Annotated in this window: 116 protein-coding genes (2 of these 116 cut by a window edge); 55 read left to right on the top strand and 61 right to left on the bottom strand. The window is 73.4% G+C overall.

The window, feature by feature from the left end:
• Nucleotides 1-335 carry the 3' portion of a flavodoxin family protein gene (locus tag IO30_RS0105645; protein WP_031139882.1) on the top strand. It extends 283 nt beyond the left edge of the window, so 335 of the gene's 618 nt are visible here — the last part of the coding sequence; the start codon falls outside the window, past its left edge; its stop codon occupies nt 333-335.
• 92 nt (nt 336-427) lie between these two features.
• Nucleotides 428-949: a hypothetical protein gene (locus tag IO30_RS45235; RefSeq protein ID WP_031139881.1), complete on the top strand. Its 522-nt coding sequence runs from the start codon at nt 428-430 to the stop codon at nt 947-949.
• A gap of 87 nt (nt 950-1036) precedes the next feature.
• Here the strand turns inward: IO30_RS45235 and IO30_RS0105635 are convergent, their stop codons facing one another.
• From IO30_RS0105635 to IO30_RS0105625, 3 genes are all read right to left on the bottom strand, one after another.
• Nucleotides 1037-2071, bottom strand: coding sequence for a helix-turn-helix domain-containing protein (locus IO30_RS0105635; protein ID WP_031139880.1), 1035 nt, complete (start codon nt 2069-2071; stop codon nt 1037-1039).
• 109 nt (nt 2072-2180) lie between these two features.
• Nucleotides 2181-2537, bottom strand: coding sequence for a hypothetical protein (locus tag IO30_RS0105630; protein WP_031139879.1), 357 nt, complete (start codon nt 2535-2537; stop codon nt 2181-2183).
• Nucleotides 2538-2693: 156 nt separating this feature from the next.
• Entirely contained in the window at nt 2694-3086 is a 393-nt protein-coding gene (locus tag IO30_RS0105625) for a nuclear transport factor 2 family protein (RefSeq protein WP_031139878.1), read from the bottom strand.
• A 105-nt stretch (nt 3087-3191) separates the two neighbouring features.
• On the opposite strand from IO30_RS0105625, the gene IO30_RS0105620 reads away from it, so the two are divergent.
• A complete protein-coding gene (locus IO30_RS0105620; RefSeq protein ID WP_031139877.1) occupies nt 3192-3635 on the top strand; it encodes a MarR family winged helix-turn-helix transcriptional regulator in 444 nt (147 codons plus the stop codon).
• Between the two features lie 32 nt (nt 3636-3667).
• Here IO30_RS0105620 and IO30_RS0105615 read toward each other — a convergent pair whose 3' ends face one another.
• Nucleotides 3668-5443, bottom strand: coding sequence for an oleate hydratase (locus IO30_RS0105615; protein ID WP_031139876.1), 1776 nt, complete (start codon nt 5441-5443; stop codon nt 3668-3670).
• Between the two features lie 315 nt (nt 5444-5758).
• Between IO30_RS0105615 and IO30_RS40105 the strand changes: the two genes are divergently transcribed.
• Complete coding sequence (locus tag IO30_RS40105; protein WP_237403348.1) at nt 5759-6400, top strand: dioxygenase family protein; 642 nt, start codon at nt 5759-5761, stop codon at nt 6398-6400.
• A gap of 77 nt (nt 6401-6477) precedes the next feature.
• Here the strand turns inward: IO30_RS40105 and IO30_RS0105605 are convergent, their stop codons facing one another.
• The 4 genes from IO30_RS0105605 to IO30_RS0105590 all read right to left on the bottom strand — a co-directional run bounded on the left by IO30_RS0105605 (nt 6478) and on the right by IO30_RS0105590 (nt 14939).
• Nucleotides 6478-9906 carry a molybdopterin-dependent oxidoreductase gene (locus IO30_RS0105605; protein WP_031139873.1) on the bottom strand — a complete coding sequence of 1143 codons (3429 nt, stop codon included), beginning with the start codon at nt 9904-9906 and terminating at the stop codon, nt 6478-6480.
• Between the two features lie 111 nt (nt 9907-10017).
• Nucleotides 10018-11349, bottom strand: coding sequence for a serine hydrolase domain-containing protein (locus IO30_RS0105600; protein ID WP_078903766.1), 1332 nt, complete (start codon nt 11347-11349; stop codon nt 10018-10020).
• Nucleotides 11350-11499: 150 nt separating this feature from the next.
• Complete coding sequence (locus tag IO30_RS0105595) at nt 11500-13893, bottom strand: excinuclease ABC subunit UvrA (protein WP_031139869.1); 2394 nt, start codon at nt 13891-13893, stop codon at nt 11500-11502.
• 287 nt (nt 13894-14180) lie between these two features.
• Nucleotides 14181-14939, bottom strand: coding sequence for an SDR family NAD(P)-dependent oxidoreductase (locus tag IO30_RS0105590; RefSeq protein WP_031139867.1), 759 nt, complete (start codon nt 14937-14939; stop codon nt 14181-14183).
• A gap of 178 nt (nt 14940-15117) precedes the next feature.
• Here IO30_RS0105590 and IO30_RS0105585 point away from each other — a divergent pair, with 178 nt between their 5' ends.
• Nucleotides 15118-16029 carry an AraC family transcriptional regulator gene (locus IO30_RS0105585; protein WP_031139865.1) on the top strand — a complete coding sequence of 304 codons (912 nt, stop codon included), beginning with the start codon at nt 15118-15120 and terminating at the stop codon, nt 16027-16029.
• A gap of 24 nt (nt 16030-16053) precedes the next feature.
• Here the strand turns inward: IO30_RS0105585 and thpR are convergent, their stop codons facing one another.
• Complete coding sequence (gene thpR / locus IO30_RS0105580; protein ID WP_051858966.1) at nt 16054-16638, bottom strand: RNA 2',3'-cyclic phosphodiesterase; 585 nt, start codon at nt 16636-16638, stop codon at nt 16054-16056.
• A gap of 171 nt (nt 16639-16809) precedes the next feature.
• Here thpR and IO30_RS0105575 point away from each other — a divergent pair, with 171 nt between their 5' ends.
• A complete protein-coding gene (locus tag IO30_RS0105575; protein ID WP_157853111.1) occupies nt 16810-17862 on the top strand; it encodes a serine hydrolase domain-containing protein in 1053 nt (350 codons plus the stop codon).
• A 10-nt stretch (nt 17863-17872) separates the two neighbouring features.
• Here the strand turns inward: IO30_RS0105575 and IO30_RS0105570 are convergent, their stop codons facing one another.
• A complete protein-coding gene (locus IO30_RS0105570) occupies nt 17873-19144 on the bottom strand; it encodes an MFS transporter (protein WP_237403346.1) in 1272 nt (423 codons plus the stop codon).
• 180 nt (nt 19145-19324) lie between these two features.
• Complete coding sequence (locus IO30_RS0105565; protein WP_037893031.1) at nt 19325-20089, bottom strand: MerR family transcriptional regulator; 765 nt, start codon at nt 20087-20089, stop codon at nt 19325-19327.
• 77 nt (nt 20090-20166) lie between these two features.
• Here IO30_RS0105565 and IO30_RS0105560 point away from each other — a divergent pair, with 77 nt between their 5' ends.
• Nucleotides 20167-21351 carry an erythromycin esterase family protein gene (locus IO30_RS0105560; protein ID WP_031139855.1) on the top strand — a complete coding sequence of 395 codons (1185 nt, stop codon included), beginning with the start codon at nt 20167-20169 and terminating at the stop codon, nt 21349-21351.
• 25 nt (nt 21352-21376) lie between these two features.
• On the opposite strand, the gene IO30_RS0105555 is transcribed toward IO30_RS0105560, so the two are convergent.
• A complete protein-coding gene (locus tag IO30_RS0105555) occupies nt 21377-22318 on the bottom strand; it encodes a helix-turn-helix domain-containing protein (RefSeq protein ID WP_031139853.1) in 942 nt (313 codons plus the stop codon).
• Between the two features lie 102 nt (nt 22319-22420).
• Between IO30_RS0105555 and IO30_RS0105550 the strand changes: the two genes are divergently transcribed.
• The 5 genes from IO30_RS0105550 (at nt 22421) to IO30_RS0105530 (ending at nt 28520) form a co-directional block, all read left to right on the top strand.
• Complete coding sequence (locus tag IO30_RS0105550; protein WP_031139851.1) at nt 22421-23458, top strand: saccharopine dehydrogenase NADP-binding domain-containing protein; 1038 nt, start codon at nt 22421-22423, stop codon at nt 23456-23458.
• A gap of 188 nt (nt 23459-23646) precedes the next feature.
• Nucleotides 23647-25098 carry a serine/threonine-protein kinase gene (locus IO30_RS0105545; RefSeq protein ID WP_031139849.1) on the top strand — a complete coding sequence of 484 codons (1452 nt, stop codon included), beginning with the start codon at nt 23647-23649 and terminating at the stop codon, nt 25096-25098.
• The gene (locus IO30_RS0105540; protein WP_157853109.1) at nt 25091-25645 is read left to right on the top strand and encodes a hypothetical protein; all 555 of its coding nucleotides are present in this window, start codon (nt 25091-25093) and stop codon (nt 25643-25645) included. Before IO30_RS0105545 ends, IO30_RS0105540 begins: the two co-directional genes overlap by 8 nt.
• 63 nt (nt 25646-25708) lie before the next feature.
• Nucleotides 25709-27739, top strand: a complete 2031-nt coding sequence (locus tag IO30_RS47555; RefSeq protein WP_037893029.1) for a ThiF family adenylyltransferase — start codon at nt 25709-25711, stop codon at nt 27737-27739.
• Between the two features lie 112 nt (nt 27740-27851).
• Entirely contained in the window at nt 27852-28520 is a 669-nt protein-coding gene (locus IO30_RS0105530; RefSeq protein WP_031139843.1) for a hypothetical protein, read from the top strand.
• A gap of 18 nt (nt 28521-28538) precedes the next feature.
• Here the strand turns inward: IO30_RS0105530 and IO30_RS0105525 are convergent, their stop codons facing one another.
• The 5 genes from IO30_RS0105525 to IO30_RS0105505 all read right to left on the bottom strand — a co-directional run bounded on the left by IO30_RS0105525 (nt 28539) and on the right by IO30_RS0105505 (nt 32031).
• Entirely contained in the window at nt 28539-29042 is a 504-nt protein-coding gene (locus IO30_RS0105525) for a DinB family protein (RefSeq protein ID WP_031139841.1), read from the bottom strand.
• Nucleotides 29043-29128: 86 nt separating this feature from the next.
• Nucleotides 29129-29539 carry a hypothetical protein gene (locus IO30_RS0105520; RefSeq protein WP_051901915.1) on the bottom strand — a complete coding sequence of 137 codons (411 nt, stop codon included), beginning with the start codon at nt 29537-29539 and terminating at the stop codon, nt 29129-29131.
• A 96-nt stretch (nt 29540-29635) separates the two neighbouring features.
• Nucleotides 29636-30304, bottom strand: coding sequence for a hypothetical protein (locus IO30_RS0105515; RefSeq protein WP_031139838.1), 669 nt, complete (start codon nt 30302-30304; stop codon nt 29636-29638).
• A gap of 58 nt (nt 30305-30362) precedes the next feature.
• Nucleotides 30363-31442 (bottom strand): DNA polymerase III subunit beta family protein, encoded by a 1080-nt coding sequence (locus IO30_RS0105510; RefSeq protein WP_031139836.1) that lies wholly within the window; start codon nt 31440-31442, stop codon nt 30363-30365.
• 34 nt (nt 31443-31476) lie between these two features.
• Complete coding sequence (locus IO30_RS0105505; protein WP_031139834.1) at nt 31477-32031, bottom strand: hypothetical protein; 555 nt, start codon at nt 32029-32031, stop codon at nt 31477-31479.
• Nucleotides 32032-32183: 152 nt separating this feature from the next.
• On the opposite strand from IO30_RS0105505, the gene IO30_RS0105500 reads away from it, so the two are divergent.
• From IO30_RS0105500 to IO30_RS0105485, 4 genes are all read left to right on the top strand, one after another.
• Nucleotides 32184-32537, top strand: coding sequence for a hypothetical protein (locus IO30_RS0105500; RefSeq protein WP_031139833.1), 354 nt, complete (start codon nt 32184-32186; stop codon nt 32535-32537).
• 170 nt (nt 32538-32707) lie between these two features.
• Nucleotides 32708-33928 (top strand): DUF418 domain-containing protein, encoded by a 1221-nt coding sequence (locus IO30_RS0105495; protein ID WP_031139831.1) that lies wholly within the window; start codon nt 32708-32710, stop codon nt 33926-33928.
• Between the two features lie 73 nt (nt 33929-34001).
• A complete protein-coding gene (locus tag IO30_RS0105490) occupies nt 34002-34526 on the top strand; it encodes a cupin domain-containing protein (protein ID WP_031139829.1) in 525 nt (174 codons plus the stop codon).
• Nucleotides 34523-34921, top strand: coding sequence for a VOC family protein (locus IO30_RS0105485; protein ID WP_031139827.1), 399 nt, complete (start codon nt 34523-34525; stop codon nt 34919-34921). Before IO30_RS0105490 ends, IO30_RS0105485 begins: the two co-directional genes overlap by 4 nt.
• A 73-nt stretch (nt 34922-34994) precedes the next feature.
• On the opposite strand, the gene IO30_RS0105480 is transcribed toward IO30_RS0105485, so the two are convergent.
• A complete protein-coding gene (locus tag IO30_RS0105480) occupies nt 34995-35534 on the bottom strand; it encodes an EF-hand domain-containing protein (RefSeq protein ID WP_031139825.1) in 540 nt (179 codons plus the stop codon).
• A gap of 270 nt (nt 35535-35804) precedes the next feature.
• Here IO30_RS0105480 and IO30_RS45230 point away from each other — a divergent pair, with 270 nt between their 5' ends.
• Both IO30_RS45230 and IO30_RS0105470 read left to right on the top strand, forming a co-directional pair.
• Nucleotides 35805-36287, top strand: coding sequence for a hypothetical protein (locus IO30_RS45230; RefSeq protein WP_031139823.1), 483 nt, complete (start codon nt 35805-35807; stop codon nt 36285-36287).
• A gap of 241 nt (nt 36288-36528) precedes the next feature.
• A complete protein-coding gene (locus IO30_RS0105470; RefSeq protein ID WP_031139821.1) occupies nt 36529-36981 on the top strand; it encodes a DUF7144 family membrane protein in 453 nt (150 codons plus the stop codon).
• Between the two features lie 59 nt (nt 36982-37040).
• On the opposite strand, the gene IO30_RS0105465 is transcribed toward IO30_RS0105470, so the two are convergent.
• Nucleotides 37041-37706, bottom strand: coding sequence for a maleylpyruvate isomerase N-terminal domain-containing protein (locus IO30_RS0105465; RefSeq protein ID WP_031139819.1), 666 nt, complete (start codon nt 37704-37706; stop codon nt 37041-37043).
• A 100-nt stretch (nt 37707-37806) separates the two neighbouring features.
• On the opposite strand from IO30_RS0105465, the gene IO30_RS0105460 reads away from it, so the two are divergent.
• Together IO30_RS0105460 and IO30_RS0105455 are read left to right on the top strand one after the other, a co-directional pair.
• Complete coding sequence (locus IO30_RS0105460; protein ID WP_157853107.1) at nt 37807-38340, top strand: hypothetical protein; 534 nt, start codon at nt 37807-37809, stop codon at nt 38338-38340.
• A 93-nt stretch (nt 38341-38433) separates the two neighbouring features.
• The gene (locus tag IO30_RS0105455; RefSeq protein ID WP_031139815.1) at nt 38434-38931 is read left to right on the top strand and encodes a GNAT family N-acetyltransferase; all 498 of its coding nucleotides are present in this window, start codon (nt 38434-38436) and stop codon (nt 38929-38931) included.
• Between the two features lie 37 nt (nt 38932-38968).
• Here IO30_RS0105455 and IO30_RS0105450 read toward each other — a convergent pair whose 3' ends face one another.
• Nucleotides 38969-39562, bottom strand: a complete 594-nt coding sequence (locus IO30_RS0105450) for a DinB family protein (protein ID WP_031139813.1) — start codon at nt 39560-39562, stop codon at nt 38969-38971.
• A 286-nt stretch (nt 39563-39848) separates the two neighbouring features.
• On the opposite strand from IO30_RS0105450, the gene IO30_RS0105440 reads away from it, so the two are divergent.
• The 3 genes from IO30_RS0105440 (at nt 39849) to IO30_RS0105430 (ending at nt 41295) form a co-directional block, all read left to right on the top strand.
• A complete protein-coding gene (locus IO30_RS0105440; protein WP_031139811.1) occupies nt 39849-40376 on the top strand; it encodes a tetratricopeptide repeat protein in 528 nt (175 codons plus the stop codon).
• Nucleotides 40377-40426: 50 nt separating this feature from the next.
• Entirely contained in the window at nt 40427-40744 is a 318-nt protein-coding gene (locus tag IO30_RS0105435; RefSeq protein WP_031139810.1) for a hypothetical protein, read from the top strand.
• 101 nt (nt 40745-40845) lie between these two features.
• Nucleotides 40846-41295, top strand: coding sequence for a hypothetical protein (locus IO30_RS0105430; protein ID WP_051858961.1), 450 nt, complete (start codon nt 40846-40848; stop codon nt 41293-41295).
• A gap of 37 nt (nt 41296-41332) precedes the next feature.
• Here IO30_RS0105430 and IO30_RS0105425 read toward each other — a convergent pair whose 3' ends face one another.
• The 6 genes from IO30_RS0105425 to IO30_RS0105400 all read right to left on the bottom strand — a co-directional run bounded on the left by IO30_RS0105425 (nt 41333) and on the right by IO30_RS0105400 (nt 45758).
• On the bottom strand, nt 41333-42262 hold the full coding sequence (locus IO30_RS0105425; RefSeq protein WP_031139806.1) for a 2-dehydropantoate 2-reductase: 930 nt from the start codon (nt 42260-42262) through the stop codon (nt 41333-41335).
• 55 nt (nt 42263-42317) lie between these two features.
• Nucleotides 42318-43259, bottom strand: coding sequence for a DMT family transporter (locus tag IO30_RS0105420; RefSeq protein WP_037893026.1), 942 nt, complete (start codon nt 43257-43259; stop codon nt 42318-42320).
• A gap of 128 nt (nt 43260-43387) precedes the next feature.
• A complete protein-coding gene (locus IO30_RS0105415) occupies nt 43388-44122 on the bottom strand; it encodes an ArsR/SmtB family transcription factor (protein WP_234321551.1) in 735 nt (244 codons plus the stop codon).
• An 83-nt stretch (nt 44123-44205) separates the two neighbouring features.
• Complete coding sequence (locus IO30_RS0105410) at nt 44206-44772, bottom strand: hypothetical protein (protein ID WP_237403345.1); 567 nt, start codon at nt 44770-44772, stop codon at nt 44206-44208.
• Between the two features lie 89 nt (nt 44773-44861).
• On the bottom strand, nt 44862-45116 hold the full coding sequence (locus IO30_RS0105405) for a DUF4404 family protein (protein ID WP_031139799.1): 255 nt from the start codon (nt 45114-45116) through the stop codon (nt 44862-44864).
• Between the two features lie 138 nt (nt 45117-45254).
• A complete protein-coding gene (locus IO30_RS0105400; protein WP_031139797.1) occupies nt 45255-45758 on the bottom strand; it encodes a metallophosphoesterase family protein in 504 nt (167 codons plus the stop codon).
• 184 nt (nt 45759-45942) lie between these two features.
• On the opposite strand from IO30_RS0105400, the gene IO30_RS0105395 reads away from it, so the two are divergent.
• Both IO30_RS0105395 and IO30_RS0105390 read left to right on the top strand, forming a co-directional pair.
• On the top strand, nt 45943-46779 hold the full coding sequence (locus IO30_RS0105395; protein ID WP_031139795.1) for a class I SAM-dependent methyltransferase: 837 nt from the start codon (nt 45943-45945) through the stop codon (nt 46777-46779).
• Nucleotides 46780-46883: 104 nt separating this feature from the next.
• Complete coding sequence (locus tag IO30_RS0105390; RefSeq protein WP_031139793.1) at nt 46884-47855, top strand: zinc-binding dehydrogenase; 972 nt, start codon at nt 46884-46886, stop codon at nt 47853-47855.
• Nucleotides 47856-47868: 13 nt separating this feature from the next.
• On the opposite strand, the gene dacB is transcribed toward IO30_RS0105390, so the two are convergent.
• Together dacB and IO30_RS0105380 are read right to left on the bottom strand one after the other, a co-directional pair.
• A complete protein-coding gene (dacB, locus tag IO30_RS0105385) occupies nt 47869-49539 on the bottom strand; it encodes a D-alanyl-D-alanine carboxypeptidase/D-alanyl-D-alanine endopeptidase (RefSeq protein ID WP_237403344.1) in 1671 nt (556 codons plus the stop codon).
• A 150-nt stretch (nt 49540-49689) separates the two neighbouring features.
• Nucleotides 49690-50121, bottom strand: a complete 432-nt coding sequence (locus IO30_RS0105380) for a pyridoxamine 5'-phosphate oxidase family protein (RefSeq protein ID WP_031139789.1) — start codon at nt 50119-50121, stop codon at nt 49690-49692.
• 157 nt (nt 50122-50278) lie between these two features.
• Here IO30_RS0105380 and IO30_RS0105375 point away from each other — a divergent pair, with 157 nt between their 5' ends.
• The 4 genes from IO30_RS0105375 (at nt 50279) to IO30_RS0105360 (ending at nt 52271) form a co-directional block, all read left to right on the top strand.
• Nucleotides 50279-50752: a carboxymuconolactone decarboxylase family protein gene (locus IO30_RS0105375; RefSeq protein WP_031139787.1), complete on the top strand. Its 474-nt coding sequence runs from the start codon at nt 50279-50281 to the stop codon at nt 50750-50752.
• A gap of 155 nt (nt 50753-50907) precedes the next feature.
• Nucleotides 50908-51489, top strand: a complete 582-nt coding sequence (locus IO30_RS0105370) for a response regulator transcription factor (RefSeq protein ID WP_051901913.1) — start codon at nt 50908-50910, stop codon at nt 51487-51489.
• 157 nt (nt 51490-51646) lie between these two features.
• A complete protein-coding gene (locus IO30_RS0105365; protein WP_031139784.1) occupies nt 51647-51922 on the top strand; it encodes a hypothetical protein in 276 nt (91 codons plus the stop codon).
• 73 nt (nt 51923-51995) lie between these two features.
• Nucleotides 51996-52271, top strand: coding sequence for a hypothetical protein (locus IO30_RS0105360; protein ID WP_031139782.1), 276 nt, complete (start codon nt 51996-51998; stop codon nt 52269-52271).
• On the opposite strand, the gene IO30_RS0105355 is transcribed toward IO30_RS0105360, so the two are convergent.
• From IO30_RS0105355 to IO30_RS0105340, 4 genes are all read right to left on the bottom strand, one after another.
• Nucleotides 52268-53371, bottom strand: coding sequence for a substrate-binding domain-containing protein (locus tag IO30_RS0105355; protein WP_031139780.1), 1104 nt, complete (start codon nt 53369-53371; stop codon nt 52268-52270). The genes IO30_RS0105360 and IO30_RS0105355 overlap by 4 nt on opposite strands.
• A gap of 106 nt (nt 53372-53477) precedes the next feature.
• The gene (locus IO30_RS0105350) at nt 53478-54140 is read right to left on the bottom strand and encodes a methionine ABC transporter permease (protein WP_031139778.1); all 663 of its coding nucleotides are present in this window, start codon (nt 54138-54140) and stop codon (nt 53478-53480) included.
• A complete protein-coding gene (locus IO30_RS0105345; RefSeq protein WP_037893022.1) occupies nt 54137-55153 on the bottom strand; it encodes a methionine ABC transporter ATP-binding protein in 1017 nt (338 codons plus the stop codon). Before IO30_RS0105345 ends, IO30_RS0105350 begins: the two co-directional genes overlap by 4 nt.
• Nucleotides 55150-56037, bottom strand: a complete 888-nt coding sequence (locus IO30_RS0105340) for a MetQ/NlpA family ABC transporter substrate-binding protein (RefSeq protein WP_031139775.1) — start codon at nt 56035-56037, stop codon at nt 55150-55152. Before IO30_RS0105340 ends, IO30_RS0105345 begins: the two co-directional genes overlap by 4 nt.
• A gap of 274 nt (nt 56038-56311) precedes the next feature.
• Between IO30_RS0105340 and IO30_RS0105335 the strand changes: the two genes are divergently transcribed.
• Complete coding sequence (locus tag IO30_RS0105335) at nt 56312-57508, top strand: serine hydrolase domain-containing protein (RefSeq protein WP_031139773.1); 1197 nt, start codon at nt 56312-56314, stop codon at nt 57506-57508.
• Nucleotides 57509-57538: 30 nt separating this feature from the next.
• On the opposite strand, the gene IO30_RS0105330 is transcribed toward IO30_RS0105335, so the two are convergent.
• Nucleotides 57539-58072, bottom strand: a complete 534-nt coding sequence (locus tag IO30_RS0105330; protein ID WP_031139771.1) for an AAA family ATPase — start codon at nt 58070-58072, stop codon at nt 57539-57541.
• A gap of 196 nt (nt 58073-58268) precedes the next feature.
• On the opposite strand from IO30_RS0105330, the gene IO30_RS0105325 reads away from it, so the two are divergent.
• Together IO30_RS0105325 and IO30_RS0105320 are read left to right on the top strand one after the other, a co-directional pair.
• The gene (locus tag IO30_RS0105325) at nt 58269-59783 is read left to right on the top strand and encodes a glutamate synthase subunit beta (protein WP_031139769.1); all 1515 of its coding nucleotides are present in this window, start codon (nt 58269-58271) and stop codon (nt 59781-59783) included.
• A gap of 43 nt (nt 59784-59826) precedes the next feature.
• Nucleotides 59827-60264 carry a hypothetical protein gene (locus IO30_RS0105320; protein ID WP_031139767.1) on the top strand — a complete coding sequence of 146 codons (438 nt, stop codon included), beginning with the start codon at nt 59827-59829 and terminating at the stop codon, nt 60262-60264.
• 141 nt (nt 60265-60405) lie between these two features.
• Here IO30_RS0105320 and metX read toward each other — a convergent pair whose 3' ends face one another.
• The 3 genes from metX to IO30_RS0105305 all read right to left on the bottom strand — a co-directional run bounded on the left by metX (nt 60406) and on the right by IO30_RS0105305 (nt 65040).
• Nucleotides 60406-61593, bottom strand: coding sequence for a homoserine O-acetyltransferase MetX (gene metX / locus IO30_RS0105315; RefSeq protein WP_078904569.1), 1188 nt, complete (start codon nt 61591-61593; stop codon nt 60406-60408).
• Nucleotides 61590-62951 (bottom strand): bifunctional o-acetylhomoserine/o-acetylserine sulfhydrylase, encoded by a 1362-nt coding sequence (locus IO30_RS0105310; RefSeq protein ID WP_078904549.1) that lies wholly within the window; start codon nt 62949-62951, stop codon nt 61590-61592. Before IO30_RS0105310 ends, metX begins: the two co-directional genes overlap by 4 nt.
• A 487-nt stretch (nt 62952-63438) precedes the next feature.
• Nucleotides 63439-65040, bottom strand: coding sequence for an FAD-binding oxidoreductase (locus IO30_RS0105305; RefSeq protein WP_031139761.1), 1602 nt, complete (start codon nt 65038-65040; stop codon nt 63439-63441).
• Nucleotides 65041-65104: 64 nt separating this feature from the next.
• Between IO30_RS0105305 and IO30_RS0105300 the strand changes: the two genes are divergently transcribed.
• Nucleotides 65105-65734 carry a TetR/AcrR family transcriptional regulator gene (locus IO30_RS0105300; protein ID WP_031139759.1) on the top strand — a complete coding sequence of 210 codons (630 nt, stop codon included), beginning with the start codon at nt 65105-65107 and terminating at the stop codon, nt 65732-65734.
• 16 nt (nt 65735-65750) lie between these two features.
• On the opposite strand, the gene IO30_RS0105295 is transcribed toward IO30_RS0105300, so the two are convergent.
• From IO30_RS0105295 to IO30_RS0105275, 5 genes are all read right to left on the bottom strand, one after another.
• Nucleotides 65751-66143, bottom strand: a complete 393-nt coding sequence (locus IO30_RS0105295) for a hypothetical protein (RefSeq protein WP_107066846.1) — start codon at nt 66141-66143, stop codon at nt 65751-65753.
• A gap of 109 nt (nt 66144-66252) precedes the next feature.
• Entirely contained in the window at nt 66253-66582 is a 330-nt protein-coding gene (locus tag IO30_RS0105290) for a hypothetical protein (protein WP_031139756.1), read from the bottom strand.
• Between the two features lie 112 nt (nt 66583-66694).
• Entirely contained in the window at nt 66695-67264 is a 570-nt protein-coding gene (locus tag IO30_RS46730) for an FAD-dependent monooxygenase (protein WP_051901911.1), read from the bottom strand.
• The gene (locus IO30_RS46295) at nt 67168-67950 is read right to left on the bottom strand and encodes an FAD-dependent oxidoreductase (protein WP_051901909.1); all 783 of its coding nucleotides are present in this window, start codon (nt 67948-67950) and stop codon (nt 67168-67170) included. Before IO30_RS46295 ends, IO30_RS46730 begins: the two co-directional genes overlap by 97 nt.
• A gap of 44 nt (nt 67951-67994) precedes the next feature.
• Entirely contained in the window at nt 67995-69059 is a 1065-nt protein-coding gene (locus tag IO30_RS0105275; protein ID WP_078904548.1) for a zinc-binding dehydrogenase, read from the bottom strand.
• A gap of 69 nt (nt 69060-69128) precedes the next feature.
• On the opposite strand from IO30_RS0105275, the gene IO30_RS0105270 reads away from it, so the two are divergent.
• Nucleotides 69129-69860, top strand: a complete 732-nt coding sequence (locus IO30_RS0105270; protein ID WP_031139748.1) for a TetR/AcrR family transcriptional regulator — start codon at nt 69129-69131, stop codon at nt 69858-69860.
• Here IO30_RS0105270 and IO30_RS0105265 read toward each other — a convergent pair.
• Entirely contained in the window at nt 69857-70474 is a 618-nt protein-coding gene (locus IO30_RS0105265) for a GNAT family N-acetyltransferase (protein WP_037893019.1), read from the bottom strand. The two genes, IO30_RS0105270 and IO30_RS0105265, sit on opposite strands and share 4 nt — an antisense overlap.
• A 208-nt stretch (nt 70475-70682) precedes the next feature.
• Here IO30_RS0105265 and IO30_RS0105260 point away from each other — a divergent pair, with 208 nt between their 5' ends.
• Nucleotides 70683-71909: a hypothetical protein gene (locus tag IO30_RS0105260; RefSeq protein WP_157853105.1), complete on the top strand. Its 1227-nt coding sequence runs from the start codon at nt 70683-70685 to the stop codon at nt 71907-71909.
• 141 nt (nt 71910-72050) lie between these two features.
• Entirely contained in the window at nt 72051-73076 is a 1026-nt protein-coding gene (locus IO30_RS0105255; protein ID WP_031139742.1) for a questin oxidase family protein, read from the top strand.
• An 83-nt stretch (nt 73077-73159) separates the two neighbouring features.
• Here the strand turns inward: IO30_RS0105255 and IO30_RS0105250 are convergent, their stop codons facing one another.
• Both IO30_RS0105250 and IO30_RS0105245 read right to left on the bottom strand, forming a co-directional pair.
• Nucleotides 73160-74011, bottom strand: coding sequence for an ABC transporter permease (locus IO30_RS0105250; protein ID WP_031139740.1), 852 nt, complete (start codon nt 74009-74011; stop codon nt 73160-73162).
• Nucleotides 74008-74916: an ABC transporter ATP-binding protein gene (locus tag IO30_RS0105245; protein ID WP_031139738.1), complete on the bottom strand. Its 909-nt coding sequence runs from the start codon at nt 74914-74916 to the stop codon at nt 74008-74010. The genes IO30_RS0105250 and IO30_RS0105245 overlap by 4 nt, the downstream gene beginning before the upstream one ends.
• A 133-nt stretch (nt 74917-75049) precedes the next feature.
• Here IO30_RS0105245 and IO30_RS0105240 point away from each other — a divergent pair, with 133 nt between their 5' ends.
• From IO30_RS0105240 to IO30_RS0105230, 3 genes are all read left to right on the top strand, one after another.
• Nucleotides 75050-76336: a sensor histidine kinase gene (locus IO30_RS0105240; protein WP_031139736.1), complete on the top strand. Its 1287-nt coding sequence runs from the start codon at nt 75050-75052 to the stop codon at nt 76334-76336.
• Nucleotides 76333-76995 (top strand): response regulator transcription factor, encoded by a 663-nt coding sequence (locus IO30_RS0105235; RefSeq protein WP_031139734.1) that lies wholly within the window; start codon nt 76333-76335, stop codon nt 76993-76995. Before IO30_RS0105240 ends, IO30_RS0105235 begins: the two co-directional genes overlap by 4 nt.
• Before the next feature lie 121 nt (nt 76996-77116).
• Nucleotides 77117-77680 (top strand): hypothetical protein, encoded by a 564-nt coding sequence (locus tag IO30_RS0105230; RefSeq protein WP_157853103.1) that lies wholly within the window; start codon nt 77117-77119, stop codon nt 77678-77680.
• Nucleotides 77681-77765: 85 nt separating this feature from the next.
• On the opposite strand, the gene IO30_RS0105220 is transcribed toward IO30_RS0105230, so the two are convergent.
• Complete coding sequence (locus tag IO30_RS0105220; protein WP_031139731.1) at nt 77766-78200, bottom strand: hypothetical protein; 435 nt, start codon at nt 78198-78200, stop codon at nt 77766-77768.
• 589 nt (nt 78201-78789) lie between these two features.
• Nucleotides 78790-79299: a 2'-5' RNA ligase family protein gene (locus IO30_RS0105210; RefSeq protein ID WP_031139729.1), complete on the bottom strand. Its 510-nt coding sequence runs from the start codon at nt 79297-79299 to the stop codon at nt 78790-78792.
• Between the two features lie 214 nt (nt 79300-79513).
• Between IO30_RS0105210 and argG the strand changes: the two genes are divergently transcribed.
• A complete protein-coding gene (gene argG / locus IO30_RS0105205; protein WP_031139727.1) occupies nt 79514-80959 on the top strand; it encodes an argininosuccinate synthase in 1446 nt (481 codons plus the stop codon).
• 110 nt (nt 80960-81069) lie between these two features.
• Here argG and IO30_RS0105200 read toward each other — a convergent pair whose 3' ends face one another.
• The gene (locus IO30_RS0105200) at nt 81070-82002 is read right to left on the bottom strand and encodes a serine hydrolase domain-containing protein (protein WP_051901904.1); all 933 of its coding nucleotides are present in this window, start codon (nt 82000-82002) and stop codon (nt 81070-81072) included.
• Nucleotides 82003-82249: 247 nt separating this feature from the next.
• On the opposite strand from IO30_RS0105200, the gene IO30_RS0105195 reads away from it, so the two are divergent.
• The 4 genes from IO30_RS0105195 to IO30_RS40095 all read left to right on the top strand — a co-directional run bounded on the left by IO30_RS0105195 (nt 82250) and on the right by IO30_RS40095 (nt 85599).
• A complete protein-coding gene (locus tag IO30_RS0105195) occupies nt 82250-82777 on the top strand; it encodes a DoxX family protein (RefSeq protein ID WP_031139723.1) in 528 nt (175 codons plus the stop codon).
• 124 nt (nt 82778-82901) lie between these two features.
• The gene (locus IO30_RS0105190; protein ID WP_031139722.1) at nt 82902-84269 is read left to right on the top strand and encodes a pyridoxal phosphate-dependent decarboxylase family protein; all 1368 of its coding nucleotides are present in this window, start codon (nt 82902-82904) and stop codon (nt 84267-84269) included.
• A 216-nt stretch (nt 84270-84485) separates the two neighbouring features.
• Nucleotides 84486-84995 (top strand): CAP domain-containing protein, encoded by a 510-nt coding sequence (locus IO30_RS0105185; protein WP_157853101.1) that lies wholly within the window; start codon nt 84486-84488, stop codon nt 84993-84995.
• 46 nt (nt 84996-85041) lie between these two features.
• The gene (locus tag IO30_RS40095) at nt 85042-85599 is read left to right on the top strand and encodes a DUF4232 domain-containing protein (RefSeq protein WP_037893016.1); all 558 of its coding nucleotides are present in this window, start codon (nt 85042-85044) and stop codon (nt 85597-85599) included.
• A gap of 92 nt (nt 85600-85691) precedes the next feature.
• Here the strand turns inward: IO30_RS40095 and IO30_RS0105175 are convergent, their stop codons facing one another.
• On the bottom strand, nt 85692-86534 hold the full coding sequence (locus tag IO30_RS0105175; RefSeq protein WP_031139716.1) for a class I SAM-dependent methyltransferase: 843 nt from the start codon (nt 86532-86534) through the stop codon (nt 85692-85694).
• Between the two features lie 286 nt (nt 86535-86820).
• Here IO30_RS0105175 and IO30_RS0105170 point away from each other — a divergent pair, with 286 nt between their 5' ends.
• The gene (locus tag IO30_RS0105170) at nt 86821-87273 is read left to right on the top strand and encodes an iron chaperone (protein ID WP_031139714.1); all 453 of its coding nucleotides are present in this window, start codon (nt 86821-86823) and stop codon (nt 87271-87273) included.
• Nucleotides 87274-87355: 82 nt separating this feature from the next.
• Here the strand turns inward: IO30_RS0105170 and IO30_RS0105165 are convergent, their stop codons facing one another.
• The 3 genes from IO30_RS0105165 to IO30_RS0105155 all read right to left on the bottom strand — a co-directional run bounded on the left by IO30_RS0105165 (nt 87356) and on the right by IO30_RS0105155 (nt 89538).
• Entirely contained in the window at nt 87356-88735 is a 1380-nt protein-coding gene (locus IO30_RS0105165; protein WP_051901901.1) for a cytochrome P450, read from the bottom strand.
• 83 nt (nt 88736-88818) lie between these two features.
• Nucleotides 88819-89181, bottom strand: coding sequence for a hypothetical protein (locus IO30_RS0105160; RefSeq protein WP_031139709.1), 363 nt, complete (start codon nt 89179-89181; stop codon nt 88819-88821).
• Nucleotides 89182-89538 (bottom strand): MFS transporter, encoded by a 357-nt coding sequence (locus IO30_RS0105155; RefSeq protein ID WP_031139707.1) that lies wholly within the window; start codon nt 89536-89538, stop codon nt 89182-89184.
• A 138-nt stretch (nt 89539-89676) separates the two neighbouring features.
• Here IO30_RS0105155 and IO30_RS0105150 point away from each other — a divergent pair, with 138 nt between their 5' ends.
• A complete protein-coding gene (locus IO30_RS0105150) occupies nt 89677-91449 on the top strand; it encodes a chloride channel protein (protein WP_051901898.1) in 1773 nt (590 codons plus the stop codon).
• A 44-nt stretch (nt 91450-91493) separates the two neighbouring features.
• Here the strand turns inward: IO30_RS0105150 and IO30_RS0105145 are convergent, their stop codons facing one another.
• From IO30_RS0105145 to IO30_RS0105130, 4 genes are all read right to left on the bottom strand, one after another.
• Nucleotides 91494-91982: a universal stress protein gene (locus IO30_RS0105145; protein ID WP_031139702.1), complete on the bottom strand. Its 489-nt coding sequence runs from the start codon at nt 91980-91982 to the stop codon at nt 91494-91496.
• 4 nt (nt 91983-91986) lie between these two features.
• The gene (locus IO30_RS0105140; RefSeq protein ID WP_031139701.1) at nt 91987-93246 is read right to left on the bottom strand and encodes an SLC13 family permease; all 1260 of its coding nucleotides are present in this window, start codon (nt 93244-93246) and stop codon (nt 91987-91989) included.
• 77 nt (nt 93247-93323) lie between these two features.
• Nucleotides 93324-95477: a SpoIIE family protein phosphatase gene (locus IO30_RS0105135; RefSeq protein ID WP_031139699.1), complete on the bottom strand. Its 2154-nt coding sequence runs from the start codon at nt 95475-95477 to the stop codon at nt 93324-93326.
• 67 nt (nt 95478-95544) lie between these two features.
• Nucleotides 95545-96069 carry a hypothetical protein gene (locus tag IO30_RS0105130; RefSeq protein ID WP_031139697.1) on the bottom strand — a complete coding sequence of 175 codons (525 nt, stop codon included), beginning with the start codon at nt 96067-96069 and terminating at the stop codon, nt 95545-95547.
• 218 nt (nt 96070-96287) lie between these two features.
• Here IO30_RS0105130 and IO30_RS0105125 point away from each other — a divergent pair, with 218 nt between their 5' ends.
• Both IO30_RS0105125 and IO30_RS0105120 read left to right on the top strand, forming a co-directional pair.
• A complete protein-coding gene (locus tag IO30_RS0105125) occupies nt 96288-97712 on the top strand; it encodes a lamin tail domain-containing protein (RefSeq protein ID WP_031139695.1) in 1425 nt (474 codons plus the stop codon).
• A 114-nt stretch (nt 97713-97826) separates the two neighbouring features.
• Nucleotides 97827-98438 (top strand): dihydrofolate reductase family protein, encoded by a 612-nt coding sequence (locus IO30_RS0105120; protein ID WP_031139693.1) that lies wholly within the window; start codon nt 97827-97829, stop codon nt 98436-98438.
• Between the two features lie 21 nt (nt 98439-98459).
• Here the strand turns inward: IO30_RS0105120 and IO30_RS0105115 are convergent, their stop codons facing one another.
• On the bottom strand, nt 98460-98873 hold the full coding sequence (locus IO30_RS0105115; protein WP_031139691.1) for a carboxymuconolactone decarboxylase family protein: 414 nt from the start codon (nt 98871-98873) through the stop codon (nt 98460-98462).
• A gap of 52 nt (nt 98874-98925) precedes the next feature.
• On the opposite strand from IO30_RS0105115, the gene IO30_RS0105110 reads away from it, so the two are divergent.
• From IO30_RS0105110 to IO30_RS0105100, 3 genes are read left to right on the top strand one after another with little or no spacing between them, the layout of a single operon-like run.
• Nucleotides 98926-99450 carry a MarR family winged helix-turn-helix transcriptional regulator gene (locus tag IO30_RS0105110; RefSeq protein ID WP_031139689.1) on the top strand — a complete coding sequence of 175 codons (525 nt, stop codon included), beginning with the start codon at nt 98926-98928 and terminating at the stop codon, nt 99448-99450.
• Nucleotides 99451-99495: 45 nt separating this feature from the next.
• Nucleotides 99496-100617 carry a saccharopine dehydrogenase family protein gene (locus IO30_RS0105105; protein WP_031139688.1) on the top strand — a complete coding sequence of 374 codons (1122 nt, stop codon included), beginning with the start codon at nt 99496-99498 and terminating at the stop codon, nt 100615-100617.
• Entirely contained in the window at nt 100614-101225 is a 612-nt protein-coding gene (locus tag IO30_RS0105100) for a TetR/AcrR family transcriptional regulator (protein ID WP_031139686.1), read from the top strand. The genes IO30_RS0105105 and IO30_RS0105100 overlap by 4 nt, the downstream gene beginning before the upstream one ends.
• Before the next feature lie 113 nt (nt 101226-101338).
• Here the strand turns inward: IO30_RS0105100 and IO30_RS0105095 are convergent, their stop codons facing one another.
• Complete coding sequence (locus IO30_RS0105095) at nt 101339-101752, bottom strand: SgcJ/EcaC family oxidoreductase (protein WP_199920980.1); 414 nt, start codon at nt 101750-101752, stop codon at nt 101339-101341.
• Nucleotides 101753-102275: 523 nt separating this feature from the next.
• On the opposite strand from IO30_RS0105095, the gene IO30_RS0105090 reads away from it, so the two are divergent.
• On the top strand, nt 102276-102782 hold the full coding sequence (locus tag IO30_RS0105090) for a C40 family peptidase (protein WP_078904545.1): 507 nt from the start codon (nt 102276-102278) through the stop codon (nt 102780-102782).
• A 297-nt stretch (nt 102783-103079) separates the two neighbouring features.
• Here the strand turns inward: IO30_RS0105090 and IO30_RS0105085 are convergent, their stop codons facing one another.
• The 4 genes from IO30_RS0105085 to cseB all read right to left on the bottom strand — a co-directional run bounded on the left by IO30_RS0105085 (nt 103080) and on the right by cseB (nt 108653).
• Complete coding sequence (locus tag IO30_RS0105085; RefSeq protein WP_031139680.1) at nt 103080-105617, bottom strand: ABC transporter permease; 2538 nt, start codon at nt 105615-105617, stop codon at nt 103080-103082.
• Between the two features lie 107 nt (nt 105618-105724).
• Nucleotides 105725-106438: an ABC transporter ATP-binding protein gene (locus IO30_RS0105080; RefSeq protein WP_037893155.1), complete on the bottom strand. Its 714-nt coding sequence runs from the start codon at nt 106436-106438 to the stop codon at nt 105725-105727.
• 235 nt (nt 106439-106673) lie between these two features.
• A complete protein-coding gene (locus tag IO30_RS0105075) occupies nt 106674-107969 on the bottom strand; it encodes a sensor histidine kinase (protein WP_202205063.1) in 1296 nt (431 codons plus the stop codon).
• A gap of 3 nt (nt 107970-107972) precedes the next feature.
• Nucleotides 107973-108653, bottom strand: a complete 681-nt coding sequence (gene cseB / locus IO30_RS0105070; RefSeq protein ID WP_234321607.1) for a two-component system response regulator CseB — start codon at nt 108651-108653, stop codon at nt 107973-107975.
• Between the two features lie 461 nt (nt 108654-109114).
• Here cseB and IO30_RS0105065 point away from each other — a divergent pair, with 461 nt between their 5' ends.
• From IO30_RS0105065 to IO30_RS0105060, 3 genes are all read left to right on the top strand, one after another.
• A complete protein-coding gene (locus IO30_RS0105065) occupies nt 109115-109612 on the top strand; it encodes a SigE family RNA polymerase sigma factor (RefSeq protein ID WP_031139672.1) in 498 nt (165 codons plus the stop codon).
• Nucleotides 109605-110021, top strand: coding sequence for a hypothetical protein (locus IO30_RS43025; protein WP_078903752.1), 417 nt, complete (start codon nt 109605-109607; stop codon nt 110019-110021). Before IO30_RS0105065 ends, IO30_RS43025 begins: the two co-directional genes overlap by 8 nt.
• Before the next feature lie 179 nt (nt 110022-110200).
• Nucleotides 110201-110351, top strand: partial view of a mannosyltransferase family protein gene (locus IO30_RS0105060; protein ID WP_037893151.1) — the start only. Its footprint extends 1106 nt past the window's final position; 151 of the gene's 1257 nt are visible here — the first part of the coding sequence; it begins with the start codon at nt 110201-110203; its stop codon lies off the right edge, out of view.

The following is a 110351-nucleotide window of genomic DNA, read 5'->3' as shown; positions in this document are numbered from 1 at the left end:
CCCTCTCCGCGCACACCAAGCGCTACCTCGACTACTGGTCGGGCTGGCTCGCGGTGCCCGGGCTGGACTTCAAGCGGCGGATGGCGGGCCGGACCCTGTGGGGCGTCACCGTCATGTCGGACCACGACGAGGTGGTCGCCGACGGTCTGGCGACCAGCCTCAACCACTCGGCGGCGTACCTGCGGATGCACTTCGGCGGGGTCCTGTTCGGCAACGGCTCACGGCCGGGGCAGGTGAAGGCCGACGAGCGTGCCATGGTCCGCGCCAAGACCTTCTTCGACGGCGAGGCCCCGCTCGCCCGGTTCCCGTACGAGGCCGGGCCCGCCGCCCGGTAGACGTGCGCGGAGCACCGTCGGACCGCTGTTAGGGTGACGTGTGCCCGTCAAGGCGGGCTGTCTCGCTCACTGATATTTCAACGGGGTTGAACGTGAAGTTTCGTCATGTCCGTGCGGTTGCCGTCTTCGGGATCGCAGTCGTCGCACTCACCGGAGCCCGCGGTTCCCACGGCGGCAGCTGCGACAGCAGTAGCTCCGGTTCGGGCTCCAGCTCCAGCTCCAGCGGCGGCAGCACCGGTGGCAACCACGACAGCGACAGCAGCTCCAGCAGCACCTCGGGCGGAGCTTCCGTGCCCGGTGGCTCCAGCAGCAGCAACAAGGCCGAGCGCGACATCAAGATCGATGCCTGCAAGCTCGACGACGCGGGCAAGAACCTCGTGGCCAAGCTCACCGTCACCAACAGCGGTTCGGTGGACTACACCTACGGCATCACGATGAAGTTCCGCGGGGACGCCGCCTCGACGGCGAGCCCCGCCCAGGCCAAGGTGACCGGACTCAAGGTCAAGGCGGGAGCCTCCCAGCAGACCGAGGCCACGACCCCGTACACCGGCAAGGGCGACGGCAGCGAGTACAAGGAATGCGTCGTCGTCAGCGCATCGAAGAACGTCCTCTGACGCCCCCCGCGTCGACTGACGCGTGAACGCGGCCCCGTCGGTGTCACACCGGCGGGGCCGCGCTCGTACGAGGTATCCGGCCCGCCGTCAGCTGTCGAGCAGCCGCCACGCGCCGAGGGCGATCCTGGCCCGGGTCGGTCCGGTGGGTCCGGTGAGCTCGATGTCCAGGCTCCTGCCGAGCTGTTCGATGCGGCGGGCGACGCTGCTGTGGTGCAGGTGGAGGAGGTCGGCGGCGCGGCGCAGGGAACCGGTGACGCAGTAGGCCTCCAGGGTTTCGAGGTCCTCCCGGTCACCGGCCAGACGGGCGATCGCGGCGACGTCCGCGTTCTCGCGCACGGCGCCCTGCGGGATCTCGGCAAGGAGCGCCAGTGCGCCCAAGTCCGCGTAACGGACCACGGGTTCGCGCGGGCCGGTGAACCGCAGCGCGGTACGGGCCTGTTGCCAGGACCGGCCCGGGCTGTCGGCGGCGCCGATGCCCGCGCGGACCCCCTGCGGGAACCGCGCCGGGTCCACGCCGGCGGCCAGGATGACGCCGACGTCGCCCAGTTGGGCCGCCTTGACCGGGCGGGCCGGGCAGACCAGGCTGCCGAGCCGGTCGAGCGGGAGCCGGGAGCGTACGGCGAGGACACGGACGGGCAGTCCGGCGGCGAAACCCAGCAGCCGCAGGGCCCTGGCCCTGGCCGCCTCGTCGTCCTCGGAGCTGATCGCCAGCTCGACGAGGGCGGGGTCGGCCATGGTGGTGCGGGCCGGGCCGTACCGTTCGACGGCAGCCGCGGCAGCGAGCGCGAGCCGTTCCAGCAGCACCTCGTCGAGCGGGTTCGGCGCTCCGGCGCGCTCCAGCCACACCGTGCCGATCTCTTCGTCGTCGAGGGTGACCGGCGCCGTGGCGGAGACGGTCACCGGCGGGCCCGACACCTCCGTGCCCTCGGGGCCGACGCGTATCGACCGCCCTGCACCGGCCAGTTGGATCCCGGCCACGCACTCGGCCGGGCCCGCCGAGGACCGGGCGAGCGCCGGGAGGTCCACCCGGCGGCGCATCAACGTGTCGTAGAACGCGACGACGCGGATCGCGCCTTCGGCGTACGGATCGAGCCCCGACAGTCGTACGGCAAGTGCCTCCATGGCACGAGGACAGGTGCGCCGACGGCCGGGCGGCCGGGACGGGTCGGGCGGGCCCCGCCGAACCGGCAGGGCCCACACTGCACGGGGATGCGGTTCCCCGCAGGCTCCGCTACGCGTTCGGGTCGTCGAAGCGGATGGAGCGGACCTCCAGCCGGTCGCTGGCCCGGTTGCCGTTCGCCCGCAGCCGCCACTCGTCGCCCGTGCAGCTCGCGCCGAGGTAGAGGGTGACGGCGGTGTCGGTCCGGTTGTGCGGGCCGTAGCCCGGCGGGATCAGGTCGTTGCCGACGGCGTACAGGTTGATGCACTTGCCGCTGTGCGGGTCGTGCAGGGTGATGTGCTGCTCCTGGCCGTGGTCGTCGACGTACTTGTAGAGGAAGTCGCCCTGGGCCGCCAGGGCCGATCCGGGCAGCGTCAGGACCAGGGCGAAGGCGCCCAGTGCGGCGGCGACGGTGTTGCGGAGCTTCATGACGGGATGGGTCCCTTCCGAAGATGATCAAGGTGGACTGGTGCCCCACCCTAGGAAGGCCGGCGGAGGCGAATCGATCCGCCGTGATCGCGCGGTACGGCGCGTCCGCGCGCCTGCACCCGTTCGGACCCATGCCGTCGCCCGGCAGCTCCTGCGTCAGCGGGCGCTGCCCAGATCCCGGTCCGCGTCGACGCCCTCGAGCATGAGGGTGACCTCCTCGATGCGGCGGAAGCGGCCGTCGGGGGCGAGCTCGCCGAAGAGGTACACCTCGGTCCGGACGGTGGACCCGTCCTTCTTCGTGACGCGGACCGTGTGCCGGTCGGCGTAGCGCAGGCCGTCGTACAGCTCGTCGTGGACCTCGACGGAGCCCTCCGCCACGACCGTGCGCAGGTGGGTTATGTGCTTCAGGAACTCGTCCCGGTCGTCCCAGTTCCCGTTCGTGCGCTGGCGGTAGTCGGGAGCGAAGTGGCGGTCGGCGGCCTCGTGGAGGTCGAGCCCGGGGGTGAAGAGCAGGTCGGTGAGCGCGGCGGCGAGGCCGGTGCGGTGCATGGCGGGGTCCCTTCGGGTGTCACGCCCGGAGAATATGCGTGCGGAGCGCACGCTTCGCGCTCAGCCTAACGCACATGCGTGCGCCTCGCACGCTATTCTGGGTGGGTGGAGAGTGACGTGGGACGCGAGATCGCGGACGCCCTGGGCGTCCTGCTGAGGCGCAGCACCCGGGTGGAACTGCACCGGACGCTGACCGCCGGCATGGGGGAGGCGGTGGACGAACTGACCTACCCGGTCCTCAGTGGCCTGGCCAGGACCGGACCGTGCAGCGCCGCCGACCTCGCCCCCGACGTCGGACTCGACCGTTCCGGCGTCACCCGCCGCGCCTCCCGGCTGGAGGCGGCCGGACTCGTACGGCGGGCTCCCGATCCCGCGGACCGGAGGGCGACCCTGCTCGCCCTCACGGACGAGGGCGAGCGCACGGTGGAGGTGCTGCGACGGCGGCTGTCCGACCGGATCTCGGACGGCCTCGCCTCGTGGCCGGCCGAGGAGGCCGAGGCCTTCGCCGTCCACCTCCGCCGCTTCGTCGCCGAGGGCCCGTTCACCTGAGGGCCGGAGCGCCGGCGCGTGGGTGGGGTCGGCTACGGGGTCTCGGGCAGGAGCCCGGCCTCCGTCAGGAGCTGGCCGATCTCCGTCGAGTCCAGCCGGTGCAGGAGGTGCTTGCGCAGGGCTTCCGGTCCCGGCAGCCCCAGCGGCTTGCCGTCCCGGAGCCGGGAGGCGGCGTCGAGCAGCGTGCGGATGTCGTAGGTGGAGTCGAACACCTCCGGTACGCCGCGTTCGATGCCGAGCAGCTGGTAGGCGGCCTCCATGCCCGTGCGTACGGAGTACTCGGTGGTGAAGATCGTGTCCCGGGTCGTCTCGGCGAACTGGCCGATGAACGCGAAGTTCACGGCCCCCTCGGGTACCACGGCCGGACGGTCACCCGCCCTGCGCGGCAGGAAGAACGAGGTGACGTACGGCATCATCACGGGCACGCACAGGGCGCCGGTCGCGGCCAGTTCGGCGATCTCCTCCACCGGGGCGCCGAGGTGGTAGAGCCACTCCTGGGTGATCTCCTCGCCGGTGCAGTCCTGCATCGGCTTGCGCACGTAGTCACCCGGGCGTTCGGTGAACAGGCCGTACAGCCACACGACGATCTGGTCCGCGGGCTGCTGCTTGAAGTGCGGCTGCCGGTTGACCGTCCAGCTCAGCAGCCAGCTGGAGTCCCGCACCGTGACGATGCCGCCGGTGACGACCTTCCCGCTGAAGGGGTCGCGCCGGGCGATCTTCTCGATCAGCCGGGGGATGCGGGGGTCGAGCGTGGTGACGGTGGCCGACTCCCACTTGCTCTCCGGGATGTTGCCGCAGAACACCTCGGGGCGGCCGAAGGAGGGATCGCGGCGAGCGATCTTCCGCCAGAGGTCCCAGGCCGGGGCGGGGCCCTCGTCCAGCCGGGCCGGGGTGTGGTGGTCGCCGTTGTCCGAGTTCTCGGTGAGGGACCCGATCGTGGTGAGGACGAGGTCGTCCTCACCCAGGTCGGTGCCGCCCGCCTCGCCCGCGGAGGTCCAGTGGATGCGGGTCGCCTGCTTGCGGCCGCTGGTGGCGTCGATGTCGAAGTCGATGTCGGTGACCTCGGTGTCGAAGCGGAAGGTCACGCCCTGCTCCAGCAGCCACCTGGTCAGCGGGAGCACGAGCGACTCGTACTGGTTGTACTTGGTGAACTTCAGGGCCGACAGATCGGGGAGCCCGCCCACGTGGTGCACGAAGCGGTGCAGGTAGAGCTTCATCTCCAGCGCGCTGTGCCACTCCTCGAAGGCGAACATCGTGCGCCAGTACAGCCAGAAGTTGCTGTCGAGGAACTCCCGGCCGAAGACCTCGTTGATGCGCTTGCCCTCCATCTCCTCACGGGAGGCGAGGAAGGACTTCAGGATGTCCCTCTGGGCGCGGTCGCTCAGCGCGAACAGGCCGTCGGTGTGCGCGTCCTGTCCCTGCCGCTCGGTCACGCGCTGGAGGGAGACGTTGGGGTCGTCCTTGTTGAGCCAGTAGAACTCGTCGAGCACCGAGGCGCCTTCGACCTCGATCGAGGGAACCGACCGGAAGAGGTCCCACAGGCATTCCATGTGGTTCTCGAGCTCGCGGCCGCCACGGATGACGAAGCCCTTCTTCGGTTCCTTGATGCCGTCCAGGGCGCCTCCGGGGAGCTTCAGCCGCTCCAGGACGGTGATCCGGTCGCCGCGCATCTGTCCGTCGCGGACGAGGAAGGCCGCGCCCGCGAGCGAGGCGAGTCCCGAGCCGATGAACCAGGCCGTCTTCCCCTCGATGCCCTCGGGCTTGCGCGGCCGGGCGAACGCCTCGTAGTTCCCGCTGCTGTAGTACACGGTGACCTCTTCCTCGCGGATGTCACGGACCCCAGAACCTCAAGGCCCGACCAATCAAGGGAAGGTATCGCGGCAAACGGGATGTAATGGGCATATACGCGAGGTCGCGCCCCGGCGCGGGCACCAGTCCCTGCACCCGTTCCTGCACCCGTTCCTGCACCCGGCCCTGCATCGGCCCGGCGGGGCGATCTTGTCTGCTGACCGGGGGCCGGGGAGCGTGTCGGCCTCCGTCCGCCTCCCCGCCGTCCGGCACGGTGGTCGCGGGCGTCCGCCGCAGGCGGCTCGAGGACCGACGTACGCGTGAGGGGCATGCGCATGGCCGAGAACCCGACCACCCCCACCAGCCGCCGCGCGGTGCTGCTGGCCGCCGGTTCCGCCGCGGTCGCCGCGCTGGCCACCGCCTGCGGTACGGACTCCACCGCGCTCCGCACCACCCGCCAGGAGGCACCGGAGCGGGCGGCCCCGCACCCCGCCACGGCCACCCCGGGCTGCGTGCTCACCACGGAGTGGGGCGCCGGACCCAACTACCTGGACCTCGATCGGGTCCGCTCGGACATCACCGGCGGCCGCGAGGGAGTGCCGTTCCGCCTGGAGCTGACCGTCGTCCGGGCCTCCGAGGGATGCCGGCCGGTGCGGGGCGCCGCCGTGGACCTGTGGCAGGCCGACGCCCAGGGCGCCTACTCGAACGCCCGGGACGGGTACCTGCGCGGCACCCAGCTCACCGACGCCGCGGGCCGGGCCGTGTTCCGCACGATCGTGCCGGGCTGGTACGCGCACCTCGCCCCGCACATCCACTTCAAGGTGCGCCCCGACGCCCGTACGCAGACCTCCTCGCACTTCTTCTTCCCCGAGGACCTCCTCCAGCAGCTGTACGCGCGCCAGCCGTACGCCCGCCGCACCGCCCGAAGCACCCCAACGGCCGGGACGGCCGCTACCGGGAGTCCGGGGCCGCCCTGACCCTGGCCCCCGTGGCCGACGGCGCCGGCTACCGGGCCGCGTACACCGTCGGGATCGCCTGACACCCCGCCGCTGCCTCAGGCGTCGAGGACCAGGTCCGTGACGGGGACGGACCGGCAGGTCAGGACCTGGCTCTCGGGCAGGTCGTCCGAGGGGGTGACCAGATGTGCGGCGGCCCCCTCCAGGACGGTGCAGGCACAGCTCTCGCACTGGCCCACGCGGCAGCCCGACGGCATGCTCACCCCGGCCCGCTCGCCGAGGCCGAGCAGGGGACCGTCGCCCTTGCGCCAGCGGGCCGTGCGGCCGCTGCGGGCGAAGGTGACGGTGAACGCGGCCCCGTCGGGCACGGCCACCTCGCGCCGCTCGGGACGGAACGTCTCGCTGAAGACCTCGAACCCGGGCACGCCCCGACCGCGCAGCCCCCGCGTCAGCGAGGCCAGCATCGGAGCCGGCCCGCACAGGTAGAACCGGGCACGGCGGGCGAGGAGCCCCGGTGCCACGTCATCGGCGGTGACGAAACCGGCCCGGTCGTAGTCGGTGCCCGCCGCGTCGCCGGGCAGGGGCTGCGCGTAGTGGTCGACCACCGTCAGCTGCGGGATCCGGGCTTCGAGCGCGCGGATCCGGTCGCGGAAGGGATGATCCGCCGAGTGGCGGTTGCCGTGGTGCAGGACCACCTCGGGCACCGTGCCCCCGGTGGCGGCGAGGGTCTCCAGGTAGCTGAGGAACGGGGTCACGCCGATCCCGCCCGCGAGGAGCACCACCGGGTGCCCGGTGTCGGTGGGGACCGCGAACACGCCGCCGGGGCTGGTCAGGTACAGCCGGTCGCCGGGCCCGAGCCGCTCGTGCACGAGGGTGGAGAAGGCGCCGCCCGGCACGTGCCGTACGGCGAGCCCGTAGGTGCGGCGGCCGGGTTCGGCGGCGGGACCGGTGAGTGAATAGCTGCGGGCGAGGGCCGCGTCGCCCGCGTGCACCGTCAGGTGCTGGCCCGGCCGGTGGTCGGGCAGCGGACCGCCGTCGACGGGCTCAAGCCGCAGGCTCCGCACGCCCGCGCCCGGCCCCGCTGCGGCGTCGTCGACGGCGGTGACGGTGAACGGCCGGAAGCCGGTCCAGGCCCCGTCGTCGGCAGCGGGGCGGATCTCGCAGACCCCGGAACGCAGCGGGACCGAACCGCTGAGCGGGTCGCTGACGGCGTGGTCCACGAGCCGGTTGAAATTGTGTCCCCCGGCATCCGTCGGATCGGCGCCCGGCAGGGCCAGGTCCGTGGCCCCCTGCCACCAGCCGTACTCGCCGACCACGACGGCGGGGTGCAGCGACTCGTCGAAGCGCGCCCGCAGGCGGATGGAGCCGAGCCGGGTGGACAGCTCCACCCACTGGCCCTCGCGGATCCCGCGCGCGGCCGCCGTGCTCGGATGGAGGTCCACCGCGGGGTCGGTGGCGCGACGGCGCAGCGAGTTGAGGGAGCGCTGCTGGCTGTGCACGAAGTAGCCGTGCTTCGCGCAGGTCAGCACCAGGGGGAAGGCGGCGTCCGGCGCCGCGGGGTCCCGGTGCTCGGGCACGGGCGGGTAGCCGTGCTCCAGCAGCCGCTCCGAGTAGAACTCGACCCGCCGGGTCGGCGTCCGGAAACCCGCCACCGTGTCGCTGTCGCCCCCGTCGCCGCTCCCGCTCGGGGCCGCGTACTTGCGGTACGTCCGCTCCCGCGGCACGCGTACGCCGCCGGGCCGTTCCCGCAGCCGGGCGACCGTCAGCCCGAGCGGTTCCAGCTGCCAGTCCCAGGCGGCCTCGACGTCCCCGCCGAAGAACTGCCCGCCCATGCCGAGCCGGACCGCCAGGTCGAAGACGACCTCGGTGTCGGAACGGGACTCCCCCTGCGGTTCGACGACGCGCGGCCGGAGCTGGACCTGCTCCTGGGCCCGGTGGCCGGTCTCGAAGCCGAAGCGCAGCGCCTCGTGCTCGTACGCGCTGCTGACGGGCAGGACGAGGTCGGCGCTCGCGGAGGTGGGGTTGTGGAACAGGTCGAGGTGCACCTGGAAGTCCAGCGCGCGCAGCGCGGCGGCCGTGCGGTCGGAACCGGGCTGCGAGACCACCAGGTTGGAGCCGAAGCCGATCAGGGCGCGCACCGGGTACGGACGGCCCGTCTCGATCGCCGTGCACAGGTCGCCCGCGTTGACGTACCCGGAGGCGGGCGGCCCCAGCGGGTGCTCGTCCAGCCCGAGCGCCTTCGCGCGCTGCGCCGGATCGAACTGAGCGAGGGACGTCGCCGGGCGGTACGGGGGCGGGGGAGCGACGTGGTTGCCGCCCCGCGTGTCGTAGGAACCGGTCAGCGCGTAGAGGGTGGCCAGCGCGCGTTCGGTCTGGGACGCGTTCGCGCTCTGCCCGACGCCCGTCCAGGCGTAGTACGCCACCGACCGCGCGGCGGCGATCCGTTCGGCCAGTGCGCGGATCTCCCGCTCCGGTATCCAGGTGACGGCCGCCACCCGCCCAGGGGTCCACGGCGCGCACGCCCGTGCGTAGTGCTCGAAGGCCGGCTCGCAGCGGACCGTGCCGGTGCGCGTGCGCACCTGACGGGCGCCGCGCAGGGCGAACCGCTCCGGCCGGACCGCGGCCCGGGTGGTGTCGTACGGCCGTGCGCTGCGGGTCTCCTCGTCCCAGACGGCGAACGCGTCGCCTTCGCCGGCCGTGCCCCCGGCGCCGTCCGGGAGTTCGGTGGCGCGCAGGAAGCGGCCCGTGTCGCAGCGGACCAGGAGCGGGGCGTCGGTCCAGGAACGGACGAACTCCTCGTCGTAGCCGCCGGTTTCGATCAGGAGGTGCGCGAGGCCCAGGGCGAGGGCGGCGTCGGTGCCGGGGCGGACGCGAAGCCAGTGGTCGGCGCCGAGGGCGCTGGTGGAGCGGCGCGGGTCGACGACGGCCAGCTCCATGCCGCGGGCGTGCGCGGCGGAGAGCGCCACGGACTGCGCCAGCCAGGTCTTGGCCGGGTTGAACCCCCACAGCAGGGCGAGGTCGGCGTGCGCGTAGTCGGGAGCCGGGAGCGGGGAGCCGAAGGTGAAGGCGTGCGCGAAGTCCTTGTGCCAGTTGCAGATCTCGGCGCTGTAGACGGTGTTCGGGCTGCCCAGGAGGCGGACGAACCGCTCGATCCACTCGGTGGCGTCCGAGACCGCGGTGCCGGACGGCGTCGCGACGCCGAAGGCGACGGCCTCGGGCCCGTCCTCGGCCACGATCGCACCGATCCTGGCCGCGATCTCGTCGAGGGCCTCGTCCCAGGAGATCGCCTCCCAGCCCGGATCCGGGTCCGACTTCGGCCGCGTACGGCGCAGGGGAGTGGTGAGCCGGCCCGTGCTGTGGGCGATCTCGGGGGCCGCGCGGCCCTTGGGGCACAGGGCGGCCCCGTTGGGGTGTTCCGGATCCGGCCTGACCCCGGTCAGCCTGCCGTCCGACACGGTGAAGACGGCCCCGCACCGCGACTTGCACAGCGTGCAGAACCCGCGCTTCTCCTCGACCCGGACGACCACGATCGGGCACCTCCTCTGGAAGGGACGGCGGACGTGCCGTCCCTTCCAGGGGACACCCGGTACCCCCGGCCCCTCCAGCGGCCGAAGACCCCGAGTGCAGGGCCCTACGGCCTATTCGGTGCCGGTGGGGAGGTCGAGTCCGGCGTAGATCTGGTTGAGGACGGTGGGCAGCAGGGCCTGGGCGGTGGTTCGGCCGCCGGGCGACAGGGTCAGGTTCGTCCAGATCACGAGGGTGACGTCGTTGTCCGGGTCGTGGCCGATGAAGGAGTTGAAGCCGGGGAGTTCGCCGCCGTGGTAGTACAGCGAGGCATCCGGGGTGAGGCGCTGGTAGGCGATCCCGTAACCGTACTTCTGCCCGTCGGGAGCTTTGGGGTTCTCGGCCTGCGGGCTGGCGAGCCACTGCCGCTGGAACGCGGGGTCCAGGACCTTGCCCGTCACCAGGGACCGGATCCAGGTGGCGAGGTCGTCGGCGGTGGAGACGGCGGCTCCGGCGGCGTAGGCGTAGGAAGGGTTCTGGTGGGTGTAGTCCAGGGGCTTGAGCTGCCCGGAGCGGGCCGCGGCCTGCAGGTCGGCGGGGTAGGGCTGGTCGATCAGGGCGTAGGCCGTCCCGCCGTACATGTAGCCGTGTGCGTAGGGGGTGGGGAGGGCGGTGTCGTCGGCCGCGGGCAGGAGGGTCCCCTCCAGCCCGAGCGGGGCGTACAGCCGGTCCCGGAGCTGCTCGGCCAGGGGGCGGCCGCCCGCCTTCTCGGCGACCAGGCCGAGCAGGACGTAGTTGGTGTTGCTGTACTCGTACGCGGTGTCCGGTGCGAAGTTCGGCGGGCGCCGGAAGGCGATGTCCAGCATCTCCTGCGGGGTCCGGGCCCTGGCCGGTTCGGCGTCCAGGCTCGCCGAGAGTTCGGGGGCGTCGGTGTAGTTGTAGAGCCCGCTGCGCATCTTCAGCAGCTGGCCGACGGTGATGCGGTCGCCGTTCGGCACCCCGGCCACGTAGGCGGAGACGGGGTCGTCGAAGCGGAGTCTGCCGTCCTGGGCGAGGCGGACGATCAGCGCCGCGGTCATCGTCTTGGTGTTGGAGGCGATCCGGAAGCGGTCGGCCGTGGTGGGCGCCTTGGTGGTGCCCAGCTCGGTCGTGCCGACGAGCGCCCGGAAGGTGCCCTGCGGGGTGCGCAGCAGGACCACCGCGCCGGGCACCATGAGCTCCTTCGCGGCCCGTTCCACGGTGGACCGGAAGGCGGCGGGATCGATGGGCTTCAGCGCCGACGGCGTGGGGGAGACCCCGGCGGTGGGCGAGGGGGTGTCCGGCCCTTCGTGGAGCGCCGCGGCGCTCGCCCCGGGCGGCAGGGCGCAGCCCACGATCAGCAGGGCCGCACAGGAGGCCAGGACGGCTGTGCGGCGACGGGCGGCGGGGGGCGCCCCGCGACGGGCGGCACTCCGGGGATTCCTCATGCCGGCATCACAGCCCTCGTGGTCAGGCGGCCGGAAAACAGAACAATCCGTAGCATTTTACCATTTTGGTACGTCTGTACGGGGGCGGGCGGCGGTGCCCCGGAACCGGCCGCCCCGCACTGCTGTACCCGCGCCCGCGCCCGCGTCCCGTCAGGCGCCGGTGTAGGCCGCGAGGTGTTCGCCGGTGAGGGTCGAACGGTCGGCCACCAGGTCGGCGGGCGTCCCCTCGAATACGATCAGGCCGCCGTCGTGGCCGGCTCCGGGACCGAGGTCGATGATCCAGTCGGCGTGCGCCATGACCGCCTGGTGGTGCTCGACGACGATGACCGACTTGCCGGAGTCCACGAGCCGGTCCAGCAGGCCCAGCAACTGCTCCACGTCGGCGAGGTGGAGCCCGGTGGTCGGCTCGTCGAGCACGTAGATGCCGCCCTTGTCGCCCATGTGGGTGGCCAGCTTGAGCCGCTGCCGCTCGCCGCCGGACAGGGTCGTGAGCGGCTGCCCGAGGCTGAGGTAGCCGAGCCCGACGTCGGCGAGCCGGACGAGGATCTTGTGGGCGGCCGGGATGTGCGCCTCCCCGGCGCCGAAGAACTCCTCCGCCTCGGTCACCGGCATCGCGAGCACCTCGCTGATGTCCCGGCCGCCGAGGTGGTACTCCAGCACCGAGGCCTGGTACCGCTTCCCCTCGCACTCCTCACAGGTGGTCGCGACCCCGGCCATGATCGCCAGGTCGGTGTAGATGACGCCCGCGCCGTTGCAGTGGGGGCACGCACCCTCGGAGTTGGCGCTGAACAGCGCCGGCTTCACGTCGTTGGCCTTCGCGAACGCCTTGCGGATCGGCTCGAGGAGCCCGGTGTACGTGGCCGGGTTGCTCCGCCGCGAGCCGCGGATCGCCCCCTGGTCGACCGACACCACGTCCGCGTCCGCGGGGATCGACCCGTGGACGAGCGAGCTCTTGCCGGAGCCCGCCACCCCGGTGACGACCGCGAGCACCCCGAGCGGGATGTCGACGTCGACGTCGCGCAGGTTGTGCGCCGACGCGCCGCGGATCTCCAGCGTGCCCGTGGGCTTGCGCACCGACTCCTTGAGGGCGACCCGGTCACCGAGGTGGCGCCCGGTGACGGTGCCGCCGGCCCGCAGCCCCTCGACAGTGCCCTCGAAGCAGACGGTGCCCCCGTCCGCGCCGGCGCCGGGGCCGAGGTCGACGACGTGGTCGGCGATCGCGATCGTCTCCGGCTTGTGCTCCACGACGAGCACCGTGTTGCCCTTGTCCCGCAGCCGCAGCAACAGGTCGTTCATCCGCTGGATGTCATGGGGGTGCAGACCGATCGTCGGCTCGTCGAAGACGTAGGTGACGTCGGTGAGCGCGGAACCGAGGTGGCGGATCATCTTCACGCGCTGGGCCTCGCCGCCCGACAGCGTGCCCGACGGCCGGTCCAGCGAGAGGTAGCCGAGACCGATCTCCACGAACGAGTCCAGGGTCTGGCGCAAGGTGGTGAGCAGCGGCGCCACCGAGGGGTCGTCGAGGCCGCGGACCCACTCGGCGAGGTCGCTGATCTGCATCGCGCAGGCCTCGGCGATGTTGGTCCCGTCGATCAGGGAGGACCGCGCCACCTCGCTCAGCCGGGAGCCGTCGCACTCGGGACAGGTGGTGAAGGTGACCGCCCGGTCCACGAACGCCCGGATGTGCGGCTGCATCGCCTCCCGGTCCTTGGACAGGAACGACTTCTGGATCTTCGGGATCAGGCCCTCGTAGGTGAGGTTGACGCCCTCGACCTTCACCTTGGTCGGCTCCCGGTAGAGGAAGTCCTGCATCTCCTTCTTGGTGAACTTGCGGATCGGCTTCTCCGGGTCGAGGAACCCCGACTCGGCGTACGTCCGCACGGTCCACCAGCTGTCCGACTTCCAGCCGGGGATGGTGAAGGCACCCTCGGCGATCGACTTGGTGTCGTCGTAGAGCTGGGTGAGGTCGATGTCGGAGACGCTCCCGCGGCCCTCGCAGCGCGTGCACATCCCGCCGGTGCGGCTGAAGGTCTGCTTGACGGTCCTGGTGGCCGCGCCGCGTTCCACGGTGACCGCGCCGCTGGCCCGGACCGAGGCGACGTTGAAGGAGAAGGCCATCGGCGAGCCGATGTGCGGCTGCCCGAGGCGGCTGAAGAGGATGCGCAGCATGGCGTTGGCGTCCGTGGCGGTGCCGACCGTGGAGCGGGGGTCGGCGCCGATGCGCTGCTGGTCGACGATGATCGCGGTCGTCAGCCCTTCGAGGACGTCGACCTCGGGCCGCGCCTGCGTCGGCATGAAGCCCTGGACGAAAGTGCTGTAGGTCTCGTTGATCAGCCGCTGCGACTCCGCGGCGATCGTGTCGAACACCAGGGAGCTCTTGCCCGAGCCGGAGACACCCGTGAACACCGTGAGCCGGTGCTTGGGGATCTCGATGCTGACGTCCTTGAGGTTGTTCTCACGTGCACCGTGCACGCGGATCAGGCCGTGGCTGCCGGTGGCGTCCAGCGCAGGCGGCTGCGTGTCCGTCTTCTTGGCCTTGCTCATCGTGTCTCCAACTCTCTGGCGGGGGCCGTCTCCGCGCGGGCCGGGGCGCAAGGGCCAAGGTACCCATGCTCGCGTGCAGGGTGAGGTCCATGGCTCTCACGCTAGGCGGGCCCCGCGGGCCGCCGCTTCTCGAAACCTGACCGATCGGCCTCCGTCACGGTCCGGACCCCCGCCCCCACGCCCTGACCGGCCCGGAGCCCGCAGCGGCCTGGGCCGTCTCTTTCGGATCTTGCCGGGCACGGCACCGGACCACGCGGACCTGACCGGCAAGATCCAAAAGAGACGACCTAGAGGCCGTAGCCTCCCGACACCTCGATGTTCTGTCCGGTGATCCAGCGCGACTCCTCGGAGAGCAGCGAGGCGATGACCATGCCGATGTCCTCGGGCTCGCCCACCCGGCCCAGCGCGGTCTTCGCCGCGAGCGCCGGGATCACCTCGGGGAACCGCTCGAAGGCGTTGTCGGCCAGCCGGGTACGGGTGGAGCCGGGGGCGACGCCGTTCACCCGGATCCCGCGCCCGCTGAACTCCTTGGCCATGTAGACGGTCAGGACGTCCAGGCCGCCCTTCATCGTCGCGTAGGCCGAATAGCCCGCCTCCATGCCGGAGGCCCGCGCGGAATTGCTGCTGGTGTTGACGATCGCCCCGCCGTCCGCCAGCAGCGGGAGCAGCGTCTGCGTCAGGAAGTACGGTCCTTTCAGGAGGACCCGCGAGAGCGCGTCGAAGAGCTCCTCGGTCGTGTCCTCGAACATCGACATCTGCGCGAAGCCGGCGTTGTTGACGAGGTGGTCGAAGGTGTCCCGCTGCCAGGTGTCGCGCAGCGCCCGCGCCACGGCGGTGCGGAACGCCGGGAAGCTGTCGCTGCGGCCGACGTCCAGGGACAGCGCGACGGCCGTGCCGCCCTCCTCCTCGATCGCCGCGACCGTGTCCAGGGCGCCCTGCCGGTTGCTGCTGTAGGTGAGGAGCACGCCCACACCGCGCTTCGCGAGCTGGATCGCCGTGCCCTGTCCGATGCCGGAGCTACCACCCGTGACGATGGCGACCTTCATGATGTGCCTCCTGCATGTAAGTGGTGCGGACATCTCCCGCACCGGGAATCCGACCTCTTCATGGAAGCACTCTGACTTGCGCAGAAAGAAGAACGATCCTCTCGCGCTCTTGCACGATGCTCTCTTCCCAGGGATCTGCTGGTGGACCCGTCCGCCGTCCCGGTGGTTCCATCGGGGCATGTCCATGGATGAGCTCCGCACCCTGCTGGCCCGGCACGCCCGGCCGGACACGGCCACCGCCGTCGAGGACGTACTGATCTCGCGGGTCGAGGAGCCGCCCCCGCCGTCGGCCTCGACGACGGGAACGGTCATGGCGCTCATCGCCCAGGGCACCAAACGTCTCGCCCTGGGCGAGCGCGTCCACGAGTACCGGGCCGGCCAGTACCTCGTCGCCTCGGTCGACCTGCCCGTGACCGGACACTTCACCGAGGCGAGCCGGAGCCGGCCCGCGCTGGGCTTCGGCCTGACCCTGCGCTCGTCCGCCGTCGCCGAGCTGCTCCTGCAGGCCCCTCCCGGGGCCGTACCGAGGAGCGGTGGCGGGGCAGGAACCCCGCTCGGGCTGGAGGTGAGCGAGGCGCCACCGGAGCTGCTCGACGCGGTGGTGCGCCTGCTCCGCCTGCTCGACCACCCCCGCGACGCCCCGGTGCTCGCACCGCTCGTCAAACGGGAGATCCTGTGGCGGCTGATCACCGGCGAACAGGGCGCCGCAGTGCGCCAGTTCGGACTCGCCGACAGCAACCTCTCGCACATCGCCCGCGCGGTGCGGTGGATCCGGGACCACCACGCGACGGCCTTCCGGGTGGAGGACCTGGCGCAGCTGATCGGGATGAGCCCCTCGGCCTTCTACCGGAACTTCCAGGCCGTCACGGCGATGAGCCCGATCCAGTTCCAGAAGCAGATCCGCCTGCAGGAGGCCCGGCTGCTGCTGGCCGCACATCCCAAGGACGTCGCCTACGTCGGCCACAGCGTGGGCTACGACAGCCCGTCGCAGTTCAGCCGCGAATACCGCCGCCTCTTCGGAGCCCCTCCGGGCCAGGACGCAGCCCGCTTGCACGGCGCGGCGGACAGCGGGGCGGCCTCCCTGCCGTGACCTCCGCTCCCGGCTGGGCCTGCGTCAGCCCGTACCGGCGAACTTCCAGGCCTCGATGTCGCGGTAGTGGATCGGGCCCGGTCCGCGGCCGAAGTTGCTGCCGACCAGGTGGAGACGGTCGGTCTGCCACGGGCGGCCGGTGAACGCGGCGAGGCCGGCGGCGGCCTCCACCGCGCTGGTGGGATCGTTGCGGCGGGAGCGGGCGAGCGTGAGATGGGGGCGCAGCGGCCGGTCCTCGAAGGCGATGCCGCACTCCTTGACCACGGTGCGCACGTCCGCCGCCAGCCGGTGCAGGCCTTCGAGGTCCCCCTCGATCCCGCTCCACAGCACGCGCTCGCCGAAGTGGCTACCGCCGCCCAGCGCCAGCTCCAGGGGCCTGCGGGCCGCTGCGAGTTCCGCCAGCGGCGGCCGGAGCAGCGGAACGGTCGCGACGGGGAGTTCGCCGAGGAACGCCAGGGTGATGTGCCAGTCCTCGATGCGGTTCCACCGCATGCCGGGGTACGCCTCGTAGGCGGGCCGCAGCTCCCGGGCCAGCTCCTCCTTCGCCTCGTCGGGCGGCGCGAGGGCGATGAACACCCGAACGGTGGAGGTCTGAATGTGTACGTTCACAGAAGACTTCGTACAGGGTCCGGGCCGGTCCAGTCATATCCGGCCGCCTTCGGCCGTCCCCGCCCCCCTCCACGGCGTACCGTCGCTCCTGCTCAGGTCGCAGTTCCGCCCGCCGGAAATCATCATCAGGGCGCACTCGGCAACCGTCCGGCGAGCGCCATGCTTTCGGACATGGTTCAAGAACTCGCTCCCCTCGTCCAGCAGACCGCAGACCGACTGGCGGAGCGTCAGGTGGGTGTGGTGGTGGCCGCCGTCTCGGGGGACTCCGTGGAGATCAGGGGCGCCGGCAGCACCGGCGGTGACCAGGGCGCCGTACCCGGCGCCGACACCCTGTTCGAGATCGGTTCGGTGACCAAGACGTTCACGGCGCTGGCCCTGGCGCGCCTGGCCGTGTCCGGCACGGTGGACCTGGACGAGCCGCTCGGCGCACTGCTGCCGCAGGGGACGGTCGTACCCACCCGGGGGGACAGCCGGATCACCCTGCGGCACCTCGCCACCCACACCTCCGGCCTGCCGCGGCTGCCCAAGGGCATGCTGCTGCGCGCCTGGCTCCGCCCTTCCACCCCGGACCCGTACGCCGGCTGCACCGCCGAGGTGCTCCTGGACGGGCTGGCCAGGACCCGTCTGGGCGCCGCCCCCGGGCAGCGCTTCCGCTACTCCAACCTCGGCGCCGGACTCCTGGGCCTGGCCCTCGCCCGCCGGGCCGGAACGGACTACGAAACCCTCGTCACCCGTGAGGTCTGCGCCCCCTTGGGCATGGACGACACCGGTGTGACGCCGGACCGGCCCCGCTCGGGCGACAGCGCCCAGGGCCATGTCAGCCGCGGGCGCCCCGCCCAGCCGTGGCACCTCGCGGACCTGGCCGGAGCGGGCGGCCTGCGCTCGACCGCGACGGATCTGGTGGCCTTCGTGCGTGCCCAGTTGGACGGCGGTCCGCCGGAGCTCGCCGAGGCGATCCGGCTGACCCGCACGGTCGAGCACCCCACCAGTGGCTTCGCCTGGGTGCACCTTGGCTGGATGGGCCACCGGTTGCACCCCCGGCAGGGCGCCCATCTGCAGATATGGCACAACGGGGGAACCGGGGGCTTCTCCTCCTTCGTGGGCTTCGACCCGGAGAAGCGGCTCGCCGTCATCGCCCTCGGCAACACCCGGCACGCGGTGGACGGGCCCGCCTTCGACCTGTTGCGCACGCTCCAGACGGAGTCCGCGGCAGCAGCGGGCTGACCCTTCGGCGTCAGGGCGTCAGGGCGTCAGGGCGTCCGGGCCGGGCCGGGCCGGCGCCCGCCGGGTCGGCCCCGGCCGGTGCGGCGGGTCCGGCCGGAGCGGTCATCGCGTCCCATCTCTCCAGGCTGCCGCGCCGTTGTGTCATCGACAGCCCGGCGATCGCCGCCCCGAGGACGATCCAGCCCGCGGGCCCGGCCGTCATCACCGCACCCGTCAGCAGCAGGGGCCCCGCGGCCTTCTGCACGGACGAGGAGATGCCCGCCACTCCCAGGTACGCAGCCCTCGACCCCGGCGGCGCGAGCGAGACCGCCAGCTCCCAGGAGCTCACCGAACGCAGCAGTTCCGCCCCGGTGACCAGGACCGACGCGGCGAGCAGGGCGATGGACGCGGTCCAGGCCCCGGCGCCCGTGCTCGCGGCCAGGACCGTGCAGCACACGAGCATGGTCAGCCCGTACAGGCCGACGGCCCGGGCCGCCTGCCGCGGCTCCTCCACCTTCGCCGACACGCGGAGCTGGAGTGCGACGACGAGCACGGTGTTGGTCACGAGGAAGGCCGGGATGAGGGCATGGGGTGCGTCGGTGTGTTCCACCAGCCACAGCGGCAGGCCGACATTGAGGATCGTGTCGTCGAGGTTCATCGCGATGTCCAGCGCCACGAACCGCAGGTACCCGCGGTCGCGCCACGGGCTCGGTGCGCCGCCCTTGCCCACCGGCGCGGCGTCACCGGAGCGCATCGCCACACGTCCGAAGCCGCTCGGCTCGCGCGTGCGCCGGACCAGCGCAGCGGCCACCAGGAAGGACACCGCGTTGGCCAGGATCAGGGCGCGGTAGGCGCCGTCCGTGCCCAGTGCGAGACCGGCTGCGGCGATGCCCGCGCCGAGGGCGTAACCGGCGTTCGCGGTACTGCGGGAGAGAGCCTGGTAGGTGGCGCGCCGGTCGCCCGCCGCACGGGTGGCGAAGAGCATCTCCAGCGTCTTGGCCGCCCGGTCGCCCAGGTACGTGAGCGCGACCACGGGCAGCAGTACGCCGAAGTCGGTGACCACGAGCAGGGCGCACAGCGCGCCGAGCCGCAGCAGGTGACAGCCGATCAGCAGGGTGCGTACGGGAAACCGCGAGGCCAGGTGGCCCGCCAGCGGGGAGCCGACGATGCCGGCCGCGGCCGCCGCGCCCAGCAGGAGGCCCAGTTGCCGGGCGTCCAGCCGGATCACGAAGGTGAAGAACAGGACCGAGGAGGCGGCCCACACTCCCGTACCGGTCCGGTCCAGGAACTGGGCGAGCAGCATGATCCGTGCGTCGCGGCCTCCGGGCGGGCGCCGCAGTTGTGCCACCAGACCGGGTCGGGCCCGCCCGTCTTCCGCCCCGGTCCCCGTACCGCGCCGCCCCATCCCAGGCCTCCGCATCCCCCGTGAAGGTATCTCGATGTCGAGATACCTGCGGTAGCTTGCCCGAGGTTAATCTTGACGTCAAGATACTTTGACGGCGTCGGCCCGTACCCCGCCCCACCGTGTGCGCAGGTAGGAGTCGAGCGCGGCCGCGCCCGCCAGCATCGCCAGGCCCTGCGCCGTCAGCCGCTCGCGCCACTCCCGCAGCGTCGCCTGCAGCGGTTCCGGGCCGCCCGCCACCCGGACGCGCTCCAGCACCCGCGCGATCTGCTCCAGCCCGTGCCCGCCGCGCCGCAGTTGGTGGGCCAGCAGTACGTCGCGCACATCGGCGGAGGTGTAGACGCGGTAGCCGGTGCGCCGATCGCGCCGTGGCACGATCAGCCCGGCTCGCTCCCAGGTGCGCAGCGTCGCGGGCCGGATGCCGATCCTGTGCGCCAGCGGCCCGATGAACGTCACCCCCGCCTCGGCGTCATGCCCGGGCCCGTGCTCGCGCTCCGGCCCGGGCTCCGCCGGCGGCTCCGGTGCCAGGTCGCGCAGCGCCGCCTCCACGTCCTGCAGCGTGCGCCGGTCGACGGCCAGCTGCGCGTGGCTCCCGTCGATCAGTTGCAGGGCCTCCTCGGACGCCCCGCCGTTCACGGCCCGCATGATCGCCCCCGCCGTCGCGTGGCCGTGGGCGGGGACCAGTGCGAGGAACGTCCGCAACGCCGCCGCATGGCGCGGAGCGTAGACGCGGTAGCCGCTCGGTGAGCGCTCGGCCGGTGGCAGGATCCCCGCCTCTTCGTAGTTGCGCACCGCCTGCGTGGACAGGCCGTGCTCGCGCGCCAGGTCGATGGGCCGCAACCGCATTTTGAAGCTTTTCCCCTCTGTAGCCCCAAAAAGCGGGCCGAACCTTACACCGGACCTTCAACGATACGGTGGAAGCCATGACGGCAACGATCCGGGACGCCGCCCGTCCCTTCACCGGCAGCGCCCTCACCGCGCTCCTGTCTCCCGCCACCCGCCTGCTCGGCCTCGGCGAGCCGACCCACGGGGTCGAAGCCTTCACCGAACTGCGCAACGAGCTCTTCCGCCACCTCGTCGCCCACGAGGGCTACCGCTCGATCGCCATCGAGAGCGACTGCCTGGCGGCCCTGACCGCCGACGCGTACGTGGCCGGCGGCACCGGGACCCTCGACGACGCGATGGACCACGGCTTCAGCCACGGCTTCGAGGCCTCGGCCGCCAACCGCGAACTGCTGCGCTGGATGCGTGCCCACAACGAACAGCACCCCCCGCACGAGCGGCTCCGCTTCTACGGCTGCGACGGCCCCCTGGAGATCACCGGCCCCGCCGCCCCGCGCCCGGCCCTGACCGCCCTGCACGACTACCTCGCCGGCCACGTCGACCTGACGTGGAGACGGGAGGACCTCGACGAGCTGCTCGGCCCCGACGAGCGCTGGACGGACCCGGCCGTCCTCATGGATCCCACCGCATCCGTCGGCCGCACCCCCGAGGCCGGGCAACTGCGCCTGATCGCCGACGACCTGGGCGTGCTGCTCGCCGCGCACGCCCCCGACCTGACGGCCGTGACCTCACCCGACGCGTTCTGGCGCGCCGAGCTGTACGCCCGCACCGCCACCGGACTGCTGCGCTACCACGCGGGCACGGCCGATGACGGGCCCCACCGCGTCAACGCGCTCATGTCGCTGCGCGACGCGATGATGGCCGACAACCTCGATGCCGTCGTGCGCCGCGAGGCCCGCCGCGGCCCCACCCTCGCCTTCGCCCACAACCGTCACCTGCAACGCGACAAGAGCCGCATGCAGTTCGCCGACCTGCCGCTGCAGTGGTGGAGCGCGGGGGCCCTCATCGGCAGCCGCCTGGGCGACGCCTACGCCTTCGCCGCGACCACCTTCGGCACCCGAGGCCCCGACGTGCCCCACCCCGACACCCTGGAAGGCCTCCTTTCGGAGCTTCCGCACGCCCGCGCCGTCGTCGACCCCGGCCGCCTCGCCGCGGCCCTCGACCGCAAGCCGGACCCCCGGGTCCCGGCCGACCACACCTACTTCGCCCTCGACCCGGAGACCACCGACCAGGCCGACGCCCTCGTCTTCGTCAAGGCCATCTGAGCCACCGCGGGGACGGGCCGGGCCGCTACCTGGTGCTGCGGAAGGTGCGGCGGTAGGTGTCCGGGGGTACGCCCACCGTCCGGTTGAAGTGCCGGCGCAGCGACGTGGCCGTGCCCATCCCCGTGGCCTGCGCGATGGCGTCCACGCTGTCGCCCGTGGTCTCCAGCAGTTCCTGGGCGCGCCGGATGCGCTGGGTCAGCAGCCACTGCAGCGGGGTGGTGCCGGTCGTCGACCTGAAGTGGCGGCCCAGGTTGCGGGAGCTCATGTTCGCCCGGCGGGCCAGGTCCTCCACGGTCAGCGGCCGGTCCAGCCGTTCGACCGCCCAGGGGAGCAGTTCGGCGAGCGGATGGTCGTCCTGTGCGGGCACCGGCGCGGTCACGAACTGCGCCTGGCCGCCCGCCCGGTGCGGCGGCACCACCAGGCGGCGCGCCAGGGTGTTGGCGACCGCCGAGCCGTGGTCGAGGCGCACCAGGTGCAGGCACAGGTCCATCGCGGCCGCCTTGCCCGCGGAGGTGAGCACGCTGCCGTTGTCCACGTAGAGCACGTCGGGATCGACCTCCACCCGCGGATGGCGTTCGGCCAGGGCCCGGGTGTGCGCCCAGTGCGTGGTCGCGCGCCGGCCGTCCAGCAGACCGGCGGCGGCCAGGACGAACGCGCCCGTGCACAGGGAAGCCACCCGGGCACCCGCCTCGTGGGCCGCCCGCACCGCGTCGACCAGATCCGTCGGCGGGTCGACGTCCACATCGGCCCACCCGGGGACGATCACGGTGTCCGCGTACGGGAGCCGGTCGAGCCCGCTGTCGGGCTCCAGCCGGAACCGGCCGACCTGCACGGCACCCGGCGCGCAGACGGTGAGCTCGTACCAGGGACCGGCCACGCCGGACAGGTCGGCGCCGAAGACCTCGTAGGCCAAGGACAGTTCGAAGTGCAGCATGCCGTCGGTGACGGCCAGCGCGACGGTTGCCATGTCCGAAATTGTACGCACCCTGTCGTTCCGGACACTGATGCGGGGCGCCCGCCGCTGCCAGGATGGCCGCAGATGATCGTTCGAGGGCGACGGGGAGAAGTCATGGGTGCGGGTCAGTCGGTTGTGGTGTTCGGTGCCTACGGACACACGGGGCGGTTCGTGGTGGCGGAGCTGGCGGACCGGGGCTTCGTCCCGCTGCTGTCCGGGCGCGACGCGGGCAAGCTGGCGGCGTTCGCGCAGTCCCGTCCGGGGCTGGAGGCCCGGACCGCCTCGGCCGACGACCCGGCCTCGCTCGACCGCGCACTGGCCGGAGCGGCCGCCGTGATCAACTGCGCCGGACCCTTCGCCGCCACCGCCGCCCCGGTGATCGAGGCGGCCCTGCGCGCGGGGATCCCGTACGTGGACGTGGCGGCCGAGATCGAGGCCAACCTCGACACGTTCGCGCACTTCGCGGACCGGGCCCGCGCCGCCGGCACCGCGGTGATCCCCGCCATGGCCTTCTACGGCGGCCTCGGCGACCTCCTGGTCACCGCGGCGATGGGCGACTGGACCACCGCCGACGAGGCGCACATCGCCTACGGGCTGAACAGCTGGCACCCCACGCCCGGCACCCGCACCGCGGGCACGGTCTCCCGGGAACGCAGGGGCGGCCGGCGCATCCGCTACACCGGCGGCCGGCTGGAGTACCGGGACGACGCCCCGCCCACCACCGACTGGTCCTTCCCCGAACCCCTGGGGTCCCGGGCGGTGATCGGGGACTTCACCATGGCCGACGTGGTCACCGTCCCCAGCCACCTGGCCATCCCCGAGGTACGCACCTACATGACCGTCGAGGCCGCCCGTGACCTGGCGTCGGCGGACACACCGGCCCCCACCGCGGTCGACGCGCGCGGACGCTCCGGCCAGACGTTCCTCGTCGACGTCGTCGTCCGCTCCGGCGACACGCAGCGGCGTGCCGTCGCCCGCGGCCAGGACATCTACGCCGTCAGCGCGCCGCTCGCGGTGGAGGCGGTCCACCAGATCCTCACCGGACGGACCGGGGCGGTGGGCGTGGCCTCGGCCGGAGCGGCCTTCGACGCCCCCGCCTTCCTCCGAGCCCTCTCCGCCCACCTGACCCTCGAACTGCCCCACGGGGCCTGAGTCCACACCGGCCGGAGGCCGCTCGGCCGTCCCCACATCACCACCCGAGGAATTTCACCAATGTGGTCGATCAGTGAACGGTCAAGTGCCACTCTTGAGCCATGGCGGCGATGCGGGGGTCGAACCCTGCGCCCAAGGGGCGCCTTGTACTTGACCGGTACGAGCTGATCGAGCATTTCCCGGGAGGCATGGCTGAAGTCTGGAAGGCCAAAGACCTGCGACTGAACCGTCCGGTCGTGGCCAAGTTCCTTCAGGTCCCCGGCCGCGGCAGCCATCCGGCCCGCCGGTTCCTGCGCGAGGCCAAGATCCTGGCCGGAATCGACGACCCGCGCATCGTCCGCATCCACGACGTGGACGAGGCCCGCATAGACGGGCTCTGGCACCTCTACCTGATCACCCAGTTCATCGACGGCCGCACCCTGCGCGCCGCAGTCCCCAAGGGGCACCGGTTACCCGTGGCACACGCCCTGCACTGGGCGGCCGAACTGTGCGACGCACTGGTCCCCGTACACGCCCAGCACCTCGTCCACCGGGACGTGAAACCCGGCAACGTCATGGTCAGCGGCGTACCCGGCGACGGACGGCTGATCCTGCTGGACTTCGGGATCGCCCGTTCCTACACCGCGGTCGGCGAGCTCGGCCACGCGGCCGGCGTCACCGGATACGGCCAACTCCTCGGCACACCCGAGTACATGGCGCCCGAGCGCTTCCTCCTGAAGCCCGTCACCCCGGCCACAGACCTCTACTCCGTCGGCTGCGTCCTCTTCGAGATGCTCACCGGCCGCCAGCCCTACACCGCCACCGGCGACTACGGCGACCTGGCCAGGGACCACTGCTACGCCCCGGTCCCCTCCGTCCGCGCGCTGCGCCCGGAAGTGCAGCCCTCGGTGGACGTCCTGCTCGCCCAGCTCCTCGCCAAGGACCCCGGCAGGCGGCCGGCCGACGCCCGGGAGATGGCCGCGCTGCTCCGCGCGCTCGGCGCGGCGGCCACCCCGGCGCCCACCGTGGTCGTCGGCGCGGGCCCCCCGCCCCCCGGACCGCCGCCGGGGCCCCCGGCCGACCCGGCCGCGGAGGTGGAGGCCTTGTGCAACGCCGCCCTCGAAGGGACGGCGGAACCCGCCGAGCGGGTCCGGCGGCTCGCCGAGGTGCTCGACCACGCCTCCCGGGTCCTGCCCGCCGACCACCGCGGGGGCTGGCTCGTCGTCCTGCACCTGGCGCAGGCCCTCGCCCGGGCCGACCAGCCCGCGGCGGCCGCCGCGCTGCTCGCTCCCATGGCCGCCCGGGCCCGTCAGGTGCTCGGCGCCGACGACGAGCTGGCCCGGCTGGCCGCCCTCAACCTCGCCCGCTACCTCGGCGAGGACGGGCACCCGGCGCCGGCCGCGCAGCACCTGCTGGAACTGCGTACCGCCGTCTCCGGAGTCCTGGCCGCCACCGACCCGCGGATGTCGGAGATCCGCTACGACATGGCCCACTGGCTGGCCGCCGCAGGGGAGGAGCAGCTCGCGGCCGCCGAGTTCGAAGCCCTGTACGCCGACCACCGGACGGCGTACGGAGCCGATCATCCGGAGACCGTCCGGCTGGGCGAACTGATCCACCAGCACCGCCACCATCCACAGGGGAGGGATGAAGACCATGGCTGACATGTACGACCTCAACGCGATCCGGGACAGCTTCTTCGCCAGCCAGTCGAAGAAGACCGCAGGTCAGCAGGAGGTGTACGTAGACCGGGAGGGCAAGGTCCGCCTCGGCACCGGCGGGGAGGAGGACGCCCCCCTGTCGAGAGTCCCGCAGAGCACCTTCGCCGCCCAGAGCACGGCGGCCCGCCTCGCCCGCGAACACGAGATCGCGCGGACGAAGCTGCCCGCCAACACGTACTACGAGGACGCGCCCGGCGCCGAAGGCTGGGTGTACGAGATCACCACCATGTTCGAGAACACCTACGTGATGTGCGCCCACTTCAACGGCACCGAGTACCAGGTGCGGCTCATCGAGCCCGAGCTGGAGTCCCTCCCCAGCCACGACGAGCACGGGGTCCACCTCTACACCAGCGGGCTCATCTGCCTGTCCGAGCGCTCCGGTTCGGGCCAGCCCACCCTCCAGGACGCCTACGCCCGCTCGGCCGCCTGGGCCCTGGGCGTGGACTTCGTACGGATGGGCCGGCCCTTCCCGTTCAACAGCCAGCAGTAGAAGCCGCCCGCCGCCCGTCACAAGCCACAAGCCGGAAGACCGAACCCGGAAGGGACCGATGCCGTGCTGCCCGTCCATGTCTTCGACTACGTGATCGAGCAGGTGGGGAAGGACATCGGGCGGACCGTGCCCGAGCAGGGCGGCGCCCTGCTCGGGCTGCGCGGCCGGGACGTCGTGACCGCGTTCGTGCACGACGCCCGCGCCCGCGTCACACGGGTGGAGTACAGCAACACCTCGTGGCTGCTCGACGAGATCGGCCGGCTGGAGGCCGCCGGCGCGGTCCGCTTCAAGGGCATCGTCCACTCGCACCCCATGGACATGCCGCACCCGTCCCGGCAGGACCACCACGAGTACGGCCGCACCCTGGAGTCCGTCCCGGACCTCGGGCGCTACATCGCACCGATCGTCACGCACGACGTCACCACGCCGCGCGAACGGCACGAGCTCTTCACCGAGACCGCCCGGGTGTCGTTCTTCGGCGCCATGTGGACGGCCCGCGGGGTGCAGCTGCAGCAGATGCGCCCGGTCGTCGTCCCGCTCGCCGCGGCCGTGCGGCAGGCCGGCGTCTCCTGGTCCCACGACCAGCCCCTGACCTGCGTGATCGCCGGGGTGGCCGGGGTACGGGTCCCCCTGCCGCGGGGCCGGTCCGGCGCCCGGCGGTACCTCTTCGCCACCCCCGACTTCCCCGTGACGGCGCCCCTGCTGCTGGAGGAGGCCGGAGCGGACGGACCCCATCCGGAGCTGCTCATCAGCGAGTTGCCCTGGGACCACCGGGTGCCCGAGGGGGACCGGCTCCGGGAGGCGCTGCACGGGACGCTACGGGGCTCCGGCCCGGCCATGGGCCAGGCGCCCGGCCCGGTCGGCGGCCCGGGCCCGGGCCCGGTCGCGGGCACGGCCCACCTGCCCGGCTCGCGCACGGCCCCGCCCACCCCCGTACCGGCAGCCCCGGCGCCCTCGCCCGAACCCACCGCCGTTCCGCCCCGCGGCCCGGGCCCGGGACCCGCCACCGGACCGGACGCGGTCTCCTCCGCTGCGCAGGCCCGCCCCGCCGACAAGCCACCGGGACGGCTCCGGCGGATCACCATGCGGACCGGCATCGGCCGGAGCAGGGCGGTGCGCGCCGGGCTGTTCGCCCGCACCGCGGGGCTGCTGTCGCCCGCGCTCGCGGACAGCCACGTCCTCGTCGTGGGCGTCGGCTCGGTCGGCAGCTACCTCGCCGAGGTCCTCGTACGCTCCGGCGTCGGACGGATCACCCTCGTCGACCCGGACCGCGTCGAACCCGCCAACCTGGGCCGCTCGATGTTCGACGCCCGGGACATCGGCCGCAACAAGGCCAAGGCCACCGCCCGCCGCCTGCGCAGGATCAACCGGCGGCTGAAGGTCACCGTCCTGAAGGTCGACGTCGCCGCCCTGGACAACCACACCTGGCAGCAGCGGATCGCCGACTCCCAGCTGGTCATCGCGGCGACCGACGACAACCACGCCCAGCAGCGCTTCAACCACCTCGCGTACTTCGTCGGCCGGCCCGCCGTCTTCGTCGGACTCTACGAGGGCGCGGCCGGCGGCGAAGTGGTCTTCAGTACCCCCGGGTCCCCTTGCTGGTCCTGCGCCACGGGCGGGGTGCGCGAATCCCTCGGCGAGCTGGGACACCAGCCGCGCACGGACTACGGCACGGGCCGGATGTATGCCGTGCCGGGCCTGCTCACGGACATCCACCACCTCACCGCCGCCGCGGCCAAGATCGCACTGGCCCTGCTGCACCCGACGGGAGGCCCGGAACGGATCGGCGGATTCCTGACCACCCCCCTGCGCAAGGACCTCTCGCTGGCGCTGTTCGCGATGGAGCCCGATCACTGGTTCTTCCCCAGGATCCTCGGAGAGGTACCGGGGCAGCACGCCTTCCAGAGCATCTGGCTCCGCACGGGGAGGCGCCCCGACTGCCCCGTCTGCGGGGACCCCTCGCTGCGCAGCGACCCGCGGGAGTTCCAGGCCCAGGGCGGCGACGCGGAGCTCACGCAACGTCAGAAGAAGGCCTACGCGGAACGCCAGCGGGAACGCCACGGGAGCGCGGGCGGCGGCGGCCGGCACCGCTGAACCGGCACCGCCGAACCCCGGCGGGCCAGGGCACCCGGGGCAAGGCGGGGCAAGGCGGGGCAGGGCGGGCACCGGGACGGACAGGACAGGAAAGGACGGGGCGCAGGACACCATGGCCGACGACACCACCGAGGCGATGCGCCGGGCCCGTGAGGCCCGGCTCAGGGACGGCCGGACCGGGACCGCTGCGCAGGGTGCCGGGCCCGTGCCTCCCCAGCAGAAACGGCCGCCCTCCCCTCCTCCTGCCGCCTCCCCGCCGCCCCCGGCACGCCCGACGGTCCCCGCCCGCCCGGCGGCCGCTTCCACGCCCGCCAGGCAGCCCCTCGCCCCCCGCTCCCGGGCGGGCCTGGGCCCCTGGGCGGGGGTCGGGCAGGCCGGCGCCCTGGTCCTCGTCCTGTGGCAGGTCCTCGTCCTCACCGGCTGGCAGCTGCCGTTCCGCAAGTCCGCGGAACTGGCCGTCAACTGGCGCTACCCCCGCGAACTGGCCGTACGGCAGGCGGGCGTGGAGAACTTCTACGAGATCCGGGACTTCGTCCTGTTCCAGGGCCCCGGCCGGGACCACCCGTGGCTGTTCCCGGCCTGCGCCGTCCTGCTGCTGCTCCTCGTCCGCGCGACCAGGCCCCCGGAGGGGCTCCAGAGCCTGCTGGGCCGGACCGTCAGCCTCTACGGCCTCGCCGCGGCCTTCGCCAGCGGCCCCGTACTGCTCCGCGAATGGCCCCTGACCGCCCTGTTGCTGCTGCTCAGCGGCTCGTTCCTGTACTGGATCAGAGTGCGCGAATAGGCCGTCCGCCCTCGCCGGCTACTCGCCCACGGAGCCGTCGACGGCCTCGCGCAGGAAGTCGGCATGGCCGTTGTGCCGCGCGTACTCCTCGATCATGTGCGTCAGGACGTAGCGCAGCGAGATGCTCTCGCCCCGGAACTCCACTGCCTCGTCCAGGGACGCGTAGGAGTTGGTGACGGCGCGGGAGCTCTCGCAGGCCTCGTGCCACAGCCGGAACGCCTCGTCCACGTCGGCGCCGTCCACGTGGAACGCGCCGTCGACGCCGTCGGCCGCAGGCCAGAGCGGCGTGACCGGCTCGCGGCCCAGCACCAGCAGGAACCAGCTGCGCTCGACCTCGGCGGCGTGGCGCACGAGACCGAGGAGGGACAGGCCCGAGGTCGGGACCGCCCTCCGCTTCAGCTGTTCGGCGGTCAGGTCCCGGCACTTCACGGCCAGGGTGGCCCGCTGGTAGTCGAGGAACGTGGTGAGCGACGCACGGTCGCCGGCCACCTTCGAGGGATGGGTGCGCAGGTCATCGGACATCGGACGATGATCGCAAGCGCGTGCGCCGGAGGACCACCCGGGTCCGCGGGGCGGACGGCACCGGATGCCGGCACGGGGTCGGCAGGTCAGCACCTGCGGTGCCACCACGCCAGCCCCGGATCGGCCGTGGGCTCGTGGTGGGTCCGCCGGAGCAGCACCGCGTCCAGGAGCTCGGTCCGCGCCCGGAGTTGGGCGGCGGCTGTCGAAGGCAGCAGGGTGAGGGCCTCCTGCAGGGTGTCCCTGGCCCAGCCCTCACCGCAGCAGGGACAGCTGAACTCGGCCTCCCAGGGCCGCCACCGGCGCCGGGTGCCGTGAACGCGGACGGACCACACGCTCAGCGCCACCGCGACGATCCCCGGGGCCAGCCGCTCCCGTTCGAGCGCGCGGACGGCCGCGTTCGCCGCCCCTGACAGACCCGGGACGTCCCGGTACCGGATCCAGGGGCTTCCCCGGCCGCGTCCCCGGGGGCGGAGCGAGGCCGGTCTCCTACGCGGCACGGGCCCTTCGGAGGTACGACATGGACGGCATCCTGCCACAGCCCGTAACCGGCCGGGCGGGACGTCCTGCCCGTGGTCCGGGAGCCGTTCCCCTGGTCAGGCGGCCGCGACGGTCCCCGCGCCGTTCAGCGCGGAGATCACCTCACCGAGGACCTGCTGCTCGTCCTGCGGCAGCCCGCGGGCGGCGTGGAGCATGTGCAGGGCCGTGGCGAGCCGCACCCGGTCGTCCTCCGTGCCGAGGTCCGTCAGGTAGGCGGGCAGGACCAGGCCCAGGGCCTTGAGGTCGCCGCGTGCGCAGAACCGGCCGAGCAGCGAGGTCAGCAGCGCGTCGGCGGGCCGCTGCCGCGTCTGCCCGCCGGAGCGCAGCCCCTCGGCGACGGCCGTCCGCAGCCAGTCCGCGTACGGGCCCGGCGGCACCCCGCCGACGTGGGCGGCCGCGAGGACGAAGTGCTCGCGCGCCCGGTCCGGGTCGTCCAGGTCCCCGTACGCCTTGGCGGTGTTGAGGTGCAAGGACGCGTAGAAGCCGGTGACCCGGTCGTCCCCGACCAGGTCCGCACGGTCCAGGCACACGCGGTTCCAGTGCAGGGTCTGCTCGGGCGTCGGCTGGTGCCGCGCGAGGTAGTGGGCGGCGACGCACGCCTCGTAGTCGTCGGAGGCGGCCTCCCACGCCCGTGCGAACAGGTCGCGGGCATCGGCGGCCCGGTCTTCGGCCTCGGCCTGCATGCCCTGGGAACACAGCCTGACGACGGGGTTGTCGGGATCCATCGGTCTCCCTCTCGATACGGTCGGTACGGGTGGTACGGGTGGTGCGGGACGGGGAAGGTCACGCGTCGGCGGCCGGGGCCTCCTGGACCGGCATGACCAAGGTGGTGAAACTGCCCTGGTCCGCGGAGCGGACGACCACCGGCTGGGCCGGCGACGAGATGTCCAGCAGCACGTCGGGGCCCACCCCCGCGTCGAGCGCCGCGAGGAGCACCGCCGGGTCGAAGGCGATGCGTACGGGCCCGCCCGTGCACACGGCGGCCAGCCGGGCCGTGGCCCGTCCGCGGGAGGTGACGCCGAGGTGGTGCTCCTCGCTGTGCAGCACGAGCGGCCCGTCGTGGTCCGGGTCCGCGGCGGCTGCGCGCAGCGCGGCGCGGTCCGTGAGGACCCGGTGCAGGGCGGCCGACGGGCTGTCCAGGACGGCCCGGTAGTCGGGGAACGTCCCGTCGACGGAGGGGAGTTCGCGCTCCGAGCCCTCGCCGAGCAGGCGTACGCCGCGCCCGTCCACCTCGATGGAGAGGTCCGGCTGCCGCACGGCCCAGGACACCGCCTCCTTCAGCTCCGCGGCCTCGACCAGGACGTGACAGGGGTGGCCCTCGAAGGAAGCGGGACGCAGCGCGCGCACCGCGAGGCGGTAGCGGTCCGTGGCCACCAACCGCACTTCCTGGCAGTCGAGTTCGATCAGCACGCAGCCGAGTACGGGGTACTCGCCCCGCGCGGGGCCCCCGGCCGCGGCCGGGGCGACCTGCCGTACGGCACTGGCCAGCTCCGGGCCCCCGAGCCGCACCGCCGTCCGGCGGGCCCCCGCGAGGCCGCGGAGGACGTCCTCGACGGCCGACTGGGCCGACGCGGCCGTCTCACGGGCCCTGCGGGCATGGCCCTCCAGCAGCGCACGGGCTTCCTCGGCGGTGCCGTCGAGAACCACCGAGGCCTCGGTGAGCGGCATCCCCGCCTCGCGGAGCCGCCGGACCAGGACGGCACGGGCCTCCTGGCCGGGGGAGTAGTAGCGGTACCCGGTCCCTTCGTCCACGTGCGCCGGGCGCAGTACGTCGCAGTCGTCGTAGAACCGCAGTGCGCTCGGCGCCAGGCCCACCCGGCGGGCGAAGGCGCCGATGCTCATCAGCGCGTCGGTGTCGTCCATGCCTGCGATTGTCGGCTTTCAAGCAGCTGGAAGGTCAACGCCCGGCTCCGGCCCCTCCCGGGCGCGTCCCGTCGACGTTCCATTCGCGCGGCAGCGCCCCGTCGCAGAACACGCAGAAGAAGTGCTGCTCCCGGACGATGTTCACCTGGCCGCAGCCGGGACAGCGGCGGAACACCACCTCGTGCGTGAATCCGCCGGGGTGCCCGATCCCGGCCGAGTCGAGCGCATCCGCGACGGCCGGCCACGAGGCGACGTCCGGGCAGTAGCCGGTCGACTGGTTGCTCACCTCGTCGACCACCCACCGCCCGGCCTCCCTGCGCAAGCCCATCTCCCCGGCAGCCAACACGGGTTCACCGCCGGCGCACACCACGTGCTCGCTCCGGCGCGGCGCGAGCCGCAGCACCCCGGCGAGGTCGACGACGAAGGTGAAGGGTTCGGCCGGCTCCGCGGCCCCCGTCGCCGAGGCCACGTCGTCGAGGTCCGCCGCCGAGCGGACGCTCCGTCCCTCGGCCCCCGGCCCGACGAGCGCCAGCAGTGCGGACGGCCCCACGTACCGATGGCCCCACCTCGCCCCGTTCACGCCGACCACCCTAGACGTGCCGCCCAGCCGCTGGTCACGGGGAGGGAAGGCCGGACGGGTACGGAAAATCGCGTGGCCGACGGGTGGGCGGTGCCGGTAAGTTCCGGTCGCGTACCAGCCTTAGCGGCGGCTCCCGCCGCGTTCAGAAGAGAGTGCCCCCCATGACCAGCCGGCGAGCGACGACGACCCTGTGGCGCCCCACCGGACCCGAGGAGCTGGCCCTCGTCCGCGCGGCGGACTGGCGCGCATGGCCGCCCCGGCTCCCCGAGCAGCCGATCTTCTACCCGGTCCTCAACGAGGACTACGCGATCAGGATCGCGAGGGACTGGAACGTGAAGCACAGCGGGGTCGGCTTCGTCACCCGGTTCGAGGTCGAGACGGACTTCCTGAGCCGGTACCCCGTCCAGCAGGCCGGAGGACGGACGATCCTCGAGCTGTGGGTTCCGGCGGAGGAGCTGGACGAGTTCAATGCCCACATCGTCGGCGAGATCCAGGTGGTGCACGAGTTCCGCTGAGGTGCCCGCCGCGGGGTGACTCCGGGCGTGCGGACCGGCGACCGCGCCAACACCTGGCCACCGGTCCGCACACCCCGTTCGACTAGGCTGGCCGCCGCGTGCCCGCCAGGGCCTTCGGCCGTATGACCAGCGGCGGAAGCACCGAACGCCCACGACCGCTTGGGGGAGCAGTGTCCGTAACGGCTGCGCACACACGACAGGAACGGCCGACACGGATACCGGAGCTCGACGCGCTGCGCGGCTTCGCGCTCGCGGGCATCCTGCTGGTCAACGCGCTGATGATGGCCGGACCTCACGCACTCGGCGTCGTCGACGACCTCACCGCCTCCGTCTCCGACCGGATCGTCGAGGGCCTCGTCCAGACCTTCGCCGTCGGCAAGTTCTACCTGCTGTTCTCGTTCCTCTTCGGCTACAGCTTCACCCTCCAGCTGACCTCGGCCGCGAGCGACGGAGCCCGCGCCGTGCCCCGGCACCTGCGCCGCACGCTCGGCCTGCTCGTGCTCGGGATCCTGCACGCCGTCCTGCTGTACGTCGGGGACATCCTCGTGACGTACGCCCTGTTCGGCCTGGTACTGATCGCCGCGCGCAACTGCTCGCCCGGCGCCGCACTGCGCGCCGCCCGGATCGTGTACGGCTGCGCGGCCGTACCGCTGCTGCTCCTGGGGACGTTCTCCCTGCTGATGCCGGACGCCGAGACCGCCGCGGCCGACGCCGAGCTCGCGGCCTCCTTCCCCGCCCTGATCGCCGGATACCGGGGCGACGCCGCGTCCGTGGTGGCGGCCAACATCGGCCAGCTGCCCGATGCGCTGCTGTCCGCACTGGTGATGGGCGGCTTCGTCCTGCCGGCCTTCCTGGTGGGGCTCCACTGCGGCAAGCTGCGCCTCCTCGCCGACACGGGACGCCACCGCGCACGCATGCGCCGCATCTGCCTCCTCGGCACCGCCACGGGTCTGCCCGGCAGTGTGTTCATGGCGCTGGCCGTCAGCGGTCCGCTCGGGCCGCGGTGGGCACTGTTCGGGCAGCTGGTGGGGATGGTCACCGCACCGGCCCTCACCGCCGCGTACGTCTGCGGGATGCTCCTCTTCCTGGACACCGCCCGCGGCGCACGGGTGACGGCACTCCTGGCCCCCGCCGGCCGGATGGCCCTGACGAACTACCTCAGCCAGTCCCTGGTCATGGCCCTCGTCTTCACCGCGTACGGATTCGCCCTCTACGACCGCCTCGGGCCGGGCGACGTCGTACTGGGCGCCCTCGTGCTGTACGCCGTCCAGCTCGCCGTCAGCGCACGGCTGATGGCCCGCCACCGGTACGGGCCGGTGGAGTGGTTCCTGCGGGCCGTGACCCTGGCCGGGCTCCCGCGCGGCGGGGACCGCCGGGACGCCGCGGTGTGACCTCTCGCACCGGCCCCGGCGAGCCCCGGAAAAGGGATGGTCGGGACGGCATTCAAGATCATAATCTGGAGCCATGCCCCAGGAAGAGAACCCCGCAGCGCTCCCGTCCGCCCCGCCGTTCAAGCCGGTGCTGACCCGGCACGCCGAAGCCGAGACCTGCGCCGACCCCAGCAGCGTGATGACGCTGCTCACCGACTCGGACAGCACGGCCGACGGCATCACCAGCTACCGGTCCACCTTCGCGAAGGGGGCCGTCGGCGCACCCGCGCACTTCCACACCAAGGCGACGGAGCTGTTCTTCGTGATCAGCGGTTCCCTCCAGGTGCTGGTGGACGAGGAGGTCACCGTCCTGGAGGCGGGAGACTTCCTGGCGGTGCCGCCCCACACCCCGCACGCGTTCGCCGCGGCACCCGGCTGCGAGGCGGACGTCCTGTTCGTGTTCACGCCGGGCATGGGCCGCTTCGACTACCTGCGTCTGCTCGGCCGCGTGATGCGCGGAGAAGCCGACCCGAAGGAGATCGCCGAGTCGGCGGAGCGCTTCGACAACCACTACGTGGACAGCCCCGTCTGGCGTGCCGCCCTGGCGGCGAACGCGTGATCGACTCCACCGTCCACGTCCGGGTGGCCCGGCCCTCCCGGGACCTCGCCGCCGCCGAACGCTTCTATGTGGAAGGCCTCGGCCTGACCGTGGTGTGGCGTTCGGCCGAGCGCGTCCGCGGCAAGCACGACCTGCTGATGGTCGGCCCCGCCGACGGTGCCTGGCACTTCGAATTGACGCGCGACCCGGAACGACCGGTGGAGCCGGTACCGACGGCGGACGACCTGTTCGTCCTCTACCTCGGCAAGCCGCCGGAGGAGTCCCTGATCGACCGTCTGGTGGCGGCGGGCGGTACCCGTGTGCCGTCGCACAACCCCTACTGGGACGAGTGGGGCGTGACGATCACCGACCCGGACGGCTACCGCCTGGTGCTCTGCTCCCGCACCTGGGCCTGAGCAGCGGCTCGGCGGCGTCGTCCCGATGCCGCCGAGCACAGCCACGAGCCGCCCCGTCCGCGGCAGGGGCGACCTAGTCCGGGATGCGTCCGCAGACGAGGTTGCCGGGCTCCGCGGGGTCGTCGCTGAGCCAGAACTGGGACCACAGCGTGGCGAATTCGGGCCGGCTGAGGTGGCCGTCCCCGTCGAGGTCGAGGAGTTCGAAGACCTCGTCGGTGTCGATGCTCCGGCCGTGCCAGGTCTCGATGAGGCGGCGGTGCTCGGTGCGCGAGATCCGGCCGTCACCGTTCTCGTCGACGGCGTCGAAGAGGGTGTCGGCGGTGGCGGTCACGGCCTCGCGCATGGCGGGCAGCCGGTCCACGACGGCGAACAGTTCGTCGATGTCGACCTTGCCGTTGTTGTCGGCATCGGCCGCCGCCAGGAGCTCTTCCCACCAGCCCATGACGACTGCCTCCACCCGGGCGCGCAGTTCCGTCTCCGGTTCCACTCCCGGCAGTCGGCCCCAGCGGACGGCCAGGGCCTCGAAGTCGTCCCGTTGCAGGTACCCGTCGCCGTTCACGTCGAACGCGGCGAACATTCCCCGGATCTTGCGCTGCTTGAACAAGCTGGCCATGGTTGGCCCTCTCTCGCGTCGTACCGTCGACCACACACAACTACCTCTGGCGATCAGGTGATTACCATAGGTGATGGACGGATCCCGTCGGATCGGAATCGGCCGAGAGCCATGAAGAGGCCGACGGCGGTCGCGCCCTCCTGCGGGCGGCGCCGCCCGGACCGTTCCGAACCCGTCACCCGGATGCCGTGCCCGGTGATACCGGCAAGCGGGAAGTGAGTGATTTGACTTGTGCGGACGCAATGGTCGGGACGAAGACGTGGAGGCGTGATGACGAACGGGCGGATGCGAAGCCTGGCCGGTGTGGCCCTGGTGGCGGGGCTGACGTTCGGCGCGACGGGGTGCTCGGGGGACGGGGAACCGGGCGCGGCGGTGTCGAAGGCGGCGTCCGCTGTGTCCTCCGCGGCGGCCGAGGCGCCGAAGGCCCTGGAATCGGCCGCGGCGGCCGCGAAGAGCGAGCTCGGCGCGGTCAAGGACGGTGTGAACGCGAAGGACGAGGTCACGCTGGGTGCTCCCGCCACGGACGGGGACGGGTACGCGACCGTCCCGGTCACCGTGCGGAACACGGACGGGGCGCAGAAGTCCTTCGCGGTGCAGGTCAACATGAAGGACGCGGGCGGCAACCTGCTCGACGTGGTGGTGGTGACGATCGCGGACGTACCCGGGAACGGCACCGGTCAGGGGACCGCGCGCAGCACCCACAAGCTGTCCGGCACGGTCACCGCGGAGACCGGTACGGCGCTCCGCTACTGAGCGCGGCCCGGCCCCCGCACCGCGTCACGGGCTGCGGCTGGGGTGCGGGGGCCGGGTGCAAGGGGTGACGGCGGGGAAGGGCGCGCAGGTGGGGAAGAAGGCCGGGTCGTCGGCCGCCACCCCGAGCGGGCCGCCACGGGGGAATTCACCCGAACGGCCCCCGTCCGGTTTCCCTTGCCCGGTCCCGCACCGACGCTGGGCTTGCGCCTGAACCGGCGTTCCCTCAGGCCAAGGAGCCACCGTGACCCAGCAGACGACGCCCCAACCTCCCAATCCGGCCCGCGGCCGGTCCTACGACAGCGGCGAGAACCCCTGGGCGGCCGGCGGAACGCTGTTCGCCGCCGTCCTCCTGCTCGTCGACGGCGTCCTCAACGTGATCAAGGGGATCGTCGGCATCGCCGAGGACGACGTCTACGCCCGTCAGGGCGCCTACGTGTTCAAGTTCGACGTGACGGCCTGGGGCTGGATTCTCCTCGTCCTCGGCATCGTCCTGATCATCGTCGGTGCCGGGCTCCTCAAGGGCGCCCTGTGGGCCCGCGCGATGGGCGTGGCGCTGGCGGCCATCAGCGTCATCCTGAACTTCATGTGGCTGCCCTACACGCCGTTCTGGGCCATCATCTCGATCGCCGTCGGCCTGTTCGTCATCTGGGCCCTGTGCACCGACGGCTCCCGGTCCGGGACCCGTACCGCCTGACGCGACGCAACGGAGCCGCCCCGTGCCAGGGGCGGCTCCGTTGCGTTCGCCGCGGCCGGTCAGCCGAGGACGAGCGGGAGCCGCGCGGCCAGTGTGCCCCGCGCGTCCAGGGAGGCCGTCTCAGCCGCGGTCGGAGCGCGCCGTCCGGTGCCGACCAGCAGGGCGTCCTCGTCGGTGAACGCTGCGGGGAACGCGGCCCCGGCGATCCGTTCCAGCATCTCCCGCGACCGGGCGAGCCCTTGCGCGGGCGGCCCTGCCGCGTGCGGGAGGTGCATGACCAGGTCGAGATGGTGCAGGGTCCACTCCAGGACGTAGGCGGACAGGTAGTCCGCTGCGGTGAGTACCTCGTCGCGGGTACCGACGCGCAGGCCCGGATCGGCGAGTGCGGCGGCCCGCCCGGCGGCGGAGCCGACGTCGTCGAGGTGGAACTTCAGCAGCCACGGCTCCTGGTACGCGGCGGCCAGCCGGACGGTCAGCGCGTCGAGGGGGTCGTCACCGGCCGGTGCGGTCCCGGTGACGTTCCAGTAGGTCATCGCATCGCGGGTGGGTTCGCCGTCGGCGGGGGTGGCCAGGGTGATCAGGACGTCCTGCGCGTCGATGACCAGGTGGCACACCAGGTCCCGTACGAGCCAGCCGGTGCATCCCGACGGCCGTGCGAAGTCCTCGTCCGGGAGCTCGGCGACCGCCGCGAGCAGGGCTGTCCATGCGCGTGAGAAGAGGTCCACACCGGCACGTTAGTCCGGGGCCCGAGCGCCGGCCAGCACACGGAACGGGTTGCGCGCAGCATCGGTTCCCGGCGCTCGGCCCGGAGGTCATAATTCCGCCATGAACATGATTGGATTGCGGCTGCTGCTCGCGACCGTGCTCGTCGGGTCCGCACTGAGCGGATGCGCCTTCCTCTCCCCGTTCACCTCCTGCAAGGGCACCGGGCCAGCGGTGGCGGAGCTCGATGAGCTGCCGGCGCTGGAACTGCACCCACCGGGGGCCACGCCCGTCGACGGCGGCGCGGCAGACGGAGCCACCTGCACCGACGACAGCGGGGACGCCTGGCTGACCGCGGACCGGCTCTACGTGTACGACGGGAGCGAGGTGGAGGTGGTGGCGTACTACGTACGGGAGATGGCGGCGGCGGGCTGGCACCCGGGGCCGAGGGTGGGGCCGGCGCCGCAGGGCCGGATCCCGGCCCCCTGCTTCGAATCCCCGGACCGGCCGAGCGTCAGGGTCATCTTCGAGTCACCCGCGGAGCTCCGCGAGTTCTACCAGGTGGACCCGGGCCCCGAGCCGACCGGCTCCGCCCCCCGCACCTGGTTCGTGCTCTCCGCCGAGGCCTCGCCCGACGGGTCGCGCATGGACTGCTGAGGGCTCGGAGCGCACCGGACGGCCGTCGGCGCCGAGGGCGTGCGTCCCGCCGAACTCCCCGCGCCGTGACGGGCATCCAGGTAGGTTGGCGGGATGATCGAGGTTCGACGCGCCGCCCCGTCCGACGGGGACGCACTCGGGGAGATCCACGCCGCAGCCTGGGAAGCGGTCTACGCACCCTTCTTCGCACCGGGGTTCGCCGGGCCCGCCGTACGGAGCAGACGGACCCGCTGGCACGCGCGGCTCGTGGAAGGGGAGGGGACGATCCTGCTCGCCGAACGCGACGGCAGACCCCTGGCCATGTCCTGGTCCCTCCCCTCGGCGACCCGCCCCGGCCTCGCCGAGATCTGCAGCTTCTTCGGCCATCCCGACGGGTGGGGGAGCGGCATCGCGGCCGCGCTCATGGCGCGGACGCTGACCGGACTGCGCGACGAAGGCTTCTCCCGCGTCCACCTCTGGACCTTGCGCGACACTCCCCAGTCCCGGCGCTTCTACGACAAGTCGGGGTTCACGGAGGCCGGCGCCACGCGTCCCCACGACTTCGGCGACGGGAACCCCCTCACCCAGGTCGAGTACGAACGCCCCCTCTGAAGCCGCCCCCGCTGCCCCCGGCGGTGTCAGCGGTGGGTCAGCCCTGCTGGGCTGCCCGCGCCACGCGCTCCAGTCGGCCCCGGTACTCCTCCCACCAGGCCTGATCCTCCGGCGGGATGCTGGAGTTGTCCTTCCGCATCCCCACGGCGCCGTCCACGAGCTCCCGTATGAGGTCGGCGTGACCGGCGTGCCGGTGGGTGTCGGCGATCACCCGGACCAGCACGTGGTGCAGCGTCACCTCCCGCTGTCCTTCCGGCCACCACGGGACATGGCCGGTCGCGCCGAGCGGGAGCGCGGCGACGGCGTCGTCCGTGTGGAGCCACGCCTGGCGGTACAGCCCGACTATCTGCTCCCGCGACTCGTCCGCCGTGGCCCACATGTCCGCGTTCGGTTCGGCGTCAGGTGCGAACCAGGACGGCGGCTCGTCGAAGAACGGCCGTCCGAAGGTGCTGCCGAAGTACCCCAGCTCCACACCGGCGACGTGTTTGACGAGCCCCAGCAGGTTCGTGCCCGTGGGCGTGTGGGGACGGCGGACGTCGTACTCCGAGAGCCCGTCCAGCTTCCACAACAAGGCGTCGCGCGCGTCCTGCAAATAGCGCAGCAGATCCGCCTTCTGTTCCGATTCGATCATGCCGGCCAGTCTGCCACCGGGCACGGACAGCCGCCGTCCCCGCGCAAGGCCGCCGGCCCCGGTGCGTGTCGTGGCCCCGATTCGGGGCAGGCGCGCCGTGAGGCCGCGGACGAGCCGCAGGCCCGGTCCCCGAGAACGGAGGGCTCCATCGTGAACTGGTCGGACGGAGCGGGCGTGCTGGCGGCCCCGGCATGGTTCCACCTGGTGGTGATGGGAGCGGCGCTCCTCGTCCTGATCCTCGACCTGGCCAAGGACTGAAACGCCCGAGGTCTGGGATCATGGACCCATGAGCGGACCCGTACGAGAACCCCGAGAGGCCGCGGACGATTCCCGGGACGCGCGCCTGGCCGAAGCCGTCCGCCTGCGCGAGCAAGGACACCACGAGCAGGCCCGGCACCGACTGCTCGCCCTCGCGGCCGACCGGCCCGAGGACGCAGAGGTGGCCTACCAGACCGCGTGGGTCCACGACGTGCTCGGCCTGGAAGCCGAGGCCGTCCCCTTCTACGAGTCCAGCCTCCGCGGCGGCCTGTCACCGCAGGACCGCCGCGACGCGTTGCTCGGCCTCGGAAGCACCTACCGCGTGCTCGGGCAGTACGAGAAGGCGGTCAGCACCCTGCGGCTCGGCCTCGGCGAGTTCCCCGGGGACGGAGCCCTGCAGACCTTCCTCTCGATGGCCCTGTTCAACACCGGCCACCACCACGAATCCATGGAGCTCCTGCTGAAGCTCCTCGCCGCCACCAGCGGGGACCCGGGCATCGGCCGGTACCGCCGGGCGATCGAGCACTACGCCGGGGACCTGGACGAAACGGTCTGACACGTGCGCGCGCGGCCTTCCGCGCGCGCGATCCGAAGGAGGAACCACCTGTGACCGCCTACGTCATCACCGTACCCGGCACCTTCGTCCACGAGGTCCCGGCCGCCACCCGCGCCGAGTTGGCGCGCAGGCTGCGCCCCCAGGACCCCGCACGCTCGGACCTGGGCGAGGTGGAGGAACTGGACCTGCTCTCCGTCAACGAGGACGGCACGTTCTGCCTCCGCCTGGAGGTGGAGGCCGCGGATCGCGCGGGAGCGCAGGACGCGGCTCTGGGCCTCGTGGCCACGGCCCTGAAGGAATCGGGCCTCTCGGAGCAGGACGCGCCGCTGGGACCGGCGATCGTCACCGGGATCGACAGCACCGGCTGACACCGCTCCCCGGCACGGCCGACCGGGGCGCCCCCTTTTCGGGCGGCGGAGCGTGGGTAGCCGGGCCGGGACGGCGAAGACACCGAGAGCGAGGAGCCGCAGTGATCACTCAGGAGCAGTTGTCGGAACTGGCCGGGTTCGGGGCCTCCACGGAACGCGGCCTGCACATCGGGGCCGTGGAGTACGTACTGGTGGACGACACCACCGGAAGGCCCGAATGGGTCCGCATCGTCGACCGCGCCTCCGGCCTGGGCGGGGTCTTCATCCCCCTGCGCCACGCGGAACTGATCGGCGAACGCCTGGTGGTGCCCTACCCCGTGGCGCTGATCGAGGAGGCCCCCTGCGCCGCGGTGGAGTGCGGGAGCGTGCTCTCCGTGGCGCAGGAGGCCCAGCTGTTCCGGCACTACGGCCTCCGGGACCCCCGCGACGAGGTCAATGCGGAGAACGGCGCGGGCTGGGCCCCGATGGACCGGGCCGAGGCCATCCGGGAAGGCACGGAAGGCCGGGAGGACGAGGTCACGCGCCTGAGGCGGGTACCGTCCGGCGCGTAGGCGGCCCGCGGCCACGGACCGCCTGCGCGCGGCAGGCCTACGGGCGTCCCGCGGCCAGCCGGTGCTCGTGGACGCGCAGGTGGAGGGCGGCGAGGTCCAGCAGCGGAGTGGCCACGCCCAGCGCGCGGGCGCGGAGGGTGAGGTCGGTCAGGACGTGGTCGGCCTCCGTGGGCGCTCCGGCGGCGAGGTCGCGGTAGAGGGACGGCGTGAGCGGGGAGCCGGAGGCCGTGACGGTCGCCGTGGTGAAGGCCAGGTCGGCCTCGGGCACCGGGTGACCGGCGGCCGCAGCCACCGCGGCGGCCTCGGCGAGCAGGGACGGCCCGAGGGCCGCCCCGCCCGGGACGGCGTTGACCTCACCCACGGTGCCGCGCATCAGGCAGGTCAGGGCGACCAGGGTGGAGATGAACACCCACTTGTGCCACATGGCCGCCACGATGTCCTCGGTCGCCGGTGAGTCGATGCCCGCGCCGGCCAGGGCCGTACGGATCGCTTCCACGCGGGCCGAAGGACGCCCGTCGGTCTCACCGGTCAGGATGACCGCGGGCGGGGCCATGCGCAGGACGTCACCCTCCTCGTTCAGGGTGGTGACCACCTTCGCGACCCCGCCGAGGACCGCCCCCGCCCCGAACCGGCCGACGAGCACGTCGAGATGGGCGATCCCGTTGAGCAGGGGCACGACGGCGGTGTCCGGGCCGACGGCGGCCTCGACGTCGGCCACCGCCGCGTGCAGGGCGGTCGCCTTGACCGACAGCAGGACCAGGTCGTACGGCCCGTCCGGGGCGTCGGACGTGACCAGGTCCGGCGTGATGTGCAGGCTCTCGCCCTGACCCTCCACGCGCAGGCCCCGGGCGGCCAGGGCCTTGGCGCGGGCCGGCCGGACCAGGAAGGAGACGTCATGGCCCGCCTGCGCGAGACGGGCGCCGAAGAAGCCGCCGACGGCGCCGGCGCCGACCGTGAGGATCCTCATGAGGGGTTGCCTTTCGTGGGAGGGGGCGTGTTCCGCGGACGGCAGGACGTCCGGATCATGTCCGGCCCGCGGGCGACGGGGTGTCGTCGGCCGGAGTGCGGGCGGAGCGCGGGCGGTACCGGGACACGGCCACTCCGGCCAGGCAGAGCACGCCGCCGAGCAGCGTCAGCCAGGCGGGCACCTCGCCCAGGAAGGCCCAGCTCATCAGGACGACGATGGCGGGGACGGCATAGGTCGTCGCGCCCAGCCGGCCGACGGGCATCCGGGCCAGGGCGTAGGTCCAGGTGGTGAAGGCGAGGGCGGTCGGCACCACGCCCAGGTAGACCATGTTCAGCGTCGCGGACAGGGGCGCCTTCGGAAGTTCGGAGGCCAGCTGTCCCGCGAAGGGGAGGCACACCACGGCTCCGGTCAGGCAGCTGTAGGCGGTGATCTGCAGCGGGTTGCCGAAGGAGAGCGCGGGCTTCTGAGCGATGACCCCGGTCGCGTAGGCCACCGCCGCGAGCAGGCAGAGCGCGACCCCCAGCAGAGAGGTGCTGCCGCCGTCACCCGAGGACATGGACAGGCCCACGACCACGGCTCCGACGAAGGAGACGCCCATCCCCGCCAGCAGCCGCGGCGGCAGGGCCTCGCCGAGCAGCCGGGCCGCGAGGAGCGCCATGAGGATCGGGCCGGTGTTCACGAGCAGGGAGGCCGTGCCCGCGTCGACGAGACGTTCGCCCCAGTTCAGGGCGACGGTGTAGCCGCCGAACCAGACCACGCCGGAGATCAGGATCCCGCGCCAGGCCGCACGGGGCGGCAGCCCCTGGCGCCGGACCAGGAGCAGGACGGCGAGCACCACCGAGGCGGCCAGCAACCGGCCGAGGGCCAGGGCCCCGGGTGAATAGGCGGCTCCCGCGCTGCGGATGGAGACGAAGGCGGACGCCCAGGCGAACACCGTGAAGGAGACGGCGCCGACGGTGAGGACGCCGGGCGGGAGGAGACTCGAGCGGAACGTCATGGGGTCACCCTACGGCAGAACACTTCGGCAGTCACCGAAGTATTTTTCGCGGGGGCCGGTACGGATGGCGGCCTCCGTCCGGCCGCGGCCCGGCCTCCGCCCTGCCCCCACGTCTCCTCAGAGACGCCCTAACGCCACGCATCCGCGGTGATCCCCAGCAACTCCCCGAAGGCCCGTTCGCCGGCCGGCGTGACCTCCAGTGCCCGCCCGCCCCCGGCAGGCCGTACCACCCACTCCTCGTCCAGCGCCCGCGCGCACAGCCGGGCCCCGGAGACGCCTCCCAGATGGCGCCGCCGCTCCGTCCAGTCCAGGCAGGAACTCGCCAGCGGCCTGCGTCCCTCCTGGACGAGGCTGATGCCGGCCTCGGCACACCAGGCCCGGCCGGCCTCCGTCAGGTCGAACACGTCCTCGGTGCGCAGCAGTCCGCGCCGCTCCATCGCATCGGTCACCGCCATGCCCAGCCGCCCCGCGAAGTGGTCGTAGCAGGTGCGGGCGCGCACCAGCGGGTCCGGCGCGGCGACCACGGGCACCGCGTGCGCGGCGTCCCGGTCCGGGATCGCGTACGAGGCCAGTTCGTCGACGAGCCGCGCCGTCGCGGCGTCGGCGATCCGTACGTAACTGTGGCGGCCTTGCCGCTCGGTCACGCACAGCCCCGCCTCGATCAGCCGGGACAGGTGCCCGCTGACGGTGGACGGTGCGACCGCGGTGATCCGGGCCAGCTCGCCCGCGGTCCAGGCGCGCCCCTCCAGCAGCGTCATGCAGATGGCGGCCCGCGTCTCGTCGGCCAGGGCCGAGGCGAAGGCGGCGAGGCGCGCGGCAGGGGCGAGTCCGTCCGCAGGCATACCGGAATGCAACTCGTTCATGCCTCCAGAATGCCTCATGACTTCGGCGAGCGGCGAATGGTTGCGGGGCCCCCGCCCAGCTGTCTCCGGCGCCGACGGGCCGTTCAGTGCCCTGCGGCCGCCTTGACCACGGCGACGGCCAGGCCGATCGCGGCGTCGAGGAGGCCGGCCAGCACGGCGACGGCCCAGCCGCTGCCCATGCGGACTCCGCCGTACCAGCCCCAGCCGAACAGGCTGGTGACGCTCACCCCGGCCGCCGCGTACAGGGCGGTCGTCAGCTCCATCACGCCCAGGGCGGCCGAGCCGATCAGGACCAGCGGGCCCACGGCGGACAGCAGCAGCGGGCTGCTGACCCACAGCATGCGGCGCAGCACGCGGCCGGAAGCGACCCGGCCGTGGACCACGCGGTGGGCCTGCTGGTCCGCGACGAGCGTCGCCAGCCACAGACCGACGGCGGCGGTCACCACCGTCGCAGCGGCCCCGGGGGCGTCGGCGTGCTCCGAGACGGCCAGGCCGATCACCACGGAGATCATGGTGATGGTTGCGTACAGCCGTTCCTTCAGCCGGTCGGTGGCGGCCTGCACGTCCTGGCCGGGCGCGGCGGCCGTGGCATCGCCCCGCTCGGGCCCGGACGCGGCCGGTCCGGTGTCCGCGGTGTCCTCGTGGCCCATGGCGTCACCCTAGTGAGGCGGGCCCGGGAATCGGCGGCAGCGGGCGGCGGCGTCGCGGGTGATCCCGCCGCCCTTCACCCCGCGGGGGCTCAGATGCCGATGTTGGCCAGGCTGACGGCGATGTTGCGCAGGGCCGCGGACAGGGCGGGGTGGTGCACCTCGAACCGTTCGGCGGCGTGGTTCAGCGACTCCGCCGCACCGGGGTCGGGCGCGGCGCGGTCCGCCTCCAGCCGGTCCAGCAGGGACCCCAGGTGTTCGCGTTCCTGCGGGGAGAGGCCCGGCCCGGTCGTCCGCAGCTGTGCGCGCAGGGCTTCCAGTTGCTCGTCCGTCGTGTGGTCCGACACCGCATCTCCTCGGTAGCTCGCCGCCGGTACCCCAGGGCCGGTCCCTCGTGGCGGATACGGGCCACCTGCCCCGTTCCCAGGTCCGTACGCGCGGTCCGTACGCGTGCCTCGTACGCACGGCGGTGCGGAGCCGTCGCCTCAGGGCCTCGGCGGCAGCCGGTGCAGGGTGGTCCGCAGCAGCACGCCGTCCTCGACGGTCAGCGTCAGGAAGGTGTGGTGGGGCTGGCGCCGCCGGTCGGTCGGCGACCCGGGATTGAGCAGGCGCAGCCCGCCCGGAGCCGTGGAGTCCCACGGGATGTGACTGTGGCCGAACACCAGCACGTCCACCTCGGGAAACCGCGTGGCGCAGCGCCGTTCCCGCCCGGCGGCCGGGCCGGTCTCGTGGACGACCGCGAAGCGCAGGCCGCCGAGTTCGGCGCGGGCCACCTCGGGCAGCCTGCGGCGCAGGGCGGGCCCGTCGTTGTTGCCGTACACGCCGATCAGGCGGCGCGACCTCGACTCCAGCAGGTCGAGGGTGGCTTCGTCGGTCCAGTCCCCGGCGTGGATCACCGCGTCGGCCTCGTCGACGGCCGCCAGCAGGGCTTCCGGCAGGCGCGCGGCGCGGGCGGGCACGTGCGTGTCGGAGGTCAGCAGCAGCCGCATGCGTCTCACCGTAGGCGCCGCGCACCGGTTCCGCGCCGTCCCACCCCGTGTCGCACCGGTGGGACGCGGACCCGTACCCGATGCGGGGCCGCTGGGCGGGCCATCTGTCGTGACGGGCCCGCGCAGGCCACACTGGTGACGTCGGGTCAGCATGCTTCCTGGTGCAAGCGGAGGTGGTGGGGCGTTGTCTGACGAGCCTGCAGAGCAGTCCGTTCCGGTCGTACGGCCCGAGGTGTGGGAGACGTACGGACCAGCCGATCTCAGCGCGGTGCCGGTGTTCGCCGGAGGGTTCATCAACTTCGGCTACTGGCAGTCCGTCGACCTCGAACGGCCGCTGTCGCAGGGCGACCGGGTCCGCAGCGAGCAGGACCTGTACCGGCACGTCCTCGACGCGGCCGGGCCGGGGGGCGGCCGCGCCGTGGAGATCGGCTGCGGTCTCGGTCTCGGGTGCGCCCTCGCACTGGAGGAGTACGGGCCGACGGTGATCACCGGGGTGGACATCCATCCCCAGCAGCTCCAGCGGGCCCGGGTGGCGAACGCCGGGCTCCTCGGCGCGCAGCCGGACCGGCTGCGCTTCGTCCTGGGAGCCGCGGAGAGCCTGCCGTTCGGCGACGGGGAGTTCGACTGCCTGTACAGCGTCGAGGCCGCCCAGCACTTCCCGGACCTGTCGGCGTTCGCCCGGGAGACGGCGCGCGTCCTGCGGCCCGGCGGGCGGGTGGCGGTCGCGAGCTTCTTCACGGCCGACGGCTCCGCCGCGCACGCCGAGCGGCTCGCGGGACTGCTGGACTCGTTCGCGAGCGGCCTGGACATCGCCCGGCCCGTGTCCCGGCTCGCCGACGCCTTCGCCGAGGCCGGTCTCGTGGACGTCAGGACCAGCTCGATCGGCCCGCAGGTGTGGCCCGGCTGGGACCGCTGGCTCGCCCGCCTCTGGGAACCGGGCACCTGGCCCCGCAACTTCCTGGCCGCCTGGGAACAGCAGATCCTGGACTACTACCTGATCACCGCCACCCGTTCCTCATAGTGTGGCCGGCCGCTCAAGATCGCTTGACCTCGACCGCACTTGACGTCCGAGACTCTCCACATGGGCGCCGGAGAGTCCGGGTGCCCGGTGGAGGGGTGAGTGCCATGCGTGCAACACAGGCGATCGGGTTCGGCGGTCCGGACGTACTTGTTCCGGCGGAGCTGCCCGACCCGGTGGCGGGTCCGGGGCAGGTGCTCGTCTCCGTCGCCGCCGTCGACACGATCTTCGTGGACACCCAGGTGCGCAGAGGCTGGGGCCGTGAATTCTTCCCGGTGGCCCCGCCCTACGTACCGGGCGGCGGCATAGCGGGAACCGTCCGCGCGACCGGCGAGGGCGTGGACCCGGCGTGGACCGGCCGCCGCGTCGTCGCGTCCGTCGGCATCAGCGGCGGCTACGCGGAGCTGGCCCTGGCCCCTGCCGAGGCCCTCGCCGCAGTCCCGGACGAGGTCTCCTTCACCGACGCGGCGGCCCTCGTGCACGACGGGGTGACCTCCGCCAGGCTGCTGGAGACCACGGGCCTGGGGCCCGGTGAGCAGGTGCTGATCCTCGGCGCCTCGGGCGGGATGGGCACCGTACTGGTGCAACTGGCGAAGGCGGCGGGCGCACGGGTCGTCGGCGTGGCACGCGGCGAACGCAAGACGGCCCTGGTACGGGAGCTGGGCGCCGACGCCGTCGTCGACGCGGCCCGCCCCGACTGGGTGGAGCAGGCCCGCGGGGCGCTCGGAGCCGCGGGCGCGGACGTGGTGCTGGACGGGGTGGGCGGCGAGGTCGGCCTGGCCGCCTTCCCCCTGGTCGCGACGGGCGGCCGGTTCTCGGCCCACGGCGCCCCGACGGGCGGCTTCGCCGCCGTGGACCCGCAGGACGCGCAGGCCCGCGGCATCCGCCTGCTCGGCATCGCGGACGTCCAGCTGACCGACACGGAGCACGCCGGACTCGCCACGCGCGCCCTGCGGGCGGCGGCCGAGGGCCTCCTGCGCCCGGTGATCGGGGCCACCTTCCCCCTGGAGCGCGCGGCAGAGGCGCACGGGGCGATCGAGTCCCGGGAGCTGCTGGGCAAGACGGTGATCACGGTCTGAGCCGCACCGCGCCTCACGGTGAGGACGAGGCCGGGGACGACTCCTGGAGGTAGGCGGCGATCATGGCGAGGTCGTTGGCGATCGCCAGCACCTCGGTGGGGTCGGCGGTCGGGGTGGAAGCGCCGTTGACGCCCGCGTAGAAGGTGTCGAACCGGCCGCCGCCCTTGTCCAGGTACCCGGCGATCGTGATGGCCCCGACGGCCAGCCGGTCGTTCAGGGCGTCCCCGCCGACGGCCGCGCCGGTCTTGGCGAAGACCTTCCCGCGCGCCGGGCAGCTGCGGCAGTTCTCGGCGAGCAGACCGTCGACGCCGAGGATGGGCAGTGCCTCCCGGAACAGGCGTGCGTCGGGCGTGCGCTGCCAGTACGCCAGCATCTGCACCAGCGCCCGGGGCGTGACCCGGTCGGCGGGGTTGCCGCCCCGGCCGTCCATGAGCTGCGCCTGCTCGCGGTCGACGCCCGCCCGGTCGAGGAAGTCCGCGAGCACCGGGAAGCCTTCCTCGCACTGGTTGCTCCGGGCCGTGACGGCCATCAGGCAGATGCCGAGGTTGGCGCCCAGGTTGTGGCTGACCTTGAGGATCAGCTTGGCGTACTGGGCGTACGGCGGGGAGGTGTACGCGGCCACCCGCTCCCGGCCCTCGTAGTCCTGCGGCAGCCGTCCGACCGGGTTGGGGCCCGCCGGATCGGCGGCAACCTGCACCCCGGCCCGTTCCAGCGCCTCGATCAGCGCGGCGCGGCCGAACGCGGCCGGATCGGCGATGGGGGAGGTGCGCAGCAGCGGCTCGGCGTCCGCCGCGATCGTCCCCGACAGGCGGATGCGCGTGCCGCCTTCGGTGGCCGTCACCGTCACCGCGGTCGGCTTCCCGGCCGCCACGGTCTTCACCGCGGAAGTGACCTCGTACGGGGCGACCTTCGGCCGCCAGTCCAGCCGCGCGTCCTTGCCGGGGCCGTCCCCGGGGCTGGTCTTCAGGTCGATCAGGTTGTCGTTGATGATCAGGGGCGTCGGGGTGGGCACGAGGACCGGGTCGGGAAGGAAGAGCCGGCTGTCGACGATCACGTCGCCGTCGAGGCGGGTGATGCCGGAGTCGCGCACCTGCCGGGCGAGCTGGTCGATCCCGGCGAGGGGGTTCTCGGGGGTGAGGGTCGCGCCGGGGAAGTCGTTGGCGTAGGTGTGGTCGAGATCGGTGTACGCGACCGTGCCGTCGGGACGCGTCCGGCCGCCCATGGTGAGGTCGCCCTGGGCGACGAGGTCGAGGTCGCCGGTCAGCGTGGCGCCGTCGCGCTCGCCGACCGCGTAGAGCGGGGTGACGAAGCGGTGGTCCGAGCCGAGGGTCTGCCACGGACCCGAGACGCTGAGCAGTTTGGCGGTGGAGCCGGGGATGAAGAACTGCCCGGGGAACAGGCCGTGCACCACGCGCCCGTCCTCCGGCTCGGTCTGCAGCAGGCCCCACTGGGCATGGGCGTAGTCCGGCTTCCGCATGATCTCCGCGATGCGCGGGTCGAGCCGGCCCAGCTCCTCGGCTCCGGCCACGGTCCCGTCCCCGGATGCCGGGGGAAGGGGAGAGGGCGACGGGGAGGGTGTATCAGCACCCGCCGCCGTACCGGAGGCCAGCGTCACGAACAGCAGCGCGGCGCAGGCGGCGGCCGCAGTGCGCCGTAGCGATGTGGCATGGATCGGACTGCTCACAGCGCGCTCCGTTCCTCGCGGCTGTCTCCTCCCGAGGCCTGGGAACAGCGTGGCACGCCCGGATCGGGCCTGCACGTCCCGCGCCGGACCCGGCTTCAGGGCAGGTGCCCCGCGATCTCGGACGGGCCCGGCCCGGGAGCACCCCGGCTGTCAGACCTGGCCGAGGTCCGAGCTCAGCCAGTGCTCGGGACGCATGTGGATCACGACCTGCTCGCCGTGGTCCTTCCAGGCGAAGTCGACGTACCCCGCCACCTTGTCGGCGGGGAGGTAGCGCGCCGCGAGCTCGGTGAGCAGTTCCCGGGTGGCCGGTACGGTCGAGAGGACCGAGCCCTCCACCGAGACGTACCGGATCGTGGGCTCCACCCGGTCCACCAGGAGGCTGAAGCGGCCCGCGGCCGCGATCAGCGCGGCCTTGCGCGAAGCGCGGCCCGTCATGATCCATACGTCGCCGCCGGGCGCGTACTGGTACCAGATCGGCACCGTCAGCGGTGCACGGGCGCCCTCCGCATCGGCGCTCACCGCCAGTGCGGCGATATGGGGCTCGGCCAGGAACTGCTCGCGTTCGTCGGGGGAGAGGGCCACCGTTCGCTCCTTCGTCGGAAGAGACCTAGTACCGCTGTAACCCGCTCCTGCCCCGGCCGGTTCCCGGCATCACCCGTCCGGCCCACGGCCGTCTTGTCACGTTTCCGCGGACTGTCCGGTCAAGGATGTGCACCGTCGGAACGGCAAGGAGACCGTCATGGAAGCCCGTCTCAACCTCTACGGCAACGCGATCGCCCTCAAGTTCGCGAAGCAGATCAACTCGGCAGGCAAGGTCATCTCGGACTCGGCGCTGCCGGCCGCGACCCAGGAGCTGGTGAAGATCCGGGCCAGCCAGATCAACGGCTGCGGCTTCTGCACGGACATGCACACCAAGGATGCCGCGCACGCCGGGGAGACCTCGGTGCGGCTCCACCTGGTCGCGGCCTGGCGCGAGGCCAAGGTGTTCACCCCCGCCGAACGGGCGGCCCTGGAGCTGGCGGAGCAGGGCACGCGCATCGCCGATGCGGCCGGCGGGGTCACGGACGAGGCCTGGGCGGAGGCCGCCAAGTACTACGACGAGGAGCAGCTGGCCGCACTCGTGTGCCTCATTGCCCTCATCAACACCTACAACCGTGCGAACGTGATCGTCCAGCAGCCCGCCGGGGACTACCTGCCGGGCCAGTTCGGCTGAGCACGGCCGGGCCTCGCAGGGCCCGGGACGGTCTGCCGGGCAGGCACCACCCCGGGCCCTGTGCCCCTTTTGCGGTAATCTGTCCGCGCTGCCGGTCCGGTCTCCCGAGGCCGGACGGGCGCTGACCGCGGGAGAGGCGGCCCTCATGGTGATCGGTGATCAACGTCCTGATCGCCGACGACAGTGAGATCGTCCGCCGCGGTCTGGGCGACGTCCTCGCCTCCGCAGCAGACATCCACGTGGTCGCCCAGGCCTGGGACGGCCGCAGCGCCGTGGACGCCGCGCGGCAGGTCAACCCCGACGTGGCGCTCCTCGACATCCGCATGCCCGGCATGGACGGCCTGGCCGCCACCCGTGAGCTCAGGGCGCTGCCGGTACCCCCGCGCGTATTGATCCTCACCATGTTCGCGGAGGACGAGTACGTGGGGGAGGCGGTCCGGGCGGGCGCCAGCGGGTTCCTCCTCAAGGACACGCCGCCGGAGGAACTGCTCCGCTCCGTACGGCTCGTCGCCGCGGGCCAGGCGATCCTCGACCCGACCGTGACCGAACGCGTGCTGGCCCAGCTCGCCCAGCACTCCGTCCGGCTGACGGCACAGGAGCAACAGGCCCTGGACGCCCTGACCGACCGGGAGCGGGAAGTGCTCGGGCTCGTCGGCCAGGGCCTGTCGAACGCGGCGATCGGCGAGGTGCTCCACGTCGAAGGCCCAGCGGGTGCGTGCGGCAGTGGGCTGCTCTAGCGTCGAAGGAGGGGGAAAGCCCTGCCGAGCCGGTCCGGTGCGGGGGCCCGGGCCCGGTGGCCGTACGACGGCCGCGGGCGCTCGGCGCCCTACCCACGCGGATCCGGCACCACCGGGTTCCGGGCCGCACGACGATCCCGGAGAGCAGGTGCGTCCCATGCGCACGTCGACCCGAATCGCAGGAGTCCTCACCGGCCTGACGCTCGCACTCGGTGGCGCGGCCCTCACTGCCCCGACCGCCCACGCCGACGTCACGGCCTGCATCAACCAGGTCGAGCGGGAGCTGCAGGGCGGCGAGGCCCCGGACTCCGTCCGGATGGCGTGTTACGTCGGGCTGACCGGCGAGCACGAGCAGTGCGTGACCGGCCTGACCAAGGGCAGCGGTGTGACCAACGGGACCGCGGTGACCGCCTGCAAGGTCGCTCCCGAGTAGCCGTCACTCCCGAACGGGCCCGGCGAGCCCACGGACCGGGCCCGATCGCCGACCCCGAGAGCTGGTGCGTCCCATGCGCACGTCATCACGCCTCGCCGGTGTCCTCACCGGCCTGACCCTCATGCTCGGCGGCGCCGCCCTCGCCGCCCCCGGCGTACAGGCGGACATCCCCGCCTGTACGAGCATGGCCGGGCAGACGGGCACCGAAGTCACCGACGCCGTCAGGACCGCGTGCACGCGCGGTGTCTCCGGCGACCTCCAGGGCTGCGTGACCGGACTGACCGCGGCCGGCGTACCGGGCGGCGCCGCGAACGGCGCCTGCCGCGCGGCGGCCCACGAGCCGCGCTAGAACGCGGTCCGGGTGCCGCAGGACTTGCGGACCTTCAGCCGGGGCAGCAGCTGCACGTGCGAGCTCTCGGCCCCGGCGTTCTCCAGGCGGCGGAGCAGGAGCTTCACGGCGGATTCTCCGATCGCGCGCTTGGCGGGCCCGACCGAGGTGAGGGGCACGTCGGCGAGTTCGGCCAGCTCGTCGTCGTAGCAGACGATCGAGAAGTCCTGGGGCACGTGCAGCCCGCGCGCCGTCAGCCGCCTCAGCAGCTCGATGGCATCCGAGTCCGTGTGCACGATCGCTGCCCGCACGCCTTCGGAGTCGACGAGGTCGAGCAGGCGGTCGACGTGCCGTTCGACGGAATCACCCGGCCCGGCCCCGACGCCCGCGCGGGGGGACAGGTCGTCCTCGGGAAGGCCGAGGGAGCCGACCGCTGCCCGGTACCCGCGGCGCAGGGCCGGCCACGTGTGCGTGCTGCGGGACAGCAGGGCTATGCGGCGGTGGCCGAGCGCCGCCAGGTGGCGGACGGCTGCCGCGGCTCCGTCCGCGTGGGCGGAGTTCACCCGGTCGATCTCCGCTCCGGGCGAGCCCGTCGGTACGCGGCGCTCCACGAGTACGGCGGGGACCGGCAGGTCCGCGAGCTCCCGGAGGTCGTCGGCAGCCGGACCGTCCACATCCCAACTGGGCGTGAGGAGGAGGCCGGTGGCGCCCGCCTCGACGAGCGTGCGGATCCGTGCCGCGTCCTGGTCCCTGCGGTAGTCGGTGGCGGCGACGAGGAGCCGCGCACCGATGGCGGCGGCGGCGTGCCGGGCCCCGCGGATGACGGACGGATAGAAGTACCCGACCGCGGGGACGACCATCCCCAGCACGAGACCGCACTCCGCCGCCCGGGGCGCCTCGCGCGCCAGCCGGGTCTCGCGCGGGGTCAGCCGGGCCGTCGGCCACAGCGCCAGCCCGTGCAGCCTTCGTACGAGGCCCGCGTCGCAGAGCGCCGCGACGTCGCGCCGTGCGGTCTCGACGGAGATGCCGAGCGCGGCCGCCAGGTCGTGGACCCGCACGCTCCCTTGTTCCCGTACGAGCCGCAGCACCCGCTTGTGCCGCTCGTCCACGCTCTGACGCATGGTCTTCCTCCTGACGGCCCGGGTTCGCCGTGCCCTGGGCACAGCCTGTACCGCAGGTGCACGGCAGGCCAACCTGCTGGTCCAAGTCGTGACCGAAGTGACGTCGTCAGCGACGGAGCACCTTGCGGGACACCACGTTGCCCAGCAGCTGGGCGGACTGGACGAGCACGATCAGGATGACGACCGTCACCACCATCACCGAGGTGTCGAAGCGCAAGTACCCGTAGGTCATCGCCAGGTTGCCCACGCCGCCCCCACCGACCGTGCCGGCCACCGCCGAGAAGTCGATCAGCGCGACCAGCATGAAGGTCAGGCCGAGGACCAGCGGTCCGAGCGCCTCCGGGACGAGTACCGTGAGCAGGATCCGCAGCGGGCTCGCGCCCATGGAGCGGGCCGCCTCGATGACGCCGGGTTCGACGGACAGCAGGTTGGACTCCACGATCCGGGCGACCCCGAAGGTCGCGACGACCGTCATCGGGAAGATCGCGGCGTTCGTGCCGATCATCGTGCCGACCACCCCGCGGGTGACCGGGGCGAGCGCGACGATCGCGATGATGAACGGGACCGGCCGGATGATGTTGATGAGCGTGCCCAGCACCGCGTGGACGAGCCGGTTGGGCAGCACTCCGCCCTTGCGCGTCGCGTACAGGGTGAGCCCCACCGCCAGCCCGCAGACGGTGGACAGCGCGAGGGTGATCAGCACCATGTAGACGGTCTCGCCGGTGGCGTCGAGGACCTTGGGCCAGAACGTGCTCCAGTCCGCCTTCATCGCGCACCCGCTTGCGCGCGGTCGTCCGTGGACAGGGCGGCGACGACGGCCTCGACGGCACGGGCCTCGCCGCGCAGCTCCAGGGTCACGCTGCCCAGCGGGCGGCCCCGCACCTCGGCGACGCCTCCGTGGACGAGCGTGAAATCGACCCCGTGGACGCGCAGGAGCTGCGAAAGCCCGTCCAGGGCGGGGCTGCCGTCGGCGACGGGCAGGGTGAGGAGGCGGCCGGGGTGGCGGGCGCGCAGTTGCTCCAGGAGCGCGGTGTCCGGGGCGCTGTGCTGCGCGGAGCGGACGAAGGCGGCCGTGGTCGCGTGGCGGGGCCGCGCGAAGACCTCGTAGACCTCGCCGCTCTCGACCACCTTGCCGTCCTCCATGACCGCGACGCGGTCGCACAGGGTGCGTACGACCTCCATCTCGTGGGTGATGAGCAGGATCGTGACGCCCAGCTCGCGGTTGACGCGGCGCAGCAGGGCCAGGACCTCGCCGGTGGTCTGCGGGTCGAGGGCGGAGGTCGCCTCGTCGCACAGCAGGACCTTCGGGCGGGTGGCGAGCGCGCGGGCGATGCCGACGCGCTGGCGCTGGCCGCCCGAGAGCTGTTCGGGGTAGCGCTTCCCGTGGCCGGAGAGACCGACGAAGTCCAGCGTCTCCTCGGCGCGGGCCAGGGCTGCCGCGCGGTCGAACCCGGCGAGCCGCAGTGGGTAGAGCACGTTCCCGAGGACGGTGCGCGAGCGGAAGAGGTTGAACTGCTGGAAGATCATGCCGATTTCGCGGCGTACGGGGCGCAGCCGGCGTTCGCCCAGGGCGCCGATGTCCTGGCCGTCCACCAGGACGCTGCCGGACGTGGGCTCCTCCAGGCCGTTCACCAGCCGCAGCAGGGTGGACTTGCCCGCGCCGCTGTGGCCGACCACGCCGAAGACGGTGCCGGCCTCGACGGAGAGGGTGACGCCGTCGACGGCGCGCGCTCCGCCGGGGAACTCCTTGCCGACGTCGCGCAGTTCCACTGCGGCGGTCATCGCGCCAGCTGCTTCTGGATGCGGACGACCTCGGCCTGGAGGTCGGCGGCGGGCAGCTCGATGTGGTGGGCGGTGCCGTTGCTGGTGCGGCGGACCTCTTCCTGTACGACGGGGGAGGCGTAGAGCTCGACGATCTTCCGGAAGTCCGCGTCGTCCTTACGGTCCGCGCGGGCCGCGATGACGTTGAGGTAGGGCACGGACTGCGGGCTCGCGGGGTCGTCCTTGAACAGGGCGGTGTCGGCGTCGATGCCGGCGAGTTCGGCGACCCCGTCGTTGATGATCGCCGCGTCCGTGTCCTTGAGGGTGCGGGGAGTCTGCTGGGCGTTGACCGGGGTGAGCTTGACGTGCCGCGGGTTGGCTGTGATGTCGTCGGGGGTGGCGAAGAGCCCGGCGTCCTTGCGCAGTTCGAGGAGCTCGGCCTGTTCCAGGACGCGCAGGGCGCGGCCCTGGTTGGCGGGGTCGTTGGGCAGGGCGATCTCGGCCCGCTCGGGGAGGTCCGCGAGCTGCTTGTGCTTGCTGGAGTAGAGGCCGAGGGGGACCACGGTGGTCGCGGCGATGGGGGCGATGTCGGTCTTGTTCTCGGTGTTCGACTGCGCGAGGAAGACCAGGTGCTGGAAGGCGTTGAGCTCGATGTCGCCGGCGCTGAGGGCCTTGTTGGGGAGCGAGTAGTCGTCGAACACGACCGTCTCCACGGTGATGCCCTCCTTCTTGGCCTCCTTGGCGAGGACGTCCCATTCGGGGGAGTCGCCGGAGACGCCGACCCGGATGCGGTGGGCGTCGTCACCGCCGCCGAGTCCGCAGCCGGAGACGAGGAGTCCGAGGGCGGTGACGGTGGCGACGGAAGCGGCGAGCAGGGTACGTCGGCGCGGCAGTGCAGAAATCATCGTGTGATCCATGTGCAGAGGAGGAACTCAGAGAAGGGATGCATGGATCGTAGATCGAAATCGTTATATGACCTTCGAATAAGAGGTTCTGTTCATGACTCTGCAATGAATAGAAGGAAATGGGGTGGGGTGCGCGAGGGGCCTCCCCCGGAGGGGCGCCCGTCAGGGCTGGATGGGCCACGGTCGGACGGCGCGCGGCCGTGTCACCGCCGCCGTCGCCGCGGCCCCTGCCATCGTGGGCCACCGCGTTCCGTCTTCCCCGGGAGGTACCTCCGTGTCCCCACGCCCGTACGGCCGCCGAGCCCGCCGGATCCGCCCGTCGCTGCGCCTGGCCGCCGCCACCGCCCTGTGCGGCGCGCTCCTCGCCGCCGCGGTGCAGCCCGCGCAGGCCGGCGAGGACCGCAACCCGCCGCGCAGGGACGCCCTCCAGCAGGAGCTGCGGGCCCTGGTGGATGCGCCCGGCGGCCCGCCCGGCGTCATCGCGGTCCTGCGCGACGGCGACCGTACGCAGGTCTACCGGGCCGGTGTGGCCGACATCGAGAGCGGGCGGCCGCCGAGGGCGACCGACCACATGCGGATCGCCAGTGTCGCCAAGGCCTTCAGCGGAGCGGTGGCCCTGCAGCTCGTCGACCGGGGCCGGCTCCGCCTGGACGACACCATCGGCAAGGTGCTGCCCGCCCTGCCGTCCGCGTGGCACCGGGTGACGCTGCGTCAACTGCTGAACCACACCAGCGGACTGCCCGACTACTCGGCGTCCCAGGAGTTCATCGACATCATCTCCGCGGACCCCCGCCACCGCTTCGACTCGCGGCGCCTCCTGGACTTCGTCGCCGAGGAGGGCCTCGAATTCCGCCCGGGCAAGCGCTACCAGTACTCCAACTCCGACAACATCGCCGTCGCCCTGATGGCCGAGGCCGTCACCGGAAACCGGTACGAGAGCCTGCTGCGCGAGCTCGTCTACGAGCCCCTGGGCCTGGACGCCACCAGCCTGCCCCAGGGCTACCGGCTGCCCACGCCCTTCCTCCACGGCTACCAGATCGACCCGGAGGAAGGACCCGTCGACGTCAGCGAGGCCGTCAGTGCCTCCGGAGCCTGGGCCTCCGGCGGAATCGTGTCCACGCCGAAGGACCTGACCGCCTTCATCCGGGGCTACGCGGGCGGCGCGCTCCTCTCCGACCGCACCCGCGACCAGCAGTTCCGGTTCATCCCCGGCGCCCTGTCCCAGCCCCCCGGCCCCGGCCGTACGGAGGCCGGCCTGGCCATCTTCCGCTTCACCACGCGCTGCGGCGCGGTCTACGGCCACACCGGCAACACGCTCGGCTACACGCAACTGGCGGCGGCCACCGCGGACGGCCGGCGCTCGCTGACCTTCTCGATCAGCACGCAGACGGCGCTCGGCGTCAACCCCGACCTGCTCGCCCAGGTCCGCGACGTCCAGGAGGACTTCGTCTGCGCCCTGCTGCGCAAGTGAACCCGGCCACCGGGCGGGGCGCGCGTGCCGTCAGAGCTCCCGCGGGGGCAGGCCGTCCAGCCCGGTGTCGCGCAGGATCCGCCCGACGGTGTCCTCCAGGGAGCTCGCGGCGCCGATGACGGTCTCGGCGCCGCCGGGCAGCAGGTCGAGCGGCCGGTACCAGGAGCTCAGTTCGCCCGCGGAGACCTCGTCGGCGATCGGCTTGGTGGCGTGCCGGGCGAGGGTCACCTCGAACGGCACGTCCAGGTAGTAGCCGCGGGTCGGACCGCGGTGGTCGGCGCGCAGCCGCGCGAGCATGCCGCCGTAGTGACCGGCCTGCAGGATGCCCTCGACGACGACGTGGTAGCCCGCGTCGAGGGCGTAGCGCGCCACGGTGTCGATCAGGCCGATGTTCGAGGCGTCCGGCCGGTCGCGTTCGCGCAGCACCACACGGCGCAGGTGGTCCTGGCCGACCAGGGCCAGCCCGCGGCCGAACCGCTCGCGCAGACCCGCCGCGACCGAAGACTTGCCCGAGGCGCTGTTCCCGCGCAGGACGACGAGCCGGGTGTCCGGCGTACCCACCATCACGCCGGCAACGCTACCGGCACGGGGCGCCGCCCACGGGCCGGCCGTCACCTTCCGCAGTCGTCCGCTCACCGCGATCCCCTCGCGCAGGGCGATGCCGCACCGACGGCGTAATCTGGTCGGACCGCCACAGAATGCGCGCGCGAGGGACCGTGCGCGCCGTGCACCCCGCCCAGAACGATCAGGGAGGCGGCGCGTGACCGATCCGTTCGGCTTCCTCAGGATCCCCCGCGAGGCCGTCCCGGCCCGTCCCGTCGAGGAGAGGCTCGGCGACTGGCACGAGGTCCACGCGGGCCGGGCGCTGCTGCCGCTCGTCTCCCGGCAGGCCGACCGCTGCATGGACTGCGGCATCCCCTTCTGCCACAACGGCTGCCCCCTGGGGAACCTCATCCCCGAGTGGAACGCGTACGCCGCGCACGAGGACTGGAGCGCCGCCTACGAGCGGCTGCACGCGACCAACAACTTCCCGGAGGTCACCGGCCGGCTCTGCCCGGCCCCCTGCGAGGACGCCTGCGTCCTCACGATCAACGCGGACCCGGTGACCATCAAGAACGTCGAGCAGACGATCGCGGACGAGGGCCTGCGGCGCGGCTGGCTGAGACCGCAGCCGCCGGAGCAGACCGGTACGAAGACGGTGGCCGTCATAGGTTCCGGACCGGCCGGACTGGCCGCGGCGCAGCAGCTGACCCGGGCCGGGCACCGGGTCACCGTCCACGAGCGGGCCGACCGCATCGGCGGACTGCTGCGCTACGGAATCCCCGAGTTCAAGATGGAGAAGGTGCACCTGGACCGGCGGATCGAGCAGATGCGGGCCGAGGGCACCGAGTTCGTCACGGGTACGGACGTCGGCGGCGGCCCCGGCGCGGACGCCGCCGAGCTGCGCGACCGGTGCGACGCCGTGATCGTCGCCGTCGGGGCCGGCGAACGCCGGGAGTTGCCGGTCCCCGGCCGCGCCCTGCTCGGCATCCACCAGGCCATGGAGTACCTGACCTGCGCCAACCGCGTCCAGCAGGGTGACTACGCGGCATCTCCCGTCACCGCCGAGGGCAGGCACGTCGTCATCGTGGGCGGTGGGGACACCGGCTCCGACTGCCTCGGTACGGCCCTGCGGCAGGGTGCGCTCTCCGTGGTCCAGCTCGACATCAACCCCGAGCCCGGCGCGGCCCGCACCGAGGGCGAGCCCTGGCCCGTCTATCCCAAGGTCTACCGGATCTCCCACGCCCACGAGGAGGCCCGCGGGCGCGCGGGCCGCGACCCCCGGCTGTTCTCCAGCGCCACCCTGCACTTCGAGGGGGACGCCGCGGGCCGGGTACGGGCGCTGCGGCTGACCGCCGTCGAACCGGTGGACCGCGGCCCGCTGGCCGGCACCGAGCGCGTGATGCCCGCCGGCCTGGTGCTGCTGGCCCTCGGCTTCTCGGGCCCCGAACGGGCGGGGGGCCTGCGCGGCCAACTGGGGCTGGAGCTCGACGACCGCGGCACCTTCGCACGGGACGCCGGCTTCGCGGCCACCGGCGGGCGGGCGCCGGGAGTGTTCGTCGCGGGCGACGCCGGCCGGGGGCAGTCGCTGGTGGTGTGGGCCATCGCCGAGGGCCGGGCGGCCGCCGCCGCGGTGGACCGCTACCTGACCGGCTCCACGTGCCTGCCTGCCCCCGTCGCCGCCCACGACCAGCCGATGTCGGCGCTGGGGCGGATGCGTTACGGAGATCACTAGCCGGCGGGAGGGCCGCAGCGGTGTGTGGCGCTAATCTGCCGCTGTGACGGATGACGAAGACCGCATACTGGCGGACGCGCTCGGCGCGGTGGGGGCGATGGGCGGCGGGAGCGGCGGCCGGACCGGCGCCACGTTCGCGGCGAAGCGCCTGAAGAAGAACGTGCACGAGGTCCCCCTGACGCTGGCGGCTCCCCTGGACGCGGCCGCGCAGCACGTGGCGGGCGTCCTGGCCCGGCTCGGGAACCTGCTGGGCACCGGCGGCGGCGCGGAGCCGGACGCGCAGCGGACGGTACGGGCCGTGGTCGGGGGCGGGTTCGGGAACATGAACCCGGTCGTCGTCACGGTGACGCTGACCGCTGCCGGGCCGCAGAGCACCGAGGTGTGCGTCCGGGGCGCGGCCAAGGAAGGGCTCATCAAGCAGCGGGCGGGCGAGAAGACGGCGCGGCAGGTCGCCGCCCTGCTGGCCGGCCCGCAGCACTGACACGGTGGGCGGGCGGGCCGAGGAGGCGCTCCCCGGGCCCCGCCGTCCGGCCGGGCTCGCGGTGCTGATCCGGCCTGACCGGGGAGGCGTCCCCCTCGGCCCCGCCGGCCGGGGAGCCGCTACCCCCGGCCGGCCGGGGGCTCAGCCGAGGGGGAGTGCGGCCTTGTCCCGTACGTCGCCCAGGAGTTCCCGTACGAGCGCCGCCACCTGCCCCGTCTCGATGAGGAACCCGTCGTGGCCGTACGGTGACCCGATCACCCGGACCCCGTCCGCCCCGGGGATCCCCGCGGCCAGCTCCTCCTGCTGCGCCAGGGGGTACAGACGGTCGGAGTCGACCCCCGCGACCACGGTCCTCGCCCGCACCCGGCCGAGGGCGGCCCGCGTGCCGCCCCGGTCCCGGCCGATGTCGTGTGCGTTCATCGCCTCGGCCAGGGCCACGTAGCTGCCCGCGTCGAACCGCCGGACGAGCTTGGCGGCCTGGTGGTCGAGGTACGACTCGACCCGGTAGCGGCCGCCGCGGCGGGGCTCCTCCCCGTCCTGGGGGTGGTGCCCGAAGCGCGTCTCGAGCTCCTGGGTGCCGCGGTAGGTGATGTGCGCGATGCGGCGGGCCACCCCGAGACCGGCGTGCGGGCCCCGCCCCGGCCCCGCGCCGTGGTAGTCGCCGTCCCGCCAGTGGGGGTCGGTGCGGATGGCGTGGACCTGGGCACTGGCCCAGGCGATCTGCTCCGCGCTCGCCGCCGCCGGGCAGGCGAGGACCAGCAGGGCGGCCACGCGCCGCGGCCGGGACACCGCCCACTCCAGGGCGCGCATCCCGCCCATGGACCCGCCGATCACCAGCGCCCACTGCTCGATGCCCAGTGCGTCGGCGAGCCCGGTCTCGGCGAGCACCTGGTCGCGCTGCGTCAGCCGGGGGAAGGCCCCGGCCCAGCGCCGACCGTCCGGGCGCGGCGAGGCGGGCCCGGTACTCCCCTGGCAGCCGCCCAGCACGTTCGGCGCCACCACGAACCAGCGGTCGGTGTCCAGGGCCCGGCCCGGTCCCACGAGCGCGTCCCACCAGCCGGGCGTGGGATGACCGGGTCCGGCCGGGCCGGCGAGGTGGCTGTCGCCCGTCAGCGCGTGCAGGACGAGGACCGCGTTGGAACGGTCGGGCGCGAGCCGCCCCCAGGTCTCGAACGCCAGCTTCACCCCGGCCAGTCGGCCCCCCGCCTCCAGCGGCAGGTGCCGGGCCCGGTGGTGCCACTGCCGCCGCCCCGGCGGGTCCCCCTCCTGCCACGCACCGGTGGCGGGAGGGAGTGCCGTCCTCGGGGCGGTCGCCCCGGCGGTGTTCAGGACGCTCCCTTCGCGGCGCGGAAGCCGGCCTCCAGGTCCGCCTTGAGGTCGGCCAGGTTCTCGATGCCGACCGACAGGCGCACCAGGCCCGGGGAGGCGCCGGTGGCGGCGAGCTGTGCCTCGTCCAGCTGGCTGTGGGTGGTGGAGGCGGGGTGGATGATCAGGCTGCGGACGTCGCCGATGTTGGCGAGGTGGCTGAACAGTTCCACGCCGTCCACGAAGCGCCTGCCCGCTTCGGCTCCGCCCCGCAGCTCGAAGGACAGCACCGCCCCCGCGCCCCGCGGCAGATAGCGGCGCCCGGCCTCGTACCAGCGGTTGGAGGGCAGCCCGGGATAGTGGACGGCCGAGACCTCGTCGCGCTGCTCCAGCCACTGCGCCAGCGCCTGGGCGTTCGACGAGTGACGCTCCACGCGCAGGCTCAGGGTCTCCACGCCCTGCAGCAGCAGGAAGGCGGAGTGCGGTGCGATGGCGGGGCCGAGGTCGCGCAGCAGCTGCACGCGCAGCTTGACGGCGTACGCGCCCGGGCCGAGCGCGGGCCAGTACTGCAGCCCGTGGTAACTGGGGTCCGGCTCGCTGAAGTCGGGGAACCGCTCGGGGTGCGCGCCGAAGTCGAAGGTGCCGGCGTCGACGACGACCCCGCCGATGGTGGTGCCGTGACCGCCGAGGAACTTGGTCGCCGAGTGGACGACGACGTCGGCGCCGTGCTCGATGGGGCGCAGGAGGTACGGGGTGGGCACGGTGTTGTCGACGATCAGCGGGATCCCGGCCGCATGGGCGACGTCGGCGACGCCGCGGACGTCGAGGACGTTGCCGCGGGGGTTGCCGAGGGTCTCCGCGAACAGGGCCTTGGTCCCGGGCCGTACGGCGGCCCGCCATGCTTCGAGGTCGTCCGGGTCCTCGACGAAGGACACCTCGATGCCGAACTTCGGCAGGGTGTGCCGGAAGAGGTTGTAGGTGCCGCCGTAGAGGGAGGCGCTGGAGACGATGTGGTCACCGGCGCTCGCCACGTTCAGGATCGCCAGGGTCTCCGCGGCCTGCCCCGAGGCCAGGGCCACGGCCGCGACACCGCCCTCGAGCGCGGCGACCCGCTGTTCGAAGACATCCTGGGTGGGGTTGTGGATGCGGGTGTAGATGTTCCCGGGCGCGGCCAGCGAGAAGAGGTCGGCGGCGTGCTGGGTGTCGCGGAAGACGAACGAGGTGGTCTGGTAGATCGGAACCGCCCGTGCGCCGGTGGCCGGGTCCGGGGCGGCCCCGGCGTGCAGCTGCTTGGTCTCGAAGGACCACGCGGAGGTGTCGGGTCCGGTGGCCTCGCCCTCCGGGGTGTGGCCGGCGGTGACGGCGTCGATCGGCTGGCTCATGGTTCTCCTTGGTAGGCGTGCGGTGCCGGGAGAGAGCTGGCGGGGCCGCCCGGCGGCGGGGCACGGGTGCAGGGGCGTACGGATGTACGGATGCGGATGCGCCCGGGGCGCGCGGGGGGAGGTACCGCGGCGGCGTGGGCCGCGCCCGCCGACGGGGCGGGGCGCCGGGGCGCGCCGGAAGGGAAGGAGACGGTGACCGGGGTCCGCGGTGCCACGTCAGCGCGTGGCCGGACAACCCGTGGTCGTGACGCGCGCGTAGTCCACGTGGCGGCGGGTCACGAGTACGGTCATGCGCTCAGGTAACCACAGCCGGACAGACCGCACCAGAGCCCCCGGCCGGACCGGCGGAGATCCGGCCGACGCCGGTCCGGGGCGCGGCGGCGATCTACGGGACCGGCGGGACCGGGGACGGCTTCGAGGCGGCCCGGACCTGCATCTGCCGCGGGGGCGAGGCAAGTTGGCCGGTCCGGCCGCGCCGCCGGGCCGGTCAGTCGACGAGGACCCCCGGGTTGAGGATGCCCCGCGGGTCGAGCGCGCCCTTCGCGGCGCGCAGCGCCAGCGCGAAGGGGTCGGGCCGCTGGAGGTCGTACGCCGGGCGGTGGTCCCGGCCGACGGCGTGGTGATGGGTGATGGTCGCGCGGTGGCGGTGCAGGACCTCGTTCGCCACGGCCTTGAGGTCGTCCCAGAAGGCCACCTCGTCACCGGGACGGCCGGCGGCCAGTACCGTGAAGTACGGCGCAGCTCCGTCCGGATACACGTGGGTGAGGCGGCAGTTGACCGTCGCCGGATACCCGGAGGCCTTGAGCGCCGCCGCCCCGACCTCGCTGCGCACCGCCTCGATCAGGCCCGGGATCCGGTCCCAGGTGGCCGCCGTCTCGAAGGTCTCGGCGACGGCGCCCATCCGGGCCAGACCGTCGCGGAGGTAGGGCATGCGCAGGAAGGCCGCGCGCCAGGCGCCCACGGCCGCGTCCCCCGGGGCGCCGTCGGGGGCCGCGGAGCCGCTGCGCCGCCCGCCGTGGGAGCGGGCCAGCGCGACGGCCTGTTCGAGGCGGGCGTCGACCGGTCCGTCCGCCGACTCGAAACCCAGGACGAGCACGGCGCAGCCGTCGCTCGCCGCACCCGACAGGGCGGCCTCACCGGCGTCCAGCAGACGGCAGTTGGCGGGGAGGAGATCGGACTGGGCGACGGCGCGCACCGCCCGCAGGGCCGCCTGGAAGTCGGTGAACGCCAGGGCTGCGGACGCCTTGTGGACGGGACGTGCCTGGAGGCGCACCCAGGCCTCGGTGATGACCCCGAGCGCTCCCTCGGAGCCGAGGAACAGCCGGTCGGGGGAGGGGCCCGCGCCCGAGGCGGGCAGCCGCCACGAGGCGCTCGTGCCGGCCGGGCTGACGACGCGCAGGGACTGGACGAAGTCGTCGATGTGGGTGCGGCCGGTGGCGTAGTGCCCCCCGGCCCGGGTGGCGAGCCAGCCGCCCAGGGTGGAGAACTCGAAGCTCTGCGGGAAATGCCGCAAGGTCAGCCCGTGGGGGCGCAGTTGGTCCTCCAGGCTCGGGCCGAGGGTACCTGCCTGGATGCGCGCGGCCCGCCCGGCGGTGTCGACCTCAAGGACGCGGCCCATGGCGGTCAGGTCGAGGGACAGCACGGCGCGGTGGGCGTCTCCCCGGTACTCGACGCCGCCGGTGACCGAGGAACCGCCGCCGTACGGGACGACCGCGATCCGGCGCTCCCCGGCCCAGTCCAGCAGGTCGGCCACATCCCGTTCGTCCGCCGGGCGCGCCACGAGGTCGGGGATGCGGCCGGGGCGCCCGCGCAGGGCGCGTACGACGTCGCGGTAGGCCTTGCCCATGGCGTGGGCCACGCGCTGCCCGGGGTCGGCGTCGACCAGGTGCGCGAGGCTCGCGGGGGGTTGGACTGCGGGCGCGTCGACGTGCAGGTCGTGCACTCGGGGGACGGGCAGCGGGCGGGCGAGGGTGCCGGGGAGCAGGGCTCCCATCGCCACGCATTCCGCGTCGTCGGGATGGGCGTCGGCCCAGCCCCAGCCCCACCAGGAGCGGGTGCGGGAGGTCGGTCGGTTCGTCGTGCCGGACATGGCTGGGCTCCAGGGGCCGCAGGAACTTACCTAGCGGTAAATTACTTACTGATAATATCCGTCCATGGCAACCCCTCGTTCGAAAGCCGGCACCAAGGGAGTCCCGCGGCACCACCGGCAGCAGCAGATCCTGGACGCCGCCACGGAGGAGTTCGGCACCCGCGGCTACGCGGCCGCCTCGCTCGCCGCGATCGCCGCCCGCGTCGGCGTCACCAAGACGCTGCTGCACCAGTACTTCGGCACCAAGGAGGACCTCTACCTGGCCTGCCTGGTCCCCGTCGGGGACCGGATCCTGGACACCGTCCGGACCGCGATGGGACAGGAGGGGACCACGCCGCACACGCCCCTGCGGGTGCTCGGCAGCATCTTCACCGCCCTGGAAGGGCAGCGGGAGGCGTGGTTCGTGCTCTACGACACCTCGCTGCCGCCCGGCGGCGAAGCCGCCCGCCGGGCCGCGGACTACTGGGCGGCCATCGACCGCCTCGCGGCCGGCGGCACCGCCGACCTGCTGCGCGCGGCCGGGTCCGACGACCCCCTGGACGCCGACGCGCTCAAGTACGTCTGGCGGGACCTCGTCGCCACCCTCGTCCGCTGGTGGGTCAAACACCCCGAGGAGTCCCCCGAGGCCATGACGCGGCGCTGCGCCCGCCTCTTCGCGGCCGCCGCCGCCCTCACCCCCGGCCCGGGCCCCTGAACCCGGGCCACGGGGATCAGGGGATCAGGACGCAGTGGTTCTCGATGACCCTGCCGCTGCGGTCGAGCCCGCCGCAGACGGCCAGCTTCGGATACGCCCTGATCTCCCGGTTGACGACGAACCGCCACCGCGACACCCCGGCCTTGCTCGCCCGGTAGTCCCCCACGAAGGCGCGCAGCGTACCCGGCAGACCCTCCCGCGTGGTGACGGTGATGTCCTGCACGTAATCGCGGCCCTGGTAGGCGGTGGCCACGCAGATGTACGTGCCGCAGGTCGACTTGACCGAGGCGCTCGCGGGCGTCGCGGTCGCCAGCCCGATCGCACCGACCGCGGCGAGGGCCGTCGCGACCGCCGCGAGGCGTCGTCGTGCGGTGGCCACCGGCCGGACCGTGTCCGGGTGCGCGTGCATACGGGACCTCCTCGGGCTGGCTGCGCCGACCGCGCAGCTCCTGCCACTGTCCCGGGCCCGTGTGCATCCGGCAAGTAGGCCTGCCTGCATCCCACTTGACGGACCGGGGTCAGCCGGCCCCTTCGAAGCCCGCTGAGCGGTCGAGGAGGAAGGGCGAGCCGGGGCTCTCGGGCCGCCAGCCTGCGTCGAGGGCGCTCCGGATGCTGTCGGCCACCCGTGCGGGGAGGACCGGACCGGCCTGTACGCCGAGCCAGTTGCTCGGGTGGGGTTGGCCGGTGGTGACCACCAGAGTGCTGCCGGGAACGGTGGCATGTTCGACCGCGTAGGTCACGGGTGCCCGGACCAGCCCCTGGTCGTAGGTCGGCCGGCCGCGCAGCCGCCACCGGTAGGCGACCCCGTCCACGGTGATGGGCCGCGCCCCCGTCTTCCGCAGCGCCACAGCGGCGGTCCTTCCCGTACGGTGCGGTTCGCCCCGGCGGCCGGTCGGTCCGCCGTTCACCGCAGCGGGCCCACCTTGGCATACCGGACGGGGCGTGGCGCACGGGCCAGGGTCACGGCGGGGGGCCGTCGAACATGCGCCGGACGGCGAAGCGTTCGGCGGGGCCGGGCAGGGAAGCCATGGCCAGGTCCCGCAGGCTGCTGAGCGGTCCTGCGGGGAGCCGGCCGAGCTTGTTCATGCGCAGGGCCTGGTTCTGGATCCAGCGCACGCGCGCGCGGCGTTCGGCCTCGTACGCGCGGAACGCGGACGCGGTCCCGGGGGTGGCGTCGAGGCGGCGGGCCAGGACGGCGGCGTCCTCGACCGCCTGGCCCGCGCCCTGCCCGAGGTGGGGCAGCATCGGATGTGCGGCGTCCCTCAGCAAGGTCACCCGGCCGCGGCCGCCGCGCCACGGCCGGTGGCGCAGTTCCGTCTCCACCGTGCTCTCCGGCGTGGTCCGCGCCAGCAGGTCCTCCACCGGGGAGGGGAACCCGGCGAAGAGGCTGCGGTAGAGGGCAAGTCCTCCTGGCCCGTCCTGCTGTCGGCCGGTCAGGACGGCGGTGGGGGCGAGCGCGAACCAGGAGGTCCGGCCCGCCGGGAGCGCGATGATGCCGAACTGCAGTCGGTCGCCCCACCATTCGCGCACGGCGCCGGAGTGCCGTCCGTCGTCCGGTCGTCCGGTCGGTCGTCCGGTCGGCCGTCCCGTCCGTCGTCCCGTCCGTCGTCCGGTCCGTCGTCCTGTTCGCCGGCCGCCGCCGTGGTGAGGCCGGGCAGACAGGTCGTGCCGGACCGGACGGCCGGCTGGGCCCCGTACAGCCGGGACCGGACCAGGGAATCGATCCCGTCCGCGGCGACGATGCCCCGGCCGCTCAGGCGGCGGCCGGAGCGGAGGCGGAGTTCGGCGCCGCCGGGGTGCGTCCGGAAGCCGCAGGCGGGGTCGCCCGTGACGAGGGCGGAGGCGGGGATCCGTGCCGGCAGGGCCTCGTGCAGGTCCCTGCGGTGGATGCCCAGGGCCGGAGCGCCGGCCGCCCCTTCCACGTCGGCGGGGTCGACCGCCGCGAGGAGCCTGCCCGAGACCGACCTGATCGAGACCGACCTGATCGAGGTCCCGGTCACCCGCCGGGCCGCCGCCGCCAGGCCTTCGCCCACGCCGAGCGCGTCCAGCACGTGCACCGTGTTGTGCTGCAGGAGGATGCCCGCGTCGATCGCCCGCGGCCGCGGGAGGGCCTCGACGAGCACGTAGGGGATTCGGCGGCGCCCCAGGGCCACGGCCGTGCCCAGACCTCCGATGCCCGCGCCCACGACCAGCAGCGGTGCGTCCTCTTCCGGCAACGGCCCGGTCCCTTCCCGAGCGCGTGCGCTGTCCGTGCTCCGGTTCACGGGATGTCGACGACGACCTTCCCCTTGGCGCGTCCGCGCTCCACGTACGCGTGCGCGTCGGCGATGCCGGCCAGCGGGTAGGTGCGGTCGACGACGGCCCGTACCGCCCCTTCGGCGGCCAGCCGGGCCAGCAGTTCCAGGGCCGGCCGGTCGGGCTTGAACAGCCCCCAGCAGTAGGACCGGCTGCTGCGGGCCTGCGCCTGCCGCCGTCGCCGGTACGTCGCCGCCGCGTCCAGCCCGCCGCGCAGCAGCCCCTTGTCGTCGACCAGGCTCATCAGCGGGTGCACCAGCGTGCCGTAGCCCGATCCGGGCCCCGGGCGCAGGAGCGACAGCATCTTCTCCTCCTCGCCGTCGTCGGCCAGGCACAGGGCGAAGTCGAAGCCGCTGAGCACCCGGGCGAAGTCCTGCGTCCGGTAGTCGACGACCTCGTCGGCGCCCAGCGCCCGGCACAGGTCGATGCCCGTCGGCCCGGCCGTGACGGCCACGTGCGCGCCCAGGGCCTTGCACACCTGGAGGGTGACGACGCCGGTGCCGCCGGTGCCGCCCTGGAGGAAGACCCGCTTCCCGGCCGCGTCCCCGGCGCTGAACCCCGCGCCGCGCAGTGCGGCCCAGGCGGACAGGAAGGCGTAGGGGAGGGCGGCGGCCTCCGTGTAGGACAGGGCGTCGGGCTTGCGGACGACCTCGTCGGCCCGGAGCGCGCAGTACTGGGCGTAGGCCCCTTGTCTGGAGGGCCCCTTCGCGCCGAAGACGGCGTCCCCCGCCCGCAGGTCCGTCACGCCCCGGCCGACGGAGACGACCTCTCCCGACACGTCGTTGCCGAGGACGAGGGGGAACCCGCTGACGCCGCGGAGCCGCAGGAGGCTGTTCCCGTACCCGCTCCGGCGCCGGCAGTCGATGGGGTTGACGGAGGTGGCCCGCTGGCGGACGAGGACCTCCCCGGCACGCGGGGCGGGCACGGGTGCGTCGTCCGTCAGCTCGAAGACCTCGTGCGCTGCGCCGAAGCGGCGTATCCGCGCCGTCGTCATACGGGCCGGGACGTGGGGCGGGGGAGGGGAAGACATAATGGCTACGCTAACACCGAAAAGCCGATTTCGGCTACGTCGACTCTGTAATGAGGGGGAGCCCGCCACATGACCCAGGAACCGCCGACCGCGCCCGGCAGCCCCGCCTGGTGGGCGGAGCGCAGGCCCGCGCCGAGCCCGCCTCGGCGCGGCCGGCCGCCCGTCGACGTGGGCCGCATCATCGACACGGCCCTGGAGCTCGTCGACGAGGTCGGCATCCAGGCATTGACCCTGCGCATGCTCGCCGACGCCCTGAGCTCGGGGACCGCGACGCTCTACCGGCACTTCGCGGGCAAGGACGAACTCCTGGCTCACGTGGTCGACAAGATCCTCGGCGAGGTGAAGGTCCCGCCGGAGCGGAGCGCGGAAGGCTCCTGGCGCGAGGCGCTCGAAGGCACCGCCGAGGCCCTGTACGGGACGCTGCGCCGCCATCCGAACGCGCTGCCCCTACTGGTCGCCCAGGTGCCCGTCGGCCCCCACGCCCTCGCCCACCGGGAGCGCACCCTCGCCCTCCTCCTGGGCTTCGGATTCCCCGTGCAACTAGCCGCCCGCGCCTTCACGGCCGTCGGCCACTACGTCATCGGCTTCGCCGTCCAGCAGCACGGGCCCGGCGCACCCGGTTCCGGGGAACAGCTGCCGCTGCGCGAGTACTACCGGGGCCTCGACCCCGTCGCCTTCCCCGCCACGACGGCAGCGGCCGCGGAACTGACCGGCGTATCCCTCGACGAGGAGTTCGCCTTCGGCCTGAGCCTCCTCCTCGACGGCCTGGAGCGGGCCCGCGAGCGAGGTGGTGAGCGCTAGGGAGAGGGCCTCGCCCCGCGCGCCCGTCCGCCGAGCGGGAGCCGGGCCTCCAGAGCGGCCTTGGACGCCGGCCATTCCGGCCGGGTGAGGGCGTACACCGCCGTGTCGCGGACCCAGCCGTCCCGCATCACCATGTGCCGGCGGAGCGTGCCCTCGTGCGTCGCTCCGAGTCCGGCGATCGCGGCCCGCGACCGGGTGTTGCGGACGTCCGTCAGCAGCTCGACCCGGTTCATGCCCATGCTCTCGAAGGCGTGCGCGAGCATCAGCAGCTTGGCCTCGGTATTGACCCCGGTGCCCTGCCAGGACCGGCCGAGGAAGGTCCAGCCGATCTCCAGGCGCCGGTGTGCGGACTCGATCGCCATCAGCCGGGTGGATCCGGCGATCCGGCCGGAGGACGTGTCCACGGTGGCGTAGGGGAGCTGTGTCCCCGCGGCCCGCGCGGCCAGCGCTTCGGTGATGAAGCCGCGGACCTCGTCCGGATGCGGGACGCGGGTCACCGCCAGCTCCCACAGGCTCCCGTCGCGGACCGCCTCGCAGAGGCCGTCGTGGTGGCGGCTCTCAAGGGGCTCCAACCGCACCCGGCCGCCGTCCCGTTCGAGCGTCGCGTGTTCCATGTGACCCCGTCCCCCGTGCCCGTGCCCGTGCCGATCATGAGTGGTGCCCGACGCTATCCCGGGGGCCGCGAAGGCCTCATCCGGTTTTCTTGCACGGCGGGACGGGGCCGGCACCGGTGGTGCCCCGGACTTCGTCCCGAAGCCGTCTGTTCAGCTCCCCTCCCCGCGGCCATCATGTGAGCCGACGGACCGTCACGAGGGGGAGACGATGAACGGGAACAGACGCAGTGGGTCGAGAGCCGGCGCCCCGGCGTCCGGGTACAGGGCGCGCCTGAGGGCCGTGCTGGTGGCCGGAGCGGTGCTGGCCGGTGTGGCCACCGCCCTTCCCGCCCAGGCGGCTTCCGCTTCCGCACCGGCCCCCGCGCCCGCCGCGGGCAAGGGCTGCAAGCCGGGGATCCGCGTGCTGGACTCCCTGCCGGGCCCGGGGGAGGCCCCGTACCCCTGGGCGGCCACCACCGCGGTGAAGGGTCTCGGCCCCCTCGGCCTGGCCGTAGGCCGTTCCCAGAACCGGCCCGTCTACTGGCTCGGCACCTCCGTGCGCCCGGTTCCCCTGCCTGCCGGGTACACGGCGGGCGCGGTGGAGGCGGTCAACCGCTTCGGCGTGATGGTCGGCAACCTCACCGGCCCCGGCAAACCCCCGGTCGCCTTCCGGTACTTTCCCGGCGCGAGGGCGGTCACCCTCCTGCCCGGCGGCGAGCAGGCGAACGACATAAACGACAAGGGCCACATCGTCGGCCACCGGCACAGCGACCCCTGGCACGTGATCGGCGTCGAGTGGGTGGGCACCACCGTCCGCCGCGAGCTGGCGCTGCCCCCGCAGGTCACGGGGCTCGCGGACGTCACCGGCATCAACGAGGCGGGCCAGATCGTCGGACGCGGCACCGGAGTCGTCGACGAGTACTGGTACGAGACCGGACTCGTGTGGCCCGCCGCCAAGGAGTCGCCCGCGCAGGAACTCCAGCCCTTCTACCCTGGCGACACCTACAGCACCTACGTCCCGAACGACATCGACGACAAGGGCCGGATCTCCGGCACCTACGAGTACTCCCGCCTCATCACCTCGAACGGAGTCACCTGGCAGCCCCCCTACACCGAGACGACGTACGCGCCCAACCTCGGGGAACGCACCAGGGGTTCCTTCGAGGACGTCAGCCCGACCACCGGCGTCAGCGTCGGCACGGCCTCCGATTCGAACATGGTCGGCCCCTTCCCGCCGGACACCGCCCCGCCCCACCAGGCCACCCTCTGGAAGGGCGCCGGGCCCACCCTGGCCCTGCCCCGCCTCGCGCCGACCGGCCACAGCGGAGCCTTCACCGTCTCCGACGACGACCGCGTCGGCGGTTTCGCGGTCGACGCGGGGGGCGTGATGCACCCCGTGGTGTGGACCTGCGCCTCCAAGCAGGCCTACGAACCGGCTCCCGCCCCCGCACCGTGACCTGAACTGCGGCCTCGGCCCCCGGCCTCGGCCCCCGTGCTCGACCGCGGACTCGGCCCGCGGACCTAGGTCCACTGCCGGAGCGCGCTTACGGCTGGAGCCGCTTCTACCGCTGCGTATGCGCTGCCTAGGGTGGTGCGCATGGACACCAAGGGCACCCTCGACGAAGCGCTGGAACGTCTCCACACCTACGGTCCCGAGCGGTTGGGCCGCCTCACCAACCATGCGCCCATGGCCGTCGAGGCCCTCGCAGCGCGCGGGCACGGGGGTTCCGTCCACCGCTGGATCGACCGGTACACCGTCAAGCTGGAGGACTTCCCCTCCCGCCACAGCCCCGTCACCGACGACAACTGGCGGTCCGCGCTGGGCGATCAGCGCCGGATCGGGGACTGGATCGTGTACTTCACCGGCCACCCGACGGGGCAACTGCCCTGGCGGGACGTCCTCGCCCTGTGGTGGCCACGGCTCCTCCCCGGCTTGTACGGCGGTTCGACGCATCCCGTGATCCGGGTGGGCCATGCGGTACGCAGCCTGCTGGCCGACGGTGAGAGCGCTCCCCGCCGTGCGGAGCTCTCGCACGCCCTCGGCTACTGGGCCGCGCGCTACCACCCCCTGCGCCCACCCGTCCCGCTGCCGGGTGGGCGCAGCGCGGCGCAGGCGCTGGAAGCGGTGCCGCCCATCGACGACCGCCGGGGCAGCTTCACCGACCGACTGGAGCGCGTCACGCAACTCCCCGTGTGGCAGGGGCAGGAGACCCTGCGGCAGGGCGACCCGGACGCCGCCCGCCACAGGCTGGAGGAACTGGTCCGCAGTGCGACCCACCGCTATGCCACCCACGGCCACGGCGAGGAGACCATGCTGGTCCATGCCGCGACCGCGCCGAACGCGGTCCTCCGCACGCTCCCCGCGCTCCCGCGCGAGACATGGGCGCCGAGCCTGCGAGCGGCCTGGACGGCATCGGCGGCCGTCACCTCGATGTACGCGCCCGACCGTCCCCGTCTCTACGCGACACCCGGCCGGATCACCCCCGAGGAGGCCTTCGCGCGCGCGACGGACCATGGGGACGAGCACGTGATCAAACTGGCCGACACGGCCCTCGACGTCGGGGACGGGCAGGCGGTGGCGAGCGTCCTGCGGGCGATCGAGCTCACCGAGGTACCCGCCTGAGCCGACCGGCATGAAGTTCGCGGGCGCCGGCACTCCGCCCGGGCGGGCCCGACGCGCTCGGAACCCGGGAGGGACGGCCCGGCTCACTGATCGCGCCGGTGCGGGGCGACGACGGTGAGCAGGGCCGCACCGAGCGCCCACACCGCGTAGACGGTCCACGCACCGCCGGCCGTCCACGGGAAGGCGCTCGGGGCGTAGCCGGCCTCCACGAGCCTGATCCACGCCTGGTAGAGCGTGGCGTGCCCGGCCACCGCCGACCAGTGGCGGCCGTCCGAGAAGGCGAGGGGCAGGACCAGGACGACCACGACCGAGACGATCATGGTGGTCGCAGTGTGCCGGACGAGGGTGGCGATCGCCATGCCGGTGAGCGCGCACACGGGTGCGAGGAGGGCGGACGCCAGCACCACCGTCAGGGCGCCGGGATGGCTGATCGGTATGCCTGCGTCCCGGCCGTCCAGGATGGCCTGCGTCAGGCCGAACGAGGCGCCCGCGACGACGGCGCCGAAGACCGTGGCCACCGCCGCGAGGACCACCGCCTTGGCCGCCATCACGGAACGTCGGGCCGGCACGGCCGCGAAGGTCGTACGGATGGTGCCCGTGCTGTACTCACCCAGGATCGCGACGGCTCCGACGGCGACGAGGGCGAGCATCATGAGCATGGCGGCATTCGCGGAGAAGGCCTCATGCAGCGGTATCCCGGCCCTGACGAAGTCGGCCTGCTCCGACGGGCCCCGCTGCGACCAGTGGCTGTAGGTGTCGTAGGCGGTGCCCGCATTGAACGCGACGACGGCCAGGGCAGTGGCCCCGTAGGCGATCCACGTCGACCGCAGCGAGCGGAGCTTGATCCATTCGGCGGCGACCAGGTCGAGGAAGCGCGGGCGGGGCTCGGCCCCGTCCAGGCCGCGGGCGGGGGAGTACGTCGTGGCCGTGGTCATCGGGGGTCTCCTGCGAGGTATTGGACGCTGTCTGCGGTGAGCTCCATGAACGCCTCCTCCAACGAGGCGGACCGGGTGCTGAGCTGGTGCAGCGGGATGCGGTGCTCCAGCGCGATCCGGCCGATCCGGTCTGCGGTCAGACCGGTCACGGTGAGCAGTTCGCCCTCCATGCGGACGGCTGCGGGCTCGGCTGCCAGCAGGTCCCGCAGGGCGGACGCGGCGGGCGTGCCGACCGTGACCTCCTGGCGGCTGCCGCGGGCGGAGAAGTCCACGAGGCTCTCCGCCGCTATCAGCCGGCCCCGGCCGATCACGATCAGCTGGTCGGCGGTGTGTTCCATCTCGGACATCAGATGGCTGGAGACGAAGACGGTGCGGCCCTCGGCGGCGAGCCGCCCGAACAACTCCCGCACCCACTTGACGCCTTCCGGGTCGAGGCCGTTGAGCGGCTCGTCGAAGAGCAGCACCGGCGGATCGCCCAGCAGGGCGGAAGCGATGCCGAGCCGCTGCTTCATCCCGAGCGAGAACCCTCCGATGCGGCGGCGGGCCGCCTCGGCGAGGCCGACCTCCTGGAGCACCTCCGCCACCCGGTGCTGCGGTATGCGGTTGCTGCGGGCCAGGGCGGACAACTGCGCGGTCGCGGTGCGCCCGCCGTGCACGTCGTGGGCATCGAGGAGGGCTCCTACGTGCCGCAGGCCCCGGGGGCGGTCACGGAACGGGCGGCCGTCCACGGTGACGGTCCCGCTGGTGGGCGCATGGAGCCCGAGGAGCATCCGCAGGGTGGTGCTCTTGCCGGCGCCGTTCGGTCCGAGGAACCCGGTCACCAGGCCGGGCCGCACGGTGAAGGACAGGTCGTCGACGGCGGTCGTGCCGCCGTACCGCTTCGTGAGCTCGTTCACTTCGATCATGCGGACAACAGTGCCGCCGTGCCCCCGGGCCCGTCGTCGGACCACCGATGACAATCGGAGCCTCCCGGTGTCAACCCAGGTTGTACTCCCGCAGTCAGATGCCCCGTCACGTACGGACGCCTACGATCAACGCATGTCCGCCTCGTCGCCGCTGCCGATGCCGCTGCTCAAGCGCATACCACCGGGCCTGTGGACGGCCCTGGTGTGGTGCGCGGCAGCGGTGGAACCCGTCGTCGAATACGTACTGCTGCCACCCCGGCAGGCGTACTCGCTCAACTACCCGCGCCACGGGCTCGATCCGATCGGCGCCCAGCTCCTCCTCGCCTCCGCCTTCGTGCTGGCCCTGGCCGGCAGCGTCCTGCTGCGCCGCAGGACCATCGCGGCGTACGGCCTGCTGATCGCAGGCACGGTCGTCTCGACGCTGGCTTGGCGGCAGGACGAGATCCCGCCCGCGCAGTTCCTCGCCGTGGATGTCGCCCTCTGCTGCATCGCTGCCACCCGGTCCCGCCGGACCTCGCTGGCCGCGGCCGGCGCGGCACTCGCGACGCTCGGCGGCTACGTGGTCCTGCGGATGGTCACGGGGGGCGACTCCGGCATCGCCCAGGAGCCGTTCGTGGCACTGACCGTGGTCATCGCCTGGCTCGTCGGCAATTCGGTGCACCAGGCCCGCGCCCACACCGCGGACCTGCACGCCCGGGCCGCCGTCCAGGCCGTCACCGCCGAACGGCTGCGCATCGCCCGCGAGATGCACGACACCGTCGCCCACAGCATCGGCATCATCGCCCTGCAGGCGGGCGCCGCCGCCCGGGTCGTCGAAACCCAGCCGGACCGGGCGCGCGAGGCGATGCTCGCCGTGGAGCAGGCGGGCCGCGAGACGCTGTCCGGGCTGCGCCGGATGCTCGGCGCGCTGCGCCGGGCCGACCTGGACGAGGACCGCGGCGGCCGGGGCCGGTCGCAGGCACCGGAGTCCCTCCTGCAACCGGCCGCAGGCCTGGCGGATGTGGAGGCGCTCGCCGCGACGACCACGGCAGCCGGGGTCCGCGTGGAGGTGTGGTGGGAGGGCAGGCGGCGCCCCCTGCCCGCCGATGTGGACCTCGCGGCGTTCCGGATAGTCCAGGAGTCGGTGACCAACTCCGTACGGCACTCGGGCGCCGATTCCTGCCGCATACACGTCACCTACCGGGACGACGAGCTCGCGGTGGAGGTCTCGGACCGCGGGAAGGGCCGCGGCCACGGCCCCGGCCGCGGCGCCGAACCCGCCGGAGCGGGAGGCTTCGGCCTGGTCGGCATGGGCGAGCGGGTCGCCCTGCTCCACGGAGACTTCTCCGCGGGGCCGCGCCCGGGCGGAGGCTTCCTGGTAGCGGCCAGACTGCCGGTTCCGGCAGGCACCGACACAGCGACGAAAGCGGGACCCAGATGACGATCCGTGTCGTACTCACCGACGACCAGCCCCTGGTCCGGGCCGCGTTGCAGATGGTCATCACCGACACCGCGGACATCGAGGTGGTGGGGGAGGCGGACAACGGAGCGGAAGCGGTCCGGCTCACGGCCGAACTCGCCCCCGACGTCGTGGTGATGGACCTGCGGATGCCGGTCATGGACGGCATCGAGGCCACCCGGCTGATCACCGCGGGCACCGGTGCCACCCGGGTCGTGGTCCTGACCACCTTCGACGACGACGAGAGCGTCTACGGGGCCCTGCGCGCCGGGGCCTCCGGATTCCTCGTCAAGGACATGGCCCTCGACGACATCCTCGGCGCGGTGAGGACCGTCGCCGCCGGGGACGCCCTGATCGCGCCCGGAGTGACACGACGGCTGATCAAGGAGTTCACCGCCCGCCCGGCTGCCGTGCCCCCGCCCCGGCGCGCGAAGCTCGATGCCATCACCGACCGCGAGGTCGAGGTGCTGACCCTGGTCGGCAGGGGCCTGTCGAACACGGAGATCGCCGAAGAACTCTGCATCAGCATCGCCACCGCCAAGACCTACCTGACCCGGCTGCTGTCCAAGCTCCACGCCCGCGACCGTGTGCAGCTGGTGATCCTGGCCTACGAGGCGGGCCTGGTCACAGCCTCGCGGTGACCACGGCGGAGCCGCCGCCGACGGCCCATCGGCGGCGGCCGGGCCACAGGCGTACGTATGATCCCTGCGGGCGGCTCCACGCGTGGGGGGCGACGGAGCCCACCATGGGGGTGCGATGCGCGTGACGACTGTTCTTCTCGCCGCTGCAGTTGCGGGGACGGTGGTGGCCGGAGCACCCCTCCTGCCCGCCGAGGCCGCCGACGCGCAGGCCCCGCTGAGCGTGAGCCCTGCCACCGTCCACCGGGGCGCCGCCGTGCAGGTGTACCTCGCGGGCGGGGCGGGCGGGGACGCCGAGGGCGTCGACGTGTCACGGGCGGGATCGGACTGGCGGGGCGAGTCGCCGGCCTTCGCCGAGCCCGCCGTCCTGACCGCCTACGGCAAGGGCGGCAACCTGGCGGGCGAGACGCGCATCCGGTGCGGGGCCGACCCCGGCGTCTACACCGTGACCCTCAAGGGCAGCGAGATCCGTACCCGCACCGAAGAGGTGCGGCTGACGGCGACGCTCACTGTCGCCCCGGACGCCGGAGGCACCCCCTCCGCGGCCTGCGCGGCGCAGGAGCGCCAGGCCTCCCAGCCGCCGCTGTGGACCTGGTCGGCAGGCGGCGCCCTGGTCGCGGCCGCATCGGCCGCGGGGGCGTGGGCGTACGTACGCCGGACCCGGACCCGGCGCGCGGACAGGGCCTGACAGGCCCGCGGGTCACCAGCGGGTGAGGTCGAACAGCTGCGCGCCGTAGGGGTCGGTCTCCTCCGACGGGATGTACCGCACCTGGTCATCCGCGATGAGCCCCGGCAGGGCTGCGGCCAGACCGATCAGGCCGACCGTCACGGAGCCGTGCGGATCGCGCAGCGCCACGTCGAGCCCGATCGTCCCGGGCGGGCAGGGCGTCGGCCGTGACGTAGAACCGTGCCCGGTCCTCGTCGAGCAGCAGGAAGCCGAGCAGGAGCAGTTCCGGCTCGCCGCCTTCGACGACGGGAGCGATGTCGAGGGCCGCGGCGTACAGGGCGTCGGTGAGGCCGTACGCCGGGGGCTGAGCGTCGCGGACGGCGCGCAGGGTGCCCACGGGCACCACGGGGATGCCGTACCCGTCACGGGAAGCGGTGCCCGAGGGCGGCGGCTCACCGGAGGCGCTGCGTACGGCTCCGCGCAGGGCCGCGACGAGCCCGGTGGCGGGGATGTCGTCTCCGTCGGCGTCCAGCAGGGGCACGTCGTACGCGACCGACGTCGTGAGGCTCGTCCGTCCCAGACGACGACGCGCGCGAGACCGGGCTCCTGGGGGCGGGGGAGCACCCCTCTGACCAGCGGGCCGCCTCCGAGGCCCGCGGTCAGGTGCAGCACGGCCCTGACGAGCGCCGCCCGCAGCCGTAGCAGCTCCTCACCCTCCCACGGCCCTGCCGCGGGCAGGCTCTGCGGCTCGTCGCCCGACGGGTGGTTCGGGCTCACGTCTGGTTCACCGCGTCGGGGCACTTGTTGTCCGACACGCGCTCGCAGTACGCCGTGATCGTGCCGATCTTGTGGCTGGTGGACCTCACCACGCTCCAGTGACCGGCCCGGGCCCCCACGCCCCACCGCCCGGGGCTGCCGGGATCAGGGCTGCCGCCATGACGGAACACGCCCAGGCATGGATGCGCAGCTGCACTGGGTGCTCCTCCAGTACGACCCGGCCGGCGGGACGGCGCCGGCCTCGATCAAGCATGGAGTCGGTCCGCCCGCCCGGGAGGCTTCCGTCCGGAACTTCACCCGGACCGCGCACACGGCGGCCCGAGCGGTGCGGATGTGCCGTGCGCCGCGGCCCGTCAGCAGAACGGCGCCGAAAGCCTGCGCTTCCAGCCCCGCTCGGTCAGGGCGACCACGTGCACCGCCTCGGCGCGCGCCCGGAGGGGAAGCAGCCCGGACACCAACTCGCTCACGCGCTCGGCCTGGGAGTCGTCGCAGCCCATCGCCACGGTGACGTGAGCGGCGGGGGCCGCCCCGAAGCGTCCGCCGTACGGTCGCAGCTGCGGCCAGTGATCGCGGAAGGTGCTGACGGCGGGTTCGAGTTCGGCCGCGTGCACCGAGACGAAGCCCGGCTCCGTCATGATCCGGGCGAGGTGCACGTCGGCAGCGGGGATCGAACGGGCGAGCCCGCGGATCGCGCGGTCCGTCTCGTCGGTCAGCTCCCCGGCCGGTACGAACGGGTACAGGACGGTCACGTGGGCGGGCAGACCCGGCCGCACCAGTCGGGGGTCCACCTGACCGGCGGCCTCCAACAGCACGTCGGCCGCCCGGAGTTCGATGACGACGGCTGTGGTTCCGATGGCTGGCACCGCCCCATCATTCCATCCCGGGCGGCCCGGACCCGACGGGCGGACCGACCCTGGATTCCCCGGACAGCCGGCCTGGCCCAAGGCTGGGCCCCACGGCTCGGCACCGGAGCTCGGCACCACCGGGCGGCGCGCCGGGGAGGGGGCCCCGCGGGTCGGTACACGCGGGGGTGGGGCCGCGTTTGCATGAACATGCGTCGTAACGCATACTCTTCCTATGTCTAAGGTCCTCACCTCCCTTCCCGCCGGCGAGCGCGTCGGCATCGCCTTCTCCGGCGGTCTCGACACCTCGGTCGCGGTCGCGTGGATGCGCGACAAGGGCGCCATCCCGTGCACCTACACCGCCGACATCGGCCAGTACGACGAGCCCGACATCGCCTCGGTGCCCGGCCGCGCGAAGACCTACGGTGCCGAGGTCGCGCGCCTGGTCGACTGCCGTGCGGCACTGGTGGAGGAGGGCCTCGCCGCGCTCACCTGCGGCGCGTTCCACATCCGCTCGGGCGGGCGTGCCTACTTCAACACCACGCCCCTCGGCCGCGCCGTCACCGGCACCCTCCTCGTCCGGGCGATGCTCGAGGACGACGTACAGATCTGGGGCGACGGCTCCACCTTCAAGGGCAACGACATCGAGCGGTTCTACCGCTACGGCCTGCTCGCCAACCCGCACCTGCGGATCTACAAGCCCTGGCTGGACGCGGACTTCGTGACCGAGCTCGGCGGCCGCAAGGAGATGTCGGAGTGGCTGCTCGCCCACGAGCTGCCCTACCGCGACAGCACGGAGAAGGCGTACTCCACCGACGCCAACATCTGGGGCGCCACGCACGAGGCCAAGACCCTGGAGCACCTGGACACCGGCGTGGAGAACGTGGACCCGATCATGGGTGTGCGGTTCTGGGACCCGTCCGTCGAGATCGCCACCGAGGACGTGACGATCGGCTTCGACCAGGGCCGCCCGGTGACGATCAACGGCAAGGAGTTCTCCTCGCCGGTCGACCTGGTGATGGAAGCCAACGCCATCGGCGGCCGGCACGGCATGGGCATGTCCGACCAGATCGAGAACCGGATCATCGAGGCCAAGAGCCGCGGCATCTACGAGGCCCCGGGCCTCGCCCTGCTGCACGCGGCGTACGAGCGGCTGGTCAACGCGATCCACAACGAGGACACCCTCGCCCAGTACCACAACGAGGGACGGCGTCTCGGCCGGCTGATGTACGAGGGCCGCTGGCTGGACCCGCAGGCGCTCATGGTGCGCGAGTCGCTGCAGCGCTGGGTCGGCGCGGCCGTCACCGGTGAGGTGACCCTGCGGCTGCGGCGCGGCGAGGACTACTCGATCCTCGACACCACGGGCCCGGCGTTCAGCTACCACCCGGACAAGCTGTCCATGGAGCGCACCGAGGACTCGGCCTTCGGCCCGGTGGACCGGATCGGCCAGCTCACCATGCGCAACCTCGACATCGCCGACTCGCGCGCCAAGCTGGAGCAGTACGCCGTCCTCGGCCTCATCGGTACCGCCAACCCGGCCATCGGCGCCGCCCAGGCCGCGGCGACCGGCCTGATCGGCACCCTCCAGGAGGGCGGCGCCGAGGCCATCGCCTCCCGCGGCGAGGTCTCCGCGGACGAGGAGATGCTGGACCGCGCGGCGATGGAGTCCGGCACGGACTAACCGGCTCCGCCGGGCCCCGGGCCCGGCACTCCGGCCACCGGAAGGGGCCTGTCCGACACCACCCCGTGTCGGACAGGCCCCTTCCGTCGTCGCGTGCGGGCCCGGACCCGCTAGTGCGGCGCGGTGGGTACCGGGGCGGGCCAGAGGTGGTCGGGGGTCACGATGGAGGTGACCGCATTGCCGACGAGCGAGGACAGGTTCTTGCCGTTGTGGTCGATGTCGGAGCTGACGAGTACGACGAGCGTGGCCTTCTCGGCGGGGAGCTGGGCGGCCATGGACTCGTAACCGGGGATCTCGCCGTTGTGGCCGAGCCAGCCGCCGGAGTCGAGGATGCCGAGTCCGTAGGAGATCCCTGGGACCCCGGTCGGGAGCGTCCGCAGCCGTTCGGCCTGGGTCTTCTCGATCAGCAGACCCAGGAGGATCGTGTTGGTGTTGCTGTACTCCCACTTGGCGTTCGGCTCGAAGTTCGGCGGGTGGGCGAACGAGATGTCCAGGAGCTCGCGAGGGGTGTAGACCCGGTACGGGTCGGCGCGCATGCCCGCGAGCCACTTCTGGTCCTGGGTGTAGTCGAACAGGCCGCTGCGCATGTCGGCCAGCTGGCGGACGGTGATCGCGTCCCCGCCGGGGACCCCGGCCACGTACCGGGAGACCGGGTCGTCGAGGCCGACCTTGCCCTGGTCGACGAGCTGGAGGAGGCCGGTGACCGTGAAGGTCTTGGTGACGCTGCCGATCCGCGTGTGGAGGTCGGTCTTCATCGGAGTGCCGGTCTTCTTGTCCGCGACCCCGAAGGCCTTCGCGTACGTGCCGCGGCCGGGTATCCACACGCCGACGTTGAGGCCCGGGATCGCAGCCTCCTTCATCAGCTTCGTGAGCGCCGCGTCGAGCTTCTCCACGGTGGCCGTGTCGAACTCCTGCCGTGGCAGGGCCGCGGCCCTGCCGACGGGGGTGGTGCCCGTGCAGAGACCGGCCAGGAGGAGCGCTGCTGCCGCCGGTACGGCCGCCCGGCGGTACGCGCGTGCGCGGAACGGGTGGTCCCTGCCCATGGGCGGTCGCTTTCGATCGGGGTCGCACCGGGCGTCGCCGAGCCCCCGAAGGCGTTCTCCCTCATCGTAGGAGTGCCCGATCCGCCGGGCGACCGGACCCTGCGGTCGGGGCCTCGCCGACTCGCACACGTGCATACCGGGCATTTCGTTCGATCATTCGGCACTGTGGGCCCTCGGCGGCCTGACCCGTACGGCTGACCGGTTCCCCGCTGCGCCTCTCCGCTCACCTCCGACAGGAAGAGAAACGATGGCCGTGACTTCGTACTCCGTCGCTCCCCGCACCGCCGACACCACCCCCTACGACGTCGGCCTGCCCGTGCTGCGCGTCGTGCTCGGGCTGATCATGCTGGTCCACGGCACGCAGAAACTGTTCCGGTGGTTCGACGGTCCGGGGACCAAGGCCACCGGCATGTTCTTCAGCAAGGCCGGCTACCCGGCGGGCGAGACCATGGCGGTGATCGCGGGCCTGACCGAGACCCTCGGCGGTCTGGGCCTGATCCTCGGCCTGCTCACCCCGCTGGCCGCCGCGGCCGTCCTCGGCATCATGATCAATGCCATCGCCCTCAAGTGGACGGGCGCCGTGTTCGGCATGACGGGCGTCGAGTTCGAGGCCCTGATCGCGGCCGCGGCCGTCACCCTCGCCCTCACCGGGCCCGGCCGCTTCGCCGTGGACCGGTTCCTGCCGGTGCTCCGCGACCACCGTCTGATCCACGGCTTCCTCGCCATTGCCCTGGGCGTCCTGCTGGCGGCCGTCGTGCTGCTGCTGCGGGACTGATCCGCGGGCCCGCGAGCCCGTGGGGCCGGGAGCCCGCGAGCCCCCCCGGAAACCGGGGAGCGGGCGTCCCGTGCGTTCCGGCCGTGGCTTGCGCGGCGGGGGCGACCGTCCCATAGTCCGAGGTATGGATGCCCGCGAGGCGGCGCTCCGCCAGGCCTACGGTCATGCCCTGCGCTGGCTGGCCAGCCTGTCCGAGCGCCGGGTGCCGGCCGACGCCTCGGTCGAAGAGGTCGTGCGCGCGCTCGGTGCCGTACTGCCCGACGGCCCCAGCGCGCCGGCCGCGACCGTGGACCTGCTGGCCACGGCCTGCGAACCGGGGCTCACCGCCTTCCCCAGCGGCCGCTTCTACGGGTTCGTGGTCGGCGGCACCGAACCGGCCGCCCTGGCCGCGGACTGGCTCGTCAGCGCCTGGGACCAGAACGCCGTGATGCGCGCCGCCTCACCCGCCTACGCGGCGGTCGAAGAGATCGCCGGTGCCTGGCTGCTCGATCTGCTGGACCTGCCGCGCGACAGCGCCGTCGGCTTCACCACCGGCGCCACGATGGCCAACTTCACCTGCCTCGCCGCGGGCCGCGACGCGGTGCTGCGGCGCACCGGCTGGAACGTCACCCACGACGGGCTGGCCGGAGGTCCGGCCGTACGGGTCCTCGCCGGCGCGGACCGCCACATGGCCGTCGACCTGGCACTGCGCTACCTGGGGCTCGGCACGCCCGAGCTGGTGCCGGCGGACGCCCAGGGGCGCATCGGGCCCGAGGCCCTGCGTCATGCCCTGGCGGCGGGGGAGCAGGGCCCCACGCTCGTCGTCCTCCAGGCCGGTGACATCCACTCCGGCGCCTTCGACCCCTTCCCCGAGGCGATCCGGGCCGCGCGGGAGACGGGCGCGTGGGTGCACGTGGACGGGGCCTTCGGACTGTGGGCCGCTGCCTCCCCGCAGTACGCACATCTGACGGCGGGCTGTGCGGACGCCGACTCGTGGGCGACGGACGCCCACAAGACCCTGAACGTCCCCTATGACTGCGGCCTCGCCGTCGTACGGGACCCGTCGGCGCTCAGGGCGGCGATGGGCCTGCGCGGCGACTACCTCATCCAGCACGAACAGGGCGATCCCGTCGACAAGGTGCCCGAACTCTCCCGCCGCGGGCGGGCCTTCCCGGTGTGGGCGGCGCTCCGGTCCCTCGGCCGGTCGGGTGTGGCCGACCTCGTCGACCGACTGTGCGGGCACGCCCGTGCGTTCGCCACCGGCATCGCCGCGATCGAAGGCGCGACCGTACTCAACGAGGTGACGTTCACCCAGGTCTGCGCCTCCTTCGGCGACGACGCGCGCACGGAACGGGTCCTCGCCCGGCTGCTCGACGACGGCACGGCGTGGATCAGCGGCTCGACCTGGCACGGCCGGCGCGTCATGCGCATCTCGGTGAGCAACTGGTCGACGACCGACGACGACGTCAGGCGCGCGCTCGACGCGATCCGGCGCGCGTCCAGCGCCGCCTGACGCGTACCGCCGGGCCGGCCGGGTCTCCGGTCGCCGCGCACAGGCCCCCGACCTAGGCTGTTCAGGTGAGGGGACGGCGGCCCTGAGGCTGCCCGTCACACCCGTTGCCGATGGCGTACCGGCCATCGCATGAGCCGGCCGTACGGCCCGCTTTCGGTGCCGGCCGGTGATGCACCTGCCGGCACTTTCTGCTGTCCGGGCGACCTGGAGGTCGCAATGAAGAATTCCACTCGCACGCACCGTCGCGTCAGGACGCTCGCAGCGGCTCTGATGGCCGGAGGCATCCTGCTGACGGCGGGGTCCGGATCGGCCTTCGCCGAGGTGAGCCCCGCGGACCAGGCGGCGATGCTCGCCGAAACCAACAAAGTGCGCCAGGACGCCGGCCAACAGCCCTTGACCTGGGACGCGGCACTCGCCTCCGCATCCCAGGCCTGGGCGGACAACCCGGCGTCCAGTGCGAACAACCGGCTGAACCACGGCCCGATCTCCAACGGAGCCGAGAACATGTCGAGCAGCGCGCCGAGCGCGGCGGTCGGGCAGTGGGCCAATGAGAAGGCCGGCTACGACGCAGATCCCAACCACGACAGCAACAGCACCGGCTACAAGACCGTCTGGGGCCACTACGCCAACATGATCAACCCCAGCTACACCAAGATGGGTTGTGGCGCGAAGAGCGGCGTCTCCATCCCCGGCGGGTGGGTCACGGTGTGCCAGTACTCTCCCTGACCGAACCGAACCGAACCGAACCGACCGAACCGTGAGGAGGGACCTGATGAAGGGCCCGACACGAGGTGGTGCGGCCAGGACCACGGCCCCTTGGATCGTGGCGGCCGCAGTGGCCGGAGGGCTGCTGCTGGCGCCCGGCGCGGGCGCGGCGGCGCAGGAGACGGCCGGGCGGCAGGCGCCTGCCGCTCCCTGTCCGACCAAGCAGCTGATCGCGAACAGCGCGGAGCGGACCGGCAACAGCCAGATGCGGATCACCGTGATCAACGACGGTCCCAAGGCGTGCGTACTGAAGGGCTTCCCGACCGTGGCCCTGGCAGGTCAGGGCTCGCCGGACCGCAACAAGCCCCTGAACGTGGCGAGACAGGGCCAGGCCCGCGCCGTGCAACTGCCGGTCGGCGGCCGGGCCACGACCCAGCTCACCTTCACCCCGGTGCTCGGGGAGGCCGACGGCTACTGCGCCTCCGGTGCCGAGCCGACCGTCGCCCCGTCGATCGTGCTGGGCGTGGGAGGGGGCGGGCTCCAGCTGTCGCCGGCCGACGGCGGGGAGTTCGCGCTCTGCGGAACCACCGTGCGCGCCACGGCGTTCCGCGGCAGCGGCTCCTGACCCCGGGTCGTCCCTGACTACGGCCACCGGAACGCACTTTGACCCGCCTGGCTACTGGCCAGACGGGTCAAAGTCCTTCAGGCGTCAAGGGATCAGGCGGTGGGAGGTGTGGTCCGGTGTGCCGTGAGCAGCAGGTACTCCCACTCCATGACGCCGTCCCGGGTGTTCTCCTCGGCCAGCGCGTCCAGTTCGCGGTCCAGTGCCGCAGCCCGGTCGAGGTCGTCGCCCAGTGAGCGGTAGACCGCGACGGTCGGGCCGTAGCAGGCCTTGAAGAAGGTGCGGAAGTCCCCCGGTTGCGGGAAGGCGTCGACGCGCACCGTGCGGCGGCGGGCTTCGACGTCCGTGACGCGGTCGCCGAGGAGTCCGTACACGTGCTCCTCCTCGCCCCAGAGGGGCGGCGGCTGGGCCCCGGGCGGCGCAGGGGGCGCGTACGGCTTCATGGTGGCGAACATCCGGCCGACGAAGCCCTGTGGGGTCCAGTTCGCCAGGCCCACCGTGCCGCCGGGGCGGCAGACGCGGACCAGTTCGTCGGCGGCCGTCTGGTGGTGCGGGGCGAACATGACGCCGAAGCAGGACATCACGACGTCGAACTCCCCGTCGGCGAAGGGCAGGTGCTCCGCATCTGCCTCGCGCCACTCCAGGCGCGCGCCGCGCACCCCGGCCATGTTGCGGCCCACTTCGAGGAGCTCGGGGGTCAGGTCGCTCGCCACGACGTCCGCTCCGGTCAGAGCGGCGGGAATGGCGGCGTTGCCCGCGCCCGCGGCCACGTCGAGCACCCGGTCGCCGCGTCGTACGCCGCACTCGCCGACGAGTTCGGCACCGGCCCGCGGGATGACGTGGGAGGCCACGGACGCATAGTCGCCCATGGCCCACATGGCCCGGTGGCGGGCCTTCAGTGCGCGATCGGCCCCGATCGCATCGGTGGCCTCGGACATGGCTGCCTCCCAGGGCTCGGAGCGACCCCTGGTCCGAGCCTATGCGGCTTCCGCCGGAGCCGCAGTTCGGCTGCGGGTATCCGGAACGGGGCCCTCCTGGGGGGCCGCCGCCACGGCGCCGCCGCCCCACCCGCCCGCGGGACCAACGGCAGCTGGCACGAACGGAGTTCGTGCTCGGCGCAGGGGTGGGGAGGAGGCTTCCGCAGAGGGGAGCACGTGCTCGGCGGCCGGGATATGGTCCCCTTCGAAGAGCCTGCACATCGAGGTCCTCAAGGGGGAGAACGTCATGAGCAAGACCGACGGCACCAGGCACGAGGGATTCACGGCCGAGGAAAGGGCCGCGATGAAGGACCACGCCCAGGAGCTGAAGGCGGCCGCCCGCCGCAGCTCGCGCGCGGACAAGGCGGCGGAGGCGGAGCGGGACGTGCTCGCGAAGATCGCCGAGATGCAGGACTCGGACCGGATCATGGCCGAGCGCGTCCACGCCGTCATCGCCGCCAGCGCCCCGGTCCTCGCGCCGAAGCTCTGGTACGGGATGCCCGCCTACGCGCTGGACGGCAAGGTCGTCTGTTTCTTCCAGAGCGCGGAGAAGTTCAAGGCGCGCTACGCGACCCTCGGGTTCAGCGACCTGGCGCGGCTGGACGAGGGCACGATGTGGGCGGCCGGTTTCGCGCTGACCGAGGTCACGGCCGAGGTGGAGGCGCGGATCGGCGCACTCGTGAAGCAGGCCGTGAGCTGAGGCCCCCACCGGCCGTAGCCCCCCGCGCAGGGCGGGACCCCGGCCGCACCGCCCGCCCGGTCACCGCCCGGTCACCGCCCGGTCACCGGGCGGGCGGCTGTCGGCGGCTCGGCCGGAGGGTCGCAAGGACGGGCTCCGCAGGCTGCAGGGTGAGCCCGGGGAAGACCGTCGCCCGGACGGCGCCCGTGTCCAGGTGGAACCGCTGCCCCAGTACGGCCAGCACCAGCGCCGCCTCCACCAGGGCGAACCGCGCGCCCAGGCAGGCCCGCGGACCGCCGCCGAACGGGAACCATGCGTGTTCCGGCACCGGATGCGGCGCGTCCGCGTCCCAGCGTTCCGGGCGGAACGCCTCCGGCTCCGGGAACCACCGCTCGTCCCGGTGCACCGACCAGGGGCTCGTCCAGACCGAGGTCCCGGCCGGCACCGTCCGGCCGCCGATCGACGCGCCCTCGCCGGCCACCGCCGAGATCAGCCAGATCGGCGGATAGATCCGCAGGGCCTCCTTGACCACCTGCTGCGTCCACGGCAGCCGCGCGTAGTCCTCGTACGAGGGCAGCCGCCCGCCGAGCACCCGGTCGAGCTCCTCCGTCAGCCGTTCCCTCGCCCGCGGCGCCCCTGACAGCAACTGCCAGGCCCAGGTCAGAGTGGTCGAGGTGGTTTCGTGGCCGCCGATGTAGAGCGTGATCGACTCGTCACGCAGCTCCTTGCGCGACAGCGGCAGCCCCTGCTCGTCGCGGGCCGCGAGCAGCCGGCTCAGCAGGTCGTCCCGCTCCTCACCCGCCGCCGAGGCCGCCTCGTGCTCGCGTATGACGTGCTCGATCTCCCGGTCGAGGACCCCCACCGCCGTCCGCATCCGGCGCCGCCCCGGGGTCCGCACCCAGGGCGGCAGGAACAGCGTCACCCCCCGGAACTCGATGCCCAGCTCGTGCTGCGCCGTGGCCATCGCCGCACTGATCGGGGCCTCCCGGCCGGCCGCGTCGCTCCCGAAGAGGGTGCGCACCGCGATCCGCTGGGTCAGCCCGGCCATCTCCTTGTGCACATCGATCCGGGCGCCTTCCGCCCAGCTGCGCGCCAGCGCGTCCGCGCACTCCACCATCGTGGCGGCGTACCCGCGCACCTGGCGCGGCCGGACCGCCGGCTGGACGAGGGCCCGCTTGCGGCGCCAGTCGTCCCCGGTGGCGACGACCACCCCGTTGCCCAGCAACTGCCGGAATGCCCAGCCCAGTTCGGTCGGCCGGAACGTGCCCTCCACGGCGCCGAGCAGCTCACCGGCGTGCTCCGGCCGGGACACCAGCACATTGCGCTTCGGTCCGAGCGCCCACGGCACCCAGTCTCCGTACTCGTCGCGCAGGGTCTCGAAGAAGGCCAGCGGATCGCGGGCGAAGGCCGGCAGGTTCCCGAGCAGGGGCCACTGGCGGGGTCCGCGTTCGGTACCCGGGGGCGTCGGCAGGGTGGCGGTCACGGAGGCATGGTGACAGCGGGCCCGCGAGGGCGCCAGGTCTGCGTCACCACCGCCCGCGCATCCGGCGACACGACACACCACCGCTACCGGCCGGAAGAGCCCGAGCCGCCGCCCCCGCCGTCCCCGCGCGCCTCCTGACGGTCCGTCCGCAGGGCCGGCATCAGCAGCAGCCACAGCGGGATCGCCGCCAGGGAGAGCACTCCGAGCCAGAACATCGCGCCCGCGAAGCCGTGGGCGAGGCCCGCGGCCGTGGCCCGGTGGAAGGCTTGGCGCACCAGCGGACCCGCCGCCTGCCCGGCGGGGAGCACCGCGCCCGACAGCAGCCGGTCCGCGGCCACCGTCCCCGGCCCCGCCAGGCCCGCCTCCCTGAGCACCTCACCCAGCCTGGCGGTGCCCCGTGCGAGGAAGACGAGTGAGCCCGCGGAGACGGCCAGCGCGGCCGTCACCTACCGGACCACGTTGATGATCCCCGAGGCTCTCAGGCGCAGCACCGCCATCGTCGACGGCATCAGCGCGGCCGCCCCCACGCCCTGCAGGACCCGGCCCGCGAGCAGTACGGCCTCGCTGCCGCTCGCGGCGACGACCACCGCGCCGGCGGCGAAGGCCAGGCCGCCCGCCACCACGGTGACCCGCTGGCCCAGCATGTCGCCGAGACGCCCGCCCGGGACGACCACGGCTGCGACGGCCAGCATGTACGCGCCGACGGCCCAGCTGAGGGCGCCGGTGCCCACGCCCCCGGCGGCAGCCGGTGGCGCGCCCGCGGCCGGAGGGGTGAAGGCTTGGCCCGGCCGGTCCCGGGCCATGGCGGTGACGCCCGGTGGCGGTGGCGGGCCGCCCCGCCCCGTCCCGGGAGTTCCCGGGTCTGGTCCGTTCGAGTGGGCCTCGGACCGATGCCCGCCGGTGGCGCGCTCCGGCGGGCACCCGCTGCCGAGCATGGGCCCATGGCCACCCATCCCGCACCCGCCCCCGTACCCCCGCCCCGGACCGGCCTGCTCGGCGCCGGGCGCCTGCTGCGGAGCACCCAGGCCGGCTTCGCCGTCCTCTCCGTGCTGGTGGGGGCGGGTGCCGGGCTCGGCGCAGTCGGCTTCCGGTGGCTGATCGAGCTGTTCACCCGTCTGCTGTCCGGGCACGCCGACTACTCCGACGCCGGGCACGCGCCCAACCCGCTCGTCCCGTGGCTCGGCCCGTACTTCGTCCTGCTCGCCCCGGTCGTCGCGGGCGCGCTGTACGGGCCGCTCGTGTACCGCTACGCGAAGGAGGCCCGCGGCCACGGCGTCCCCGAGGTCATGTACGCGGTGGCCCGGCAGCAGGGGCGGATCCCGTCGAGGGTGGCGGCCGTGAAGGCGCTCGCCTCCGCCTTGTGCATCGGGGGCGGCGGGTCGGTGGGCCGGGAGGGGCCGATCGTGCAGATCGGCTCGGCCCTCGGGTCCACCGCCGGAGCCGTCGTACGGGCCGACGAGGACCGGGTGCGGGTCCTCGTGGCCTGCGGCGCGGCCGGGGGCATCGCGGCCACCTTCAACGCCCCGCTGGCCGGGGTGTTCTTCGCCCTGGAACTGATCCTGCGGGACTTCACCGCCCGCCGCTTCGGCATGGTCGTCCTGGCCGCCGTCACGGCGAGCGTCGTCGGCCGGGCCTTCCTCGGCGACACGACCTTCCTCGAACTGCCGCCCGCCGACCAGGGCGGGCTCGCCGCGTACGCCCTGTTCGTGCTGCTCGGGGTGCTGGCCGGGGTCGTGGGCGTGGTGTTCACGAAGGTCCTCTACCTGGTCGAGGACGCCTGCGACGCCGTGTGGCGCGGCCCCGAGTGGCTGCGCCCGGCGGCCGGCGGGATCCTGCTCGGCGGGGTGCTGCTGGCCCTGCCCGAGATGTACGGGGTCGGCTACCCCGTCCTGGAGAAGGCCGTCGACGGCGGCTACGCGCTCGGGTTCACGCTCGTCCTGCTCGTCGGCAAGGTGTTCGCCACCAGCCTGACCATCGGCATCGGAGGCTCGGGCGGGGTGTTCGCGCCGAGCCTGTTCATCGGCGCGATGCTCGGCAGCGCCTTCGGACAGGCCGCCGACGCCGCGGCACCCGGCCTCGCCGGCTCGGCGACCGTCTGCGCCGTCCTCGGCATGGGCGCGTTGTTCGCCGGTTCCGCCCGCGCCCCCATCACGGCCGTGGTCATCATCTACGAACTGACCGGCGACTACGGGCTGATCCTGCCGCTGATGACGGCCGTGGTGGTGGCCACCGGGGTCAGCCGGGCGCTCAGCGCCGAGACCGTCTACACGGCCAAGCTCCGGCGCCGCGGCGTGTTCATCGAGCGGACCGGCCCCGACGCGGTCGAGGCGGCAGCGGTCATGGGACCGCCACCCGCCGTACTGGCGCCGGAGACCTCCCTGGGCGAGGCGGCCGCGGTCCTGCTGCGGACAGGCAGCAGCTCCCTTCCGCTGGTCGACGCGGACGGACGCCTGCGCGGGACGGTAGGCGCGGTCTCCGTGGCCGGGGCCCTGGGCGCCGGGACGGAGCCGGACCGGCCGGTGTCGCAGGTGGCGGCCGAGGCGCGCGCGGTGAGCGGGACGGACAGCCTGCGGGAGGTGCTGGCCCGTTTCCCCGCCACCGAAGGCGACGGCATCCCCGTCCTGGACGCGGACGGGCGCCGGTTCCTGGGCTGGGTGTCCCACCGTGACGCCCTGCGGGCGCTGAGCGCCCCGGACGTCGCGGACCCGCCGTGACCTGCTGACCTGCCCTTCTCCCGGGCCGGCGGGCAGGCAGCGGACTACCCAGCCGGCGGCGCAGGCGCGGCGGTGTGGCCGGGCCGCGTGCTCCCGGGCCACACCAGCAGGACCGGGCACGGCGCGTGGTCGACCACGAACCGGGTGGCAGGGCCGAGGCTGCGGGGCCCGGGGTGGGAGCGGTCGCCGTCGCGGGCTAGGACGAGCAGGTCAGCGCCCTCGGCGGCGGCCACGACCTCCCGTTCGAGGACACCGGCGCGCTCCAGCCGGGCGCACGGCCGCCCCAGCCGCCGGGCGGCGTCGTCGAGCAACTGCTCGGCGGAGTCGGCGGCCAGGTGCTCCATCCGGATCCCCGGGTCGCGGGCGGGATGGCCGCGCCCGAGGAGTCCCGCGAACGCGCCGTGCGCCGCGCCGGGGACATCGGCCGGGGTGACGTGGAGCAGGACGAGCTCCGCGCCCTCGGGCGCGTGGGCGCGGGCGGCGTCCACGCAGGCCGGCCAGGTTCCCTCGACGATCCACACCACCGTGGCCATGGGGTCAGCCTCCTCCGATCGCGGTCAGCGAGACCCACAGTGCCAGGACGGCGGCGCCGAGGCTTGCAGGTACGGCGTACAGGCCCAGCCGGGTGAACTCCTTCAGCTCCACCTCCCCGTCGTGGGCGTGCACGATGCGCCGCCACAGCAGGGTGGCCAGGGAACCGGCGTAGGTGAGGTTCGGGCCGATGTTCACCCCGAGGAGTACGGCCAGTACGGCGCCGGGCCCGGACGGGGCCGTCAGCGGCAGCAGCACCAGTACGGCGGGCAGGTTGTTGATCACATTGGCGAGTACGGCGGCCAGTGCGGCCACGGCCAGCAGCTCGGGCAGGCCGGTGCCGTCCGGGATCAGCCGCCCGAGGGCCGCACCGAGGCCGTTGTCGACGACCGCGCGGACCACGACGCCCAGGGCCAGGACGAAGGCCAGGAACGGTACGGCGGCGGCCCCCAGCACGGCGCGGGGGGTGGTGCGGCGACGGGCCAGGGCGCGGACCGTGAGGACGGCCGCGCCCGCGAACGCCGCCCACGCGGGGTCGACGCCGAACGCCGAGGTGAGCACGAAACCGGCCAGTGTGCACCCCACCGTGACCAGCGCGAACACCGGCACCTCGGGCTGCTGCCCGGTGGCCGGGGCACTGGCACCGGCATCGAGGTCGGTGGCGAAGAACCGGCGGAAGACGACGTACTCGACGGCGATGGCCACCAGCCAGGGAAGGGTCATGAGGGCGGCGAACCGGGTGAAGCTCAGTCCGCTGGCCGCGAAGGCCAGCAGGTTGGTCAGGTTCGACACCGGCAGCAGCAGCGAGGCCGTGTTCGACAGGTGGGTGCAGGCGTACACGTGCGGCCGCGACCGGGCTCCCAGCCGGGCGGAGGTCGCGAACACCACCGGGGTCAGGAGCACGATCGTGGCGTCCAGACTGAGCACCGCGGTGATCACCGAGGCGAGGGCGAAGACCTGCACCAGCAGACGGCGGGGCCGGCCCGCCGAGGTACGGGCCATCCATGCGCCGCACGCGCGGAACAGGCCCTCGTCGTCACACAGCTGTGCCAGGACGAGTACGGCCGCCAGGAAGCCGATCACCGGACCCAGCCGCGCGACCTCCTCGGCCGCGTGGTCCAGCGAGATCGCCCCGGTGGCGATGACGACGCCGGCGGCCGGGACGGCGACGACCGCCTCGGGCCAGCCCCACGGACGGATGACCGCCGATGCCAGCACGATCACGAGGAGAAGGACGGACAGGGCCTCCGCGGGCGCAGTACTCACGGCCCCATGTTGCCCGGGCGGACCTGCCGCGCCCCGGGCGGGTCACCCGACACGAGCCCGGGCCTGCGCCCGGTCCGTCAGCCGCCGCCCCTGGGGCCGGGCCGCAGCAGGAGCAGGGCGATGTCGTCGTGGCGGGGCCCGGCGCGTTCGGCGTACCGCAGCAGGGAGTCCGCGACCTCGTCCAGGCTGTCGTCCCCGGCGGCAGCGAGGTGTCCGGCGAGGCTCAGGGTGGCCTCGTCGATGTCGGTGCCGGGGGTTTCGACCAGTCCGTCGGTGTAGAGGGCGAGGAGCGCGCCCGGTGGGAAGGGGATCTCGATGGTCTGGTACGCGGCGGACGGCTCGATGCCGAGCAGCAGCCCCGGAGGCACCTCCAGGACGTCGGTGCGTCCGTCCGGGTGCCGCAGCAGGGGCGGGGGATGGCCCGCGCTGGAGAGGTACGCCCGTTGCCGGTCGAGGTCGACCTGGACGATCAGGCAGCTGGTGAACAGGCCAGGATCGAGATCCGCCAGCAACTGGTTCGTCCGGGTGAGGAGGACCGAGGGCGGCGCGCCCGAGGTGGCGTGGGCGTGCACGGCGGTGCGGACCTGCCCCATGAGCGCGGCGGCCTTGACGTTGTGGCCCTGCACGTCGCCGATGGCGGCGACCACCGTGGAAGGTGTGGGCCGGATGAGGTCGTAGAAGTCGCCGCCGATGTCCAGGCCCTGCCCGGCCGGCCGGTAGCGGGCCGACACCTCCAGGCCCGGGACCCGCGGCAGGGTGTGGGGGAGCAGGGCGGTCTGCAGGGTGTGGGCCAGGTCGTGCTTGGCGTCGTAGAGGCGGGCCCGGTCCAGTGCCTGGGTGATCAGCCCGGCCAGCGAGGTCAGCAGGGCCCGCTCGGCCGGGGGGAAGGCCCGCCGCCGGTCGTAGGAGAGGATCAGCGAGCCCACCGGGTGGCCGGAAGCGGCCAGCGGCAGGAACGCCCAGGCGTTGCGTCCCGCGTACCGGGGCGCCGAGGGGTGGGCGCGGTGGAATTCCTCGTAGGTGGAGAAGAAGACCGGGGATCCGGTGGTGAGCACCCGGGCATTGGCGACCTCCGAGGTCAGCGGCGCTCCGTCGAACCGGTCGAGGAACTCCTGCGGATATCCGCGGTGGCTGACGATCCGCATCCGGCCCTCCTCCACCACCATCAGCACCAGGCCCTGCGGGCCGAGCGCCGGCACGATCTGTTCGGCCAGCAGCTCCGCCACGTCCCGGACGCCTGCGGCCTCGGCGAGGGCCACGGCCAGATGTGTGAGGTGGTACAGGGCCATCGCCCCGACCATCTCCTGTGGACTCGCCCCCTGCCCGGTGGCCGGGGCGGCCGGACCTCCCGCACCCGTGCCCTCGGGCCCGGCGGGGGAGATGTGCACGCTGATCCCGTGCTCGTCCGGGTACAGCTCGAAGAGCAGACGGACATCGGGCGGGCGCAGCGCCGTGAAGGCCGTCGGAAGGCGGGAGACGATCGCGGCCCGGTAGCGGTCCTCGACGACGAGGTCGCGCAGCCAGGGCAGTGCCTCCCAGGGGCGCCTGCCCAGGAGCCAGGAGGCCTGGTCCCCGACCAGGTCGGCGCCGGCCGTGTTGATGAAGGTGATCCTGCCGTCGAGGTCCAGGGCGCAGCAGCCCAGGGGCAGCCGCTCGGCGAACTCCAGCGCCGCGGCGGCCTGGGCCGGATCCGTGACCCGCGGCTGCGGCGCGCAGACGAACCGGGGCTCGCCCGACGGCGGCCACCGTTCCCCGCCCTCCCCGGCCCCCTGCTCCACGCACGTGGCGGCCCGGCGGACGAACGCCTCGATCGCGGCCTCCTCCCGCGGGCTGAGCTGCGGAGGGTGCCGGACGGGCCACAGAAGCACCACGCCGCCCCACGCCTCGTCGCTGCCGGTGATCGGTGCCGCGGCGAGCAGGAACTCGTACGGGAGGACCAGCCCCAGCCGGGGGTACCGGCGGGCGATCTCCTCCTGGCCGCCGCCCAGCCAGACCAGCCGCCGCTCCCGGACGGCGTCGGCCACCGGGATCGATTCGTCCAGGGAGATGCGCGCCCACGGAGCGGTGATCTGCGGCGGCGCCCCTGCCACCAGCCCCAGCCGCAGGACCCGCTCGCCCGGCGCCAGCAGGTAGACCAGCCCGACGGAGGCGCCGGTCTCCAGCATGAGACGGGCGAGGGGCCCGTCCAGCTGCTCCGGCCCCTCGCAGGAGGTCCCGTCCGCTTCACCCATATACGGGACGATATGCCGCTGGGCCCGTCGCGGCATCCATCCCCGTCACAGGGCCCGTCAGCCCGCGTCAGTGCTTCAGCGTGACCTTCAGGGCGACGATGACCAGGCCGAGTACCAGGTTGACGGCCGCGGCCGCCGCCACCGTACGGCGCGTCGCGCCCGCCCGGTACGCGGCGTACGCCGCCCAGCCGACCTGACCGGCGACCGCGACGCAGAGCGCCAGCCACACCGCTCCCGCCGTGTCCAGGCCCAGCAAGGGGCTGACGGCTACCGCGACGGCGGGTGGCATGGCCGCCTTGACGATCGGCCACTCGGCACCGCAGACGCGCCCGATCTCCCTGCGGGTCAGGGCCACGAGGGCGATCCGCTCGCCGAAGAGCCGGGCGAAGACGTGCGCGGCCCAGAACACCACCCCGGTGGCGAACAGCAGCACGACGAGTTCCAGCCGTGGGAACTTGCCCAGCGAACCGGCACCGACCACCACTGAGGCGGCGAGGAGCGAGCCGTACACCGCGCCGGTGTAGTCGACGCGCTCCCGCGGGATTCCCGTCGGGTCTCGCGGCGGGCCTTCCTCGGCTCTCCGTCGTGTCATGCCCTCAGTGTCGTCACCCGCGGCCCTCTCCGCAGGGGCGCCACGCCCGTAGGCCCGGCCACCGCGACCGGTGCCCGCTGCCTCTGCGTACCCCGAACGCCGGGGAGCCACGGCTGTTCGGCCGCCGTTCACGGGCCGGGCCCCTGTCCGCGGGGGCCCATTCGGCCCGGACGGGGATTCTCGTGCCGCACCTCAGCGACGACCCCGGGAAGATCACCGTGACCGCATCACACGCGCGCCGTCGGCGCCACCGCCTCGCCCTCGCCCTCGTAGCCGGTCCGGCGCTGGCCGCGGGAACCCTGAGCGGCGCTCCGGCGCACGCCGCCCCGGCCGACGACGTCCGCATCAACGAGGTCGTGACCACCGGGGACGTCGACGACTCCGTCGAACTGTTCAACAAGGGCACCTCCACCGTCGACATCTCGGGCTGGATCCTCAAGGACGAGAGCAACAGCTCGAAGTACAAGATCGCCTCCGGCACCACGCTGGCTCCCGGCGGGTTCCGTGCCTTCGACGTCCACGGCTCCTTCGGCCTGGGCTCCGCCGACAAGGCGCGCCTGTTCCTGCCGGACGGCAGCACGCCGGTCGACAGCTTCAGCTGGTCCGCCCACTCCGGCCCCTCGTGGTCGCGCTGCGCCGACGGCGCCGGCCCGTTCAAGGCGGCCGCGGTGACGCTCGGCGCCCCGAACGCCTGCGGCACCGGCGGGGGAGGCGGCGTCACTCCGGTCGCCTGGCCGGGCGGCGGCTCGGTGACCACGGCCGACGCCGCGGACGTCTTCGGCCAGGACCTCAGCGGCCTCCACCAGGAGGGCGCCGTGATGTGGGCCGCCCAGAACTCCGGCAAGCTGTGGCGCCTGGTCCGGGACGGTTCCGGCGGGTGGACCCCCGACACGGCGAACGGCTGGTCCTCCGGCAAGACGCTGCGCTTCCCGGGCGGCGGCTCCGGCACCCCCGACGCCGAGGGCGTCACGCTCACCGCCGCGGGGGCCGCGGGCGGGGTCTTCGTCTCCAGCGAGCGCAACAGCGGCTCCTCCGGGACCAGTCGGCTGTCCGTCCTGCGCTACGACGTGAGCGGGACGGCGTCCACGCTGACCGCCACCAAGGAGTGGGACCTGACCTCCGACCTGCCGCCGGTGGGCTCCAACCTCGGCCTCGAAGGCATCACCTGGGTTCCCGACACCCACCTGACCGGGGCCGGGTTCAAGGACGCCTCGACCGGCGCGGCCTACGACCCGGCCCGCTACGGAGCCCACACCGGCGGGGTGTTCTTCGTCGGCGTCGAGGGCACCGGAGCGCTCCACGGCTACGTCCTGCAGGACTCGGGTGCCTTCACCCGCGTGGCCACCGTCGCCAGCGGCCTGGCCGGCGTCATGGAGGTGCAGTGGGAGCCGCAGGCCTCGCGTCTGTGGGCCGTCTGCGACGACACCTGCGGCGGACAGCACCGCACGCTGCGCATCGACGCGTCCGGAGCCTTCGCGGTCTCCGCGGTCCACCACCGCCCGTCCGGCATGGCCGATCTCAACAACGAGGGCTTCACCGTGGCCGGCGCCGACGAGTGCGTCGGGGGCGTCAAGCCCGTCCACTGGTCCGACGACGGCAACAGCGGCGGCCACGCACTGCGCAAGGGCACCGTCAGCTGCTGAGACCCGTCTGCTGAGACCCGTCTGCTGAGCCCGCAGCCGTCCGGTGGGTCCCGGCGCCCCGCCGAGTCCGGGAGTGGGACGATCGCGTCCCCACCGAAGAGGAAGTGGTGCGCAATGAAGCTGGTCGTGCAGGAGTTCCTGACGCTCGACGGCGTGTCCCAGGGGCCGGGGTCCCCGGAAGAGGACACCAGCGACGGGTTCACGCGGGGCGGCTGGTTCGTACCGCACCTGGACGAGGAGTTCGAGCGGCTGGCCGGCACCTGGCTTGCCGAGGCGGACGCCTTCCTCTTCGGCCGCCGCACCTACGAGAACTTCGCGCGGGACTGGCCGCAGATGCCCGACCATCCGTTCGCGGGCATCCTGAACGGCTTGCCGAAGTACGTGGCCTCCCACAGCCTGACCGAGGCGGGGTGGGAGCCGACCACGATCCTCGACGGGGACGTCCCCGCCCGGGTCGCCGAACTGAAGCGGCGGCCGGGCCGGGAACTGCAGGTCCACGGGAGCGCCCGGCTGGCCCAGTCCCTGCTGGCCGCCGGGCTGGTGGACACCTTCCGGCTGGTGATCGCCCCGGTCGTGGTGGGCAGCGGCAGGCGCCTGTTCCCGGACGGCGGCGCACCGGCCGGCCTGCGGCTCCTCAGCCACCGGACGACACCGGGCGGCCTGTCGGTGCACACCTTCGACGCGACGGGGCTTCCGGAGTACGGAACCTACGGAGCCCAGGCGTAGGACCGCATCGGCAGCGCGCTCTCATGAGGCGCGGGTGAGCCGGTTGGCGAAGGTAGACAGGGTGTAGGCACCGACCCCGAGGACGACCTCCAGGGCATTGCGGCGGGTGTACCCGTGGGCATGGAAATCGGCCAGCTCGGCGTCGCTCACGGCGCCGGACGAAGCGAGAACCCGCAGGGTGAAGAGGCGGACGGCCTCCAGCCGGGCGGGGTCGGGGGCCGGGCCGAGGCCGGACAGCTTGGCTTCGTGCATGTCGACGCACAGGTGGCACTGGTGGTGCGTGGCCACCGTCAGGATCACGGTCTCGCGGGAGTGCGCGTCCAGTGTCGTGGCCTCGAAGGTCCGGCTGAGCTCGAGGAAGCCGTCCAGGGTTTCGGGTGACTCCTTGAGGAGGGCGACGGCGTGCGCGGTACGGGTGGACAGGTCGGCGGTCACAGCGGCTCCAGGAAAGGGGGCGGGGAAGGGAGGGGAGGGTAGAATCGACAACATGGTTGACTATCGCGATGGGGAAAACGTAAACCAGGTTGTCGATTCGGGCAAGGGCAATTCCGAGGGCCCCGGCTACGAGCTGCCCCTGCTCCTCCTCGGCGGGTTCCGCACGCTCATCGACCGCCTGCACGCCAGGCTCGCCGCGGAGGGCCACCGCGACCTGCGCCCCGCCCACGGCTTCGCCATGCAGGCCATCGGCGTCCACGGAGCCACCGCCAGTGAGATCGGGCGGCGCCTGGGGGTGTCCAAGCAGGCCGCGGGCAAGACGGTGGACCGCCTCCTCGCCCTCGGGTACGCCGAACGCACCGACGACCCCGGCGACGCGCGCCGCAAGCTCGTCCGGCTCACCCCGTACGGCCGCTCCGCGCTCGCCCGCTCGGCCGCGGTCTTCGACGAACTGCGCGCCGAATGGGCCGCGGAGATCGGCGCGGACCGGCTGCGGGAGGTCGAGGCCGCCCTCCGTTCGGTCGTACCCGCGGAGGCCGCCCTGCGCCTGGACGCCGGCAGCTGGCTCGGCGGCTAGAAGGTGCGGGCGGGTTTCTAGGTCGCATGACCTATAGTTTGCCGCATGGACAACGATCAACTGCTGCACGACCCCGACGGACCGGTGCTCCTCGTCGGCGGGTACGGAACGGTGGGAGCGGAGCTGGCGCGCGCGGCGGCCGGCCGGTGGCCGCTCCTGCTGGTGGGCCGCTCGCCGGAGAAGGCCGATGACCTGAGCCGCGCGCTCGCCGCCGAGGCGCGGCGCTGGGACCTCGGCGACCCGGCTCCGTTCCGGGCCGCGGTACGGGCCGTCGTGAGCGTGGTCAACGATCCGGACGACCGCGTCCTGCGGGCCGCCCTCGCCGGCGCCGTGCCGTACGTGGACGTGACCCGCTGGACGTCCCGGGTGCACCGCGCCGCCGCGCTGGTCTCCCTCGGCGCGCCCGGCGCCGCATCGGCGCCCGCACCGGTCCTGCTGTCCTCGGGCTGGATGGGCGGCGTCGTGCCCCTGGTCGCCGCGGCCCTCGCCGAGCGGCTGGGCGGGGCCGACCGGGTGGAGACCGCGATCCGCTACGACCTGGCCGACCGCTCCGGGGCGGACTCGGTGGAGTTCATGGACCGCCTGGGAGTCGACTTCGAGGTGCGCGAGGAGGGCAGGACCGTGTCCGTCACCCCCCTCAGCGGCGCGCGCACCCAGGCCGTCGGGGAGCACCGCACCAAGGTGGCCAGGATCGACACACCCGAACAGTTCACCCTGCCGCTGACCCTCGGCGCGCGCACCGTGACCACCCGCATCGGCTTCAGCAGCACCGCCGCCACCTCCACCCTCGTCGGCCTGGGCCGCATCGGCTTCTTCCGGCACGCCCGCGGCGACCGCTGGCGTCCGCTGCGCCGCCGTCTGCTCCACGCCCCGGGGGAGGGTGGCACCGCGGGCCTGTCCGTCGAGGTCGAAGGGCCGCTCGGGGTCCTGCGGGCCACCGTCACCGACCCGCACGGCCAGGCGCACCTCACGGCGGTCGGAGCCCTGCTCGGGCTGGACCGCGTACTCGGTACCGACGGTGCGTCCCCGCGCCCCGGGCTCGCCTTCCCCGAGTCGCACCCGCTGCCGCGATCCGTCCTGCCCGCCCTGGAGGCGGCCGGCGTGCGCGTCGTCGTCGAAGCGGGCCCCGCCGCGTACGCCGCGCCCACCACCCGCGCCGCCGCATGAGCACCGCGAAGGGGTCGGCCCGCCGGACCGCCCTCCTGGACGCGGCGGAACGCACCCTGGTGGGCGGCGGCCACGGGGCGTTGTCCCTGCGGGCCGTGGCCGAAGCGGCCGGGGTCCGCCTCGGCCACCTCCAGTACTACTTCCCGACCCGCGACACCCTCCTGGAGGCCGTGCTCGACCGTCTCCTGCGCCGTTCGCTGGACCGCCTCACCGAGGTGGCCCCGGGCCTCGCCCCGGACAGTACGGAAGCGGTTGCGCTGGACCGGCTGATCGAGTTGCTGCTCGCCGAGCAGAACGACCCCGAGCTGGTCAGGGTCTTCGTCGAACTGTGGGCCCTGGCCGCCCGGGACGAGGCGGTCGCCGCGGCCGTCCGCACCTTCTACGGACACTACGCGGACCTGGTCACCGGACAGATCCGGCTCCACCTGCCCCACCTGTCGGCGGGCGAACACCGCGCACGCGCAGAGGTGTTCATCGCCCTGCTCGAAGGCAGCGCCCTGATGCGCTCGGGCATCGCGGGGACCCCGTCCGCCGCGACGGACGCCCTGGTCGCCCGCACCGCACTCGCCCTCGTCACCGCACCGGGTGCCGGCGGACAGCCGGACTGACCGGCTCCGGGTACCGGGCATCGGGCGTCCGATGCCCGGTACCCGGGACGGTCGAGGAGGGCGCAGGGCGGGCTCGGCCGCTCCGGGGTGAGGTCAGGCGGGAAACGAGCACCTCAGGCGGCCACGACCCCCGTGTTCTGGCAGGCGGTCAGCAGCCAGCGGCCGTCGGCCTGCTTCGAGATCACGTACAGCGGGGCGCCCTCGCTCTCCTCGCCCGGGGAGAAGTAACGCTGGCGGACCTTGACCGCCGCGACGTCGGGGCGGATGAAGAGCACGTGGCCCACCTCGTAGGTGACCTCGCCGTCCCAGCTCGCCGCGGGGAGGACCTTGCGGGTGAATTCCGAGATCGCGTCGAGGCCTATGAGGACCTTGCCGTGGGCCGTCGTCCAGATCGCGTCCGGGTGGAAGAGGCCGAGGAACTCCTCGGGGTCCTTGTTCCGCTGGGAGTGTTCGACGGTGGCGACGAGCCGGTTGATCGCTTCGATGTCTGCCGCGTGGGATGTGGATTCCGTGGTCATGTGGATCATCCTCACACCTCAACCGTGATCGAGGTCAAGGGTGTGTTCACATGGCGATGCGGGGAGATTGCGTGCAACTCGTTGTCGTTTGCAACAAGATGCCCGCGCCCCGTGTCATACGCCCGTCTGCTGCCCACCGGCGAACGGTTCTTGGTCCGGGCGGCCGGAGTCTACCCGTCCCCGGACCTGAAATCGGGGCGCGGGCCGCGTACATGGGGTTGCCCGCACGCCCCATACATCAAAGGGGCCGGCAAAGGTCCGTCGGCCACGCCGGGTTCACTCGACCGCAGTCCCTTCGCGGGCGCGCACAGCGGGGTGCGAACAGCGTCGGTACGGCGCCACGCGTGTTGGTCTGTGCATATATCCGCTGATTTGTTGCAGAATCGATATCGCTCAACCCATGTCGGAAGTGGATTGCGGGCGACAACGGAGAAAACTGGTCGGCCGCTACGCCTCAGGATTCGTCACCGAAAGCAGGAGCTTCACAGGTATCCGATCGACCGTTGCTGCATTCGAACGCGGAGGTACCACGATGTCCGTCTTCAGGAGCGACTCCCGTCAGGACCGACAGGCTCACCGAGTTGTTGTCCGCCGTACCGCCAGATTCCGTTCCCCTCGCGTCCTGCTGCTCTGCCTGCTGGTCACCGGCACCTTGGCCGGTCCGACCGATCCCGCCGAAGCGGCCGCACCGTACGGAGCCAAGGTGGTGGCCGTGGCCGCCTCCAAGAAGGGGGCCCCGTATGCCCGTGGCGCAACCGGGCCCAAACGCTTCGACTGTTCAGGGCTGACCCTCTATTCCTTCCGGAGGGTCGGAAGGCAACTGCCGCGCACCGCCGAGCAGCAGTACGAGCGCACCTCGCGCATTCCGCGGAGCAAACGCGCATTGGGTGACCTGGTGTTCTTCCCGAAGGGCTCGACCATGGGACACGTGGGCATCTACGCGGGCCACGACAAGATCTGGCACGCGCCCCGCCCGGGCACCCGCGTACGGCTGGAGCGCATCTGGAGCGCAAACGTCCGCTACGGTCGGGCGGGTTGACCTCCTCCAGGGGTCCGTATGGCCCCGAGGCGGCCACGCGAGGTCAACTCGCCCGCGCGCCCGGCGACATCGGGCACCGCCACCTCAAGGACCGGCCGACAGCAATACACAACTGCCGCTCCGCGCCGTACGGTTGCTCGTGCCGCCCGTCAGGCCGCGGCGCCGAGAGCGCTCAGATCGTGGGTGACCGGACCTGGGTCGCAGCCTCGGACCTCGATCCCGAAGGGGTCCACGGCTCATCGGCTGCGGCCGGGCCCCGCTCCCCGTGCGTCTTTGCGAGCGGCGAGCGGCGGGTGGTCACTGGGCCGCCGTCGCGGAGGGGATGTCGACGCGGGCGGCCCTGCGAGCCGGCCAGAGCGAGGCGGCCAGGGCGCCCGCCAGGGCGATGAGCACGCCGAGCGCGAGGCGTCCCCAGGGGAGGACCAGCGTGTAGCCCACGACGTGTTCCTGGAGGGTACGGCCCAGGGCCCAGCCCAGGAAGACGCCCATGGCCGTGCCGAGGGTCGCGCCCAGTCCACCGAGGAGCAGGGCCTCCAGGCGGATCATCCGGGCCACTCCGGCCCGGTCCAGGCCGAGGGCGCGCAGGGTGCCGATCTCCTTGCGGCGTTCGAGGACGGACATCGCGAGGGTGTTGGCGATGCCCAGTGCGGCGATCGCCAGCGCCATGCTGAGCAGGGCGTAGAAGACGTTGAGCTGGTCGCCGATGTCCCCGCTGTCCCGGGCCCGGATGTCCGCCTGGTCGAGGACGGCCAGCGCGGGATTGTCACCGAGGGCGTGGTGGAGCCTGCCGAGCGCCGCCCGGCCCGGTCCGCTGTCGGTGGCCACGAGGATGCCGTCGGTGTGCGGGGTGGCGTCGTAGCGGGCCACGAGGGAATCGGGTGCGGTGATGCTGGGCAGCAGATTGCTCTGTTCGTCCGCGTGGTAGATGGCGCCGATGGTGACGCTGCCGCGCCGGTCGTCCCCCCGTTCCAGGGGGAGGGTCTGGCCGACGCGCCAGCCGGCCTTCCCGGCCTTGAAGTCGGCCACGGCGATCTGGCCCTGGGCGAGGCTGTCGAGGGAGCCCTCGACCACGTCGTACCTGAGCAGCCGGCCGATGGTGGACGGGTCCACGCCCGTCAGGACGGAGGGGATGCCGGCCAGCCGGTACTCGGTGGACTGGTTGAGCGGGCTGGACGCGGCGCCGGGCAGTGCCCGGAGGGCCTGTGCGGTGGCGGGCGTCATCCGCATGCCGCCCTCGGCGGGCTTCACCAGGTAGTCGGCGAGGAAGTCGTGGGTGGTCGCACGGTCGAGGTACTGGGCGGCGGACGCTCCGAGGACGGACAGGCCCGAGGCGAGGGTGAGGGCGATGGCGAGCGCGGCGGCGGTGGCGCCGGTGCGGCGCGGGTCGCGCACCGTGTTGCGGGCGGCGAGGTCGCCGTGCACCGGATGGAGGCGCGTCAGCAGCGGACGGACCAGGGCGACGAACGGCCGGGACAGCAGCGGGATGCAGCCGATCGTCCCGGTCAGCGCCAGAGCCGCGCCGAGGCCGATGACGGTCCGGGCGTCCTTGCCCGAGGTCAGGGCTCCGTACACCACGGCGACGGCGCCGGTGAGCACCAGCGCGGCGCTGAGGCCGTTGCGCAGGGAGCCCGCACGGGCCGGGGCCGTGGGCTCGGCGGCGCTGAGTGCGGCGACGGGAGGGATGGCCATGGCACGGCGGATCGGAAGCCATGCGGCGATCACGGGCAGGGCGGTGCCGACGAGCAGGGACGTGATCACGGTGCCCGGGGTGAGGACCAGCGGGGCGTCCGGCCGGCCGGCGGGGGCGAAGAGCGTCTGGAGCAGGGCGGCGACCCCGGTGCCCACGGCGAGTCCCACTGCGGAGGCGAGGGCGCCGACGATCAGGGTCTCGGTGAGCAGGATGCGGCGCACCTGCTTGCGCGAGGCGCCGACGGCCCGCATCAGGGCCAGCTCCCGGGTGCGCCGGGCGACCAGCATGGTGAAGGTGTTGGAGATGAGGAAGGTGGCGACGAACAGGGCGACCGCGGCGAAGCCCAGCAGGATCTGGCTCATGGTGTCGCTGTCGCTGGTGGCGAGGTTCGCCTTGATCTGGGCGAGCCGGGTCCCAGTGACCGCGCCGGTGCCCTGCGGCAGCACCGGTTCGACGCGGGTGAGGAGCTCCTGCGGGTGGGTGCCGGGTGCGGCCGTGAGCTCGACGCTGCGGTAGCGGCCGGGCTGGAGGAAGAGCTGCTGGGCGGTGGCGTCGGCGAACAGCGTCAGGCTGCCCCCGGCGGGCAGGCGCATCCCGTCGGTACGGAAGACCCCGCTCAGGGTGTACGAGGCGGCGCCCTGGTCCGTGCCGACGCGCACGGTGTCGCCGACGCGGTAGCCGCCCTTCGCGGCGGTGGCCTCGTCGAGGGCGACCGTGTCGGGGCCGGCCGGGCCGGAACCCCGGACGAAGCGGTAGGCGGGGTCCGCGCCGCCCGGGCCCGGGGCGAAGTTGCCGCCCAGGTGGGACGGGCCGTGACCGATCAGGCGGCCGTCACGGTCGGCGACGGCTGCGAAACCGTCGACCCGGCCCGCGGCGACGGCGACACCGGGGACCGCGGCCAGGCCGGCCACCGTACGGGCGTCGATGCCGGCCGGCCCGGTGCCGCCGCCGGGAGGGCCGTCGGAGGCGACGTTGACGGCGATGCGCTCGTAGCCGTCGGTCGCCCGGGCCGTGGAGGCACGGCCCAGACTGTCGCCGAAGACGAGGCTGCCGGTGATGAAGGTGACGCCGAGCATGACCGCGCACGCGGTCATCAGCAGGCGGGCCTTGTGCGCGGACACGTTGCGCAGGGCGGTACGGAACATGGGTGCGGATCCTGGGATGCGGGCTCGGCCGACGCGCGGGCGGGCGGACGAGCGGTGGCGGCTGGTGCGGTGCGGTGCAGTGCGGTGCGATGCGGGCGCGGAGCGGCTCAGCTGGTGCGCGAACCCGTGTCGAACGCCTTCATCCGGTCCAGCACCCGGTCCGGGGTGGGACCTGTCATCTCGTCGACGAGGCGGCCGTCGGCGAGGAAGACCACGCGGTCGGCGTATCCCGCGGCGACGGGGTCGTGCGTGACCATGACCACGGTCTGGCCCAGCTCGCGCACCGAGTCGCGCAGGAAGCCGAGGACTTCGCCGCCGGCGCGGGAGTCGAGGTTGCCGGTGGGCTCGTCGCCGAAGACGATCGCGGGGCGGGAGGCCAGGGCCCGGGCCACCGCGACGCGCTGCTGCTGCCCTCCGGACAGCTGTCCGGGCCGGTGCCCCAGGCGCTGGGAGAGGCCGACCATGGAGACCACGCGGTCCAGCCACTGGGCGTCGGGGCGGCGGCCGGCGATGGTCAGCGGCAGCGTGATGTTCTCCAGTGCGGTCAGCGTCGGCAGCAGGTTGAACGCCTGGAAGACGAAGCCGATCCGGTCGCGGCGCAGCTGGGTGAGCTGCCGGTCGTCGAGCGTGCTCAGTTCGGTGGTGCCGATGCGGACGGAGCCGGAACTGAAGGAGTCGAGCCCGGCGGCGCAGTGCATCAGGGTGGACTTGCCGCAGCCGGACGGCCCCATGATCGCGGTGAACTCGCCCTCCCTGAAGGAGATGCTGACACGGTCCAGGGCGACGACGCGGGTGTCGCCGCTGCCGTAGACCTTCGACAGGTCGTGGACGGCGGCGGCGGACCCGGCCGTCGCGGGGTGCGGCGCGAGTGCGCCGAGTGCGCCGAGTGCGCCGAACGGGTCGAGGGGGGCGGATGTCACGGGAACTCCTCTTCGGGTGCCAAGGGGTGCACGTCGAAGAGTGCCGGGGGAACGTATCGGGGCCCGGGCCGCCGTGTATCGGTGGACGCTGAGCCGTGCAGCAGTTCCGTAGGGGACGGTCGGGCCGCGCGGACCCTCAGTGCGGCAGGCGCAGGGTGGCGACGGCGCCGCCGTCCGGGGCGTTGTCCAGCAGCAGTTCGGCGCCCAGCAGACGGGCCTGGCCCAGGGCGATGGTCAGGCCCAGGCCGTGGCCGGAGCCGCGGTCCGCCGCGCCCGTGTGGAAGCGGCGCGGGCCTTCGAGCAGCAGGTCCGCGGGGAAACCGGGCCCGTGGTCGCGTACGACGACGCTGCGGCCCTCGACAGTGACCCGGACCGGGGCCTGCCCGTGCCGGTGGGCGTTGAGGACGAGATTGCTGACGATCCGTTCGAGGCGGCGCGGGTCGGTCTCCACGGTCTCCACGGTCTCCATCGCCTCCACGGTCCGTCCGGCCCCCGCGCGCCGCCCGCCGGTGCCGGTGACGGTGACCTCCGTGTCGAGGCCGGTGCGCGTCACGGCCTCGGCGACGACGGCGCCCAGCGGGACGCGGGCGTGCACCGGATGTTCGGCGCCCGCGTCCAGCCGGGAGACCTCCAGCAGGTCCTCGACCAGGCCGCGCAGATCGCGCACCCGGACCCGGAGCAGATCCTCCGTCTCACCGGGCGGCAGCAGGTCCGCGGCGGCCAGCAGACCGCCCACGGGGGTGCGCAGTTCGTGGGCCACGTCCGCGGTGAACTGGCGTTCCGTGCGCAGCCGTCGGCTGAGACTGTCCGCCATGAGGTCGACGGTGCCGGCGATGTCGTCCACCTCGTCGCGGCCGTCGGTGGGTCCGGTCCGGGCATCGAGGTCCCCGGCGGAGATCCGGCCCGCGGTCTCGGAGACCCGTCGCAGCCGACGGCCGAGCAGCCCGGCCCCGTAGACCGCCAGGGGCGTGGCCGCGGCGAGTGCGACCAGCGAGGCCACCGCCATGGTCACATCCAGCTGGCGCAGCCCGTGGAGCTCCCCGCTCATGTTGACGCGGACGGCCAGGACCGGACCGCCCGGGCCGCCGACCCGCTGGGCACCCCAGACGCTCGGCCCCAGGTTCCCCTCGACGTGCCCGTCGTGGGCGGCGTGCCGGTCGCCGTCGGCCGGGTGCCGCAGCGCGGCGGGCAGCTCGGCCGGATCGAGCTCGGTGCCGTCCGTGAGGGTGCCGGTGCGCCGGTAGGTGTCCATGGCCGAGTACAGCCGGTTGAGGGCCTGTGCCTCGGCCCGGCTGCGGATGTCCTGCGCGGTCCATACGTGCACCAGCACGCCCACCGCCACCGCGACCAGGCAGGCCGTGGCCGCAGCCAGGGCGGCGATCTTCCAGCGCAGTGGAACGCGGGCCGGCCGCAGCCGGCGGTACGGGCGCACCCGCTAGCGCCTGAGCTTGTAGCCGAAGCCGCGGACCGTCTCGATCCGGTCGCGGCCCAGTTTGCTGCGCAGCCGCTGCACGCACAGGTCCACGACCCGGCTGTCGCCGTCCCAGCCGTAGTCCCACACGTCCCGCAGCAGGGTGTGCCGTTCCAGCACGATGCCCGGACGGGCCGCGAACTCCAGCAGGAGCTTCAGCTCCGTGGGGGTCAGCGCCACCGGGCTCCCGGCGACGGACACCTCCAGCCCCCCGGTGTCGACGGTCAGGTCCCCGAACACCAGCACCTCGCTCCCGGAGGGTGCCGGGTCACCGCCCGTGGCCTGTCCGGGGCCGGGGCCGGCGCCGGGGGCGGGCGCGTAGGTGGCCCGCCGCAGCAGCGAACGGATGCGGGCCACGAGCACGTAGGTGTCCACCGGCTTGACCACGTAGTCGTCGGCCCCGGCCTCCAGACCGGACACGACGTCGAGCCCGTCGCCGCGCGCGGACATCATCAGCACGGGCACCAGGCTGGTCTCCCGGACCCTGCGGCACAGCCCGATCCCGTCGAGACCGGGCAGCATCACGTCCAGGATCAGCAGGTCGAATCCGTGGTCGCGGAACAGCTCCAGTCCCGTCAGCCCGTCGGCCGCGGTCCGCACCTGGTAGCCGTAGCGTTCGAGGGCGGTGGAGAAGGACCGGCGCATCAGCTCGTCGTCCTCCACCAGCAGCACGCGAACGGGGTGCGCAGGGGCCGGAGAGGGGGCGGACGAGGACACGGGCTGATGACTCCTGTTCGGACGGTCGTGGGCTGCGGGCCCGAAGGCGCTCACGCGCGGACGGTGGCCCGAATGGAACGATATGCCAGACTCCGGCGTGCCGGCCGCCTCGCACGGCGGCCGCGGACACCCCCCTCACCACCCCTGCCGGCCGCTGATCCCCAGGTCAGGAGGGCCGGCGCCGCTCGGATGCGCCGCGGCCGGGCGCACCGATCCGATGGGCGACCAAGCGCTCCCTGATACCCGCCCGATACAAAGCCCGGGCCCTGACGCGTGTCCGCGGCGTCCGGTTCCGTGAGGATGCTCACCCTGGATCTTGGCGTCCCGTGTAGACCGGACGGCCCGTGCCAGGCGTATGCCGGGTGTAGCGAGAGATCCGGGAGTGGCAGTTGACCGTCGAGGAGTTCGAAGAGTTCTATGCACAGGCGGCGGCGCGGCTCACAGGCCAGTTGTACGTGATGCTCGGCGACCTGCACGAGGCGCAGGACGTCGTGCAGGAAGCGTTCGTCAAGGGCTGGAGCCGAAGGCACCAGCTCGATCGGGACGGCCGTCCCGAGGCATGGATCCGTACGGTCGCCTGGCGTCTGGCGGTGAGCCGGTGGCGCTTCCGGCGCCGTTCCGTGGACGCCTGGAAGCGCAGCGGGGCCCCACCGCACGTCGAGGGGCCCGGGCCGGAACAGGTCGCCCTGGTGGAGGCGCTGCGCGAGCTGCCGGGTCAGCAGCGCCGCTCGATGACCCTGCACTACGTGTGCGACCTGACCGTCGAGCAGATCGCCGAAGAGACCGGCGTGTCCGCGAGCACCGTCAAGACGCACCTGAGCCGCGGCCGGACCGCGCTCGCCCATCGCCTGCAGGACCCGCGCATTGAGGAGGCCCCCGGTGCCTGAGCCCCAGGACCCGCTGCGGTCCCTCTTCCGGCAAGCCGCCGACTCCGGACGGCAGCGGGCGGTGACCGCACCGGCCGAGCACATCACCGAACGGGGCCGGCGGGCGCACCGGCGTCGCGTCACCCTGGCCGTGGTGGGGGTGTGCCTCGTCCTCGCGGGGGGCGGTGCGGCCGTGTCCGAGCTCCTGCCGGGCAAGCCGGCGCCGACACCCCCGGCCACCACGCCTTCTCCCGGCCAGGTCTCGCCGGGACCGACCACCCGTCCTCCGTCGCCCGCACCCACGACCGGCCCCTCAGCGGCCCGGACGAGCCTGCCCCCGACACCCCCGGCGACGTCCCCCTACGGGTCGACCAGACCTCCCGACAGCAGTGCGACGGGCACGCCCCCGGCCACGACCCCGGCACGGTAGGCAGCCTCCCGGCCCCGGTCCGACCCCGACCCCGGCCCCGCTCCCGTCGCGGACGGCCACGACCGCACGCTCGCGCACTGATCCGCCATCCGCCGAACCCTTCCCCCGCCGGCGTCCGGTGAGCCGCCGTCGGGCGGTCCGGCGTGCCCGCACACCCTCTGGAGTCCACCGTGTCGCTCATGCCGCCCCGTCCGCGCGAGGGCATCCACGCACCGGTCCCGCGCCCGCCCGCACCGCAGCGGCTCCCCCCGCGGGCCCAGGTCCGGCCCGGCCGCCGGCCCGCGGACGCCCTGCGGCGGGCGGCCGCTCGGCTGCGCCCCGTGGACAGGG

The organism is Streptomyces xanthophaeus (assembly GCF_000725805.1).
Classification (GTDB): domain Bacteria; phylum Actinomycetota; class Actinomycetes; order Streptomycetales; family Streptomycetaceae; genus Streptomyces; species Streptomyces xanthophaeus.
Note: the sequence above shows the minus strand (reverse complement) of the source record. Positions and strands in the feature narration are given on the sequence as shown.

Coding starts and splice junctions, on each gene's coding strand:
- IO30_RS0105250 (WP_031139740.1), bottom strand. CDS start 74,011: ATGACCACGGCCACGACGTACTCCCCCGCCCGCGGCCTGGACGGGGCC.
- IO30_RS0105345 (WP_037893022.1), bottom strand. CDS start 55,153: ATGACCGCCGCAGTGGAACTGCGCGACGTCGGCAAGGAGTTCCCCGGC.
- cseB (WP_234321607.1), bottom strand. CDS start 108,653: ATGCGCCGGTCCTTCTCCACCGCCCTCGAACGCTACGGCTACCAGGTG.
- IO30_RS40095 (WP_037893016.1), top strand. CDS start 85,042: ATGAAGGGCCCGACACGAGGTGGTGCGGCCAGGACCACGGCCCCTTGG.
- IO30_RS0105510 (WP_031139836.1), bottom strand. CDS start 31,442: ATGGACGACACCGACGCGCTGATGAGCATCGGCGCCTTCGCCCGCCGG.
- IO30_RS0105265 (WP_037893019.1), bottom strand. CDS start 70,474: ATGGAACACGCGACGCTCGAACGGGACGGCGGCCGGGTGCGGTTGGAG.
- IO30_RS0105150 (WP_051901898.1), top strand. CDS start 89,677: ATGGCCACCCATCCCGCACCCGCCCCCGTACCCCCGCCCCGGACCGGC.
- IO30_RS0105090 (WP_078904545.1), top strand. CDS start 102,276: ATGTCCGTCTTCAGGAGCGACTCCCGTCAGGACCGACAGGCTCACCGA.
- IO30_RS0105175 (WP_031139716.1), bottom strand. CDS start 86,534: ATGTCCGAGGCCACCGATGCGATCGGGGCCGATCGCGCACTGAAGGCC.
- IO30_RS0105375 (WP_031139787.1), top strand. CDS start 50,279: ATGGAAGCCCGTCTCAACCTCTACGGCAACGCGATCGCCCTCAAGTTC.
- IO30_RS0105425 (WP_031139806.1), bottom strand. CDS start 42,262: ATGAGGATCCTCACGGTCGGCGCCGGCGCCGTCGGCGGCTTCTTCGGC.
- IO30_RS0105530 (WP_031139843.1), top strand. CDS start 27,852: ATGGCCGACGACACCACCGAGGCGATGCGCCGGGCCCGTGAGGCCCGG.
- IO30_RS0105240 (WP_031139736.1), top strand. CDS start 75,050: ATGTCCGCCTCGTCGCCGCTGCCGATGCCGCTGCTCAAGCGCATACCA.
- IO30_RS0105190 (WP_031139722.1), top strand. CDS start 82,902: ATGGATGCCCGCGAGGCGGCGCTCCGCCAGGCCTACGGTCATGCCCTG.
- argG (WP_031139727.1), top strand. CDS start 79,514: ATGTCTAAGGTCCTCACCTCCCTTCCCGCCGGCGAGCGCGTCGGCATC.
- IO30_RS0105400 (WP_031139797.1), bottom strand. CDS start 45,758: ATGCGGCTGCTGCTGACCTCCGACACGCACGTGCCCGCCCGCGCCGCG.
- IO30_RS0105145 (WP_031139702.1), bottom strand. CDS start 91,982: ATGGCCACGGTGGTGTGGATCGTCGAGGGAACCTGGCCGGCCTGCGTG.
- IO30_RS0105355 (WP_031139780.1), bottom strand. CDS start 53,371: ATGCGTCAGAGCGTGGACGAGCGGCACAAGCGGGTGCTGCGGCTCGTA.
- IO30_RS0105515 (WP_031139838.1), bottom strand. CDS start 30,304: ATGGATCCCGACAACCCCGTCGTCAGGCTGTGTTCCCAGGGCATGCAG.
- IO30_RS0105565 (WP_037893031.1), bottom strand. CDS start 20,089: ATGCGGTTGCGGCCCATCGACCTGGCGCGCGAGCACGGCCTGTCCACG.
- IO30_RS0105340 (WP_031139775.1), bottom strand. CDS start 56,037: ATGATTTCTGCACTGCCGCGCCGACGTACCCTGCTCGCCGCTTCCGTC.
- IO30_RS0105555 (WP_031139853.1), bottom strand. CDS start 22,318: ATGGCAACCGTCGCGCTGGCCGTCACCGACGGCATGCTGCACTTCGAA.
- IO30_RS0105275 (WP_078904548.1), bottom strand. CDS start 69,059: ATGTCTTCCCCTCCCCCGCCCCACGTCCCGGCCCGTATGACGACGGCG.
- IO30_RS0105585 (WP_031139865.1), top strand. CDS start 15,118: ATGTCCATGGATGAGCTCCGCACCCTGCTGGCCCGGCACGCCCGGCCG.
- IO30_RS0105235 (WP_031139734.1), top strand. CDS start 76,333: ATGACGATCCGTGTCGTACTCACCGACGACCAGCCCCTGGTCCGGGCC.
- IO30_RS0105560 (WP_031139855.1), top strand. CDS start 20,167: ATGACGGCAACGATCCGGGACGCCGCCCGTCCCTTCACCGGCAGCGCC.
- IO30_RS0105455 (WP_031139815.1), top strand. CDS start 38,434: ATGATCGAGGTTCGACGCGCCGCCCCGTCCGACGGGGACGCACTCGGG.
- IO30_RS0105095 (WP_199920980.1), bottom strand. CDS start 101,752: ATGATCCACATGACCACGGAATCCACATCCCACGCGGCAGACATCGAA.
- IO30_RS0105130 (WP_031139697.1), bottom strand. CDS start 96,069: ATGACACGACGGAGAGCCGAGGAAGGCCCGCCGCGAGACCCGACGGGA.
- IO30_RS0105545 (WP_031139849.1), top strand. CDS start 23,647: ATGGCTGAAGTCTGGAAGGCCAAAGACCTGCGACTGAACCGTCCGGTC.
- IO30_RS0105420 (WP_037893026.1), bottom strand. CDS start 43,259: ATGACGTTCCGCTCGAGTCTCCTCCCGCCCGGCGTCCTCACCGTCGGC.
- IO30_RS0105540 (WP_157853109.1), top strand. CDS start 25,091: ATGGCTGACATGTACGACCTCAACGCGATCCGGGACAGCTTCTTCGCC.
- IO30_RS0105570 (WP_237403346.1), bottom strand. CDS start 19,144: ATGCTGCTCGCCCAGTTCCTGGACCGGACCGGTACGGGAGTGTGGGCC.
- IO30_RS0105575 (WP_157853111.1), top strand. CDS start 16,810: ATGGTTCAAGAACTCGCTCCCCTCGTCCAGCAGACCGCAGACCGACTG.
- IO30_RS0105450 (WP_031139813.1), bottom strand. CDS start 39,562: ATGATCGAATCGGAACAGAAGGCGGATCTGCTGCGCTATTTGCAGGAC.
- IO30_RS0105195 (WP_031139723.1), top strand. CDS start 82,250: ATGGCCGTGACTTCGTACTCCGTCGCTCCCCGCACCGCCGACACCACC.
- IO30_RS0105100 (WP_031139686.1), top strand. CDS start 100,614: ATGAGCACCGCGAAGGGGTCGGCCCGCCGGACCGCCCTCCTGGACGCG.
- IO30_RS0105595 (WP_031139869.1), bottom strand. CDS start 13,893: ATGAGCAAGGCCAAGAAGACGGACACGCAGCCGCCTGCGCTGGACGCC.
- IO30_RS0105105 (WP_031139688.1), top strand. CDS start 99,496: ATGGACAACGATCAACTGCTGCACGACCCCGACGGACCGGTGCTCCTC.
- IO30_RS0105600 (WP_078903766.1), bottom strand. CDS start 11,349: ATGAGGAATCCCCGGAGTGCCGCCCGTCGCGGGGCGCCCCCCGCCGCC.
- IO30_RS0105550 (WP_031139851.1), top strand. CDS start 22,421: ATGGGTGCGGGTCAGTCGGTTGTGGTGTTCGGTGCCTACGGACACACG.
- IO30_RS0105525 (WP_031139841.1), bottom strand. CDS start 29,042: ATGTCCGATGACCTGCGCACCCATCCCTCGAAGGTGGCCGGCGACCGT.
- IO30_RS0105170 (WP_031139714.1), top strand. CDS start 86,821: ATGAGCAAGACCGACGGCACCAGGCACGAGGGATTCACGGCCGAGGAA.
- IO30_RS0105305 (WP_031139761.1), bottom strand. CDS start 65,040: ATGTCCGGCACGACGAACCGACCGACCTCCCGCACCCGCTCCTGGTGG.
- IO30_RS0105110 (WP_031139689.1), top strand. CDS start 98,926: ATGGTTGACTATCGCGATGGGGAAAACGTAAACCAGGTTGTCGATTCG.
- IO30_RS0105135 (WP_031139699.1), bottom strand. CDS start 95,477: ATGGGTGAAGCGGACGGGACCTCCTGCGAGGGGCCGGAGCAGCTGGAC.
- IO30_RS0105120 (WP_031139693.1), top strand. CDS start 97,827: ATGAAGCTGGTCGTGCAGGAGTTCCTGACGCTCGACGGCGTGTCCCAG.
- IO30_RS0105360 (WP_031139782.1), top strand. CDS start 51,996: ATGCGCACGTCATCACGCCTCGCCGGTGTCCTCACCGGCCTGACCCTC.
- IO30_RS0105480 (WP_031139825.1), bottom strand. CDS start 35,534: ATGGCCAGCTTGTTCAAGCAGCGCAAGATCCGGGGAATGTTCGCCGCG.
- IO30_RS0105390 (WP_031139793.1), top strand. CDS start 46,884: ATGCGTGCAACACAGGCGATCGGGTTCGGCGGTCCGGACGTACTTGTT.
- IO30_RS0105085 (WP_031139680.1), bottom strand. CDS start 105,617: ATGTTCCGTACCGCCCTGCGCAACGTGTCCGCGCACAAGGCCCGCCTG.
- IO30_RS45230 (WP_031139823.1), top strand. CDS start 35,805: ATGACGAACGGGCGGATGCGAAGCCTGGCCGGTGTGGCCCTGGTGGCG.
- IO30_RS0105155 (WP_031139707.1), bottom strand. CDS start 89,538: ATGGCCCGGGACCGGCCGGGCCAAGCCTTCACCCCTCCGGCCGCGGGC.
- IO30_RS0105440 (WP_031139811.1), top strand. CDS start 39,849: ATGAGCGGACCCGTACGAGAACCCCGAGAGGCCGCGGACGATTCCCGG.
- IO30_RS0105260 (WP_157853105.1), top strand. CDS start 70,683: ATGAACGGGAACAGACGCAGTGGGTCGAGAGCCGGCGCCCCGGCGTCC.
- IO30_RS0105330 (WP_031139771.1), bottom strand. CDS start 58,072: ATGGTGGGTACGCCGGACACCCGGCTCGTCGTCCTGCGCGGGAACAGC.
- IO30_RS0105365 (WP_031139784.1), top strand. CDS start 51,647: ATGCGCACGTCGACCCGAATCGCAGGAGTCCTCACCGGCCTGACGCTC.
- IO30_RS0105245 (WP_031139738.1), bottom strand. CDS start 74,916: ATGATCGAAGTGAACGAGCTCACGAAGCGGTACGGCGGCACGACCGCC.
- IO30_RS0105635 (WP_031139880.1), bottom strand. CDS start 2,071: ATGGAGGCACTTGCCGTACGACTGTCGGGGCTCGATCCGTACGCCGAA.
- IO30_RS0105490 (WP_031139829.1), top strand. CDS start 34,002: ATGCCCCAGGAAGAGAACCCCGCAGCGCTCCCGTCCGCCCCGCCGTTC.
- IO30_RS0105460 (WP_157853107.1), top strand. CDS start 37,807: ATGAACATGATTGGATTGCGGCTGCTGCTCGCGACCGTGCTCGTCGGG.
- IO30_RS0105415 (WP_234321551.1), bottom strand. CDS start 44,122: ATGAACGAGTTGCATTCCGGTATGCCTGCGGACGGACTCGCCCCTGCC.
- IO30_RS0105590 (WP_031139867.1), bottom strand. CDS start 14,939: ATGAAGGTCGCCATCGTCACGGGTGGTAGCTCCGGCATCGGACAGGGC.
- IO30_RS40105 (WP_237403348.1), top strand. CDS start 5,759: ATGGCCGAGAACCCGACCACCCCCACCAGCCGCCGCGCGGTGCTGCTG.
- IO30_RS0105270 (WP_031139748.1), top strand. CDS start 69,129: ATGACCCAGGAACCGCCGACCGCGCCCGGCAGCCCCGCCTGGTGGGCG.
- IO30_RS0105200 (WP_051901904.1), bottom strand. CDS start 82,002: ATGGGCAGGGACCACCCGTTCCGCGCACGCGCGTACCGCCGGGCGGCC.
- IO30_RS0105185 (WP_157853101.1), top strand. CDS start 84,486: ATGAAGAATTCCACTCGCACGCACCGTCGCGTCAGGACGCTCGCAGCG.
- IO30_RS0105630 (WP_031139879.1), bottom strand. CDS start 2,537: ATGAAGCTCCGCAACACCGTCGCCGCCGCACTGGGCGCCTTCGCCCTG.
- IO30_RS0105310 (WP_078904549.1), bottom strand. CDS start 62,951: ATGAGCCAGCCGATCGACGCCGTCACCGCCGGCCACACCCCGGAGGGC.
- IO30_RS0105300 (WP_031139759.1), top strand. CDS start 65,105: ATGGCAACCCCTCGTTCGAAAGCCGGCACCAAGGGAGTCCCGCGGCAC.
- IO30_RS0105410 (WP_237403345.1), bottom strand. CDS start 44,772: ATGGGCCACGAGGACACCGCGGACACCGGACCGGCCGCGTCCGGGCCC.
- IO30_RS0105625 (WP_031139878.1), bottom strand. CDS start 3,086: ATGCACCGCACCGGCCTCGCCGCCGCGCTCACCGACCTGCTCTTCACC.
- IO30_RS0105295 (WP_107066846.1), bottom strand. CDS start 66,143: ATGCACGCGCACCCGGACACGGTCCGGCCGGTGGCCACCGCACGACGA.
- IO30_RS0105255 (WP_031139742.1), top strand. CDS start 72,051: ATGGACACCAAGGGCACCCTCGACGAAGCGCTGGAACGTCTCCACACC.
- IO30_RS0105500 (WP_031139833.1), top strand. CDS start 32,184: ATGACCAGCCGGCGAGCGACGACGACCCTGTGGCGCCCCACCGGACCC.
- IO30_RS0105350 (WP_031139778.1), bottom strand. CDS start 54,140: ATGAAGGCGGACTGGAGCACGTTCTGGCCCAAGGTCCTCGACGCCACC.